The sequence below is a fragment of the Pedobacter aquatilis genome (genome assembly GCF_030409415.1).
GTDB lineage: Bacteria > Bacteroidota > Bacteroidia > Sphingobacteriales > Sphingobacteriaceae > Pedobacter > Pedobacter aquatilis.
Window position 1 is genome coordinate 115,344 of the sequence record NZ_JAUFPW010000013.1, and the last position, 115,343, is coordinate 230,686.

Here is a 115,343-nt window from a genome sequence, read left to right on the forward strand (position 1 = left end):
CGGATGAAGGTTATTCATCGAGTTGCTGATTAAAACCCAGTTTTTTTCTTTATCAGAATTTACTGTTTTTATAACATCATTGCTCCAACTTGTAAAGTTTTGGGAAATATTTGTTTGCTGAACTAACCAAAGTGCCGGATGTGTTGAAGGCGCATAAATTACCGAACCAAAATTTGAGAGTTCTTTCACAGCTAACTGGGCTGCCAAATAACCGCTTGATGTGACTAATGCAGCTTCTGCGTTACATCTTTTGGCGGCTTCATTTTCTGCTTCATTATAAATTCCGAGTTGAATATTGTTACTCCGACTCGTACCGTTGTTTAATCCGAATTTCTTTATTCCATCTATATATAATTTAATAAAATCATCATTTTGAGGAATGCCTAAATAAGCCGTTCCTCCAAAATACAAATATTCTTTCCCAGAAAAATTTATTGTGCTGGCGAAGGGTTGATCAATCTCCTTGAAATCTAATTTCATTTATTAATAGCTTCTGCTTAAAGTGTCATTTGCTGCTTTTATAATAGATTTTGCGCCACTATCATCATGGTAAAACTCCCAAAACATTATTCCATTGGCAATATCTTTAGCAAGTTTAGCTTTTTTCTTGGTAGTTGTTACACCGTTGTAATAATATTTTGTGTTGCCAATAAGAGCAGAATCGATATTTACATTAGCGTTTGCCGCAACAATATCGCGATAAGCAAGTGCAGAATTTGCTGCATTTTTTCCATAAGCCGGGATACCCAAAATAGCTTTCTCCTTTGGCATTCCTCTGGTGGTTAACCAATAATTTAAACTTGCAACCGCCATGTTGTAAGAAGCATGTTGGTATGGTTCGGTTTTATCCCAACCGATTCCGTCGTAAACCATAATGTTAAAAAAATCAATCAGTGGAAAAACCTCAGTTTTCAAGCCATCTCTAATACTGCCCGCATAAACGCCAGGTGTAATAGCAGCGCTTAAAAATTTATTGTATTTGTGCAGCGAATCCGATAATTCCTTAATTAGTAAAACGAAATTATCTGCAGAGCCATCTGCTATACTAGGGTATTCCCAATCCATATCTACGCCATCCAAATTATTAGTTTTTGCAAAATTAGTTACGTTTTTTACAAATAAGCTTCGCGATGCTTGTGTAGAAGCCATCGTTACAAAAATACTTCTGGTACCAGAAACGGAAATCCCAAATTTTAATCCATTTGATTTTGCTCTTTGCATAACCGAATTAAAACGTGAGGGTTGTTCCAAAGTAGCTAAAGAACCATCAGGGTTAGGGTTTAGAAAAGCATAAAATAAATGTGTAATCATTTTATATTTCGATGCATTAATTGTTTCCGGGTCGCGGTAGCTTGGAAAATAGGAAACAATTTTAAAAGAATTATCGGGCGTGTAAGATACAGGCTGTAAGGTCGGATCTGGTGGAACCGATTCTCCTTTTTTGCAGGCACTAATTCCGAGTATCAAAATCAGCACATGCCACAGTAATATTTTTTTCATAGGTTCGGTTTTTAGGTTTCCGTTACATACGCAATGCGATTAAATCATTAGTAATTGGTTAAAAATTTTCGTGGATATAAGTTATAATTCTTACCATTTCAGTCCTAACCTCAGCCGTAGGCTTAATGAAATTATTGTTCATGAAAGAATAAATGTATGTTTTACCTTTTTTGGTAATCACGTATCCACTTTGGTTATGAACTCCCCCTAAAGAGCCGGTTTTACCGAAAACGAAAGGTTTATCAGTTTTTGGATAGGCATTTTTTAGCGTTCCGCTTTTTCCGCCGGCAGGCATCATATCAAATAGCTTTTCAGGATTATTAACCAAATGATAAATGGAATCCAATAAATAAACATTATCTCTTGGTGTAAACAAATTCTGTCGAGATAATCCCGAACCATCAATCCATTTTACCTTATCGGGCAAGAAAGACAAATGATTTTTGGTTACATGTTGAATTGCCTTTACAGTACTTAATGTATCTCCAATTTGATTAGAAATAACCAATAACAAATGCTCTGCAATAAAGTTATCGCTTGGTAACATCATGTGTTTTAAAACTGAATCTCGTTTAGCACCTGCTAGAGTTTTTGCATCAGCCGGCATTTTCATCTTAATTAAGCCAATAGTTTTATGTAGGGTATCTGATAAAACTTCAACCGTTGTTTGCGGACTTGTTTTGTAGGGATTTTGCTGATTATAATTCGGCCTAACCGCAACCGCTGGATAATGGAAATTGTTAGTAAGAAAATCTCTTGTGACTTGAAAATTCCCTGTTGTTTTAGTTGAATCGACTGTAAAACAGTGTGTAAAAACCTTCGGTACAATATTTATTTTGTTAGCATTAACATAGCTGGAAGTTACCATATTATCCATAATTGGTAATTCCGTAATTTCTGGCTGATAATAAAAATCGTAATCATCCCATGCCCAACCATCGCCAAAAAAAGTACCTGAATATCTGCCTGGGGCAAAAAATAATTTTTTAGTTGATGCTTGCAAAAAATTGTAAGCCGATTTATCTTTAACATTGAACTGCAAAAACGAAGGGTCTCCTGTACCCCAAAAAATTAATGAATCATTTTTTTCGATGTATCGTAAGGCAGGCATCACCTCTGGAAGCATTTTTAAACTTGCAAAAAAAGTATAGAGTTTTGTGTTAGAAGCGGGTGTAAAATACTTGTCGGCATCTTTTTCGAAAATCATCCTTTTCTCACCCAAATTATAAAGCGCAAAGCCAACCTGATACTGCTGAATTACATCATTGTTTTTAAATTCTTTGGAAACCTTGCGGGCTATCGTTTTATCGGTAGAACAGCCAAATAATAAGCTTGTTAACAGTATTGAAAGGCATAAAATAATATTCAATAATTTGGTGGAAATCATATTTAAAGTTATTATAAATTATACAAACTTATTCGTTAAATTTAATATAATGTTAACCAAATGTAAATCAGCTTTAATTTTAAGGTTCTGCGCCTTAGTTATTTGTATGCTTTTTTTGCTACCTACAAACAAAAGCCATGCACAGGATTTTCATTTTATGGATAAACAGAAAAAACTGTCATTCTCTTTTAAACTTATTAAAAATCTTATTGTAATTCCGGTTTATGTAAACGGCAAAGGACCTTATGATTTTGTGTTGGATACAGGCGTTGGTCCCATGATAATTACAGATCCTTCGATTATCGATTCGTTAGATTTTGCCCTGATGAGAAAAATTAAGGTTTCTGGTTTGGGGCTTGAAACCGTAGAGGCTTTTGTATCACAAAATGTTAGCGCTAGAATTAGCAGGGCAAAGATGGATCATATTCCAACGGCTATCTTGAGAGAAGACTTATTTAATCTTTCTGGCCATTTAGGAACTAAAATTTATGGCCTGATTGGTTATAGCTTTTTTAACAGTTTTGTGGTCGATATCAGGTACACCAATAATAGAATTTTCATCAGCAATCCCGATGCTAAAATAAAATATAAAGGCAGCAAAATTCCAATTTCTATCGAGAACATGAAAGCTTACGTATATGCTGAGGTAGAAGTTCCGGATAGTGGCATTGTGCAAGCCAAATTTTTGATTGATACAGGCGCAAGTCATGCTTTATCTATGGAAATGCTTAACGGCAATATGTTTCCTCAGCCCTTTGTAAAAATTAAAGCTAATTTAGGCATGAGTTTAAGTGGCCAAATTAGAGGTTATTTGGGTCGAATAAAACAATTCTCGATAGGCAATTATGATTTTAAAGATGTGATATCAGGTTTCCCGGATTATCAAGTAATTTCTGAGAAAATTGATTTGAAAAGCCGAAACGGAAACCTTGGTGCAGAACTTTTAAGGAAATTTAACATCCAACTAAACTATCGTGATGGTTTTATGTACGTAAAACCAAATAGCTTTTATAATACCCCATTTGAACATGATATGGTTGGAATGGTTGTTTATCTTGATCAAAAAAATTATACTAGGTATATTATTGGCGAGGTAGATGAAAATTCTCCGGCCGAGAAATCAGGCATATGCCCGAACGATGAAATTATTGGGGTAAATTTTAGAACAATGGATACCTATACCTTAAACGACCTAGCCAATCTTTTTAAATCTGGATCAAATAGAAGTGTGATCCTTGAAATTTATCGCGATGAAAAAGTAATTTTTAAAGTGATCCATCTAGAGCGTCGTATTTGATTGGTAATTTTCAGGTTACAACCCAAAAGCTAATTTTATTGCCTTTAAATTAGCTGCTCAGATTTTCTCCAATGTTTAAAAAGTTAACTTCGCTAATTTTACTTTGTGCATCCGGCTTGCTTGTTAATGCTCAAAATACCGATTCGCTAACTATTGTTAAAACAAAGTGGCAAAAAACGAGGTTGACAAAACAGGTAAAGCTATTTACGCACCATTTTAATACTGGTAATTTATTTTCTGCAAATCAAAACATCTCTTTTGTTGAGGTAAAAAATAGTGGCAAAAAAACTGTATTTGCTATTGGCGCAGAAGCAAAAACACTTATAAATACAAGTGATTTTGCTTTAAGAGATACTGCAATTGCTGCCATCAATGGAAATTTCTTCGATGTAAAAAATGGTGGCTCGGTAGATTTTGTTAAGCTTAATGGAAAAACAATTAACACAAACAGATTAGAAAAGGATAACGCAAGAGCCAGACACCAACAAGCAGCTGTTGTAATAAATAATGGCAAAATCTCAATTAATAAATGGGATGGAACAACAGACTGGGAAACCAAATTGACAGAAAACAATGTTATGCTGAATGGACCGCTGTTAACTTTTGATGGAATAGATGAATTACTTGATTCTGCCGCTTTTAACCGTTTGCGTCATCCAAGAACTTGCATTGGTATAAAGCCAAATGGTAAAATAATTTTATTAACTGTTGATGGAAGGCATGAAAACGCTGCCGGACTAAGCCTCTTTGAACTTACAAAGGTTATGAAATGGTTAGGTTGTAAAACGGCAATAAATTTTGATGGGGGTGGTTCAACTACCTTATGGACCCAGAAAAATGGCGTAATTAATTATCCGAGTGATAACAAAAAATGGGATCATGATGGCCAGAGGAAAGTTGCCAACGTAATTCTTGTTAAGAAAAAATAAATTATTTTGGCCCAAAAATCAGCTTCATACGTTATAATAAATATGATAAAATACTTTTGGCTAGTTATACTTTCATCAACTCTGTTTTTAGCATGCCAATCGGGCAATAAAAGAACCAATCCTAAGCTTAGAGATTTTACTTTCGAGCCTGTGAAAGGTATTAGATATGTTGAAACGAAAAGACGCTTTAGCAACGGTTTATCTTTTAATGAGCAAGGTTTTATGCAAAAACCATCATGGATTATTGAGGTTGCTGCAGAAGATACCATGATGGCTTGGAGCCCGCAAAAGCAAATTATGCAAAAGTTTTACCTACAATATGATCACGGTAACTTATATAATTTTGCCGAAGAATGGTTTAAGGTAAAAGCAATTACTAAAGATAGTTTGGTTTTTCAGCGTGTTCAGGTAAATAATAAAATTGTTGCTAACGATTTTCGTTCGGATGTAAACATGACTTTTTATGCACAAGATTACATCGCTAAAAAGTTAAAAAAACCAGTTGAAGAATTGCAGAAAACAACCAAAGCTGATACGGCATTTATCAAGAAATTATCTGCTAAAACTAACCTAAACAGCGATAGTGCTTTTGCGGCCACAGCTCCCGTTCAGTTTATACCAAAAAGTAAAATAGTAAAAGCTAGCCAAACAGAAGAAGGTGCAGATAAATTAAGCGGCAGAACAGCTTCATATAATTACATGTTCCCGAAATACCGGATTGAAATAGATAGGGCTTACAGAGATTTTACCTACCAATTTAGTGCAATTGTAGATGCAAATGGAGGCATTCACGTAAAAACCGTTCATGGAATTTTAGAAGGGCAAGAAGAACAAAAAAAAGAAGTCGTTCAAGGCATTGCCGATATCTATATTCGCAATCTTTTTTATGTAGTTCCGGGTAGCACATTAGGCATCTCTCATAACAGCGAAATTACAATCGGCATAATAGGCAAGGCAATTAAAAAGCCTTAATAATCATTCGGTTACAAATTTTTAACGTTAAAAAAATGTTAAAAAAATATTTTGATTTTAAAAATTAAAACCTACCTTGCGTTCTTAATTTTAATATTTAATACAATGCAAGAAGGCACAGTAAAATTCTTCAATGTAACTAAAGGCTTTGGCTTTATCGTACCTGCAAACGGCGATAGCGAAATCTTTGTTCATTCAACAGGTCTTATCGACGAAATCCGTGAAAACGACAAAGTTCAATACGAAGTTGCAAACGGTAAAAAGGGCTTAAACGCCGTTAATGTGAAAGTAATTTAATTAACTATCATATTTACAAAAAAAGCCCCGATAAAAATCGGGGCTTTTTCATTTCTAGCTTTTTGATACCATCATACTTTTTGAACAAGTTTTTTTCGTAAAAAGTAATCTACAAATATTAACGCCAGTATTAAATCTATGCCGATAAAAACATATAAGGCGGTTGGTGTTATATAATTTTCTATGCTAAAATTTAACGAAAGGTTTAAGTTAAAATTCGGCATTGTAAAGTTGGTAGTAGAAATTACATAACCAAAAATTCCTAATATAGACATCAAAAAAAACATTGCAATACCGAAAATAATTCGGGTATCTACCTTAGTTTTTAGCACAACGGGAGCTGGTTCAAGTGCTACGTTTTCCATAACGTTTCGGGTAAACGACATTGACGGCGCATCAATTTCAATACCGCTCAAAGTTTCGTTAACAAGCAATAATTCTTCATACTGCTGCTTAATTTCAACATCGGTTGCCAATAAATGCTCAATTTCATTTCTTTCGGCATCGTTGAGGTTGCCATCAATATAATCCCAAAGTTGTTGTTCCATCAAGTTCATAATAACTCCTTTACTTCATCTTTTAACAAAAATTGTAATTTTTCTTTAAGCCTTTGTCTTGCCCGGTGCAATTTTACTTTAATCGTATTCGCTTCCATGTTTAATACTTCAGCAATTTCTTCCAAACTTTGTTCGCCTTTGTAAAACATGGTAATTATTGCAGCGTCATCGGGCAACAAAAGTTTAATCGCATCATTTAAAAAATTATGACTGTTTTGCCTTTCATAAACATTTGCATTTAAACCCGAAGTATGATTTTCAAGCTGCAAAAATGTTTCCTCATCATTTATCGATGATGTATCCAACCGTTTTTTTCGCAAAAAAGTCATGGCTGTTGTATAAGTTATGGTGTACAGCCAGGTACTAAATTTAGCCGTCTGCTTAAAACTTCCCAATGCTTTATAGGCTTTAACAAAGCAATCTTGTGCAATTTCTTCAGCATCTTCGCGGTTTTTTGCAAAGCGCAAAGCAAGCGTAAATACAAACCGTTGATGACGTTTAACCAACAAGGCATATTGCCCGGTATTTCCAGTCAAAACGTCGTTTATCAACTCTAAATCTGTAAGCTCTTGCTTCATGCTTTTGGTAAGACTACAATACCAAGATAGAGGTTACAGATAATTTCGAGTTTGTTAATTTTTCGCAGAAACTTCCAAGTTAATATTTTAGAAACGAATGTTTATACGTTATGGCAGCCTCAATCCCGCTTTGCGGCTAAAGCAGTCTGCAATGAATGGCTTGTTCATTAAAGCCAATGTATTGTGGAACTTTGCCTATGATCATTGCCGTTGGTTTCAACCAACGGATATTAAAGCATTAAAAAATTTTGAATAAAAGCTTAGAAGGATTCCTTGTATACACCATGCAACCTCAAAAATGAAAGATTGTTTTTGCCATTTAGCCCCTTTTGAAACGATACCCTGCAGCGAGGAAGTATGACGAGCGAAGCGTAAAGTGTAAAACGGGAAGACAGAAAAATAGTAGCTCTTGAACTTGCGCTTCAAGAAGAAATAAATTTTAATGCGTTGCAAAAAACTTTAAGCCTGCAATAGAGCCTATTAAGGTACAGATAAAAAATATGCGCCAAAATGTTGCCGCTTCGTTGAAATAAATAATCCCGATAATTACCGTACCAACAGCGCCAATACCTGTCCAAACGGCGTAAGCTGTACCCATTGGTAAGGTTTGCGACGCTTTATTTAAAAGTAAAAAGCTGAGTGCAATGCAGATAAAAAACCCTATGCTCCATTTTACGTTGCTAAAGTTGTTCGATAATTTTAGGCAAGTGGTAAATCCAACTTCAAAAAGTCCAGCAATAATTAATATAATCCAATTCATAACAATGTGTTTCGGCAAAGTTAAGGCACATTTTTGGGCTTAAATTTTACAAATGTTAAAAAAAGGATTTATTTTATGGAAGCCCTTATTCGGCTGAGTGTAACTTGCGTTACGCCTAAAAATGAGGCAATATGCTTTAGGGCTACTCGCTTTATAAGTTCGGGCGATTGATTTATAAAATCTTGGTAACGTTCGGCCGCTCCTTTAAATGCTCTGTCGATTAGCCTTCTTTCGGTAGCAATTAATTCTTGTTCAACAATTTTTCGTCCCCAGTTTGCAATTTCCAAATCGTTATTATAAAGCCCAAACAAATCGTTTATATTAATTTTCAGTAAAATGGAATCTTCCAGAAGCTCTATGTTTTCGTAACCGGGTTTATTGTTTATGTAGCTATTAAACGAGAAAAGAATGCTTCCGCTTTCTCCAAACCAAAACGTAATTTGCTGATTTTCGCCGTTGGAATAAGCCCGGGCAATGCCTTGCTCCAAGATATAGAAGTAAGGTTCAATTTTATCGGCATGAATTAAAAGCGTTCCCTTTGGATAAGCAACAGCAGAAGCATGGGCAGAAATTTTTGCCAAAGCTTGTTTACTTAGCAAGCTAAAAACGGCTAGTTTCTCTAATTGATTAATCAATTTTAATAATTTTTTATAAAGCTATAATTTTTTTGCCGCCTTGCTGTAACCTGATTTAAAAGTGTGTTGTCATAATACACAGAACACGGTTCAAAATAATTAAAGAAATATTTACACTAAAAAATTATAATCATGGAAGGCGGAATATTAGTACCCATCTCAATTTTCTTAGGCACCTTTGCAATGGTGTTTGGAATTCGTTATTTATCTAACAAAGAAAAAATGGCAATGATCGAACGCGGTATCAATCCAGGTATCGGCAAATCGGCGCCACGACCATATTTAAGCCTAAAATTTGGCTTACTACTGGTAGGTTTAGGCATAGGTTTATTGGTTGCCCTATTTACGGTTCGTAGCGTTTTCGGACCAGACATGACACACCAGGAAGAAGGCCAATCGGTTGCCATTTACTTTGGATGCTTAGGCGTTTTCGGTGGATTAGGCTTAATTACATCATTCCTTATCGAGAAAAAAGCAATTGATAAGTAAGCTACGTTATAAACACCCTTAACGTTTACCTCATGTATCGGGTATATTTTCTTATACTATTGCTAATGTCTTCGACATTGGCAATAGTTGCGCAGGAATCAAATTTCAAAATTAGAAATATCAAGTTTAAAAGTGAAGGCGTTTCATTAGCAGGCACAATTTTTACCCCAAAAAAACCTTATGCAGCAGTAATCATTGTTCATGGTTCCGGTCAGGAAAAAAGGTTAATTGAATTTGCTACAAAATTAGCAAGCAAAGGAATTATAGCTTTTACTTATGATAAACGTGGTGTTGGTGAATCTGGCGGGGTTTACGCTGGGCCAGAAGTTGGAACTAATAACATTGATTCTGCTAATCTGAATCTATTAGCAGTTGATGCCAGTTCCGCTACAGAAACTTTATTAGCAAATTTGCCCACCAAACATTTACCAATCGGGCTGATCGGATTTAGTCAGGCTGGTTGGGTAATTCCGCTTGCAGCTGAAAAAAATCATCAGATAAATTTTATGGTATTGTTTAGTGGGCCGGTTGTTACTGCCCGAGAACAACTTAGGTTTCAATTTTTTACACAAGGAAACACAAATTTTTGGGAAACACATAGTGAAAGCGAAATACGCAGTTATATATTGAATGCCCCAGATAGATACCAATTTATAGATACTGATCCTCGTATCGCACTATCAAAGCTTTCAATTCAAGGATTATGGATTTTTGGCGGAAAAGATATTCAGATTCCAACGCAATTATCAATTGAAAACATCGAGCACCTCAAAGATGAAGGTAAAGCTTATGAATATCATTTGTTTAATGATTTGGGCCACAACACAGCACCAGCAGGACATTCAAAACCTTTTGAAATGGTAATTAACTGGATAAAAACTAAGGTGGCTAAAAAATAAATATAATGATATAATAGACAACCATCTTTTTTAAAGATTGGCCTTTATTGGGGCTTATTAATCACCGCAACGGTTAGCCGACTTATACAATTCATTTTGCCTCGTTCATCGTAAATTTTTATATCCCAAATGTGGGTTTTTGCACCGCGATGAATAACAGTACAAATTCCTTTAACTAAACCACTTTTAACCGGACGTAAATGGTTTGCATTTATCTCTAACCCTACAGCTACGTATTTATCAGGATCGATACACATGTAAGATGCAATGCTACCAAGTGTTTCGGCTAAAACTACAGAAGCACCTCCATGTAATATACCCGCTGGTTGATGCGTGCGCTCATCTACAGGCATTGTTCCAACAATAAAATCTGCACCTATTTCTGTAAATTTGATATCCAATAACCCACCAATGTGGTTTTTTGGTCGCCCGTTTAAATCTTCGACAGTAAAATTTTTAAACCACATGATAACGTTCTTTTAAAATACTTACATGATGATTTATATGGCCAGCAACTATAAACAGAATAGATTTTACATTTATTTCTCTTGAAGATGCAACGCCAACACGAATTAATTCTTCATCATTTAAACTGCGAAAAAGGTAAAGATTTGCTTTTCGAAGTGCTGCAAATTCCTCAATCATATCTTCATAATTACGTTCGTTAAAACGGGCATTTAAAACATAATCATCTTCTTCAAAGCCCGGCAAATGCTGTTTTTCATTTCTTGCGAAACAGGTAATTCTATAAGTTAATATGCGTTCAGTATCGATTATATGACCAAGCATTTCTTTTAAAGTCCATTTTCCTTCGGCATAAGCGAAGTTTTCCTTTTCCTTATTGGATTGGAATAAGACAGGAATGCTAAAAATCTGTTCTTCGAGTGTTTCGAAAATATCCTTATCAACCTTACTGATATAAGTTTCGCCCCAAGCTGGGTATTCATTAGGCTGTGGTCGGTTCATATCTTAAACTGCTTTTTAATATAATTCTGAATGTTGTTCCTTTACCAAGCTCTGAATCTTTTACAAAAATTTCTCCGCTATGGTAATTCTCCACAATACGTTTTGTTAAAGATAAACCCAAACCCCAGCCTCTTTTTCTGGTGGTATAACCTGGCTGAAAAACTGCATCAAATTTAGAGCGGGGAATTCCTTTACCAGAATCGGTTACATCAATAAAAACTTGTTCCTTCGCTAAATTTTCGATAATGTTAACTGAAATAGATCCTTCATTTTCTATTGCATTTGCCGCATTTTTCAAGAGATTTTCAATCACCCAGTCGAATAAAGGGATATTTAACATTGCTCTTACCTGTTCATCTCCGGTTATGGTAAATTTAACCTTATCTGAAGTTCTCACCTTAAAATAATCAATAAAATTATTGATGACAACATACACAACATGATCTTCAAGTATTGGCTTCGAGCCTATTTTAGAAAACCGATCGGTAATAATTTCCAAACGCTTGATGTCGTTCTCCATTTCAGCAATTAATGGATCGTCTTCTGCATCGAATTTCGATTTCATAAGCTCTACCCAGGCCATTAATGATGATATCGGTGTGCCGAGTTGGTGCGCAGTTTCTTTTGCCAAACCTACCCAAACATGATCTTGTTCATCTCTCCTTGCCGAGCTAAAGGCAGCATAAGCGGTTAAAAGGAAGAGAAAAATTACCGCCATTTGTATGTAAGGGAAATAGCGAAGTTGGGTTAAAACAAAAGAATCTTTATAGTAGGCCTTATATTCAAGACCAAAAACATTCATTGTTGCAGGCTTGTGCTGCATTTTCATCTTAGTAAGCTGGTTAACAAAATACAAACTATCGTAAATAAGTTTTCCATTATCAGGCCAGATGGATTTAGTACTATCTAAGCCAGATGTTGAAATAATTAATCCCTCATTATTTGTTAATATTACCGGAGTTTTAGTGTTTTGCCTAATGGTTTCAACCATTCCAACTAGTAAATCATTATCCATTAAAAGCATTGAGCGCTCTTGTACCTTAACCCATAATTGAAATTGGTTTGCTTCTTCACGTTCCATTTTTTTAACGAAAGAATCGGTGTAAAACACTGAGGCAATGCCGATTAAAATAGCAAATATGAGAAGGAAAAATTTCCAGCGGCGTTTCTTTTCGTATGGATTCATGCTTTGGGTAGGCAAATTACAATAACAAAACGAAAAAAACACAAAACCATTATGCTTTTTCTAAAACCATCAGGCATTAATAAACAAAGCAAAATAGCGTTATCACATATAAAACCAATGAAAAACCTATCTTTGTGCCAAGCAGAGTGCTTAAAGCTTAGCGCATGGATTTGCCTCCTATCGTTTGCTATAAACACCCTGCTATTTGCTTAATCATGGAAAAAAAAGTTAGAGTAAGATTTGCACCAAGCCCAACCGGAGGCTTGCATTTAGGTGGCGTTCGTACGGCCCTGTTTAATTATTTATTTGCCAAAAAACACAATGGAACTTTTGTTTTACGTGTAGAAGATACCGACCAAACCCGTTTTGTTGAAGGTGCAGAAGAATATATTGCAAACTGTTTAGATTGGTGTGGCATTACGCCGGATGAAAGCCCAAGTAAACCCGGCAATTACGGCCCCTACCGCCAAAGCGAACGCAAACCTAGTTACCGCAAATTTGCAGAGCAATTAATTAGCGATGGTTACGCTTATTATGCATTTGATACTCCAGAAGATTTGGATGCAAAACGTAAGGAAATAGCTAATTTTCAGTACGGGCAGGCTACAAGAATGCAGATGCGTAATTCCTTGACACTTACAATAAGCGAAGTTGAAGAATTATTGGCTGCAAAGACACCTCATGTCATCCGTATTAAAGTTCCTGAAAATGAAAACGTTCATTTTCAGGATTTAATTCGTGGCGATGTAAGTTTTGACACATCAATTGTTGATGATAAGGTTTTGCTTAAAGCCGATGGAATGCCAACTTATCATTTAGCTGTTGTGGTTGATGATAAAGCTATGGAAATCAGTCACGCTTTTCGTGGAGAAGAATGGTTGCCTTCTGCACCAGTTCATATCTTGCTTTGGAAATATTTAGGATGGGAAAATGATATGCCACAATGGGCACATTTACCGCTAATTTTAAAACCAGATGGACACGGAAAATTAAGTAAACGCGATGGAGACAGACTTGGTTTCCCGGTTTATGCAATGAACTGGACAGATCCAAAAACTGGTGATATTACTAAAGGTTTTAAAGAACTTGGTTTTTTACCAGAAGCTTTCGTAAACATGCTTGCACTTTTAGGCTGGAATGATGGTACAGATCAAGAACTTTTCTCTCTTGCAGAACTTGAGCAAAAATTTGATGTAGAAAGAATAAGTAAAGCTGGCGCAAAATTCGATTTTGAAAAGGCAAAATGGTACAATCACGAATGGATTAAGCAGTTACCGGTAGATAGCTTACTGCTGCCTGTAAAAACAGAATTACAAAAAGCAGGCATTGATGTTAAAGATGATGCCTTTTTGAGTACTGTAATAGATTTAATAAAAGATAGGTGCACGTTGTTACCTGATTTTGTTACTCAAAGTCGCTACTTTTTTGCAAGCCCTGCAGAATATGATGTTGCATCTGTTAAACCAAAATGGACACCAGAAAAGGCTGCTTTTTTCAATAGTTTTGCCGAAAGTTTAAAACTAAATGATGCAGTTTCAGCAGAAGCTGATTTTAAATCTTTAGCGGAAGAAAAAGGATTTAAACCAGGCGAATTAATGTTGCCATTCAGAATTATGCTGGTTGGCGGTAAATTTGGCCCGGGTGTTTTTGATATTGCAATATTACTTGGAGTTGAAGAAACCAAAGCTAGAATTTCAAAAGCCATTAATGAGTTTAATAACTAATAAAATTAGAAATATTTGAAAGCCCAGAAATAAAAAATCTGGGCTTTTTATTTTTAAGATTCCCGAAAGGAATAATTCAATACAAAATATCTACTTTAGTATTCGTTTTAAAATTAAGTTTAATCATAAAATATATAACACATGCAGTGGTTTGGTAAAGGAAGTAATAACGTTGAAGACGGCAGAGGCGGAGGTGGCGGCAGAACGGTTTTAGGAGGTGGTGTTGGTATCATCATCGTAGTTTTAGGTTTAATATTCGGTAAAGATTTAACCGGTTTAGTTGGCCAGTTGCCACAAACTGAAAATACTCAAGCGAAACAGGGTGTTCCTGCAAATGATGCGCAAGCTCAGTTTATATCAGGTGTTTTAGAATCAACTGAACAGGTTTGGGATAAGGAATTTCAAAACATGGGTAAAACCTACGAAAAGCCAAAGTTGATGTTATTTGAAGGGCAAGTTCAAACTGCCTGTGGTGGCGCAAGCTCTGCAGTCGGTCCATTTTACTGTCCTGGAGATCATAAAGTTTACATCGATTTATCATTTTATGATGAGCTGAAAAACCGTTTTGGTGCAGCTGGCGATTTTGCTCAGGCTTATGTTATCGCACACGAAGTTGGGCATCATGTTCAAAACATCCTGGGTATATCGGATAGATTACAACAGGCTCGCGGACGATTAAGTGATACCGAATACAATAAGCTATCGGTTAAGTTAGAATTACAAGCAGATTTTTTTGCGGGACTGTGGGCGCATCAGGCGCAAAACCTTAAAGATTTTAGGTTGGATCCTGGTGATATTGAAGAAGCCTTAACCGCAGCTAATGCAATCGGCGATGATAAACTTCAAAAACAAGCCACTGGCGAGGTTACTCCAGATTCATTTACCCACGGAACTTCGCAACAGCGTATGTTTTGGTTTAAAAAAGGTTTTGAAACCGGAGATATAAGTCAAGGAGATACCTTTAACAGCCGAGAATTATAAGCTGCCTCAATCATCCCTAAACATCCTCAAATAAAAATTATTTTAAAACTTTTTATCAGTAGGATTGTTTGTTTACAGTTAAAGCAATATCATGCACAAACCAAACAAATTACTCAGGCTTGCTTAAAGAATTTTTAAAAGATGATCCTTATTGTTGATGACAGGCCTGAAAACCTCATTTCGTTACAAAAAGTGCTTCAAGCTCACAATTTCGAGGTTGAAACGGCATCTTCGGGAGAAGAAGCACTAAAAAAAGTTTTAAAGAATAATTATGTTTTGATTATTCTTGATGTTCAAATGCCTGATATGGATGGCTTTGAAGTTGCTGAAGCCATTTCGGGCTTTAGTAAAGCAAAAGATACCGCAATTATCTTTCTTTCTGCTGTTAATACCGAACTTAAATTTATTACTAAAGGCTACTTAAGTGGCGGCTTAGATTACATAACCAAACCGGTTGATATTAATGTTCTACTCCTTAAAATAAAAACCTTTTACCGCATTTACGAACAGAACAGAAAGCTTTCTGAAATTCAGGAAAAATTACTTGAAGAAATTGAATTTCGTAAGCAGGCAGAACATAAAAAAGATGAATTTATCAGCATTGCGAGCCACGAGTTAAAAACACCATTAACAAGCGTTAAAGGCTATATTCAACTACTTCAGCGAAGCTTAAATCGTGATGATAAAACAATGGCTCAAAACCATTTGGAAAAGGCAAGCATCCAACTGGAAAAACTTAATGAATTGATTGTTGATTTGCTGGATATCTCAAAGATAGAAAGTGGTAAGTTAAAGTTTAACATGCAGTCGTTTTGCGCTGATAATATGTTAAATAATGCAATTGAGATGTTGCAGCAATCTAACCCTGATTTTAAAATACACAAGATTGGGCAAACGCAGGAAATGGTTTTTGCCGATGAAATGAGGATTGAACAAGTTGTTATAAACTTCATAACAAATGCAATTAAATATTCTCCAGGAACCAACCAAATTAATGTAAGCATAAATATTCTTGATGAAAAGCTTTATCTGGCGGTTAAAGATTTTGGCATCGGAATTCCGAAAGAACAACAAAGCAAAATCTTCGATAAATTTTATCGAGTAGAGGAAAATAGTAACCGTTTTAATGGTTTAGGTATTGGTCTTTACATTTGTTCAGAAATAATTAAACGCCATGGCGGTAGTATTGGCGTAAAAAGCGCCAAAGATGAAGGCTCGGAGTTTTACTTTATCATCCCAATTAACCAGCCTGATAACACAACAGATAATCCCGAATAATATTAAATGAAAACAACTCTTAAAAATAATTTACGTTTAGGTCTTGGACTTTCGTTAATTATTCTTTTCATAAGTTCTCTTGCTTCTTATCTTAGTATTAGCAACCTTATTAAAAGCACCGAACTTGTTAAGCACAGCGATGAAGTAATTCTCGATGCAGAAAGAATTATTTCTTCTCTTAAAGATGCCGAAACCGGGCAAAGAGGGTTTTTATTAACAGGAAACAAAGTATTCTTACAGCCTTACTATGGCGCAAGTGATACCGCAGCATTAATTTTAAGCCGCATTGAAGCCGCAACTAAGGATAATGCTACACAGCAAAAAAATGTTGCCGAACTCCGGGAAATTCTACGTAAGCGCATGGGCATTATTAAGTCTACAGTAGAAATTAAAACTGTTGGTGGGGCCATTGATCCAACGGTTTTGTTTCAGGGTAAGGTTTACATGGACAGTGCCCGAGCCACTGTTTCAAAAATGGTTAAAGAAGAAAAACGTCTGCTTGATTTTAGAACAGCAGAACTAAATAAACTCACATCTTACACGCCTATTCTCATAATTATTGCCGCATTACTTGCTATTTTAATTACCCTATTTTTCTACAGAAAAGTTTCTGTTGATTTTGATGAACGTGTTAAACTTCAGCAAGAAATAGAAAGCAAGAAATATGAAATGGAAAAGCGCATTGTTGCCATTAAAGAAATTGCGCACCAAATTTCGGATGGTAACTATGGCGTTAAAATGGAAGGGCAGACTAAAGACGATATTGGTGAGCTGGCAGAATCGCTAAATACAATGTCTTTCTCTTTGAAGAAATCTTTCGATACACTTGCCGAAAACGAATGGTTACAAACAGGTGTAGCTAACCTAAATGTAAAAATGGTTGGCGAAAAAGATATTTTCAATTTAGCTGATGATATTATAGAGTTTTTGGCCGTTTACACAAATAGCCAAATTGGTGCAATTTATTTATTTAAGGATGATGGTTATCTTCACTTAAAAGGTCAGTATGCTTTAAGGAAGGACCAGTTGCCAGCAACGCTTGAGGTTGGACAAGGCCTTGTTGGACAAGCTGTAAAATCGGGCAAACCAATTGTATTAAACGAGATTCCGGATAATGAATTAACTATCATTTTCTCATCAGGGAAAATTACACCGGCTCAGTTATTAATATTACCAATAATAAGAAATGGAATTACAATTGGTGGTTTAGAATTAGGTTCTATTTCTGCAATTGGCGAAATACAAAGACACTTCCTAAATTTAGTATTATCTGATGTTGGCTCAGCATTACTTGCAGCTCAAAACCGGATGAAATTACAGCAGCTTTTAGAAGAAACGCAGACACAATCTGAAGAATTGCAAGTTCAACACGAAGAGCTTGAAGGAATGAATGCCGAATTGGAAGCGCAAGCCCAAAAACTTCAGGCATCAGAAGAAGAATTGCGTGTTCAACAAGAAGAATTACTGCAGAGCAACCAGGAACTGGAAGAAAGAAGCAGCTTGCTTGAAGAGAAAAATGAGCTCATTGAAGAGCGAAATGTAGAAATTCAACAAAAGGCAGAAGCATTGGAGTTAAGTACGAGATATAAATCTGAGTTTCTTGCAAACATGTCGCATGAGCTGCGTACTCCATTAAACTCAATCTTATTACTATCCCGATTAATGGCTGAAAATGAGGCTATGGATAAAGAACATCAGGAATATGCTGAGGTTATCCAAAGCTCTGGACAAGGTTTATTAAGCCTGATTGATGAGATTCTCGATTTATCGAAAATTGAAGCTGGTAAAATGGAGCTTGATAGAAGCAATGTTAGCATAGATAGCATAATTAAAAACCTAACATCTCTTTTCAATCCATTAGCTAAAGAAAAAAGCCTAACACTTATTATCGATAAAACAGATACTGTACCCGAATTTTTCCATACTGATAAAATGAGGTTGGAACAAATTTTGAAGAATTTACTATCAAATGCAATAAAATTTACGGCGCAAGGTTCGGTTAGGTTAAACATTAGCAAAAATGAAAAATTGAATGCCTTAGCATTCAAAGTTACAGATACAGGTGTAGGCATTTCGCTAGATAAGCAAGCAATTGTATTTGAAGCTTTTCAGCAAGCTGACGGCTCTACCAGACGTAAATTTGGCGGAACGGGTTTAGGTTTATCAATTAGTAGAGAACTGGCTAAGTTACTTGGCGGACACATTGAATTAAAAAGCGCCGAAGGCGAAGGAAGTATATTTACCCTAACTTTGCCAATCGACAAAAACAAAGGCTTGGAAATTGAGGAAAAAGTGACAGTAAAACCCATAATTATCAACCCAGAAGTTCAAACTCCCAAGATTAAAAATCTTACGGTTTCGAACATTCCGCAAGAGGTAGATGATGATAGGCATAACATCCAACCAGATGATAAAATAATTTTAATTATTGAGGATGATACACCGTTCGCCAAAACGTTATTAGATTTCACCAGAAAAAGAAATTATAAAGGTTTAGTTGCGGTACGCGGAGATGTTGGTATTGAAATGGCTAAAGCCTTTAAACCTATTGCAATTTTATTAGATATTCAGCTGCCGATAAAAGATGGGTGGCAGGTTATGGAAGAACTTAAATCAGACCCTGAAACGCGTCCGATTCCGGTTCACATTATGTCTTCGCTTCAGGTTAAAAAAGAAAGTTTACTTAAAGGTGCCGTCGATTTTATAAACAAGCCTTTTGCATTTGAACACATGCAAGAGATATTCCAAAAACTGGAACATGCTTTAAGTCGCCACCCTAAAAAGGTTTTAATTGTAGAAGAAAATGAGCAGCATGCAAAAGCTTTGAGCTATTTCTTAAGTAATTTTAACATCCAAACGGAAATCGTAAATCAGGTTAGCGAAGGGGTTTCTGCATTACATAAGCCTGATGTTAACTGCGTAATACTTGATATGGGCATTCCCGATAAAAATGCTTACGAAACTTTAGAGCTCGTTAAAAAAACACCTGGATTAGAAAACTTACCAATTATTATTTTCACAGGTAAAAATTTATCTAAAGGAGAAGAAAACAGAATTAAGCAATATGCAGATTCAATTGTTGTAAAAACGGCTCATTCATATCAGCGAATATTAGATGAAGCTGGTTTATTTTTGCACTTGGTTGAAGAAAAAAGCAAAGACAAAGTTAAAAAACCAGGCAGATTTACAGAATTGCAAGATGTTTTAAAAGGTAAAACGGTTTTAGTGGCTGATGATGATGTTCGAAATATTTTTTCGTTAACGAAAATGTTAGAGCAACACAATATGCACGTAATTGCTGCAACAGATGGAAAAGAAGCACTCAAATTGCTGGATGAAAACCCAACTGTTGATGTTGTTTTAATGGATATGATGATGCCGCAATTGGATGGATACGAAACCACTACAGCAATAAGGCAAAATCATAAATATCATAATTTACCTATCTTAGCCGTTACAGCAAAAGCAATGATGGGCGATAGAGAAAAATGCATTGCTGCAGGCGCATCAGATTATATCAGTAAACCAGTCGATATGGATCAGCTGGTAAGCTTGTTGCGAGTTTGGTTATACGAAAATCATCATAAATCTTAATACTATTTACCTTATGCCTCAAAAATTAATACTTATAATTGATGATGATAATCGAAACATTTTTGCATTAAAAGCTGTTCTAAAATCAAAGGGTTTTGGCTGTTTATCTGCTCCGAGTGCACAAGAAGGCTTTTCAATTATAGAGAATAGTGGGAAAGTTTCTGTTGTACTAATGGATATGATGATGCCCGACATGGACGGATATCAGGCAATGGCAGCAATGAAAAAATCAGAGAAAATGCGAAACATTCCGGTTTTGGCTGTTACTGCGCAAGCAATGGTTGGCGATAAAGAACGCTGCCTTAGCGCCGGTGCATCTGGTTATGTTTCTAAACCTATTGATATTGATGAGTTAATGTTGCAAATAGAAGAGGTTACAAATAAGTGATTGGTGATACAATAGATAACGAACAAGTAGAATTGTTACTAAATGATGTGCTGGAAGTTTATGGTTACGACTTTCTTGAGTATTCGCATGCATCAATAAAAAGGAGAATTTCCAGACTTTACGGTTTAGATAATTTTGTAAGCTTTGCCGAGTTTAGGTACACAGTTAAAACTGATAAAAAATATTTTAAACGTTTTTTAGAAGAAATTACGGTTAACGTTACAGAAATGTTTCGCGATCCTTCGTTTTACAAGGCACTTAGAAATGATGTTTTACCTGCATTAGGCACTTATCCATTTATACGAATTTGGGTAGCTGGTTGCTCTACAGGAGAGGAAGCTTATTCTTTAGCAATTTTGCTTCAAGAGTTAAACCTGCTAAATAAAAGCTTAATCTATGCCACTGATATTAATCCATCAGTTTTAGAAAAAGCAAAAAAAGGGATGTTTCCTATCAATTACCTAAAAGCCTATTCTGAAAACTACCTTCAATCTGGCGGAGCTAAAGATTTTTCATCATATTATACTGCTAATTATTCGCTAGCAAAATTTGATGAAACCTTAAGCTCGAAAATGATTTTTTCTACACATAATCTTGTTTCCGATCGTTCTTTCAACGAATTTCAGTTAATATTATGCCGCAATGTTCTAATCTATTTTGATAAGGATTTACAACATAAAGTTTTTCAGCTATTTGATAGTAGTTTGGAAAACTTGGGTTATCTGGCGCTTGGAAGTAAGGAAAGTTTAGATTTTTGGCCAAAAGCAAAAGGTTATAAAAGAATCAGAACAGAGAAAATATGGCGCAAACTGTAAATCAAAATACGTATAGTGCCTTAGTTATTGGTGGTTCTGCCGGTAGTTTGGATGTTTTACTTGAGATTTTTCCTCTGTTGGATGGCAATCTCAGCCTTCCAATTATTTTGGTTACACACAGAAAATCTGGCAGTGATTCTTTGTTAAGCGATTTACTACAAAGCAGAACAATTTTAAAAGTTCATGAAATTGAGGAAAAGCAGGAAATTTTACCTGGCCACGTTTACATTGCCCCAGCCGACTATCATCTGTTAATTGAACAAAATCATACTTTTTCTTTAGATTATTCTGAAAAAATAAACTATTCCCGCCCATCCATCGATGTTACCTTTCAATCTGCTGCCGAGGTATTTAAACAAAAATTAGTTTGTATTTTACTTTCCGGTTCAAATGCAGATGGTGTTAATGGCCTAAAAATTGTAAACAATTTCGGCGGTTTGGTGGTTATACAAAATCCTAAAACAGCAATTATGCCATATATGCCTCAACAGGCATTAAACGATGTTAAACCATCTACAGTTTTGCACAGTTATGAAATGGCAGATTTTATAAATTCATTAAATAATAAAAAGGATTAAATCCGATTATTCAAGAAAGATTATGGCCGATATTAAAAAAGTATTTGTGTTTGATGACAACAGAGATATTCTTGATTTATGTACATTCATACTGGAAGATGCCGGATATGAAATTAAAACATCTGAAAGTGCCGATGAAATTGAGCGTCAGGTTTCTGAATATATGCCCGATATAATTTTTATGGATAACTGGCTACCAGAATTGGGTGGAGTTGAAGCAACCAAGGCAATTAAAAGTCACCCTGAACTAAAGCACATTCCTGTTATATATTTTTCCGCAAACAACGATATATCTTCGCTCGCAAAGCAAGCCGGTGCTGATAGTTATTTATCTAAGCCTTTTGATATCGCTTCGTTAGAGGCAATTGTAAAGAAACATTTAAGCTAATTTAGCTTTTACCCCAAATTCTCGTATTCAGATCGAGTTCTTGCACAATTTCGTACATAAATTTAATTGCAGCAATATCCTGATTAAGCATTTCGGGCTTGAGCAAACTTTTAAATACTGGCGCCTCGAAATAATTTCTATCCAAAGGAAAAGCAATATTCATTCTATTATTAATAAACGATAAGGAGATTGTATTCTTCGAATTGCTATTCAATTTTAAAATCCTTTCCATCATAGCTGGCGTTAGAATATAGCGGGCTTCAACCTGATCAGTACTATTTGTGGTAAATGCCTCATTAAAGGCGCTGTTTTCAAGTTCTACTAAAGTATTACCTCCAAAAGAAAAAACATTTTTTGAAAACCAAGCACCCATTCTACCAAATAAATCTTTTGGTCTCACTACCGTAACAGCCTTAAAGTTTTTATTAAAATCTGCAACGAAAATTATGCCCTTAAAAATGTCGTGCCATTCTGTTCGGGTACCATTTTTTGTTTGTACCTGCGTTTTGTACTCGGCGTGCACTTCTGCAAAGTAAAAACTTGTTCTATCAGCTTTGCCACTAATTAAATCTTCACTTTGGTAACGATCTGGTTCTTGCGTAAAAAGCTGGGTAATTTCAAATTCGTTAGATGGAATACCCAAACCAGGCTGAATGGTTAAACTTTCGTTTATATTTTTAAGTGCACCACCAATAACCTCAATTTTAAAAGCCTGCTTGTAGGCTACTAGTTCGTCGGAAATTCTGTAAAGTAATACACCACCGTAAATCGCCGGCACCAAACCGATTAAAAGCGCAAAGCCGCCTAAGCCAAAATAGAAGCTGGCAATAGTTAAGATAACTGCAATTACTATAAAAACATAACCCTTTTTTTGGGTTGATGCGATTTTCTCGCGGTTTACCTCTAAAGCTGCTAATACATTTTGCAAGGTTGCATTATTTGCAATCTTTACCATTAATTATTAAAAAGTTCTTTGGCACTGATATTTTTGCGTTCCTCTTCTGCCGTGGCTAGTACAGGCGTTGGGTGGAAATTTAACATGCCCGCAAACATATTTCCAGGAAACATCATAATTGCATTATTGTAATCGGTTACAGCAGAATTATACGTTCTTCTGGCCGCAGCGATTTGCTCCTCACTCTCCGTCCAGGTGGTTTGTAAATTAATAAAGTTTTGGTTGGCTTTTAAATCCGGGTAGTTTTCTACATTTACCATTAAACCCTTTACGCTTGAACTTAACTGAGCATCTATTTGTACTTTTTCAGCATTGCTAACAGATGGTGCTGTAGCTTTTGCACGTAACTCTACAATTTTTGTTAAAGTAGATTGTTCGTAATTGGTATATTGTTTAACCGTTTCTACAAGGTTCGGAATTAAATCAAAGCGTTTTTTTAACATCACATCAATAGCAGAAAATGCATTGATAACTTGATTTTTTTTACCGATTAAAGAGTTATAAAAGAATATTCCGAACAAGAAAATTACAGCAATAATAATGAGGGCAATAATCATAGGTTTTTAGTTTTACGTTTGTGATATAAATATATGAAAAGGATTTATTTATTACCCAACCTTTTAAGTTGCATTTCCCTTTGTTTGCGGCGATCTAATCTCTTTTTCTTGCGTAAATCATGGCTTGCTTTCATAGCTTTAAAATTATCAATGTGCGCCTTCATTTCCTTCTGCTTTTCCTCGGTTAAGCCAACGCTATGTTTTATACCTAAAAAAAGGCTTTTCCAAATCATGCTGAAGAAGGAGGTATTTTGCGGCCGCTGATAATCTACCGTTGCTGTAATAAACTTTCCATCAGGACCAGGATTTTCTGCATTAATAATTAAAGCGTTCGCTAAAATGGATAATAAACCTCTAGTAACCAGGTGGTCTTTTTCCGGATCATTTTTCATCAAAGCAACTGATAAATCAAAATATGAGAAATCAACCTTTCCTTTCGAGCCAAAATCATCAGCCTTGAAATTGAATTGAAGGCGGTTAACATTTCCTCTATTAATCCTAACCAAACCCAAAGGCTTCGTAATTTGATTTAAAACCCTTGCATTAAAATTTTGCAAAATACCATTGTAAGAAAAATTGCCTATCCTTGAAGCCAAATCAAATTTAAAATCCAAATCCAATTTACCCTGACCAAGCAAATAGGTACTTAAGTTTGCCTGCATAATTGGCTTTTTGGCTTTTACATTAGCGATATTGGTTACGTTGCTAATTACCCCTGATGTATGTTCAAACGAAATTCGCCCTCTTTGCTGGCTTTCTTCATTATAAACAGCGTAACTTATATCAATGTCTTTAAGCTTAATTTTATCTATTAATATGGGAGCTGGAATGTTCTGCAAAAGCTGATGTGGGTACTTGCCTATCCTACTTTCTTTTTCTTGTTTGGGCAAGCTATTATCATTAAAAACTGTGATGTAGCCATTTGCTATAGCCATTTCCTTTGCTCTTAACTCCTGCTTGCTGATATAAAGTGGCAGATTTATTCCATTTAATGCAATATTATTCATTGAAATATTAAATCTATCCTTTGAATAACCTGCAACCTTCCCAAACTTCATTTCATCGTACTTTGGTTCGAGCGCAAATTTATTTACGCTTAATCTTCCTGTCGAAGCCCTGAAATCGAGCTGGTTCAGCTTAATGTTATACATACTATCCGGTGTTGCATAACTATAATTTTTGAGATTTAGCAACACGTCTTTAAGCAAATAAAATCTTGTAGAATCTTCGAAAGAAGTAGAATCAACCAATAAATCAACTAGAGTGATGTTAAAATCGTCAATAGAGAAAATATCAAATTTGTTTACATTTTTGTTAACATAGTTAAATGTTGCATCTCTAAAAAGGATTTTTTTTATACTGAATTCTTTTAAACTTTTAGAAATAAACGCATATGGCGACTTGATGGGTTTTGCCGCTCTATTTTCATTAAAATCCAGCTGTCTGTTCACCATATAAACTTCCGGATTATCAAATAAAATTTCATCAATCTGAAGCTTTTTTTGTCTGTAAAGAACAAGCGGATGAAAGTGTTTAACCGCAAGTTTTTTTAAAGAAACCGTATAAAGATTATTTGGCGCACGCTTTAAAGCAACCAATTGATTATAGCGATTGGTATCAGCAGAGATTTTTACATCTTGTAAAGTTGCGCTTCCCGTAAAAATGTTTGTGCTTACTTTACTAAATGTTATTGTATAAAGGCTATCGGTAGAATTGTATAGTAAAGTTTTTATTTGTTGCGTAAGCAGCGGGCGAGATTTAACATTTAGATACCAAGCTATGCTTGCAAGTACAGAAAAAAGAACAAGTAAACTTACTCCAACCCATTTAAAAATTGTAAAACGTCGTTTTCTTGTTGCAGGCATCAAAAATTACTGGGATTGTGTGTTTGTCATAGCAATATACATTTAAAACATATTGCTTAAAAGTATCATCCTAATTTTTTTTTTTTTTCGCTTTACGAGCTTCCCGTCGATCTACTCTTTTCTGCTCTCTTATCTTTTTGGCGGTTACTTTTTGTTGCTTTACTGGATCTTTTTCTGGCACAATACCTACACCAACAATATCCTTAATGCCAACAAAAACGGTTTTCCACATGAGGTTAAAAAACGAAGCAGAATTTATTCTTGTATTGGTCATTGTTGCCGTTCTTGGTGCTTCGCCTTTCTTGGGGTTTTCGTCTTTAACTAAAATTGTATTCGCTAAAAATGATAACAAACCTTTTTCCTTGGTACCTTTACCATCAATATTATCAGATAATAATTTAACCTTCAAATTGTTATAAAGCATACTCATTGAGCCAGATGCTGAACGTAAATTCCCATTAGCTTTAAAACTAACTTTTTGAACATTTCCACTTTCAATTTCGATTAAGCCAAGGTTTTTTGATAGAGAATTAAGTTTTCTTAAATCGAATTTTGCCAAGCTTCCACTGTAACTGAAGGCTCCATTTTTATCTGTAAGGTTGAAATCTATTCTAACATTTAATTTCCCGCTACCCATTAAAAGCGAGTTAAAATCTGCCATAGCGTGGTTGTTTTTTGCAAGTCTCAAGCTATCATTAGTTACATTTAAAATGTTACCGCTAAGCGATTTAAACTCAACTGCTCCTGTTTTTTTGCTTGCAGGATTATATTCTGAATATTTTAAATTAACATTCTTTAAACTAACTGTATCGATGATTGTTGGCACGTTTAACCTTTTTAAAGCCATGTGCGGAAAATTTCTGCCCTTGTCAAATCCAGGTGGCGGTGGCGATTCTCTGCTCATAAAAACCTCAACATTTCCAGGCCCTATTTTTAACGATTTTGCCTGAAGTTTTTGGTCGGTATTTAGGCCAATAAAATCAACACCATTGAATTCAATCTTCTCGAAAGATAAATCATATCTGTCTTTTTGAACTTTGTATTTTCTGGCAAAAGTTAACTCAGGATAGAGTGGCGTAAGTTTAAACCCTTTTACGGTAAGCTGTTTTGAAGCTGTAGAACCTAAAATTGTATCCACTTTTATCGAATACATTTTATCTTTTGTTATCGATTTATAACCGGCTAACTTAAATGAAATATCCTTTGTGTAATAAAACCTTGAAGTATCATTTCCAGACAGTGAATCTAAAAGAAAATCCTTCACATTTATATCCAAATGCTTAATGGAGTTTTTGGTTTTCTTTGCGCCGCTTTTATTAATGTAGTCAAAATTTGCATCTACAATTTTTACCGAATGAACCCGAATAGATTTTAGTGACTTGGAGATTTGCTCATAAAGTGTTTTTTCAACCTTTGCTGTATCAGGTTTCTTAGGCACTTTATTAAAAATCATATTTATGGATGGTTTATCGAGCAAAATTTCATTTACATCAACACGTTTTTTAAAGTAAGCAGTTAACAAACTTACCCTCGTAACTTGGAGTTTTTTTAATTTTAGTTCGAAGGTATGTGCAGGCGCAAGTTTTAAGGTTTTTAAACTATCAAAAACTAATGTATCGGGCGTTAGGGTTACATCGCGAAGCGCCAAACTACCGGTAATTACATTTAAATTAATGCTTTTAAAATCAATTTTATATAGATGATTGGAGCCTTTGTAAACGCCATCCTTGATTTTTTCTGTTAAAATCGGTTTCCAGCGGGCGCTGATAAACATTGCGGCGAAAGCTAAAATCAAAATTAAGCCCGCCAAAATACTGGCAATCCAAATTCCGATTCTATTTTTATTTCGAGCTGTCATTGAAAATGGTGTATCGCTATCTAACAGATTAAGTTAAAAAAGGTTTTTGCTTTAACATTGGTTAAAAATTTCTATTTGCAGATAATCGTCGTTCCCTTGAAAAAAAGGAATCTTAAAGTAATGGAAAAGTACGCCCAACTAATGCAGTAAGATGCCCAGTCAAGGTGAGCATGACGATAGTACAGCAAACAAAAAAGCCCTTGAAAATTAATCCAAGGGCTTTCCTTTATTGTTATTTATTTTATTTTACACGTTCAACGTATTCGCCTGTACGCGTATCAACTTTGATTTTATCACCTTGGTTAACAAACATTGGCACTTTAACCTCAACCCCATTCTCTAAAGTTGCTGCTTTTAAAGCGTTTGTAGATGTATCGCCTTTTACAGCTGGTTCTGAATATGTAATTTCAAATTCTGCAAAGTTTGGTAACTGACCCATAATGGCCTCATCGCTTTCCATAGAAACGATAACGCTCATGCCTTCTTTTAAAAATTTAATAGCCGAACCGAATAATGATTTTTCTACATTATATTGCTCGTAACTATTGTTATCCATTACCACTAAATAATCACCGTCTTCATATAGGTACTGATAATCGTTCGTTTCAACACGGCAAATTTCAACAGCCTCGTCAGTATTCATACGAGCTTCTACAATTCTGCCTGTTTTAATGTTACGAAATTTACCGGTGTAAAAAGCTCCGCCTTTACCTGGTGTACGGTGATTCCACTCATCAACAGTAACTAATTCGTTGTTTACACGAAGAATGTTACCTGTTTTAATTTCTGATGCTTTTGCCATGTTATGTTTTATCCAGTGAGGATTTTATTTTTAAATTTTGCGTTGCCAAAGGTAAAATTATTTTAGCAAAAACCTATAAAGGTTTAATTGATAAGCTTTAGTGATAAAACTCATTTTACCCGCTCCATGTAATCGCCAGTTCTTGTATCAACCTTAACTTTATCGCCCTGGTTAATAAATAGTGGCACTCTAATTTCGGCTCCTGTTTCTACAGTAGCGTATTTTTGAGCACTTGTTGAGGTATCGCCTTTCACAGCCGGCTCTGTGTAAGTAATTTCAAGCTCTACACTATTTGGTAATTGTGCTACTATCGGTTCTTCGCTTTCAAAAGCAATAGTAACATTCATACCTTCTTTTAAAAATTTAATGGTGTTACCTAAAAGCAATTTGGGAATGTTGTATTGTTCAAACGTATTGTTATCCATTACAACCAAATAATCACCATCTTCATACAAATACTGATAATCATTCGTTTCTACACGGCAAATGGTTACTTCTTCATCTGTACGGAAACGGTATTCTAGAATTTTGCCGGTTTTTACGTTACGCATACGAGCCTGATAAAAAGCCCTTAAATTGCCCGGTGTACGATGAATATATTCTTCTACGCTTACCAACTCTCCATTAAAGCGTAATACATTGCCGCTTTTTACTTCTGATGCTTTTGCCATTGCTAAATAAATCTGTTTTATTAATCGAACATCAAAGTTAAAAAAAGGATTTCTGATTTGAAATTGGAACTTCCATTCCTTTCCAAATAATTAAATAGCGAAATTTTATACTTGTATAAATGATTATAGTTTTTGCCTATATCGCCATCAATAAATACAATGAATAATTAGTAAATCTGGGTTGATTGAGAAGCGATTTCACCGTACCTTTGTGGCACAAAATTAAAGACAAAAAATTATGGCAATAGTAGGTAAAAAATTCCCGAGTGTTAGTATTGATGCAATGTCAGACATGGGTGATGACTTAAAAATCAACGTATTTGAAGAAGCTGTTAGTAAAAACAAAAAAGTTATTTTATTCTGGTATCCAAAAGATTTTACTTTCGTTTGCCCTACAGAATTACATGCTTTCCAAGCTGCTTTACCTGAGTTTGAGCAAAGAAATACAATTGTAATTGGTGCATCTTGCGATACAAACGAAGTTCACTTCGCTTGGTTAAATACGCCAAAAGATAATGGTGGTATAGAGGGTGTTACTTATCCAATTTTAGCAGATACGCACAGACAATTATCTGGTATTTTAGGTATTTTAGATCAGGAAGTTAGTTACGATGAAGAAGGAAATGAATCTTTCTCTGGTTCAAATGTGACTTTCAGAGCTACCTATTTAATCGACGAAACTGGAAAGGTTTTCCACGAAAGTGTAAACGATATGCCGGTTGGTAGAAACGTTAAAGAATATTTACGTTTAATTGATGCTTACGCTCACGTTCAAAAACATGGCGAAGTTTGTCCTGCAAACTGGGAAGAAGGAAAAGAAGCAATGAATGCAAACAGAACTGGCGTTGCTGAATATTTAGCTGCTAACTAATTAAACACAACGTTATGTTTTTAGAATTAACAGAAGATAATCTTCAACAGTATTTAGCCGATAACTCTAAAGTTATGGTTCAGTATGCTGCATCTTGGTGTGGCAACTGCAGAATCATGAAACCAAAGTTCAAAAAACTGGCTGCTGAAAATGAAGATGTAGCTTTCTTAATTGTTGATGCCGAGAAACTTCCAAACTCACGCAAATTTGCAAACGTTGATAATTTACCAACTTTTGCAGCTTTTGAAGGCGGTAGCTTGGTAGATCAGGTGCAAACCAACAAAGCAGAAGGTTTAATAGAATTATTTAATAAAATAAAATAATGAAGATTCCGGTTATTAGACAATTATTTCAAAATACCACTCCTGCTCAATTAGAAACTACCTTAGAAGTTTTAGAAGCTTTCTGCGAGTTTAGAGGGGTTAGCGAACACGAAGTTGATGTTGCTGGCGAAATGATTACCAATATTTGCGGTGCGCTTGAAGTACACCAAATGGTAAGCGAAGGTGCTGCTGAAAAAGATGCCCTTAATGCTTTCGGCCAAAAAGTAATGGGTTCGATTGATAGATAATTTTCTGTAATCAGACTCTTTATAGAAAAACCTTTGCAGATTGCAAAGGTTTTTTTTGTTTTTGAGTATAATGTGTTGGCAACGGAAATAATCATCACGTTATTAAGACAATGAAAAAATTCAGGGTTAAGTGGTTAATTAAGCCAAATTTCTACCTGCGTTCACAATTCCAAAAACCGTTCTAACTGCTAGTTTTTCTAGTGCCGTTTGGTCTTTTTCATTTTGGTCATGCTGCAGTTTTTCTAAAGCGAAATGCTGAATCAAAACCAAAGGCAAAATAATTTTCTCACGCGTTGCGATTGATTTTTTATCTACAGGATAGTTCGCCATTAAAACCTCTTGTCCTGATAATTTTAAAAGCATTGCTTTGGTTAATTCGAATTCATTGTGTAATTGCGTCCAGAAAGCACCAAAATCCTTATCATTAGCCAAATGGGCCGTAATTACAAAGTCTGATTTGCTCATGCTCATCATACAATTATCTACAATGGTTTTCAAATAATCCGAATCTTCGTATGCTTTAACAACCTTATCCCAGTTTCCGGCTTTCTCTTGATTTTTCATTGCGGTACCCATTCCATAAAAACCTGGTACGTTTTGTTTTAGCATACTCCAGGCAGTTACAAAACTAATGGCTCGTAAATCCTCCAGTTTCATTTCGCCACCACCATTTCTTTTAACCGGGCGGCTACTGATATTTGCCTGAGATAGTAATTTCAGTGGAGAAAGTTTCTCTAAATAACTTACAAACAATGGATGTTCGCGTAAATCAACAAAAGCTTTATAACCGTCTTCTGCCATTTCATCAAGCAAGGCTTTATTTTCAGGGTCTAACAACACATTGTGTTTCTCTTTTAAACCAGATGAAATGCCTGCATTAATCAATTGTTCGATGTTAAATTCAGCACTTTCTACCGAGCCATATTGAGAACTTATTGTTTGACCTTGAACGGTTAACTGAATGTTTTTATTCGCAATTTCTTTACCCATTGATGCATAAAAACGATGCGTTTTGCCACCGCCACGAGCAGGCGGCCCACCACGACCATCAAAAAATGCAAGCTGAATGTTGTGTTTTTTAGAAATTTCTGAAAGTGATGTTTTTCCGTTAAAGATAGACCAGTTTGCCATTAAATAACCACCATCCTTGGTACTATCAGAATAACCAAGCATAATATCCTGTTTGTTACCACGGGTAGCTAAATGCGCTTTGTAAAATGGATTGCTATAAAGCGTATCCATTATTTTTCCGGCTCCTTTTAAATCGTTTACCGTTTCAAAAAGCGGAACGAAATCGATTGTCAAAGAATCCTTGCTCCAACCATTCCAAAGAAAAAGTTCGATTAATTGTAAAATATCACTCGCTTGCTGGCAATTGCTGATAATGAATCGGTGGCAAGCTTTTTCTCCATTACGATTTTGGATGCCTTTAATTTCCTTAATGGTTTGGATGGTATCATCAATCAAAGCATCAGCTTCACTAACGTAAACAGGTGTTGCTTCTTTAAAAGAAATCAATTTTAATTTTTCAGCCTCTGAAAGTTTATCATAATCTGCCGGATATAAAGATGAAATTGGTTTGTTTTGGCGGCAATAAGCATGTACACTTCGCAACACTCGGCTATCTTGACGAATATCTAGCGAAGCGAAATAATTACCATATAAATCGATTTTTCGAATCAAATCATTTACCAAATCAACGAATAAACCATCGTGTTCCTTTAGCAAGGTTTCCTTAATCTGATTGAGGTTTCCCTTTATTTCATTAGAAATATCGTGAGGTTCACAAGTTTGATCAAAGGCATTTGTGTAAAGTACATCGTGAAGTTTAGCGATGTTTTCTTCTACACCTCTAAAAGTAATGCGGCGTTTAATTACCCTAAAATCACGGTAGTAACAACGGAAAAGAATTTGGCGCAACATTTTAGAAACTTCTAAAGTTGTGTCAGCGTGGATGTTCGGATTTCCATCTCTATCGCCACCAGGCCAAAATCCTAACTCTAAAATCTTTTTAGTTTCTAAATTATATTCATCCAGGTTTTGGTCTATTTCTTCTTGAATATTTGCCGCAGCGAAGTAAAAAGTATTTTCTAAAAACCAGGCAAGGTTTAAAGCTTCATCAACCGGAGTTGGTGATTTTTTATTAAAAAAAGGTGTTTTACCCAATTGTTGCAATAGGGAATTCATCGCGATGATGTCGTTATCTCTAATTGCCTTAGTTAAATCGGTAATGATTGCCAAAACACTGCCCGGATAAAACTGAGTTGGATGTGCCGTTAAAACCAATCTCAGCGAAAGTTCATCAATCAACTTTTCAATTTTTGCCAACATTGGTTTGTTATCGGCGTTTTTCTTTAAGATAAAAGCTAAGGTACTTTGTTCATCAGTGGTGTTTAATTTTGTAAATGATGCATCTTCAACGGCATCAAAAAGCACAACCTGACGTTCTATGTATTGGATAAAACGAAAGAGTAAATCTACGATGTCTTTACGCTCTGTGTAGCTGGTAAACTTGGCGAAAAATTCTTCAATAATTTGAGCCGGTTTTTGTCCGTTAGCAATACCATCTTCGCAACTTTTAAAAAATAAAGGCAACAAAGTACCTGTATCTTTAATTTTGTAAAATGGAAGGGTTAAAAACAGACTGTTGTAGAGTTCAAATTTTGAGATTACCTCGTTATTGAAAATGGATTCGCGTTGTGTTGTTAAACGGAGTTTAGGCATAACTTAAGCAATAGTTTTGTATATGGTAATACTACAAAAAATGCGTAAGGTATTAAAATTCTAAGGCTTACAATTTGGAAAATTGTAGAATAAATTTTAATTTTAAAATCTTATTTGGCTACTTGGTAGCTACATAAGAACATTTGCAATGTTTAAGGGCATTGCATTGATTGTTAATTTTTTGGGTTAAAACAGCCGATGTAATAAAATACACCGGCTGTTTTTATTTGTTGGCATTATCTACACCTTTTTCTTGCCAATTTTAATGGGCATCGGTAACAATGTTGGCGTTTTTCTTAAACTTTTGAAGATATAATAAAGGTATTGAAAATAACATAATCAATCCGGCAACCCAATATGCATCGTTATAAGTAAGCAACATGGTTTGTTTAATTACGGTTCCTTCAATAGCTTTCATGGCCATTAGTTTTGCATCAATAAATGATGAGCCTTTAGCCATAAAAGCATTAACCAATCCGTTTAATTTTTGCGTAAACGCAGGATTATATTCATTTACGTTGGTTAACAAATTACTTCTATGAAAACCAGCACGAACGTGAATTAATGTTGTTAAAGCCGCAATACCAAAAGAACCGCCTAATTGCCTGCTCATATTGTTCAATCCTGAACCTTGTCCAATCTCTGGTCCGGTTAAATCTTGCATGGCAAGCGTTGTTAAGGGAACAAACAGCAAGGCCATTCCAAAACCTCTAATTACCAAAGGCCAAAAGAAATCTCCGGTTCCCGATGCCAGAGTAGATTTACTCAACATCCAACAGAACACGAAGAATAAGAACATCCCTCCTGTTGCCATAAACTGAGCAGGAACACCCTTTTTAAGCATAATACCAATAAAAGGCATCATTGCGATGGTACAAATACCACCGGCAATAAACAGTTTACCTGTTTGTAATGGCGTAAAACCCAATAAATTCTGTGCAAAAACGGGGAACACAAATACTGAACCATATAATCCGAAACCTAAAATGAAAGACGTAAACATCCCGATAGAGAAACTTCTCTTTTTCATGATTTTGAGGTTTACAATTGGATGGTCTGTTGAGGTTTCTCGCCAGATAAACAATAGTAATCCAAAAACAGATAGTACGGCTAATGCGACGATATACGGTGTCGAAAACCAGTCTTCACTTTCTCCCTTTTCTAGTAATGTCTGCAAACTTCCAACCGCTATGGCCAATAATCCAATTCCCCACCAATCAACAGGTTTTCCTTTTCCATCCTTTGGTGTCTCTCGAATAAAGGTTATGGTACAATAAGCCGCCAGAATCCCGACGGGAATATTTACATAAAAAATCCAAGGCCAATCTGCTATTTCTAAAATATAACCGCCAATTGTTGGGCCTACTGTTGGTCCAACAACGGCACCTAAACCGAATAACGCAGTTGCTATACCAACATCTTCACGTGGCCAGGTTTCAATTAAAATTGCTTGTGCTGTTGAAATTAAACCACCACCGGCAACGCCTTGCAAAATCCTGAACAAAATCAGCTCATTTAAGGAGGTTGCGTTACCACATAAAAAGGAAACAACGGTAAAAACGATAATGGAGGTTAAGAAATAATTTTTCCTCCCGAAACGGCTACCTAACCAACCCGACATAGGAAGGATGATAACATTCGCAACGGCGTATCCAGTAGATAACCAGGCGATATCCTCAAGAGTGGCGCCCAGGTTTCCCTGTATTTGAGGAATTGCTACGTTTACGATAGTTGTATCAATCAGCTCCAATAATGAAGCCGTGATTACCGTAAATGTAATAATCCACTTTTTTAAACCTACTTCGGCCATTATAATATTATTTAGTAGAAACTGATGCTTTTACGCTCATTCCCGGACGCAACTTAGCTAACAATTCCTTTGATGGATGAATTTTGATTTTTACGGGAATACGCTGAACAACTTTTACGAAGTTGCCTGTAGCATTATCTGGTGGCAACAATGAGCCTTTTGCCCCTGTAATTGGCGAAAAGTTATAAACCTCTCCTTCAATTTTTTCTTCAGGATAAGCATCAACCTCGATTTCTACTTTCGAACCTTCTTTAATTTTCTCTAGTTGAGTTTCTTTAAAGTTTGCCGTAACATAAATGCTTCCATCATTAACCACCGAAAACAAAGATTGCCCAGCTTGCACTAGCTGACCTTTTTGAACATTCTTTTTAGAAACGATACCAGTTGCCGGTGCTTTGATATTTGTATATGATAATTGAAGTTGAGCAAAATCGATATCACTTTGGCGTTGACTAATCACATTGCTACTAACTGCCAATTGCGATTGGGTTGTACCAACTTGTTTAACTGCAGCGTTGTATTGGTCTTGCGCCGCATGGTAAGCTGCAACAGCCGATTGTTTTGCTGCCTCTGCAGATTCTTTATTGGCTTTTGCCTGGTCGAAAGCTTGTTGAGTTATCGAACCATCCTTTACCAGATTTTCGTAACGGTTATAATCTTTCTGTGCCAAATTTACTTTAACATTTGCCGCTTCAACATTTGATTTTGCAGCCTCTACATTTGCTTTAGCCGTGCTTGTATTGGCTTGCGTAGCTATAATTTGCGAGTTTGCAACACCAACTCCTGCATTTGCACCTTTCTGACCAGATTGCGCTTGTTCTAATTTTACTTTATAATCTGCATCGTCAAGTTTAACTAAAACCTGACCTTCAGTTACACGTGTATTTTCTTCAAAATTAATATCCTTTACATAACCACCAACACGAGCAACAACCGGACTAATATCGCCATCAATCTGTGCATCATCCGTATCTACGCGTTTGCTATAATAATTCCACTCTACGATACCAAAAACGATACCTATTACCAGTAAAACACCTAGAATGATAGGTACTACTTTACTTTTCTTTTTATTTTCAGTTGTCATTGTTGTATTTATTGCGTTATTTTTCCTGTTGATTTTAGTAATGTATAGTAAGCTAAGCCTGCATCAGCTTTAGCGATTTCTAAATTTATTTTTGCTTGATATAATAAAGTTTCCGCATCAATTCTATCCGTAACCGATGCTACATTGTTTTTATATTTCGAGGCTAATAATTTATCGTTTTCAGTTGCCTGCGCAATCGAGGTTTCTAAAACCTGGATTTTGTTTACCGCAACTTGATAATTTTGGAAGTTTTTATTGATATCCGTTTTTACATTATCAGATAAAATATCTTTTTGAATGGTGATTTCGCTTTGCTGAATTTTCGCCTCGCTAACTTTATTATGGTTAGACCATAGGCTTGCGATGTTCCAAGAAACGGTTGCGCCCAAAGTAACCGGCATTAAATATTGGTTTGTTGGCGGTAAAAAATTACCACTTGGGTTAATGTAATATAAGTTTGCGCCAACACCAACCGTAGGTAAAGTATTCGCTCTAATACTTTTGATATTGAAACCCGCAACTTTATTTTGGACTTCAAGTTGCTTTAACTCCTGACGATTTGCCATTGCCAAACTAATATATTCGTTTAACGAACTGGCTGATTTTAAGCCTGCATTCGGGTCAGTAATTTTTACTTCAGTATCTTCTGGCAAACCTAAAAGGATATCTAGGTTGTAGTTAATCACTTTGCGGTTGCTTTCTATATCTAGCTGAGTAAGCGTAACATTTGCTTGTTGAAGTTGGAAACGCAACACATCATTTTTAGTTACAATGCCTTGCTCAAAAAAACGCTGTGCTTGTTTAATTTGTGCAGCGATTGATTCTAAATTTTGGTCAACTACTTTTTTACTTTGCGCAACTTTGTATAAAGCGTAATAAGTATTAATTACTGCATAAGTAACTTCCTCTTTGCTTTTATCTGCATCTAAACGAGCAACATCAGCCAATAATTTGGTAGATTCTTTTGCGTATTTTAATTTTCCTCCGCCATAAACTAATTCTTGTACAGCCGCCGTTCCTACAAATGCATCAGCTCTTTTGGGTAATTGTAAAGATGAGCCTCCGCCAGGTAAAGTAAATGTACTGGTTGGAATTTCTGCATGATTATACATAAAACTTGCATTCGCTGTTGGCAATACATTGTCCTTTACAATCTCAAGCTGCGCCACTGCCTGGTCTATTTTATTTTGAGATAATTTTAAGTTTTTACTGTTGGCTATGCCAAGTTCTATTGCTTGATTGATATTTAGTTCTTTTGAGCTTTGTGCAAATAAAGCCGCCGGAACTAATGATGCCACAAGCATTAATCTAATTGATTTGGGTATCATTTTTTTGTTGTTAAATAAACTGTTACAAGATTTTGTAAATAGGCGATGGCTCGCTCCTTAATAAGTTTGTTATCCTTAGGGTTGCTTAAATCGATAACCTCGCCCTGAGAGATTTTATGAGGCGCAATCACAACATTGGTTAACGTACCCATAATCGTCGAAATCATCATCCTTACATCAACATTGTTAAAGCTACCATCTTCAATCCCATCTATGATAATTCTATCCAAAATCAACATATTATGGCTCATGGCATTTTTAATTTTATCATACATTTCGGGTCTTTGCGTAAGCGAAAGCTCTCTATGCATCATTTTATGGAAGGCAATGTTTGAGAATATTCTATTGGCATAACCTTCTATCACTTTGTGTAATTTTTGCAGTGATGAAATTTTGTCTTCGTTAATAATTCTTAATTGAGATGCAAAACCTGCAATTCTATTATTCATTATCTCTACAAAAACCCCTTCTTTAGAACCGAAGTAATAATTAATCATCGCCATATTGGCACCAGATTCTTTCGAAATTTGCCTGGTAGAAGTTCCCTCGTAGCCAGTTTCGCAAAACAACTTTTCAGCTGCTTCTAAAATGGCTTGCCTCTTGTCTACTTTTTCTGTTTTCATTTCTTTATTAGATGGCACAAAATTAATCAAACGATTGATTAATATCCAAATGTTTACATACATCTTTTACATTATCTTGATAAAAGCTTAATTTTAAACGAACTAAATTTTACAAAATGAAAAAACGCTTATTGTTTTGCGTTGCGATTGTTTCCTTATTTGCTTATTTATTATCATTTCAAAGCCCAATTAAAATAGAACAGCAAAGCTGGATTAGAATAAATTTATTAGGTTATTCCCCTTCTGGGATAAAAGTTGCGATTTGGGCAAGCAAGGAAAATACTACTCCTAAATCATTTGAGATTTTAGAAAAAGCATCTGGAAAAGTGGTTTACACCTCAAAACTGATTAAAAATTTTGGCACTTATGGGCCATTTAATCAAACCGCTAGATTACATTTTTCAGATTTTAAACTTAAAGGTGTTTTTCTAATTCGGGTAAATAACATTGTATCTCCAGATGTTATTATACATGAGGAAGTGTATAAAGGTGCTGCAGATTTTTGCCTTCGTTACATGCGGCAACAAAGAAGTGGCTTTAACCCGTACTTAAAAGACAGTTGCCATACACATGATGGATTTTCTTTATACGGCTCAAAAGCCGGAATTAAAGACAGTACACACTTTGATGCATCTGGTGGTTGGCATGATGCGAGCGATTATTTGCAATACTCAACTACCTCAGCAAATGCAACTTATCATCTGTTAATGGCTTATCGAGATTTTCCTCAGGTTTTTACTGATGAAAAACAAGCAAATGGGTTGGATGGAAAAAATAACATTGCTGATGTTTTAGATGAAGCCAAGTGGGGATTGGATTGGTTGCTCAAAATGCATCCAAAAAAGAATATTATGTTTAACCAACTTGCCGATGACCGCGATCATATTACCATGCGCATCCCTAAGGAAGATAATCAGTATGGTAAAGGTTTTGAAAGACCATTATATTTTATATCGGGAGAACCTCAGCAACGCGGCAAATTTTTAAATAATACGACTGGAACAAGTTCTACTGCTGCAAAATTTAGTACTGCGTTCAATCTTGGCGCCCATTTATTCAATAAAATTGATGTCAACTATTCGAAATTACTAAAAGGCAAGGCTGGTACAGCAATGCAATTTGCGCTAAAAAAACCAGGAGTTACGCAAACAGCATCGGTAAAGTCTCCTTATATCTATGCAGAAGATAACTGGGTTGATGATATGGAACTTGCCGCAGTAGCCTTAAACTTTAACAAAGTAAAGCCTGATAAAAATAACTTGACAGCGGCAATAAATTTTGCAGAAAAGGAGAAAATAACACCTTGGATGAAGAAGGATACCGCAGCACATTATCAATATTATCCATTTATCAATATTGGTCATTATGAACTTGCGAAACAATTGAATGGCGACGATAAACTTAAGATTACAGACTATTACAAAACAGGAATAAATGAGGTTTGGAACAGGGCAAAACAAAATGCCTTTTATCGCGGTGTGCCATTTATTTGGTGTAGTAATAATTTAACTGTATCCTTTGCCATTCAGTGTTCCTGGTATGCAGATTTAACTGGCGATGATACTTTTGAAGAGCTGGAACAAGCCAACTTCGATTGGCTTTTTGGCTGTAACCCGTGGGGAACAAGTATGGTTTATGGGTTGCCGAATTGGGGCGATACCCCAACCGACCCACATTCGGCTTTTACACATTTGAAGCATTACCCGATTGATGGCGGTTTAGTTGATGGTCCGGTTTACACTAACATATACAAAGGCTTAATAGGAATTAAACTTGCTGATGAAGATGAATACGCACAATTTCAAAGTAATTTGGCTGTTTATCATGATGATTATGGCGATTATAGTACTAACGAGCCAACAATGGACGGAACTGCGTCATTAATTTATTTGCTGGCAGCAAAGGAGGCTACCTTAAAGCCAAAAAAGTAGAAGCCTCTAATTTTGGAGGCGAAACCGAATATTTAGGTGCTATTGTTCGTGGAGATTCAACAAAGAAAAAAATTGCTTTGGTTTTTACTGGAGATGAATTTGCAGATGGCGGATCATCAATACAAAGAACGTTAAAAGAGAAAAATGTTAAAGCTTCATTTTTTCTAACAGGAAACTTTTATCGCAATAAATCTTTTTACAACATTATTAATGAATTAAAAGCCGATGGACATTATCTCGGAGCACATTCAAATAAACATTTGCTGTATTGCGATTGGCAAAAAAGAGACAGTATACTTGTAACGGAAAGAGAATTTAGAAGCGATTTATTAGCCAACTACAAAGAAATGGAACGTTTTGGCGTTTTTAAAAAGGACGCCGAATACTTCTTACCTCCTTATGAATGGTATAATCAGCAAATTTCAGACTGGACAAAAGTTCAAAAACTTCAACTTATTAATTTTAGCCCTGGTACACGTTCTAACGCAGATTATACTTATCCAGAATTAGGAAAGGCTTATCGAAGTAGTGATGAGATTTTAAAGTCTATCAAAAGATATAATGAAACCAATTCTAAAGGTTTAAATGGATTTATATTGTTGCTTCACATTGGTACAGACCCAAGAAGAACCGACAAATTTTATAATCACTTAGGTGAATTAATAACCTATTTACAACAAAATGGTTATTATTTAACTAGAATTGACGATTTATTAAATCATTAAGTTACTAACGCAAAGTAAAATTTAAAATAAATATTAACTTTGCCTCAAATATTAAAAAAATGAGTGTACAAGAAAACAGCAACAATAATTTCAACTGGCTTTATTACGCATTAGGTTTATTCTTCGGTATTTTAACAGGAGCTATAATTACTCAAAGTTATATTTTTGCACTTTTAGGTGGTGTACTTGGATTATTAAGCGCTGGCTTATTTCTAAATGCTATTGTTAAAGGCAGAAAATATTAAATCGAATTTTTCGGTTTTACCTTCTGTTTATCTTTAAATTTCTAAAACACAGCAAATGAGGAATATTTTCATTGTTGCTTTTGCTTTATTATGTTTTACAGCGAAAGCTCAAGATTCATCGAATATTGATGTTAAATTTCCGGTTGCAGATCCAAGTCCTGCAGATATTGTTTATTATCCAATAAATGCGGCTAAAGTAAAGGCAGATGATGCAACCAAACCTATTGTAAAAGTAATATATTCTCGTCCGCAAAAAAAAGGACGCGATATTTTTGGTGTTTTAGAGCAGTACGGAAAAATTTGGCGTTTTGGCGCTAATGAAAGTACGGAAATTCACTTCTTTAAAAAGGTATCCATCGGGGAAAAGAAAATTAAAGCCGGAACTTATAGTTTATTTGCCATCCCAAATAAGAATGCATGGACTATTATTGTTAACAAACAAACGGATAAATGGGGCGCTTTTAGCTATGATGAAACAAAAGATGTTGTACGTATAAATGTACCCGTTAAAAATCTCAATAAGCCAATTGAATACTTCTCAATAACTTTTACGTCCAAAACAGATGGAGTAAATTTAATTGCGGGTTGGGATAAAACTCAAATAGAGCTGCCCATAAATTTTTAGAAAAACAAAAAATTATATCTAAGCCTTGAAAAATTTCAAGGCTTTTTTATTTGCCTGTAATGCAGAATTTATTTTCTTACCAATTGCTCTAAAAAATAAAAAGCAAACTCCAATCCTGGAAGCTTGCTTTTTTCTATCATTATTAACCTATCAGGTAAAACTTCTACAAAGTCTAACTTGAAAGTGTCTGTAAAAATAGTGTTCAGTACATATAAAAAATATGTAAAAATCACTTTTTTGTATTTTAATTTAGTCTACTTTTCTTGTATTTTGAGGGCGTAATTTTAAAGTTATTTTTAAATAATCTGATAAATGAGCTTGGGCATTCGAACCCTACCATATTTACAATTTCATTTAAAGAATAGTTAGAATATTGTAATAGATCCTTTGCTCTTTTTAACCTAATTTGAACTAAATATTGATATGGAGTAACATCGTACGCTTCTTTAAATGTTTTTAGGAAGTGGTTTACTGATAAACAACAATGCTCAGCAACACCTTCAAGCGTAATATTCTTATTAAAATTACTGCTCATATATTCCTTTGCAATAGTTAATCGCTTTAAAACATCTTGCTTCGTTTTTACACGCACAAAACTTAATTTATTAATACGCTGATTAAATTCTTCATCATAAATTTTATAATAATTCAAGAGTGTATCGTGCATGTACTCGTTAATTAATATTTCATCATTTAGCCCTTTATCAAGATAGTTTTTAAGTAGATTAACATTTTGTTTTATATCATCAGAAAAAGGATAAACAGATTCGCTAAACGTTTTTGAATCAAATTTTATTCCTGTGTAATGTTTATTATCTTTTCTAAGGGATTTGTGAAATTCGTTTATAAAAGTTTCGGTGAATGATATAGAAAACGTTCTTACCGGAGTTATAGATTCTATTTTGCTGATAAACTGAGTACCTGCATTTAGCACAGCAAAACTATCAGGGTATATATTAAAGTTTCTATTTTGTATGCCATAATTTTCACTCCCACCAAAAACAAATTTTATAGTATAGTTTGTGTTTTTATGTTGAGAAGAAGCATCACAAGAAGTTTCACTAACAATCGTATTTCCGTTAGCTAATACTTTGGAGTATTTCATCAGTTTGGAAAGTAATTAGTTGTGCAACAATTGATTTTATTAAATTGAAACCCATGCACATTAAATACGGCTTCCAAAGAGCACATCAAAAAATGATTAGAAAGCAGATTTAAGTGGTTCACAAGTTTAATTTAGGGTTAGTAAAATTAAACGCTAAATTAAAATGAAGCACCACCCAAAAAGGGGGATATTTTAGAAGAGATTGTGAATCAGATAAATCGCTTTTCTTTGGCTGCCTTTATCGCTTCTGATTTGGAGTTTACATCGAGTTTAATGTAAATGTTTTTAACATGGCTTCTAACCGTTTCCTGGTCGATGAACAATTCTTTTGCAATTTGAGGTTTTGTTTGTCCATTCGCAATGCGATCTAAAATCTCCGTTTCCCTTTTAGTTAATGGTGAGTTTAGGTTTTTTTGAAAGGAATGCATCACTATTCTCGCTACGTTAGTGCTCATGGCGCCTCCACCAGTACTTACTTCTCTAATTGCATCAATAATTTTTGATGAGCTTGAATTCTTGGTTAGATATCCTCCCGCACCTAAAGTTAATGCTTCGAAGACTTGCTCAGGGGAATCAAATACTGTTAAAATTATAATATTACACTTTGGCAGCAATTTTTTAATTGATGGAAGCGCCACCATACCGCTGGTACCTGGGATTTGCAAATCCAGTAGAATTACTTCCGGATTATCATCTAAAATTTGTTTTTTGGCTAAATCGTATGATGAATAAGTATTTACAACTTCAAAATCTGGCACATCATTCAGAATAGATTCATAGCCCATCCTAAGAATATCATCATCTTCTATTAAAATAATTCTTAGTTTTTTGCTCATTTCTGTTTTTTAAATCTATTTGACGCTAATTTCAGAAATTTGTAACAGTAATATCCGTAGAAATTAAAATATTTGTACCCTGCCCAGGTTCCGAGGTAATTTTAAATGTAGAATTTATTCTATTAGCTCTTGTAATTATGTTGTTCAATCCTCTACCATCTTTAACTTGTTGTAAATTAAATCCTATTCCATCGTCTGTTGTTAAAATTTCGATGTTGTTTTGATTATTTGTAATAACTAATACAACAACGTTTTGTGCCTTCGCGTGCTTCAGAATATTGTTTAGCATCTCCTTAAAAATAAGCGTTACGTTTCTATTAAACTCCATCGACAGACCAATATTCTCGTATTCTAGCACTATTCCTTCCATCATAAAAGTTATCCCGGTGTTTTGAAACAAATCAACACCAAAATTCTTAATGTGTATTAAAATTGAATGTAAATTATCGCTTTTTGGATCTAATGCCCACAGAATATCTTTTGTGCCTGTGTACAATTGACCTGTATTTTCTCTTATCAATCGAATTAGCTCCTTTTGATCAGTCTGTTTGTCATCAACCTTTTTATCCAATATTTCTGATAATACGTTAATTCTGGTGAGTTTATTCCCAATATCATCGTGAAAATCTTCGGCGGTTTGCCTTCTTATTTTTTCATGTTCCTCAATTTTTATCCTTTCTAATTGTAATTTCTTTCGCTCTTTAGCCTTAAAAATCAAGAAAAATATAAACCATATTAAAAGAATTAAAGCAATAAATGCAAAGATTTTAAATAAAATCGTATCATAAATTGGAGGAACTATTGTAAAGCTAAATCGCTCGATATTAGAAGGTTTACCACCGGCAATTGCGTAAACTTCAAACGTATAATTACCTGGTTTTATAGAAGAATATTCTATTTCATTGCTGCTTATCGGAGAACTATAATCTGCATCAACTCCGATCATTTTGTAGCTATACAATACATTATCCGGATTGGATAAATATATGGCTTTAAAGCTAATGGATAGGTGGTTTTGGTTGTAAGTTAGTGTTTGTGGGTTTCCCTTAATTATTTCTGGCGTGATATAAATGTCTTTCTTTTTATCATTCTTATGAAAAACTTTTATAAAATCTACAAAGATATGCGGACCAATTTTTGTCGTTGAATTGGTATTTGTTTGGCAGCGAATGAGACCGTTAACGGTACCAATAACCATGCTGCTTTTATAATTGATAATTGCGCCTTGATTACATTCAATAACCAATGGACTATTTACTAAAACCTCGTACTTATCTGTTTTTTTATTAAAAAATAGTTTATTTATTCCTCTACCCGTTCCAATCCATAAAAAGTTATTACTATCGGGCGCCATACTGTACACGTCATTGGAATTTAAACCGCTACCAACTGTGTATTTTTCTACTGCTTTAGTTTTAGGATTCCACGATACAATCCCATCTCCCAGTGTTGCAAATAAAATTTTATTGTTTTGTTTGGTGATGTTTAAAACATAAACACCATCAAGCTCTTTAATTTTGAAATGCTTATCTACCTTTTTATTTTTAAGTAAAAAGACACCCGTAGAAGTTCCGAGAAAAACACTATCGCCATCTAAAGCATATATGCAAGAGTTGTAACCACTAAATCCCTCTATCAACTCTGTTTTACCATCCTTTATATACAAGGTTTGCATAGAATTATTAATCCAATAAGCACCATTATTATCCTGCAGCATAGAATGAAAATCGGATGTTCCAGGTTTTAGCTCTTGAGAAAATTTTGAACCATCATACTTCCACAAGCCTTTATCTTGGGCAGAAATCCAAATATTTTTGCTTCTATCGGTATAAGTAAAAAGGATGTTTCTATTTCTAAGTTCTGGATTAGAAACGGGCTCTATTTTAGTTCCATCGTACATTAAAAGTCCTTTTGTAATACTACCCATCCAAAGATTATCTTTTTTATCAGCAGCCAAACTGCTTATCGGGAAATTTAAATTTTGCCCCTTAAATGTAACGTATCTTATAAATGCATCACCTTCATATTTGTAAAGTCCATCGCTAAAGCACGAAATCCACATATTATTTTCTTCATCCTTAAAAACATCATGGACTCTATTATCGCTTAAACCATTGGTATCATTAAAATAAATAGTGGTTTTATTTTTATTCAGTAAATACACACCCCTATCTGTTCCTACCCACAAGCCGCCTTTACCATCTTGTGCAATTGTATAATAGTTGGATGAATTATTATGTATAAATATTCGATTTAATTGCTTTTTTGTTAACGAATAAACACCAAGCTTGCTCGATAACACATAAATTTTATTTGGGTCGCTTTCATCGAAAATAATTTTAGAAACAAATGTAGAAGCAATATCGGCCGGAAATTTCTGAAATAATTTCCACCCTGTACTTTCACGTTTATAAATACCTTTTTCCCAAACAAAGGCAAATAAATCGCCTTTTTTATCTACAGCTAAGCAAGTTAGATGAGCATTTTTTAAATCAGAAAAAATAGGTTTACCTTTAACAATTTGAAATAGTTTTCTGTTGCTTAAACCCCAAACAATTCCATTTTTATCTTTTTTTAGTTGAGATATATAGCTGTTTGATAATATGGTTTTGATTTTTCCGTCGGATAAAACATTGAGTCCGAATTCCGTTCCGATATAAATCTGCCCTCCAACAGCCTCAACAATACTGGTTATCGAGTTGGAGATTAATCCATCGGCTTTGCTGTAAGAAGTAAATGTTTTGCCATCGAAATTGCTAACACCGCCAAAAGTGCCTAACCAAAGTGTTCTGTTTTTAGCCTGATAAATTACGCTTACTTGCGATTGAGGCAAACCCTCTTTTAGACCGTATCTCGTAAAATTATAACTCTGGGCATAAATCTGATTGCTACAAAACAAAAAGAAAATTATGATTTTGATTATAAGGCCTTTACTTCGCATCGGGATGCAAAATAAGCATAATTTATTTCATTAAATAAGTTCGATTGATGGTGGTTTTTATGTACCACCCATGAAAGGATCGGTTTGAGTTACCATTCCGGTTTCTATTTTTCCAGAATAACGATGCTTGAAAATGCTGTTACCTGTTTGAATAACACTGAAATCGTACCAATTTGCATTTTTAGATAAATTTAAAATTACACTTGTAACAGACTTTGGTTTTACCGTAACAGTTTTTGTTTGACCTTTGTATTTATTGTCAATAATTTGAATATTGATTTGCATTGAACCCTTATTTTCAAGCGATAAAATCAAATTTCCGCTTATTTTTTTTGCTAGAAGGCCTGTAATTTCTGGCTTAGCAACAATAGTTAAATCAGCATTTTTATGATTCCCTTTAAAGCTTCTGTAAAAGCCATTTGGACCGTAAATTGCAAAATTATAAATTCCATTGTCAAAATCATCAACGCTGATTTCATCGGTTAAAACATCGCCACTCTTCACTGCGTAAGCCCAATTTTTACCGATTACACCTTTATAACTAGCAATTGTATTCATGTTAAATGGTGCGCCAACTGTTTCCATTTCGCTACCAAAAAGTGTTTTAGCTGCTTCAAATTTTATTTCAACGTTATTGTTTTTTATTATAGCATCAACCGTTAGTTGATAAGGCAATACGCATGCAGGCTTTGTTCCAATTTCTTGTTTAGGGGCATATTTAGATGTTTCGGAATCAAAATTCTCATATCGGTTTATTTTAGCAACCTCAACTTTATTTAATGCAGTTGGACCAAGTTGAGCAGGTTTATTTTTAGCATTTACAATATTTGTAACTACAGTTTCTCGCTTTAGTGGTTCTGGTGATTTAATTTCTCCTCCATTATACGGCCTAAAAACGGAAGTTAAGTCGCCACAGAAATTCCGTCGCCAATCGCTAATGTTATTGCTTTTAATCGTTTTTCCAGTTTTTTTAGAAAGCCATTTCTCCATAAACATTAGCGAAGAAGTATGATCAAAAACCTGAGAATTTACAAAGCCACCCTTGCTCCAAGGAGAGGCAACAACCATTGGCACTCTGTATCCTAAGCCTATCGGACTACCCTTTCTGTTTTCATAATCAGGGGCAAAATTTATTCCTTCGGATACTTTGCCGGTCGAAGGATCTACGGGATTTGGAACCACAAATGGTGGTTGGTGATCGAAATAACCATCGTTTTCATCGTAAGTGAGCACAAAAATTGTTTTCTTCCAAACTTCAGGGTTTTTGGTTAAAATATCGAGTGCTTCGCTAACATACCAAGTTCCGTATAGCGGCGAACTTGTATGATCAGAAAAGCGTTGTGGTGCTACCAACCACGAAACTGTTGGTAATTTTCCATTATCTACATCTTTTCTAAATTGATGAAAAATATCCCCCTTGGGGATATTGATTGTCTCTTTGTTTCCTTTATCATTAGTAAAGGTAAAAGGCTCAACCTCGATATAATCTTTTTGAGAAATATTGGTTGTAAAAGCTTTGTCTATTAAATTTTTTTCTCTCTGGGATAGCTTATCATACTTAGCCTGAACTTCTGCAGGTGTTAATGCTGGTTTTACGGTATTATCTCCATTTTTTCTAAAATAAGCCGATAACTTCACATTATGACGGCTTACATATTCAACAGGATTATCCCCATAGTTTCCACACCAGTCATCAATTTCTCCTTCGGGTAGTTTAGAAGTCCACAATTCGTTTTGGTAAATGCGCCAATCAATCCCGTTATCTTCCAGTTTTTCTTGAAAAGTGGGCCAATCTACAAAAACGTTGTTTTGAGATTCTGCCTGATCGTTATTTACTACCGCAACTCTATTTTGATTTTTTTCTCCGCGAACTGTTCCGGTAAAAAAGAAAAGCCTGTTTGGCGTAGTTCCAGTTAACGAGGAACAGAAGTGTTGATCGCAAACAGTAAAAGCATCAGCTAATGCATAGTAAAATGGAACATCATTTCTATCATAATAAGATAATGTCATCGCCGTTTTTACAGGAAACCACTTATCATATCTTCCGCCATTCCTGGCTGCGACCTGATCGTTCCATGAGTGAGGCAAACCACCTTGCCAGGTTATTTTGGTTTTATTAATATCTACATGAAATGGTGCGTAGGTGTATCCCTGACCATCCTTTTGCAGCCAAACCTTATTTCCATCTGGCTGGATGTGTGGATGTGGATCATTAAAGCCGCGAACGCCTTTCAATTTGCCGAACATATGGTCAAAAGATCGGTTTTCCTGCATTAAAAAAACAATATGCTCAGCATCATAAAAGGTACTTCCTGGCTCGGCATTTATTGCCATTGCCTTAAGTACTGAAGTATTTGCAAGCCCGGTTGTACCGGCTAATAATGCTGCCTTTTTTAAAAACGCTCTACGAGAATCCATTGGTTTAAAATATTAAAAATGGAGGATAAATTAGTGCCATTATCCCAGTTCCATCATCCATTTTACATTTTCACTTACTTTTGATAAACCCTTACGTAATCAACTTTCATTGTGGCAGGGAAAATAGTATCATCAATGCCCTTACTTCCGCCCCAATTACCGCCAACAGCTAAATTTAAAATTAAGTGAAAGTCTTGGTCAAATGGCCAGTCGCCAGCGCCTTTACCAGTATTTTTGAATGTTAAATATTTTTGGTCGTCGATGTAGAAATCAATTCTATCTTCAAACCATTCTACAGCATAAACATGATATTCGGTGTATGGATTTTGTACCTTTAAAGCCTTGCCAACCTGGGTTTTAATGATGTGGTTAAATTTTTCAGTATGCACCGTTCCATGTACGTTATCCGGATCGTAACCTACATGCTCCATAATATCTATTTCGCCACTTTTTGGCCAACCACCATATTTTGCATTACTTGGTAAACCCCAAAATGCAGGCCATAAACCCCTGCCTTTTGGCAAAATCATCCGGGCCTCTACCCTGCCATATTTAAAGTCAAATTTGCCTTTTGTAACTAAACGAGCTGAAGTGTAGTGGTTTTTATCATTCTCTTCCTTTAATGCAATAATGTTTAAATTACCTTTTTTAACAATTGCATTTGCACTATCAGATTTAGTATAATATTGTAATTCGTTATTTCCGTAACCATCTCCTCCAACATCGTAACTCCAATTTTTTGCCAATGGAAGTCCGGCATCGTTAAACTCGTCACTCCATTTTAACTTCCAGCCTTTTGCTACCGGCGTATTCTTTATTTCTTCGAAAAGTAATTCTGGTTCGTTTGTGGTGATAAGCTCTACATTATGAGCCAATAACCATTGCATTTCTGGTACGGTGTTTACGGTCCATGCATTTATAGTTAAACCTAGTTTTTGTGCATTTTCTATCCAATTATCTTTTTGGTAAACGCTGTAATGATAATCTGCACCAGTGAACTTATCCGTTTTCAATTGCTCTGCACTTATTTCTCCTCTTAAATACGCAACCTTCGCATTTGGAAGTAATTGCAGCACACGTTTACAATAATCGTAATCGAAACTGATGTATTCTGTCCAGTCTATAACCTTTAGTTTTTTAACCATTTCAACGCATTTATTGGTTACCTCAATACCGCGTTCTTTACTAATTAGCGATGGTTTTATTTCTAAAATCAGCTTAGTGGTTTTTTGTTTTTTTCCGGCTTGCAGATAACTTTCTAGAGTTGGAATTTTTTCGCCATTGCTCATGGTTTTGGTTAGTAATTCCTCGTATTTTACGGTTTCTATTTTTAATCCTTGAAATTCAGGATCGTGATTTACAACTAACACGCCGTCGGCAGTCATCCAAACATCGAATTCAGAACCATAACAGCCTAAACGAACGGCCTCATTTAATGCTGCAATAGAGTTTTCTGGCAATTTGTTCTTTTTCCAGGCGCCACGATGAGCAATAACCTGATTTTTGTTCCAGTTAAATTTTTGAGCAAAAGAAGCTGTAAAGATGAATACCATAAAGGCTGAAATAAATATTCGTTTCATATCTGGTTTTGACGATTTTTTTGACCCAAAAGTATGGGTTTGCAGTTAAAGTTACTTAAGTTTTGTGTAACCATAGTATTAAGGAATAATTTTTTGACGACAACGCTATTGCGAAAAACCGTTGTTAAATAAACCAGATGGTAGCAAGCACGGAGTGTAACGGAGTAAAGCGGGACTAAAGATGCCATGAAGTAAGAAACCGTCGTTTTCAAATAAAAATAGAACAACAGATAAACAATTTATATTATTCGCGTTACCATATTGTTGGCTAAGTGCAATTGATTGGATTTATTTTTACATTTACGTTGATATGGTGAGCAATAACTATAATGAGCTAATCAGAAAAATAGACGAATTTATCCGTAAGTTTTATTTGAATAAAATTTTACGGGGAAGCATTTACAGTGCCGCTATTTTGCTTGCTCTATATGTGCTCATTTTTATAAGCCTTTATTATTTGAACCCTGGCGCAGGATTTAAAACTTTTGTTTTCTTCTCGTTTTTGATGGTTGCTATTGTTATAATTGGCTTGCTGATTATTAAACCATTGCTTGCTATGCTAAAACTTGGCAAGCATTTGTCTTTCGATGAAGCTTCTGTTATTATTGGCAACCATTTTAGCGATATTAAAGATAAACTTCTCAATACGCTTCATCTGCAACGATTAGCTGAAAATTTACCCGAAAACCAACTTATTCTGGCAAGTATAGACCAGAAAATTTTTGATTTAAAACCAGTTCCCTTTAGCACGGCTGTGCGAATTAACGATAATAGGAAATACCTCAAATATTTATTTGTTCCGCTATCTATTATTTTATTGATAGCTTTTTTGGCGCCTACAATTTTAAAGGAAGGCACCAACAGCTTTTTTAAATATGATGAATATATTGCGCCAAAGGCCCCATTTAATTTTACCCTTTTAAATAAAAATTTAACGGTTACGCAGGGTGATGATTTTACCATTAATTTGAAACTGGAGGGCGATGAGTTCCCCGCAGAAGTTTATGTAGAAGATGGAAAAAATACTTATAAGCTAACAAAAGAGAATATTAGCCGATTTAATTATACGGTTAAAAATATACAAGGCGATAAAAAGCTTGTTTTTAAAGGCGGTGGTTTTAGTTCGGCAGAATTTGCTGTTCGTGTTAAACCACGCCCGGAATTATTAAATGCTACAGCTACTTTAAATTTTCCCGCCTATCTTGGTAAAAAATCTGAAATCGTTAATAATGTTGGCGATATTCTTTTACCTGAAGGAACAAAAATAACGTGGAACTTTAAAACTGAACAAAGTAACTCAATTCTTTTTACGTTGAACGATAAAAAGCAGACTATTAATGTTTCTGAAAACACCGCTTCATTTGCTGCTATAATTAAGAATAACGCTAAATATAGCATTACGCCACAGAATGATTTTGTAACACTTAAAGACTCTCTAGCTCATCAAATTACGGTAGTTAAAGATCAAGCTCCCGGTATTACAGTTGAAGAGAAAAAGGATTCGATAAGTGATAAAGCCTTGTATTTCAGTGGGCAAATATCTGATGACTATGGCTTTAGCAGGTTGAGTTTTAAATATAACATCAAAGAGGGCAATAAAATTATCAGTACAGTTTCTAAAAATATTTCGGTAAAAAATAATGTTACCGAAAATAGCTTTTTCTATATCTGGGATTTAAAAAACATAACGGCTAAGCCCGGGCAAGAAATAGAATATTATTTTGAAGTAGCTGATAATGATGGTGTTAATGGGGCAAAAATTACACGTTCGGAGACAAAATTATTTAAGCAACCCACAAAAAGCGAAACTGCAGAGCAAGTAAATGCTAACAATAAAGCACTTAAGCAAAAAATGCAATCGGCTATTAGGTTAGCCGGAACAATTGAAAAAGAAAGTAAAAAAGTTGCACAGAGTTTAATAGATAAAAAACAGATATCTTTTGAAGATAAAAAGCAGATTGAGCAGCTATTAGACAAACAAAAACAACTTGAAGAAGCGGTTAAGGAAATTAAAGATTTAAATCAAAAAAACGCACAGCAACAACAGGAAAACCAGGCAGATAACCAGGATTTACAAGAGAAACAAAAACAAATTAAGGATTTGTTTGATAATGTTTTGGATGAAAAAACTAAAGAATTGCTACAAAAGCTCCAAAACTTAATGAATGAGCGGAATAAAGACCAAACGCAAAACGAATTATCGAAAATGCAGCTTGATAATAAAACCCTTAAGAACGAGCTTGACAGAATTTTAGAACTTTACAAACAACTCGAGTTTGAGCAGAATTTGCAAAACGATATTGATAGATTAAGTGATTTGGCGAAGCAACAAAAAGAGCTTGCGGCACAAACGGCTGATAAAAAGCAGGATAATGAATCTCTAAAACAAAAGCAAGATGCTTTGAATAAAGAGATGAAAGATATTAAAGATGATTTAAAAAAGCTGGAGGAAAAAAATCAATCGCTGGAACGACCAAACCCATTCGAAAACCCAGAAAAAGATATTCAAGATATTCAAAAACAGCAGCAAGACGGTAAAGAAGCGTTGGATAAAAAGGATAGTAAATCTGCCAGTCAGAAACAGCAAAAAGCCTCGGAGCAAATGGAAAAGCTTGCTCAAAAAATGAGCGAAATGCAACAGCAAGGTGAGGAAATGGAGAACAACCTGAATGCTAAAGAATTGCGCAGATTATTAGAAAACTTACTGAATACTTCTTTTGATCAGGAAAAGGTAATGCTTGCCTTAAAGCGTATGAATGCTTCAGATCCATCTTATACGAGCAATGTTCAGAAGCAGCGCAACATTAAAGATAACCTTAAAACCATTGCAGATAGCTTGTACAGCTTAAGTAAGAGGGTTCCGCAAATAGAATCTACCGTAAATGAGGAAATGAATAAGATTAATTTCAACCTTGATAAAAGTTTGGATAATCTGGGAGAACGGAGAACACCTGAAGCGAATAGATACCAGCAATTCACCATGACATCGATAAATAATCTGTCTTTGATGTTAAGTGAAGCTTTGAATCAGCTACAAAACATGCAGAAAAACTCTAAAGGTGGAAAAGGGAAACAAAAGCAGGGTATGAAGCAATTATCGCAAATGCAAGATCAGTTGAATAAGAGCATGCAAAAAGCGAGAGAGCAAATGCAAAAATCTGGCGGAAACCAAGGTACTGTGGGTAAAGGAGAAATGAGTCAGGAGTTTGGGAAAATGGCGCAGCAACAACAAATGATTAGGCAAGCTTTGGAAAAAATTAATCGTGAAGAGAATAAAGATGGCAAAGGTAAACTCGGCAATTTAAATGAGGCGATTAAAGAAATGAAGGAAACTGAAAGTGATTTGGTTAACAAAAAGCTTCAGCAAGAAACCATGAACAGGCAAAAAGAACTTTTGGTTAAGTTACTCGATGCCGAAAAAGCAGAGAAGGAGCAGGAAGAGGATGACAAGCGTGAGAGTAAAGCTGCAAAAGAATTTCCTGCATCTTATAAAAAGATGGTTGATGATTATAAAAAACAGCAGCAAAATGGTAACGATGTTTTGCAAAAAATACCGCCAACGTTAAATTATTATTATAAAAACAAAATTGCCGAATATTTAAAATCATTAAATATGGTGAAGTAGGTTTTTGTTATAGATTATAATCCAGCTCGTCATGCTGAATTTATTTCAGCATCTACTGTGTATAAGACCCCTGAAATGAATTTACTTCGTAGCTTTCCGCTGCGCTACAGGTCAGGGTGACGACTGCTCATTCTAAACGGCTATTTGTGGGTAACTATTATTTCTTAAATTTGCTGCATTAAACATATCAAAGAATGCCTGCAATTTCATTTTTTACTGAATCGGTTACTTACAATCTTCCTCAAAAACTGAAGGTTAAAAAATGGATTAAAGCTACTATTGAAAAAGAAGGATTTAAGCTTCAGGAACTTAACTTTATTTTTTGTAGTGATGAATATTTGCTTGGCATCAATCAGCAGTATTTAAATCATGATACCTATACTGATATAATTACATTCGATAATTCAGAAGAAGAAAAAAAAATTGTTAGTGATATCTTTATTAGTATTCAACGTGTTAAAGAAAATGCAAAAACGTTTAAAACTAATGATTTTGATGAGGTTTGCCGCATTATGATACACGGAACGCTTCATTTGCTTGGTTACAAAGATAAAGGCAAGGTTGCTAAAGCCCTTATGACGCAAAAGGAAGATGAATATCTATCTTATAGAGCTGAGGCTGGCTTAAATGCATAAAAAACCACTAACCTGATTTGGATTAATTGCTTCGATTTCAGATTCCCATGTTTCTTGCAATGACTTCATGTATCGGCAAAGCTATCTTAAATATAAATTACTGTACCAGAGTTATTTAAACCCGATTGTAGCGAAAACAAAAAGCTTTTTCAGCTTTGTTGTAGCAAAAAGCGGGACCAAACACACCTATCATAACAGGAATTTGCTTTCCAAAAATATTTTTTATTTCCTTTTCGTCTAATATTATTGGGCGTTCGTCTATAATATCTCCAAACTGGTATAATACAATGATTTACCGTGCAACGTTTTTGCGCTATTGCAGTCTTATATTCAAAACAACAACAAAAGGATTTAAGAAATTTATAATATAAAAATCATGAAAAACTCTATTAAAAATTTATTCACAGCAGCTTTAACAACAATTATTTTAGGCGCAACAGCCGTAACAGCTAACGCAGCTGATAAAAGTAACAATTACACAAATTTGACATCGGTAAAAAACATCAGCAAAATTAAAATCAGTGGAAATGTAAAATTGATTCTGATTCAAGATGCCAAAGAAAGTGTTGAGGTTTTCGATAACTATTATACCAAAAACGCACTTGTTCAACAGCAAAATGGTGAGTTAAGGGTTAGCTCTTTCAATGCTGAAGCATTAACGGTTATTGCACATGTAAATAACATTACAAATATTGAAGCATCCAACAATTCTTCAGTTAAAACTGCCGGAAATTTTAATTTATTAAACCTTAGTGTGGTATTAAATGATAAAGCAACCGCAGATATTACTGCAAATACGTTAAGCTTAACCACTAACATTAATGGTGCAAGTGCACTTAACTTAAAAGGAAGTACAGAAAACTATAATGCGGTTTTAAGCTCATCGGCAAAAGTTGGTATGAACGATTTTACTGCAACTGATAGTAATGTAAGTGCAGCGCCAATTGTGGTTTATAGCGCCAATCGTTTTGAAGATTTAAAATTAGAATTATTGGAAACGATAATCTAAATCAAAGATAAAGTTTAGTTTTAGTTAATGATAGAAGCAGCGGCGGAGCGATTCCTCCGCTGTTTTGTTTTTTATATAGGTTTAGATAATCAATATTCTGCCATATTTAGGGCTTAAGCTACGCTTTAGAAATACGATCCATTCTCTCAAATATTTTATCCGTACTTTTGTAGCAATTTTCCTTTATAAATTCGAAACACAAAGAAATTGAGCACACTAATTGCGGCAGAAGGCTTAGGTCATGGTTATCATGATGAATGGCTATTTAAAAATTTAACTTTAGGCATTAACTCTGGTCAGCGTGTAGCGTTGGTTGGAATTAATGGCGCTGGTAAGAGTACCCTTTTAAAATTATTAGCAGAAAGATTCCCTCCGCTTGAAGGTAAAATTGTAAAAAATAAAGCTGTTAAAATTGGTTTCTTAGATCAGGAACCTCAATTTACTGAAGGTTTTTCTATTAGCGATCATATTTTTTCTTTAGAGAATAAACAACAGCAATTAATCAAGGAGTATGAAGAACTAATTGAAAATCCGAATCCTGACGAGAAAACACTTAATCGTTTATACGAAGAACTAAGTGAACATAATGCTTGGGAATATGAGCATGAGATTAAAACCATTTTAAATAGAATGGGCATTACTCACTTGCAACAAAAAATATCTACCCTTTCTGGTGGACAAAAGAAACGTTTGGCGTTGGCTAAGTTGTTAATTGAAGATCCCGAGATTTTGGTATTGGATGAACCAACCAACCATTTAGATATTGATACTATTGAATGGTTGGAAAAACTCTTAACTACTGGACAAAAAACAATTCTTCTTGTTACCCACGATAGATATTTTTTAGATAATGTGTGTAATACAATTGTGGAATTAGATAAGGGCAAGATTTTTAATTACAATGGAAATTATGCTTACTTTTTAGAAAAGAAAAGTGAAAGGGAGGCTTTAGATGCAACTGTTTTACATAAGAACCAACAGCTATTAAAGAAAGAATTAGAGTGGATGAGGCGCATGCCACAGGCTCGTGCTACAAAATCTCAAGCTAGGATTGACGCCTTTTACGATTTAGAAGAAAAAACTAAGAAAAAGTCTGATAACCAAAGTGTTACCCTTAAAATGAAGATGTCTCGCCAAGGCGGTAAGATAATTGAGTTAGAGCATATCGAAAAGGCTTTTGATGGTCGGCCGATTATAAATGATTTCAGCTATACTTTTAAAAAAGGCGATAGAATTGGTTTGGCAGGAAAAAATGGGACTGGTAAATCGACACTTCTAAATATTATTACCAGTCAATTAACGCCAGATGCGGGTAAGGTAGACACTGGAGAAACTACAGTTTTTGGCTACTATAAGCAAGGTGGTTTAACCTTCGATCCAAAGGAGCGTGTAATTGATATTGTAAAATCAGATGCAGAATATATCAAGATGGCAGACGGTTCTGTTATTACAGCTTCTGCCCTATTAACGCTTTTTCTTTTCCCTCCGAAAAAACAGCACGGTATGGTAGAAAAATTAAGTGGTGGAGAAAAGAAGCGTTTAAACTTGATGAAGGTTTTAATGCAAAATCCAAACTTCTTAATTTTAGATGAGCCAACTAACGACCTAGATATTGATACCTTAAATGTTTTAGAAGAGTTTTTAGAGAATTTCCCTGGTATATTAATGTTGGTTTCTCACGATAGATATCTGTTAGATAAGATGAGTGACCAGTTATTTATCATGGAAGGCGAAGGTGTAGTTAAGATTTACAACGGAAACTATTCTGAATATAGATTGAGTTTAGAATTGCCGAAAAAGGTTGAGTCAAAGAAAGCACCTGCTCCTACTGTAGAAAATATTCAAGCCAAAGCAACTAAAAAATTAACTTACAAAGAGCAAAAAGAACTAGAAGAAAGCGAAAAGGGTATTGAGAATACAGAGCTTGAGATTACAAAACTGACCACTACTTTACTATCTATAGATGCTTCGGATTATATTAAAATTCAGGAAGTATCAAAGGAAATAGAAGCGTTAAAAAAACGTTTAGATGAATACACGTTTAGGTGGTTGGAGCTTTCGGATAACTAATAACTTCTAATAATTGTTCACGTTGTTTCACGTGGAACATTATAAATATTACATAAAATAAAGTTTACGTTCCACGTGGAACATTAATAATAGATTGAAATGTTTTCTAAATATGATTTGATTGTGGTTGGTGCTGGACATGCAGGGTGCGAAGCCGCTGCTGCTGCAGCTAACTTAGGATCGAAAGTTTTGTTGATAACCATGAACATGGGGACTATTGCTCAAATGAGTTGTAACCCGGCAATGGGAGGCGTAGCAAAAGGCCAAATAGTACGTGAGGTTGATGCAATGGGAGGCTATTCTGGAATTATATCAGATAAATCAACCATACAATTTAGAATGCTCAATAAATCTAAAGGCCCTGCAATGTGGAGCCCTAGAGCACAAATAGACAGGATGAAGTTTGCCGAAGAATGGAGATTAGCTTTAGAGCGTACTCAAAATCTTGATATGTGGCAAGACAGTGTTGTGGGTTTATTGGTTAAAGATAATACAGTTTACGGAGTTAAAACATCACTTGGCATCGAGATAGAAAGTAAGGCAGTTGTACTTACTAATGGTACGTTTCTAAATGGAATTATCCATATTGGTGAGAAGAAATTTGGAGGTGGTCGCACAGCAGAAAAATCTTCAACTGGTATTACTGAACAATTAGTAGAATTGGGTATGGAAGCCGGGAGAATGAAAACCGGTACCCCACCCCGAGTTGATGGAAGAAGTTTAGATTATTCTATGATGGAAGAGCAATGGGGTGACAATGATAAAAGCAAATTCTCTTTTACAGACACTGAAGTTTCAACTGACCAACGTTGCTGCTGGATAACTTATACAAATAGCGAAGTGCATGAAACCTTAAAAGAAGGTTTTGAAAAATCGCCAATGTTTACTGGCAGAATCAAAGGCCTAGGTCCAAGGTATTGTCCATCTATTGAAGATAAAATCAATCGCTTTGCAGAGCGAGACAGACACCAAATATTTGTTGAACCTGAAGGATGGAATACCTGCGAAATTTATGTAAATGGCTTTTCAACTTCACTTCCAGAAGATGTACAGTTTAAAGCTTTGAGATTAATTCCAGGATTTGAACAAGCCAAAATGTTTAGACCAGGTTATGCTATTGAATATGATTTCTTTCCACCAACTCAATTATCTTTAACACTTGAGACAAAATTAATAAGTAATCTATTTTTAGCTGGACAGATAAACGGAACAACTGGATACGAAGAAGCGGCTTGCCAAGGTTTTATGGCTGGTATAAATGCACATCAAAAAATTAATGATAATCATGAACTGATCATGAAAAGATCAGAAAGTTATATAGGTGTTTTAATTGATGATTTAGTTACCAAAGGTACGGAAGAGCCTTACAGAATGTTTACATCAAGAGCTGAACATCGGTTATTATTAAGACAAGATAATGCAGATATCCGTCTCTCTCCTATCGGACACGAATTGGGTTTGATATCTGATGAACGTTTAGAAAAAGTTAAACAAAAAGTTGCCGCTGCAGATGCGTTAGTAAAATTTACAAAAAGCCAGGGTATTGAGATGGCTGATGCAAATCCAATGCTCGAAAGTTTAGGGTCAAGTGCGTTAAATCAAAATGTAAAAATACATAGTTTAGTTGGTAGACCACATGTTGGTTTACAAGATATTATTAAAGTGAGTAAGCCATTGGCAGAAGCAACTAAAGAACTAGACGAAGAAACAATTGAGCAAGCTGAAATAAAAATTAAGTACGAAAGCTATTTCGAAAAGGAAAATGAAATTGTAGCTAAAATGCTTAAGATGGAGGACAAGGAAATTCGTCCAGACTTTGATTACAATAAAATTGTTTCCATCTCAAAAGAAGCTCGCGAAAAATTATTTAAAATAAAACCTCGAACTTTAGGTCAGGCATCAAGAATTTCGGGTGTTTCGCCATCAGATATTTCAGTTTTAATGGTTTACATAAATAAGTAATTGATAATCAGTAATTTATAAAAAATATATTGAATTAAAAAATAATTTCACAGAATCGAATAAAAATAATTTTTAACCTTACAGTTCCAGAAACAATTAAAACGTCTTAGAACGCTTAAAAAATGCCAAATTTAAAACAACAGTATTTTAATCTAATAAATTTAATTGCCTTAGCAATTATTGCAGGTTTTTTTGGCTGTGCGTCCCCCCAACCCATTACTGGTGGTCCGCAAGATAAAACGCCACCGAAGGTTTTAAGCATAACGCCAAAAAATTTAACAAGGAATTTTAATGCTAAAAAAATTGTAATAAATTTTGATGAGTATTTTAAAATCGTAGATGAAACCAAAGAATTTTCAATTTCACCAGAATTAGAAAAAGCACCTATTTTAAAAATTAAGAAAAAATCTCTAGAGATTTCCATTGCCGATACGCTTGAAAAAAATACAACTTACACTTTAAATTTTGGTAAGTCTATTGCCGACATAAATGAAAGTAATGTTTTAAAAAATTTCTCTTATGTTTTTTCAACTGGGCCGGAGATAGATTCTTTATCTTTAAGTGGAAAAGTTACGAACGGTTTTACTGGTGAAGATGAAATGGATGTAACAGTTTTTATATTACCTGTTGAAAGAGATACGCTGTTTGGAAAAAGACGTCCATCAATTTATACCTTAACCGATAGCTCAGGAAATTACAAACTCAACAACTTAAGAAAGGGAAAATACAAAGTTTATGCTTTAAAAGAAATTAAAGGTGGTGGAGATAAAATATATCAGCAGATAACAGATGAAGTAGGTTTTATAAAAGAGCCTATAGAAATCGATAAAAACGTTGAGAATGTTAATCTTAACGTTTTCAAGGAATTAGCCCCAGAATTTCGAGTTACTGAAAGCAAAATAAATACAGACGGTAGCATTAGTTTAAGCTTTACTCAGCAACTTAAAAAACCTGAAATAACGGTTGTTGAACCAGCTGCAATTGACGTTGGCAAACGAGTTGTATTTAGCAAAAACAACGATACAGCAAAGGTTTGGTTAAATGATTTAAGCTTTGATTCTGTAAAAGTTGCTATAAAGGATGGTGGGAAAGTATTACAAAATGTTAATTTAAGTCGATCCAAAAGAGATACTTACACACGTGATTTAACGCCTACAGATAATGCAGGAGCCGGAAAACTTAATCCGTTTCAGCGTTATACGCTCAATTTTCCTATTCCTATTACAGGCGCAGATGCATCAAAGATTACTTTATTAGATGATTCGATAAAAAGAACTACATTTCAATTATTAAAAGACAGTACGGATTTTCTTAAATACTATGTTATCTTCCCTTGGAGAGCAAAGAGAAATTATGATTTAAAATTTGCAGCAGGTGCATTTACCGGAATCTTTAATGCTAAAAACAAAGAATTTGTAAAAAAATTCACACTAGATGCTACTGATAATTACGGTAATTTAGCCTTGAATATTTCGGTTCCGGATACTGCAAAAAGTTATTTGGTTGAAATTCTGAATGAGAAAAAAGTATTGATAAAATCTTACAACATCAGATCAAACATTAAACTTAACTTTAATAATTATCCGGCTGCTAAGTATTTAATCAGAGTAGTTTACGATGAAAATAAAAATGGAATTTGGGATACCGGAAATGTAAAATCTGGTATTCAACCAGAAAAAATCTGGTATTCAAAAGATGAAATTTCTTTAAGACCAAACTGGGATATTGAAAATAATCTAACTATCCCTCCTCCGCCAAAACAATAATTATGGCTTTGTAAACCACTCAGAATACATAATATAATTATCAGGTAACTTATTTAGTAAAGCCCTTTGCTCATCAGTAATAGGCTTTATTTTTTTTGCAGGTGTTCCGGCATAAAGAAAACCTGTTTCACAAATTGTATTTTCCAAAACAACAGAACCAGCTGCTATAATACAATATTCTTCAATAACTGCATTATCCATCACAATAGCCCCCATTCCAATCAATACATTATCCTGAACTGTACAGCCATGTACAATAGCATTATGTCCAACAGAAACTCGATTTCCAATATGTGTTGATGCTTTTAAATACGTAGCATGAATTACAGCACCATCCTGTATATTAGAATCATTTCCTATCGTAATCGCATTCACATCACCTCTAATTACCGCATTAAACCAAACCGAACAATTATTACCTAAGATAACATCGCCAACTATAGTAGCGTTTTCCGCAATGAAATTATCTTTTCCTATTTCTGGATATTTATTTTTTACTGGAAGTATTAAAGGCATAATTAAAATGTTAGATGTCTGATGTAAAATTGAATGTACTCAGCTATCGAAGACCATGAATAAATTAAAATACAGTATCAATTAGTTTTTCAGCGTGATTAGGATAGTCAGTAGTAAAATGCAATCCCCTACTCTCTTTACGTTGCATGGCAGACTTGATAACCAAATAAGCAGTTTGAATAACGTTTCTCAACTCGCAAAGTTTAACTGAAACTTTATTCATTTTATAAAATTCTTCCGTTTCCTGATAAATTAAAAATAGTCTACGATGCGCTCTTTCTAAACGGAAATCAGAACGAACAATACCAACATAATCGCCCATAATTTTTTGTAACTCACGAAGATTATGCGTGACTAATACATCCTCATTACTTTGCGTTACACCTTTAGAATCCCACTCCGGGATATTATCAGGTATAATATTGTTTTTAAAATGCTCAATTGCATCTTGATAAATACGATGTGCAAAAACGGTAGCTTCTAGCAATGAATTGGAAGCCAATCGGTTAGCACCATGTAAGCCAGTAGATGAACATTCGCCACAAGCGTATAAATTTTTAATAGAAGACCGACCATATTCATCAACCAAAATACCACCACACATGTAATGTGAGGCAGGTGTAACCGGAATATAATCCTTGGTCATATCAATACCAATAGATAGACATTTGGCGTATATATTAGGAAAATGTTTAAGAATATCTGCTTTCTTTCTCATCGTAATATCCAAATACACAAAATCATCACCCGATTTTTTCATTTCATTATCAACTGCCCTGGCCACAACATCACGTGGCGCTAAAGATTTACGCTCATCATATTCTTGCATAAACTCCTCCCCATTTTTACGACGAAGTACACCACCGAAACCACGAACAGCTTCAGAAATTAAGAAAGATGGATACTCTCCAGGGTGATACAAAGCCGTTGGATGGAACTGAATAAACTCCATATTCCTAACTTTTCCTTTAGCACGGTAAACCATCGCCATACCATCGCCTGTTGCAATTACCGGATTTGTAGTGGCAGAATAAACGTGTCCGGCACCACCCGAAGCCATCACTGTAACGTTTGCCACAATCTTTTCCACATCGTTAAGCTCTGTGTTAAAGGCATATATACCATAACAGTTAATATCTTCGGTACGTTTATCAACAAACTCACCAAGGTGATGCTGGGTAATTAACTCCAGGGCAAAGTAATGTGTTAATATCTCTATGTTCGGATTCTCATGAATTTCTTTTAACAAAACCCTTTCAATTTCATATCCGGTGATGTCTTTGTAGTGCAAAACACGATGTTCAGAATGACCACCCTCTTTAGCTAAATCGTAAAAACCTGCATTATCTTTATCGAAGTTTATGCCATAATCTATGATCTCCTGAATGCGCTGAGGTCCCTCTTTTACAACGATTTCCACAATTTTTTTATCACACAAACCATCGCCCGCTATCAAGGTATCGTCTATATGTTTTTCAAATGAGTCATCCTTATCCACAACAACTGCAACACCGCCTTGTGCATATTTTGTATTTGATTCATCTTCGTTAGATTTTGTAACGATTAAAACCTTACCATACTTAGCCGCTTTAAGCGCAAAACTCAAACCCGCTATACCTGAACCAATTACCAGAAAATCTACTTTTCTCATCTAAAAAACATTTACTTTATCAACGCTGTTGATAACTATAGAACAACTGTTAGCTTTATGTAGAAATAAGACTAACAAATAAATTTGAATGTTTAAAGCTACTCTAAAAAGACAATTTGCCACAATCTTTTACCCAATTTTTAAGCACATTTGTACAAGTAATTAACTTTTCACACATTTTAAACAATTAACATTCCAGTATTGATAAATTTTGAGACATTTTTCGATAGTGCTGAAAATCAATCTTATCATATTACAAAAATGTAATCTAAATGTTAGTAAACGATTAACAACTTACATAAACGAACTTATTTTCGAAACTTGCCAACAATACTAACACACTAATAAACAAACAAGATTTATTTATTTAAAATAACTTATTAATTATTGAGACGTGGAAAGCTTTATCTTTGACCAACGTCAAAATTCAAAAAAGGAAAATTTAAAAATGAACATAGATGTCTTAGAAGAAATTAACAAAAAAGGATTTGTAGAGGAAGATATTGACCCGACACTAGACTTGTTTGTTGAAATCGAGAAATTAAAGAAAGAAAAGAATGCGATTATTTTGGCGCATTATTATCAAGAACCTGATATTCAAGATATTGCTGACTATATTGGAGATAGTTTAGGCTTATCTCAAGAAGCTGCAAAAACTGATGCTGAGGTAATTGTATTTGCCGGAGTGCATTTTATGGCAGAAACGGCAAAGATATTATCGCCTACAAAAAAGGTTTTATTGCCAGATGTTAAAGCTGGTTGTTCTTTGGCAGATAGTTGTCCACCGCACTTGTTTAAAAAATTTAAGGAGAAATATCCCGACCATTTGGTGATTACATACGTAAACTGCACAGCTGAATTAAAAGCTTTAAGTGACATTGTTTGTACATCTACAAATGCGGTTCAGATTGTAGAAAGCTTACCTAAAGACCAAAAAATTATTTTCGGACCGGATAGAAATTTAGGAGCCTGGGTTGCTAAAAAAACAGGTAGGGATTTAGTATTGTGGAATGGTGCTTGTATGGTTCATGAAATTTTTTCTCAGGAGAAAATTACAAAGCTTAAAGAACGCCATCCGAATGCAAAATTTATTGCCCACCCGGAATGTGAGGAACCAGTTTTACGAATGGCTGATTACATCGGTTCTACTACAGGCTTGTTAAAATATGCCATTTCCAATCCAGCAACTGAATTTATTGTCGCTACAGAAAGTGGTATTATCCACCAAATGGAGAAAGCTTGCCCGGATAAAACTTTTATTCCTGCGCCACCAAATAATAGTTGTGCTTGTAACGATTGCCCATACATGAAGCGAAATACTTTAGAAAAACTATATTTATGTTTAAAAAATAGTTCACCGGAAGTAACTGTTCCAGAACATATTATAGAACAAGCTCGCAAACCAATTCAAAGAATGTTAGATATTTCTGCAGAATTAGGGTTGTAAAAAATTGCCACACTGAGCTTGTCGAAGTGCATTAGTCTTCGATAAACTCAGACGGACTTTTGGATAAATAATAAAAATGAAAATAACAGATATCCTTAAAAATTATTCAGGCTTGCTCTGGTTGCTCCTCGGAATAACCGTTGGTAGCATTGTGGGTTTAATTTTTGGGAAAAGCGTTGAAAGTATAAAACCACTAGGAGATATATTTCTAAACCTGTTGTTTACAGCCGTAATTCCACTGGTATTTTTTGCAGTTTCTTCGGCAATAGCGAATATCGACAGGTCAAAAAAGTTAGGAAAACTGCTTACCATAATGGTGCTTGTTTTCTTATCAACGATATTAATTTCAGCTATGCTGACTTTGGTTGCAACATGGATTTTTCCAATTCATCAGGAACTTGGTCATAATGTTTTGCCATTAGAGAATGAGAAAATTCAATCTTTTGGTGAACAAATGACTCAACTTTTAACTGTTGGAGAATTTTTTGAGATTGGCAGCCGTAAAAATATGCTAGCCTTAATCATTTTCTCAGTTTTGGTAGGGTTTTCAACATTATATTCGGGTAAAGATGGTGAAGGTTTCAAAAATTTTCTGGTTTCAGGAAATGAAGTAATGAAAAAGCTTATCATCCTGATAATGAAGCTTGGACCAATTGGTTTAGGGGCATATTTTGCTTATCAGGTTGGTGTTTTCGGTCCACAACTATTTGGAACTTATGCTAAAGCTTTGGGTTTGTATTACGGAGTTGGTGCATTTTATTTCATCGTATTTTTTACGCTCTATGCCTTCATTGCTGGAGGTTTTAAGGCAATAAAAATCTTTTGGAAAAACAATATTGTACCATCATTAACTTCGGTAGGAACCTGTAGTAGCATTGCAACTATTCCTGCAAATTTGGAAGGAAGTTCGAAAATGGGTGTTCCTGCTTACATCACAAATGTGACCATTCCGTTAGGTTCAACTCTACATAAAGATGGTTCGAGTATTAGCTCTATCGTTAAAATTGCGGTTGTTTTTGCAATTTTCGGTAAAGATTTAACCAGTGTAGATACCATACTTTTAGCTTTGGGCATTACCGTATTAGTGAGTATCGTTGAAGGTGGAATACCAAACGGTGGTTACATTGGAGAATTATTAATGATTTCTGCTTATCAATTACCACCTGAAGCACTTCCACCAGCAATGATAATTGGAACTTTAGTTGATCCTATGGCTACCTTATTAAATGCTACCGGAGATAATGTTGCAGCGATGTTAATCGCCAGATTTACTGAAGGAAAAAACTGGATGGAGAGTAAATTAAACTGATGTCGTCACGTTGAATTTATTTCAGCGTCTACTTTAAAAGATGCTGAAATAAATTCAGCATGACGAATATTTATAAAAATAAATTCGGGGGCTTCGCCCCATTATTGCAAAAAAAAGTAAAAATATGTTTGAAAACAAAGAACGTACAGATATAAATGAATTAGGTGAATTTGGCTTGATTAAGCATTTAACCACCAATTTTAAAATTAAGAATGATTACTCGGTAAAAGGTATTGGTGATGACGCTGCCGTTTTAGATGCAAAAGGACAACAAACGCTTATATCAACAGATTTGCTCTTAGAAGGAATTCATTTCGATTTATCTTATGTACCACTTATGCACTTAGGTTATAAAGCCGTTCAAGTTAATTTGAGTGATATATATGCAATGAATGGCAAGGCAAGCCAAATAACAGTTTCCATAGGGTTATCTAGTAAGTTTCCGCTAGAGGCTGTAGAGGAAATTTACAAAGGAATTGAATTGGCTTGTAATAAGTTTAACATCGATTTAATTGGTGGAGATACCTCATCAAGCAAACAAGGATTGGTTATCAGCGTGACCAGTATTGGTTATGCCGATGCTGATAAAGTTACCTATAGAAATGGTGCGCAAGAACACGATTTACTTTGTGTTTCGGGCGATTTAGGTGGTGCTTATGTTGGGCTTCAAATTTTGGAAAGAGAGAAATTAATTTATCTGGAAAATCCTCAAATTCAGCCAGATTTAGAGGGAAAAGATTATATCATAGAGCGCCAATTAAAACCAGAAGCCAGAATGGATATTGTTGCTTTATTGGAAGATATGAACATCAAACCCACTTCAATGATTGATATTTCTGATGGTTTGGCTTCTGAAATTTTACACCTGGCAACGCAAAGCGATAAAGGTATAACCATTTACGAAGAAAAAATTCCCATCGACCCAATGACTTATGAAACGGCCCGTGAATTGGGAATTGACCCTACAGTTTGTGCTTTGAGTGGTGGTGAAGATTATGAATTGCTGTTTACCATTTCTCAGGAAGATTATAAAAAATTAAAGCACGATGTAGACATTACCGTGATTGGTCATGTTACCGATAAAAATTCAGGCTGCAAAATGGTTTCAAAATCAGATAATGTACATGAGCTGAAAGCACAAGGTTGGAATGCTTTTAATAAATAATTGAGGTATTTCTAGCACCCTCGTCATTGCGAGGTACGAAGCAATCTCTACTATTAGATTGCTTCGTGCCTCGCAATGACGACTTTTTATATTACTCCTCTTCCAAATACTTCATATCAATTTGCTTCGTCGCTTTTGCCCCCAATTTTTTAATCTTTTCTGAAGTATTAACCAGATTTCCAGAACCATCAGATAATTTATTTAAGGCTTTATCGTAAGCATCCTGACCATTTTTGATGTGTTTGCCGATAGTTTCCATATCCGAAATAAAACCTACAAATTTATCGTACATACTTCCGCTTAAACGAGCAATTTCCATTACATTTCTATTTTGTCTTTCCTGTTTCCACATGCTTGCAATGGTGCGTAAGGTTGCCAACAAAGTAGACGGACTTACGATAACCACCTTTCTATCCCAGGCAAAATTGAAAAGCTCTGCATCTTTTTGTACGGCAATACTAAAAGAGGATTCAATCGGTACAAAAAGTAAAACAAAATCGGGAGAATTAATTTTGTACAAATCCTGATAATTTTTAGATGAAAGTTCTTGTATGTGATTCTTAATAGAAGTTAAATGCTGTTTTACATAGCCCTCACGCTCTTCATCCGTTTCGGCTGACACAGAACGCTCGTATGCAACCAAACTCACCTTAGCATCAACAACAAGATGTTTACCGTCTGGTAAGTCAATAACAACATCTGGTTGGTAGCGACCGCCTTCGGCGGATATCAGCGAGGCTTGAATGCGATACTCCTGATCCCGAACCAAACCCGAACGTTCTAAAACTTTTTCTAGGATAACCTCGCCCCAATTACCTTGCTTTTTACTGTCGCCCTTTAAAGCTTTGGTTAAATTATTGGCGTCTTCCTGAATAAGTTTACTTTGTATCTGAAGCTCAGAAATTACGCCTTTCAAAATATTTCGCTCATCTGATTCGGCTTTGTAAACTTTTTCGACCTTTTCTTCAAATGCCTTTATATTTTCTTTCAGCGGATTTAAAATCAAATCTAAATTTGTTCTATTCTGTTCAACAAAACGGATGGATTTCTCTTCTAAAATTTTATTGGCTATCAATTCAAAATCTTTATTAAACTTCTCTTGATTTTGCTCTAAACTTGCTTTTTGGGCTGCCAATTTTTCTTTTTCTGCTTGATAAAATGACTTTGTTCCTTCTAATTCTCGATTGGCATCGGCTAATCTATCGCGTTCGGTTTGCAATTCGTTGATTAAGCGTTGTTGTTCTTGCTTAAGTAGTAAGGTAATATGTTCTTTCTCGGCAGATAAGTTTGAAGTCCGCTCATCAGCCTTTGCCAATGAGATTTTTAAAGCATCATTTTCAGTCTTTAATTTTTCGAAATCTTCAACAGAAATTACTGACAATCCATTTTGTGGCTTTTTTAGAAATAACAGCACTAAAACAATTAAGATAACGACTAATAAAACGATTGGTGCAAACTCCATATTGATAATATTTTTAGTAAAAATCAATATTTAAAATAGAATTACCAAAATAATTTGCCAAACACTTTACTCAAGGAGTTAACAAATATTTTAAGGTAAAAGATGCACTTTCTTCGGACCTCCTTCGAGACTTCTTCGAAGAATAGGTACTTTTTTCGAAGAAGTCTCGAACAAGTACCATACAAGGTGCAATAAAAGCTATTGCGAATGAACGGGAAACTTAACTAAAAAATTTACGATTTAGAAGAAATCTCTCAAAACCAATTCAGCAACATCAGCTCCGGTTTGGCTACCCATTGCAACGCCCATACCATTACACCTAACCGCACAAAAAACATTTGGTTTTGCTTCTGTTATTATTGGTGATAGCGTTTTGCCAAAGGCCATAATTCCGCTCCATTTATAATCAATTTCAAAATCAGTACCTGGTAAAATAACTTCATTTAAAAGATTGTACAAAGCATCCTGAATTTTTGTTGTTAATCCCAATTCAGTTGTTTCCTCAGTTCTAAAATCTAAATTTCTACCACCGCCGAGCAAAATTCTATCATTAATATTTCTAAAATAGTAATAGCCTTTATCGTAATGGAATGTGCCTGCAACTTTTAATTTTTTAATTGGTTTTGTTACCAAAACTTGTCCTCTTCCGGGTTTTACATCTAATCCCGGAATTAGTTTATTAACAAAAGCATTTATAGTTACAATTACTTTTTTTCCTTTAAAATTGCCTTGCCTGGTTTTTACAATTGGCTTGTTTTCATCTGTCGAAATTTCTTCTACCTCACAGCTATTAAAAATAGAAACACCTAATTGTTGTGCAAGTTGTATTAAGGCAAACATCATTTTACCTGTATCTATTTGTGCTTCGTATCGGTTTTCGATAATGCTTTCTATTCCTTCAAAACCAAAAATTTTTAACTTGCTGTTATTAACTTTAAAAGCATCAGGACCAATAATAGAATGTATTAATTTATTATAATGTTCAATTTTAACTACACAATCAGTAGACAAAATTTTATCATCAGGCTTAAACAATTCATATCCGCCTAATTGCTTGTAATCGATTTTGTCATCGCCTAAAATTTTTCGTAGTTTTAGCATGCCTTTCCATCGTTTTTCGATTAAGTCGGCAAGCGCATTAATTCCACAAATTTTTTCTTGTTCCATCAGTTCAGAAATGCTTCCAAAGCAAGCAAAACCTGCATTTTTCGTGCTCGCACCCGATGGCAAAAAACCACTTTCCAATATGGCTATTTTTAATTTCGGTATCGTTGTTATAAGATGAATAGCCGCATTCAAACCTACAATTCCGCTTCCAACTATAATTATATCGAAATCAAAAAAGGCAGTTTTTTCCCAGTAAGATAATTGGTTATTCATATTTAAAATTAAAACAAAATGTTGGTTTTTAATATAGGATCGCTTTTTGATATATCCGTAAATGAAAAACATACACAAAAGAAAATGGGAATTTATTTAATTATAATCGTCCCGGTATTATTACTTAGCATGTTTGTACAATGGCGTTTTAGGCATAAATTTTCTAAATACGCTGAAATGCAACTAAGCTCAGGTTTATCGGGAAAAGAAGTGGCAGAAAGGATGTTGCATGATAATGGAATATTCGATGTGAAGGTGATGAGTACCGAAGGACAGCTAACAGATCATTACAATCCAACAGATAGAACAGTAAACTTAAGTACAGATGTTTATTACAGCCGAAGTGTTGCAGCAGCAGCAGTAGCCGCACACGAATGCGGTCACGCGGTACAGCATGCAAGATCTTACTCTTGGCTAAATTTACGCAGTACGATGGTTCCTGTAGTAAGTATTTCATCAAACCTATTGCAATGGGTATTGCTAATTGGTGTAATGCTCTTGGTTTTTGCTGTGACACCAATTGTATTAGCTATCGGCGTGGTTGGTTTAGCTTTGGTTACCATATTTAGTATCGTAACCTTGCCAGTAGAATTTGATGCGAGCAATCGTGCGCTTGCCTGGTTAAAAAACAATCAAGGTGTAATGCAAACACAAGAAGAAAACACACAAGCAAAGGATGCATTATGGTGGGCAGCAATGACTTACGTAGTTGCAGCCATTGGCGCACTTGCTAACTTACTTTATTACGCATCTATGCTTTTTGGAAGAAGCAGAGATTAGAATATTTTCATTTACCTATGAAAATTGAAAAGCGGTTTGAAATTAATTTTTCGACCGCTTTCGCATTTAGGAAGATTACTATCCTTAATTCTTATAAATAGTAATTGTTTGTGGATTTGAAGCGCAAAGCCTGCAGTTGTTCTTCGGTTATACAGTCCCGCCAATACTACAATCTTTTGGTTATTGTAAGTGGTAAACTAAAACTTATGTAACCAAAAGTATTTCCGTTTATGTCGGGGCTATTTAGCAAAAGATGTAATTCTTCGGATTTCAAGCAACCAAATTTACTACACCTCGTCATTTCGACCTTGTGCAGAAATCTTTTAAAGTGCATTTTAAACTTCTAGAAAAGAGGGGTTTCTATATCCAAAGATTTCTCGGCTCCGCTCGAAATGACGGTTGATGAAAGTTTTGGAATTGGGTGGTCATTTTGACCTTATGGAGATTTTTTAAATTTGCTTAAAACTAAAATGATGGTTTGTAAAATTAAAATCCAAACCATTCACTTAAAATAGAATTTAAGCTTTAAAACTTTGAGGGGAACTCCCCTCCTTTTTTCAAGGAGGGGTTAGGGCAATGTCATTAACTTAATAAGTTCAGTTGTCAGTCTGAGCTTGTTGAAGACCTTGCTTGAAGTCGAAAAACAAAAAACATCTGTTCTTCGACAAGCTCAGGATGACAAGGTTTTTTTGTTTTCTCCTTAAGTTAATGACATTAGGGGTTAGGGGTGGTTTTTTCTTTATAGCAAATCCGTTTGTGCCTAAACCAGATAGAGCTAAATAGCCCGGAGCGAGGTACGAAGCGAGGACTATAAGCGATAGCGGGACTTTCGGCCGCCAATGCCACAGAACTTTGTTTTACAAAAAATTAATTTAGCCTATATGGAGCAATCAATTGAAACTCCGGAATTTCTACTTCGAATTCGGCATCATCAACCAATCTATTCATTAAATATGTGCCTTGCATGCTGCCCATGTCGGTTTTTAAATTACAGCCCGAAACATAAACATGGCTTTCGCCTGGTTGAATAATTGGTTGTAAACCTACAACGCCTTCGCCTTCTACTTCGCGGCGGCTACTATTCGAATCGAAAATAAACCATTGGCGGCGCATTAGCTGAACAGGATAATCAGAAAGATTTGAGATTTCTATGCGGTAAGCGAACATAAAATGTTCATTCGCCGGATTGGAATATTCCGGTTGATAAATAGTTTCTACTGAAACCTGAACGCCATCTGTAATTGCTGTAACCATGATGATAGTAACGAATTTAAGAAAAACCTTTCAAAAATCAAGCCATTACGCTTGCGCTATTGTAGTCGGCAAATTTTTCTGCCACTTCGTCTAAAATGCTGTGAATGTTTGCAATATCTGGTTCAGAAACCAATCGCATTCTATATGGTTTAAAATCTGGTAAACCTTTAAAATAATTTGAATAATGACGACGCATTTCAAAAATTCCGGTTTTTGGACCTTTCCATTCGATAGATTTATCCAAATGGGTACGGCAAACATTAATTCTTTCCTCAATGGTTGGACCAGCCAAATGCTCGCCAGTCTTGAAGAAATGTTTCACTTCTCGAAAAATCCATGGATAACCAATAGCCGCCCGGCCAATCATAATGCCATCTACTTCATATTCCATGCGCCAATTTGCTGCTTTTTCTGGGCTATCAACATCGCCATTACCAAAAATTGGAATTTTAATGCGTGGATTACGCTTAATTTCTCTGATTAACGACCAATCGGCCTGGCCCTTGTAAAGCTGTGCCCTGGTTCTACCATGAATGGTTAGAGCTTGTATTCCTACATCCTGAAGTCGCTCGGCAACTTCGTAAACATTTTTAGTGTCATCATCCCAACCCAAACGGGTTTTTACAGTTACGGGCAAATGCGAAGCTTTTACAACTGCTTCCGTCATTTTAACCATTTTATCAATATCGCGAAGCAAGCTAGAGCCAGCGCCCTTGCAAACCACATTTTTTACCGGACAGCCGTAATTAATATCTACCAAATCCGGATTTGCAGCCGATGCAATTTCTGAAGCTTCACGCATGTGTTCGATATCGCCACCAAAAATTTGGATGCCAATTGGGCGTTCATACTCGAAAATATCAAGTTTTTGAATGCTCTTTGCGGCATCTCTAATTAATCCTTCAGAAGAAATAAACTCGGTATACATCAAATCTGCACCATTCTGTTTGCAAACAAAACGAAACGGTGGATCGCTAACATCCTCCATTGGCGCAAGCAATAACGGGAATTCACCTAAATCTATATTTCCTATCTTAACAGACATTTTCTATCTTCAACGATTAAATAAAACATACAAAGGTACAAATAATGAATGTTGTAACACCTAACAAGGAAGAAATCAACCCTTTCCTGCAATTACTTTTACTTTTATTTTACGCAATAATTGGAGCCGTTGCTTTCACGCTGATATCTTTTGTTATCCTTTTAATGATATATGGAACTGGCCTGATTAGAGATTTTGCGCTAATTACATCTGGCGACCCGAAATATATTGATGCATTAAAAATACTTCAAATTGCCACTTCAATAGGCATGTTTATTTTGCCGCCAATTGCACTGGCCTTAACCAATGGCATAAAAACATCCGTCTTCTATGGTTTTAGAAAACCGAAGGTTGTACTGCTTTCTCTGGTTCTGGTAATTATGATTTTCTCCATGCCTTTAATGGAGTGGACTGCAATCTGGAACCAAAAAATGGCTTTACCGCAAAGTTTAAAATGGTTGGAAGATTGGATGAAAGAAAGTGAAGCTGTTGCAATGAAAATGACCATTCAATTATTAACAGTTAGAAACAATTGGGATTTTATTGTAAACCTAGTAATGATAGCTGTATTGCCCGCAATTGGCGAAGAATTAATGTTTCGTGGTGGTGTACAACGTTCAATTGATAAAATGTTTGGCAATCACCATGCAGCAATTTGGATTTCGGCCATTATTTTCAGCGCCATACACGTGCAATTTTATGGCTTCGTGCCAAGAATGCTTTTGGGCGCTGGCTTTGGTTATTTATATTATTACAGTGGAAGCCTTTGGTATGCAATGTTGGCACATTTTTTAAATAATGCCTATGCGGTTTGCGTCTCTCTATATCTGCAAAAAAACAATATTCCATTAAATAAAGCCGATGAACCTATGGGTTTTCCGTGGTACGGCTATTTAATTAGTGCAATAATTACCATAGCTTTGTTTAAATTTTTTAAAGATACAGCACAACGTGAGCGAAAACTGGGTTAAAGTATATACAACTGGCGATGCATTTGCAGCCGAAGTATTAAAACAAGGATTAATTGAAGAAGATATTCCTGCCGTTATAATTAACAAACAACTATCGGCTTACAATATCGGTGAAATTAATGTTTTGGTAAGCAAGGCAGATTTTGATAAAGCCATTGAATACATCGTTAAAAACGAAATTGAATAAGGTTTGCAAATTATTCATTATCCATCTACCATTTCCATCTTCCATTATGAAAACAAGAGCAATAACAGCCTTTTTCTTTACAATTGTAATGCTTGGCTCCGTGTTTTTAGATTCGTATGTTTTTACAATTTTCTACCTCATTTTAAGCGTACTTTCTTTGTTTGAGTTTTACAAACTCATCAAAAATTCAGGCATTCGCCCCCATAGAAATATTGGCTTGATGGCAAGTTCCTTAATATTTTTAATGGCTGCAGGTTTGCACTACTTAAATTACGATGTTAAATACCTTTTACTTTGCATTCCGCTAATATTTTCGGTTTTTATAACAGAACTTTATAAAAAAAGCAAAATTCCGTTTGCAAACATTTCTTACACTTTTGTTGGCTTTGTATACGTAACGATTCCGTTCTGTTTTTTCCACGCTTTGGGTTTTCTACGCGAATGGAATACATTTGATTATCATCTTCCCCTTGCCTTTCTTTTAATGCTTTGGGCAAACGATACGGGTGCATATATGTTCGGGGTTAAGTACGGAAAACGAAAATTATTCGAACGCCACTCGCCTAAAAAAAGTTGGGAAGGTTTTTTCGGCGGCATGTTTACCAGCGCATTAGTTGCTTATGGTTTATCGTTTCTATTTAAAGAGAATACACCGATTGTTTGGGTTGGAATGGCAATTCTAATCGCCAGTTTTGGTACATTGGGCGATTTAGTAGAATCTATGCTAAAACGCAGTCTGGATACAAAAGATAGCGGCGGTTTATTACCTGGTCATGGTGGGTTACTCGACAGGTTTGACGGCTTACTGCTTGCCGCTCCGGTTGTTTACGCGTACTTGTATTTGATTTTGTATTAATATTCGAAAATCATCTTCAGTAATTAATCTTTACGTTGGTCCGGCTTTTTGCTGCAATCTTTTTTGTGACACGGCTTTGCTTGATTAAAGCCAGAAAAAACAAAAAAGGATTTCCGCTACAATCCGGTTTATTTAAGTTTTGCCTATGCTACTATTTAAGTGCAAACTGCCGAAATAACGTAATAATCCCGACTCACCATAAAGCCTGCATTACTGTTAATTTCTTCGTTATTTTTAGTTGATTTTAAAACTTTAAAACCCGAAGTTTCTAAAACAGTCAGTACTCTTTGTTCATCGTATAAATTAAAACCAAATTTTGTAAAGGGCAGCGTTTCCATAAAGGTTTTATCAGCGAAAGCGATAGTTAATGAGCCTGTAGGCTTTAAGACTCGTTTAATCTCCTTTAAATACTCAGTTGGGTTTTGCCAAAAGTATATGGTATTAACGGTAAATATTTTGTCGAAAATTTTATCCTCAAATGGCAAAGTTTCTCCGTTTGTTAAAAAGAACGAGGCTTTATATTCTGCAATAAATTTTGCATTTATGCGCTCTGCTTCGGTAATAATTGTTTTCGAAATATCAGCACCGAAATAAGTTACATTTTCAGCTTTATTTAAAACATTAGCAACATGTGCAGCATTCCCATGTCCAAGCTCCAAAACAACGTTGTTTGCTTTTAAATTTAAGGCTTCAATAGCGCTTGTGGTCATGCCAATATTGCTAACATTCATCATCTCACCAGTTTTTATACCATGCGCTCCATCCGGGCAACTTAACTGGCGGGCAATTTCCTTTAAATGTTCTTCAGGTATTTGATTTTCCATATTGCAATTTACTCAGTTAAAAGCGGCAAACCTTATATCGTTATCAAAAAATCTTGTAAAATATTCGGCTACTTAATTACCTGAACTGGTTTTTTATTTTCATCTATTGCCACGAATGTAAAATCGCCGTGTACGGCTAACTCTCGTCCTTCGGCATACATTTGCTCAATATAAATTTCTACATTAACCTTTAAGCTGGTGTTGCCAACTTTAGTAACCTGGCCAATTAATTCGATAATTGTTCCGGCAGGGATAGATTTCTTAAAGTCGATTCTATCACTACTAACGGTTACCATAATTTGCCTGCTAAAACGAGTGGCTGTGATGAAGGCAACTTCATCCATAAGGTGCATTGCTGTGCCACCGAATAAGGTGTCATAATGATTTGTTGTATTTGGAAAAACGGCTTTGAATATACTAGTTTTCGATGCTTGTATTCTTTCTTCTAGGGTCATGTTGATTTATGTTAAATGCCACGAAAACATAGATTTACACGGAACTAATTTTAGTAAAATATTCTCTATTTTTAATTTCTTCCGTGTTTTCTGTGATTCCGTGGCAAAAGTATTAATTAATCAAATGTTCTGCGGCTAAAACATGCTCCGTTTTACGCATTTCTTTTGCGGCTTCTACCATTTCTATTAATGCTTTTTTAGTTTCATCCCAACCACGGGTTTTCAAACCACAATCTGGGTTTACCCAAATTTGCTCAGCAGGAATTACCGCTTTCGCTTTTTTTAGCAGGGTTATCATTTCTTCCCGGTTTGGCACTCTTGGCGAGTGTATGTCGTAAACGCCCGGTCCAATTTCGTTTGGATATTTAAAATCTGCAAAAGCATCCAACAGCTCCATTTGCGAACGAGAGGTTTCTATCGTTATCACATCGGCATCCATATCTGCAATATTCTGGATGATATCATTAAATTCAGAATAGCACATATGTGTATGAATTTGCGTTTCGTCCTGCACCCCACTTGCTGAAATTTTAAAAGCATCCACTGCCCAATTCAGGTATTCTTGCCAATCCGCTTTGCGTAATGGCAAACCCTCTCTAATGGCGGGTTCATCAATTTGTATAATTTTAATACCGGCTTTTTCCAAATCGCAAACTTCATCTCTAATGGCTAAAGCAATTTGTTTACAGGTAACCGAACGGGGCTGATCGTTACGAACAAAAGACCATTGCAGAATGGTAACTGGGCCTGTTAACATGCCTTTCATGTGCTTCTCTGTAAGCGATTGTGCGTAGGAAGTCCACTTTACGGTCATTGGTTTCGGCCTGGAAATATCACCATAAATAATTGGTGGTTTTACACAGCGGGAGCCATAACTTTGCACCCAGCCATTTTTGGAAAACGCAAAACCATCGAGTTGCTCTCCAAAATATTCAACCATATCATTACGTTCAAATTCTCCATGAACTAAAACATCTAAATCAATATCCTCTTGCCATTTTACCGCTTTTGCCGTTTCTTCGGCAATAAGTGTATTGTATTCTTCTTCGGTAAAAGTTCCATTTTTAAACTTTGCCCGCCAGCTTCTCACTTCCGTTGTTTGTGGAAATGAACCAATGGTGGTGGTTGCAAACTGTGGTAGATTAAGTTCGCTTTGTTTAATTTTCCGTTCAGCAAATTTATTTAAACGTTCAGAATCTACTTTCTTTAAATCTGCAACCCTTTGCTTAACGCTGGGATTGTGTATTAACAAGGAACTTTTTCTATCGGCAATTGCAGTTTTATTGGCTTCAAATTTTTGCAAGGTAGATGCAGGGTTTTCATTTGTAGCGAGTTTTTTAATGGTAACTATTTCATCAACTTTCTGCCTGGCAAAAGCAAGCCATTGCTTAATTTCTGCCGATAAATTTTGTTCGTTGGTTTCATGATCTAAATCAACCGGACTATGAATTAAAGAGCAAGATGGCGCAATCCAAACCCTGTCTTTTCCAAGTTTTCCAACCGCTTTATTAATAGTTTCTAAAGAGTTTTCAAAGTCATTTTTCCAAATATTCCGACCGTCAATCAATCCAAGTGAAAGAATCGTTTTCTCGTTTAATGATGATATAACGTCATCCAATTGCTGTGGCGCTCTTACCAAATCAATATGTAAAACATCAATAGGAAGAGATGTAGTTAGGGCTAAATTATTACCCAAACCTTCAAAATAAGTTGCAAGAATAATTTTTAATTGTGGAAAAGCTTTTTTAATCTCCTTGTAAACATAAGCGAAAGCTTGCTGTTCCTTTTCTGATAAATCGAGCGTTAAAAAAGGCTCATCAAATTGGATATATTCCACATCTAAAGCACTTAAACGTGTTAAAATATCCAAATAAACTGGAAGCAGATTTTTGATTAAATCGATTTTATCGAAACCTTTCGATTTTTCTTTACCCATCAATAAATAAGAAACCGGGCCAATTAGAACAGGTTTTGTTGTAATGCCTAATTGTTTAGCTTCATAAAACTCATCAATAATTTTTGTTGAAAAAAGCTTAAATGGCTGGTCTTTATAAAATTCAGGAACGATGTAATGGTAGTTTGTATCAAACCATTTTGTCATTTCCATCGCTACAACATCAAGGCCATCTTTCTGGTAACCACGAGCCATTGCGAAGTATAAATCTAATTCGGAATTTCCTTTTTTAAGGATAACCTCATTATAGCGTTTAGGAATGGCGCCAAACATTAAGGAATGGTCGAGTACGTGATCGTAAAATGAAAAATCGTTGGATGGAATTAAGTCTATTCCAGCCTTTTTTTGAAGCTGCCAATTTTCATGGCGAATGTTTTTTCCAACCTGCAACACATTTTTGTAGCCGGTTTTTTCTGCCCAATAATTTTCGCAGATTTTTTTTAATTCTCGTTGGCTACCAATTCGCGGATAGCCCAGATTTTGCGTTAGCATTTCTTTTAAAGATTAAGTGAATAAATCGTTTAAAAGCTCTTAAGGCAATATTTGCAATGCGTAAATAAAAAAATTATAGAAAGATGCGGACACAACAAAATCGCTTCGCAGCCACTTTGGCCTAAAGAAAAATCAAATAAAAATTAATTTATCGTTGTAAATCGAACCTGACTAAAAGCTTTATAACGCGAAAGCATCGTCAATTCGATATGGGCAGGTCTCCTGACTTATTCCCGGTTTTATCGCCTTCCCATACTTTTGTACAGTGGCATATTTGATAAAACTGTTGTCTTTTTAATCGAAGACAGAATTTACAGTTGCGCGACAGCTCGTGATTTGCACACGATTCCCTATTAACTCCAGCATTACCCGGAGACCAACATCGGTTGATGAAAAAATAAAGTTAAGAACTTACATCAACAGCAAATGTATGCAATAAGCACGAGGAAAGGAAGCCGTAAATTAAGTAACAAATTTACAGCAGAGAATTTAAAGCGGCTTTTCTGATTATATTTGATTCCAACCAACCAAACTTTCTTAAATTATGATTAAAAACTACTTTAAAAAGCTGTGCTTTGCTTTTTTAATATCGGGTAGCAGTTTCGCTGTTGCTCAAGAAGTACCAAGCCCCAAAAGCCATTTTGGTTTTGATATTGGCGATGATTATCAGCTTGCCAATTACACACAAACAGAAGCTTATTTTAAAAAACTTGCTGAAACTTCTAAACGAGTTAAGCTAGTAGATATCGGTAAAACCGAAGAGGGCAGAAGTCAGTATATGCTTGTTGTAAGTTCTCCGGAAAATATCAAGAAACTAGACAGATATAAGGAGATTTCGCAGCAATTGGCACATGCAGAACTTACAAAAGAACAAGCCAAAGCACTTGCCCAAGAAGGTAAAGCTGTGGTTTGGATAGATGGAGGTTTACATGCAACAGAAGTTGTTGGAGCACATCAGCTTATTCAAACGGCTTATGAATTTGCTTCGAAAACAGATGCCGAAACCAAGAGAATTTTGGATGACGTCATTATTCTTTTCACCCATGCAAATCCTGACGGACAGGAATTGGTGAGTGATTGGTATATGAAAGAGAAAGACCCCAAAAAAAGAACAACTTCGGGGCTGCCAAGATTGTATGAAAAATATGCCGGACATGACAATAACCGCGATTTTTTTATGCTAAACTTAAAGGAAACGCAAAATATGGGCCGTCAGCTTTTTGTAGAGTGGATTCCTCAAATTATGTATAATCACCACCAGGCTGGTCCTGCTGGTACTGTAGTTGCCGGGCCGCCTTACCGCGATCCGTTTAATTATGTTTTCGATGCAACGATATTAACAAGCTTAGACGCGGTTGGTGCAGCAATGCATAATCGAATGAATGTTGAAGGAAAACCTGGCTATACGCAAAGAGGTGGTTCTGTTTTTTCGACCTGGTATAATGGCGGTTTGCGTACTACAACTTATTTTCACAATATGATTGGTTTACTGACAGAAATTGTGGGTAGTCCAACACCTTCTGAAATTCCTTTGGTTCCTTCGAGATTATTACCTAACGGCGATTCACCAAATCCAATTACGCCAAGAAAATGGTACTTCAAAAACGCTATAGATTATTCGGTCTCGTTAAATTATGCGGTTTTGGGTTATGCACAACGTTACCACGATGAATTGCTGTTTAATATTTACCAAATGGGTAGAAACTCTATTGAAAGAGGAAACAAGGACAATTGGTCTTTCTCACCAAAAAAAATTGGTGCAATAAATGCTGCGGCAAAAGCACAAACAGCTGTTGTAGGCGAATTTGGAAGAAGAACGATAAGCACTAAAGCTTTTGACACCGTAATGACGGCTCCGGCGAATCGCGACCCAAGGGGATATATTTTATCAGCTGATCAACCTGATTTTAACTCTGCTATTAAGTTCTTAAATGCCTTGATTAGAACCGGAATTTTAGTGCAGAAAGCGACAGCTCCATTTACTGTAGCTGGCAAAAAATATCCGGCCGGAAGTTATGTTGTTAAAACAGATCAGGCTTTCCGTCCGCATGTTTTAGATATGTTTGAGCCACAAGACCACCCTAATGATTTTAAATACGAGGGTAGCGCACCAACAGCACCATACGATGCAGCGGGATGGACATTGGCTTACATGATGGATGTTAAATTCGATAGGTTTCAGGAAGATTTTAATGGTCCTTTCGAAAGAATACCATTCGGACAACTATTAAAACCAGAAAACAAAATTCCTTCTGGTTCCAACTATGTTTTAAGTGCCGCTCAAAACGATTCTTACGTTGCGGTAAACGACCTTTTAAAAGCAAAGGCTGATGTTTATCGTTCTCCGGAAAATGGCGATTTCTATGTATCCGCTTCTGGAAATGCAAAAAGCATTTTGGAAAAAGCTAATGTAAAAATTAAATCGGCCGCTGCACCAAGTAATAAGTTAAAGGTTAATGCCGGAAGAATTGCAATTTGGGATACTTATGGTGGTTCGATGGCTTCGGGTTGGGTACGCTGGATGATGGAGCAATACCATTACAACGCAACAATTATTTATCCTCAAGACATTGATGCCGGGAATTTAAAATCAAAGTATGATGTAATTTTATTTGTAGGCGGCGCAATTCCTGCCCTGCCATCGGCAGGTGCTACAGGTCGTGGTGGAGGAGGTTTTGCTGCGCAAACGGCTCAAAACGTTCCGGAAGAATATAAAAAGCAAACCGGCAGAATCACCCCCGATAAATCAATTCCTCAAATTAAAAAATTTATTGAAGATGGCGGAAGTGTGGTAGCGATTGGTTCGAGCACAAACCTTGCTTATCATTTAGGTTTACCAGTCCGCAATGCGATGATGGAAATTGTTAACGGAGTAGAAAAAAGATTGCCAGACGAAAAATATTATGTACCGGGAAGTGTACTTAATGTTGAAGTTGATACGACACAACCTGCAAACTGGGGCATGGAGAAAGAAGCAGATGTTTATTTCGACAATAGTCCGGTTTTTAAATTAACCGGAGATGCCATTGCGAACGGAAAAATTAAACCTTTAATGTGGTTCAACTCTGCTACGCCATTACGTAGTGGTTGGGCATGGGGACAAGCGTATTTACAAGACGGTGTAACTGCTTTTGAAGCTAAAATCGGCAAAGGAAAACTGCTGGCATTTGGTCCGGAGGTTGCGTTTAGAGCACAAACCCATGGTACATTTAAGTTGATATTTAATCAGCTTTATAAATAACAAACTATTTGTTAAGGCCGTTAACCATTTGGTTAGCGGCTTTTTACTTTTAGCTTACTTAGCTTAAAATGCAATCGACTAATTTTACAATATGAAAGTAGAAATCTGGTCGGATGTAATGTGTCCGTTTTGCTATATCGGGAAACGTCATTTTGAAAAGGCGATTGATAAATTACCCTTCAAAAATGAGATAGAAGTTGAATGGAAAAGCTACCAGCTCAATCCCGAGTATCAAAATACAAATAATGAAACGATTTACGATTATTTATCAAGAAGTAAAGGAATGCCGATTGAGCAGGCCAAGCAAATGACTAAACAGGTTGTTGATATGGCTGCGAATGCTGGGTTAAATATTGATTTTGACAAAAATATTCCAGCAAATTCATTTGATGCGCATCGTATAATCCATTTGGCGGCAAAGCATGGTTTGCAAGATTTAGCCGAGGAAAAAATTTTTGAAGCTCATTTTGTAAAAGGATTAAATGTTGCCGAAAATTCAATTTTGCTTCAGCTTGCTCAAAAAATTGGTTTGGATAAATCAGAAACTGAAAAGGTTTTAAAGGGCGATGAATTTGCAGAAGCTGTTCGTTACGATGTTTATGAAAGTCAAAATTTAGGCATTCGTGGTGTTCCATATTTTGTAATGGATAGAAAATACGGCGTTTCCGGAGCGCAGCCCGTACAAGCCTTTACCGATGCTTTAACACAAAGTTTTAAGGAGTGGAAAGAAACTCAACCTAAATCACAACTCACCTCATTAAATAAAAATGATGATGCAGTTTGTGATGAAAATGGTTGTGCGATTTAGATGGTTTAAATATTTAGTTCCGTCATTGCGAGGCACGAAGCAATCTTAAAGCATTTTATGTTTTAACAATTGTTGTAGGATTGCTTCGTGCCTCGCAATGACGATTTTATGAAAGTATCTGCTTACCTTCTCGGCCTGTGTCCACACACCGAAAATTTATACTTTAGTCTTCCCTTTCAACGGTGTTAATAAATACTCCAATCCATTAACCCGAATTTCAAACATTGTTGCCATTAAATCTCCAAGTTTTCCCTTTGGAAAGCCTTTATCTTTATACCAAAGCAAATAACTTTCAGGGATATTGCAAATTAAATAGCCTTTATACTTACCATAAGGCATTTGCATTTTAACTAAATCGAGGAGTAGCGTTGGTTCCATTTTAGTCAATCAATTCTAAAACCTGTATTGCTTCTTCAACATTTGAAATATTATCAAATGCAATACGCAAAGTGTTTTTTACCTCTTTTAAATTACACATTCGTGGATGATTTTGAGCAAAGCTTAAAATTTTGGTAAAGGTATCCGTATCAAAATATTTCGATTGTTTATCGCTTAAAAAATAACCACGCAAACTGTTTTTCTTAAAACTGATTTTTTCAAAGCCTAACTTTTTACCCAACCACTGTAACCTAACCACGCTTAACATGGTTTTTACTTGTGTAGGTACCGGACCAAATCTATCAGCCAAATGCTTTTCGAATACGGCTAAATCTGTTTCGTTTTCTAATTTCGATAATTCGGTGTAGAGATTATATCGCTCTGTAATATTGGTTATGTAAGCATCCGGAATGTAAAGCTCTAAATCGGTATCAACTTGAGTAAAGCCAACAAACGGACGAGCAGGCTCATTTTCAAATAATCCTTTAAACTCTGCTTCTTTTAGCTCTTGAATAGCTTCGTCTAAAATTTTATGGTACATTTCAAAGCCAATTTCAGCAATGAAACCACTCTGTTCTGCCCCTAATAAATTTCCGCTACCGCGGATATCCAAATCTCGCATGGCAACATTGAAACCACTGCCTAAATCAGAAAACTCTTCAATTGCACTTAATCGCTTTCTAGCTTCAGAAGTTAAGGTAGACAATGGCGGAGATAAAAGGTAACAAAAAGCTTTTTTATTGCTTCTTCCTACTCGTCCACGCATTTGGTGTAAATCACTTAAACCAAACATGTGGGCATGGTTTATAATGATTGTATTGGCATTCGGAATATCCAAACCAGCTTCGATAATTGTTGTAGCAACCAAAACATCTTTTTCGCCATTTATAAAATCGAGCATCACATCTTCAAGCGCATCACCATCTAACTGCCCATGAGCAATACCAATTCGAGCTTTCGGAACAAGTTTTTTAATCAATCCGCCAAGTTGCGGCAAATCATTTACCCGGTTATGGATAAAGAAAACCTGGCCACCTCTGTCCAACTCAAATTGTACAGCTTCCTGAATTAATTTATCGTTAAAAACATGTAATTCTGTACTTACAGGCTGCCTGTTTGGTGGTGGAGTGCTAATAATAGACAAATCTCTTGCACCCATCAACGAAAAGTGCAGCGTTCTTGGAATCGGCGTTGCGGTTAAGGTAAGTGTATCCACATTTACCCTTAAAGCTTTTAGCTTTTCTTTTGCGGTTACACCAAATTTTTGCTCCTCGTCAATAATCATAATGCCGAGGTCTTTAAACTTTACATCTTTACTTAGTAAACGATGCGTACCGATTAAAATATCAACCTTGCCACCGGCAGCTTCGGCCAATGTATCTTTAATTTGTTTTGATGTTTTAAAGCGATTTATATAATCTACCGTAACTGGAAAATCTTTTAAACGCGAAGAAAAAGTTTTAAAATGCTGTAAAGCTAAAATAGTTGTGGGAACTAGAATTGCCGCTTGTTTACCTTCTGCAACGGCCTTGAAAGCAGCACGAACCGCAATTTCTGTTTTCCCAAAACCAACATCGCCACAAACTAACCTATCCATTGGGTGCGGCGATTCCATATCTTTCTTTACATCCTGAGTCGCTTTTAACTGGTCGGGTGTATCCTCATAAATAAATGAAGCCTCTAATTCTGTTTGTAAATATCCGTCAGGAGAAAAAGCAGTACCTGCCTGTGTTTTTCGAATGGCATAAAGCTTAATCAAATCCCGGGCAATATCTTTAACTTTTTTTTTAGTAGTTTTTTTTAGCTTATCCCAGGCATCGGTTCCAAGCTTATTCATTTTTGGAACACCACTTTCTTTACCGCTATATTTCGCAATGCGATTTAAAGAGTTAATGTTTACGTAGAGTAAATCATTGTCTGCATAAATCAAACGAATCATTTCCTGTACTTTACCATTAACCTCAACTTTTTCTAAACCCGCGTACTTGCCAATTCCATGGTCAATATGCGTAACATAATCCCCAGATTTTAATTCCCTTAAATCTTTTAAAGTTATCGCCTGGCTTTTCTGGTAACCTTTTTTAAGCTTGTATTTATAGTAACGATCAAAAATTTGATGGTCGGTGTAAAATGCAGTTTGAATTTGTGCATCTACAAAACCTTCACGCAACATGCTATTTATTGGGGTAAACTTTGCGCTTTTATCAATATCATCTAAAATGGCGTATAAACGCTCAATTTGCTTAGGCGAATCGGTAAAGATGAAGTTTACAATCCCAGCTTTTTCATTTTCCTTTAAATTATGAATTAACAGGTTAAAATCTTTATTAAACGAAGGCTGCGGACGAGTTTCAAACTCAAAACGATTATCTGTTTGATAAAAAAATTGCTTCCCAAATTCTATTATCGGGAAATCCTGAAGATGATCACCAAGTAATTTTTCGTCCGTAAAGGCAAATTTCGGGTCAATCCATTCAGGGTTTTTCGCTTTATCCTCTGCAGATAATGCTTTCCAAAGTTCAACGGCTTTTTTGAAGCCTGCTTTTACAATATCAAGCGTAAATTCTATATCCTTAAACCAAAGTTGCGTATCGGCATCAATGTAATCTAAAATGCTAATATTGCTTTCCGTTAGAAACTTGGCTTGTACATTTGGTACAATGGTAAGCGATTTTGTGTCTGCAACCGAAAGCTGACTTTCGATATCAAAACTGCGGATGCTTTCCACTTCATCGCCAAAAAATTCGATACGGAAAGGTAAATCAGAAGAAAAAGAGAAAATATCTACAATTCCACCACGGATTGAAAACTGCCCGGGTTCATAAACAAAATCACGGCGGTCGAAATCATAATCAATTAAAAACTCATTAATGAAATCGATGCCAAGTTTGGCGCCAACCGCAATTTCTAATGTGTTTTTTTCTAAAGCAGAACGGTCTATAACTTTTTCAGCAATAGCTTCTGGATAGGAAACAACAATCTTTCCATATTCCGAATCGTGGTTTAATTCGTTTAAAACCTCAGCTCTGGCCAAAACATTTGCGGTATCTACCTGTGTAAAATCAAAAGATTTACGGTAGGAAGAAGGAAACAATAAAACTTGCTTATCCAGCACGCTTTCTAAATCAGACTGAAAGTAGGCGGCTTCTTCCCTATCTGGGAATATAAACAATAATGGTTTATGAAGCAGAAAGTATGAAGAAAGTGCAACTACAGCATCGGCAGAGCCGACTAATCCTTTTAACTGAATTTTTGGATTTTTTGCTGAATTTAAAGCTTTTGTAAAAGCAGTTACCCTATCGTCGGTTTTGTATCGGTTTATTAAATCGCGGATATTCACTAATACAAATTTAAGGTTTATTTCTTAATTGATGTTTTTATAATATAATTAACCACCAAACTACCCGAAGGTTTTTAATTAGAATAATGTTTTAGGCGCAATAGAATAATTAGTCTTCTTATCTTAGACATCGAAGGTATTCGATTTACCACCCAAAACAACTATACAACTCAAGAAGAAATTAACCATAAAAGCTGAAGGCCTGGGTTCAAATAAATACTTAAAAATTGTTAAATTGCCATTACCTAAATCAAACCAGTTATGAAATATATTTTCCCATCGTTGATTTTGCTAAGTGCAATCTCGGCTTGTAACACCCCAGAGAAAGAAAAAATGGAACCCATAAAATGGCCCGATGCGAAAGCGCCGATAGCAGAAATTAAGCCGCATAAAAGAATCATCCATGGCGATACGGTTGTAGATAATTATTACTGGATGATTGATTATTTTAAGAAAGGGCCGGATAGTACAAAAGTTGTTGATTATTTAAAGGCCGAAAATAATTACTTAGACACAATGATGAAAGGGACGGAAAAGTTTCAGTCGGAATTGTTTAAGGAAATGAAAGGCAGAATTAAAGAGAAAGATGAATCGGTGCCTGTTTTCAGAAATGGTTATTTTTATTATACCCGCACAGAAGATGGCAAACAATACTATAAATATTGCCGTAAGAAAGGCAGTTTAACAGCCAAAGAAGAAGTGTTACTCGACGTTGATGATTTAGCCAAAGGGCACTCTTACTACAGCGCAACAGGCTTTAGTGTTAGTCCGGATAATAAATTATTGGCTTACGGCGTAGATATGGTTTCTCGCAGACAATACACCATCAATATTAAAAATTTAGAAACCGGAGAGATTTTAAAAGATGCAATTACCAATACTCAAGGCGCAGTTGCTTGGGCAAATGATAACAAAACATTCTTTTATACTTCAAAAAACCCGGTTACTTTATTAAGCGAAAAGATTAAAAAGCACACACTTGGTGCTGATGCAAAAACGGATGCTGTGGTTTACGATGAGAAAGATAACACCAATTATATTGGCGTTGGTAAATCTAAAAATGGCAAATATATTTTTATCTCTTCTGCCGGAACATTAACCAACGAAATGAGGATGATTGATGCAGACAAACCAGAATCGGCGTTTAAAGTTTTTTCAGCTCGTTCGAAAGATGTTCTGTACGATGTACTTCCTGTAGATAATAAATTCTACATCGTAACAAATTGGGATGCTAAAAACTTCAGGTTAATGGAATGCCCATTGGATAAAACTGAAAAGGCGAATTGGAAAGAAGTAATTGCAAATCGTAAAGATGTTTTACTTGAATATGGGGAAGAATTTAAGGATTATTTGGTGCTATCTGAACGTAAAAACGGTTTAACTGAACTGCATGTTTTGAAAAACGATGGAAGCGATTATTACATTAAATTTGATGAACCTGTTTATTCTGCCGGAGCTGGTGCAAACCCAGAATATAATACAAAAACACTTCGCTATTCTTACACATCACTAACTACGCCTAGCTCTACTTATGATTATGATTTAGAGAAAAAGGATAAAAAATTAATGAAGCAACAAGAAGTTATTGGTGGCTACAAAGCCGATGATTACGTAACTGAACGTGTTTTTGCAACCGCAAAAGATGGAACTAAAATTCCAATTGCCTTGGTTTACAAAAAAGGTTTTGAGAAAAACGGTAATTCGCCACTCTTGCTTTATGCATACGGTTCTTACGGATCAAGCACCGATGCAACATTTTCTTCTCCAAGATTAAGTCTGTTAAATCGGGGATTTGTTTTTGCAATAGCAAATATTCGTGGCGGACAAGAAATGGGTCGTCAATGGTATGAAGATGGTAAATTAATGAAAAAGAAAAACACCTTTACCGATTTTATAGCTGCCGGCGAATACTTGGTTGACCAAAAATATACTTCAAAAGGGCATTTATATGCGCAAGGCGGAAGTGCTGGTGGTTTATTAATGGGTGCGGTTGTAAATTTGGCACCAGATTTATGGAATGGTGTTATAGCAGATGTTCCTTTTGTTGATGTAATTAACACAATGCTTGATGAAAGCATTCCTTTAACGACTAATGAATTCGACGAGTGGGGAAATCCGAAGAAAAAAGAAGCATACGATTATATGAAAAGCTACTCTCCTTATGAAAATGTAGAGAAAAAAGCTTACCCTAATATGCTTGTAACTACCGGCTTACACGATAGTCAGGTTCAATATTTCGAGCCTGCAAAATGGGTTGCAAAATTGCGAGCAACAAAAACTGATAAGAATGTACTGTTGCTAAAAACCAACATGGAATTTGGACATGGTGGCGCATCTGGTCGTTTCGATTATTTAAAAGATGTATCACTTAGATGGGCATTTTTATTTGCTTTGGAAGGTATAAATAAGTAATCATCATATAAATTTTACAGCCGTTTAGAAATTTCTAAACGGCTTTTTTGCATAAATTGAAACTGCTTTTACAATTGCAATAAAATAACAAAGCCTCCTTATTATCAATTAGCCGTATCTTTGCCAACCAATGGAATACAATGTTCATACCTTACCGAACGGCATTCGCATAATGCATGTACCTTCGGCTTCTACTATATCACATGCTTGCATTATCATAAATACTGGTTCGAGAGATGAACCTAAAGGTAAAGCTGGTTTGGCACATTTTATCGAGCACTTAATTTTTAAACGAACTGAAAAGCGAAGCACCAACCAAATTTTAAATCGTCTGGAAAGTGTTGGTGCAGATTTGAATGCTTATACAACTAAAGAATACACCTGCGTTCATGCTTCGTTTTTAAACCCTTATTTGGATAGAACTTTAGAGCTTTTTAACGATATCATTTTTCACTCTACTTTCCCAGAAGAAGAAATGGATAAGGAAAAAAGCGTTATTCTCGATGAAATTGCGTCTTATTTAGACCAACCCGAAGAAGCCATTACAGATGATTTTGAAGACATGCTTTTTGCTGGCAATGCCTTAGGCAATAATATTTTAGGTACAACAGATTCTGTAAATAACTTTACCCGTGAAGATGTTTTAGATTTTCGCAAAACAAACTATAGAACAAATGAAATTGTAATTGCCGTTTTAGGTGATTATAGTTTAAAAAGTGTTGTTGCTAAAGGCACAAAACATTTCGCCGATGTGGAAGAGAACACACCAGCAAGAAAAAGAATAAAACCTGAAGTTTTAAATGTTAAAACTACCAATATTTACAAGCCTATTATGCAATCGCATTGTATACTTGGGGCACAAGCTTATTCTACTCACCACAAAAATAAAGCAGGTTTAATGTTGTTAAATAATTATTTTGGCGGCAATGGAATGAGTTCTGTTTTAAATTTGCAGATAAGAGAAAAGTATGGAATTGCTTATACAATCGAATCGAATTTTTCGCCATTAAGTGATACCGGAATCTTTTCAATTTATTTTGGAACTGATAAAGAAAAACATCAAAAAGCATTGTCTTTAATTTTCAAAGAAATGAAGAAGCTTAAAGATAATCCATTGAATGAATTACAATTACAGAAAGCAAAAAACAAATTTATTGGACAAATTGCTTTAGGCGAAGAAAACAGAATTGGTTTAATTATTTCGATGGCAAAAAGTTTAATCGATCATAATAAAATCGATTCTTTAGAACAGGTTTTTGAAAAAATTAACAAAGTTAGTGCTAACGAAATTGCGCAAATTGTAGATGAAGTTTTCGCTCCAGAACAATTGAATATTTTTACTTTCAGCCCAATACTGGAATAATTGTTATTTTTGTAAAATCACAATGCATCGCCGTGTCATCCTGAGCTTGACGAAGGAAGGGGACTACAAAAGTCTTCGACAGGCTCAGAGACTGACAAAACGTTAAAAAAATACTCAGATTAAACCCTGATTAATATAATACACAATGAAACTACCAATAGTAGCCTACGGAGATCCTGTTTTGAAAAGAGTAGGTGCCGATATAGAAGAAAATTATCCGGAATTAAAGCAGCTGATTAGCGATATGTTTGATACCATGTATTATGCAAATGGTGTTGGTCTTGCTGCACCACAAATCGGTTTACCAATTCGATTATTTATAGTTGATACTGGCGAAGATGAGGATGGTTCTGCAGGTTACAAAAAGGTTTTCATCAACGCTCAAATTATTGAAGAAACAGGCGAACCTTGGGTTTTTAACGAAGGTTGTTTGAGCATTCCTGATATCCGTGAAAATATATCACGTAAGCCAAACATTAAAATCAATTACTTTGATGAAAACTTCGTAGAGCATACGGATGATGTGGACGGTTTAGCAGCTAGGGTTATTCAGCATGAGTATGACCATATAGAAGGCAAACTTTTTACAGATAAGGTCAGCGTTTTGCGTAAAACCATGTTGAAAAGTAAGTTAGACGCTATCTCTAAAGGAAATATAAAAACGGATTACAAAATGAAGTTTCCGAATAAGAGTAAAAGAAGATAATATTTGATGGAAGATGTTAAAGGGAAAATGGAAACGTTTTCCCTTTTTTTATTAAATGGATTCGTCATTGCGAGGTACGAAGCAATCTTTAAGTGCTGGATGTCATGACGTTTATAGTAAGATTGCTTCGTACCTCGCAATGACGCTGCGCCTGATAATCGCCAAAAAGCTCAACAATTTCGGCTTGCACTTTCACATAGGGTGTGGGTTTTGCGTTAGGGATTGGAAGGGTTTAGTGCCGATTTTTTATCGGTACCGTAGCGCAGCGAAGCCCTGAAAAGCCCGACCCTTGCGTAGCTTGGGTAACGCCCAAAGTATAATATGCGCTATTACTAAATTTATAGAAATATTTAAGAAGAAATGAAGACGTTTTTTTCGCTGAAGATTGCTTTCCAGAAGGGCCGGGATGAACTGTGCCAAGCAATGACAGATTTCATATCTAATTCTCGCTTCGGCTTCTATCGCCATCAAAGATGGATTGCATTAATTTACCCCATGCAAAAGGATTTAACAATGGGTTGGTTTGCACCATATTTTTGTTAATCATCCTATCGAAATTATATCGATAATTCTGACTTCCAATTTCTTGTGCATCACGCGGTAAAGCTTGAATCATGCCATTTATGGATGAGCGAGAAAGGTTTCTTTTTGCAATCGCCATATCATCATCAGCGATTTTCATTGACAAAAAATCTTTGGTAAATTCTTCGGTTGTGGCCCAAGGAAAAACCCTAACTGTTGGTAAATTAATAACCTCTGCCTTTAACTTTACCATAATGGTGTACTTGCTATCGGGTGTACTTTGAGGAATTACGGTCGAGAATTTTTTATAACCTATTGCGGTGAATAAAATCGTATCTCCAGGATTTACAATGAAAGAGAAATAACCCCGATAATCTGCTGCAACTCGTTTGCTGTTTGCAGAAAGATTAGTCATGGTTACATATGGGATAACATTTGTACTATCAATATCTGTAATTATTCCCGAAAATTGAATCAGTTTATCCTGTGCCGGCTTTTGTTGTGCAAAAGCGGTTAGGGAAAAAAGAAGACAAATTAGGGCAACACAATATCTCATTAAGACAAATGTAATTTTAAAAAATAAATGTGATTGTTAAATATTGTTAATCTTGTTCGGCCATATTTACCGCAACAACTGAAGTAATTTGCGGAACGGCTTTCATAATCGCCTGTTCAATGCCCGATTTCATGGTCATAAAACTCATCGGGCACGAGCCACAATTACCTAAAAGTTTAAGTTTTACTGTTCCTTCGGATGTAATTTCTTCAACAGAAACATCACCCCCATCGGCCTTTAAATATGGCCTGATAGTTTCCAATGCCTGTTCTACTTGCTCTGTTAAATTCATTATTTGTTTTTTAAGGTATAAAAATAGTAATTTTTTAGCAATTCGCCATTTGCGCATTGTTGATGGATATTTGCTGTGCAATCTTGCTGGCAATATCTCCAAAAATTTCTTCAATCAAAGGATTTTGGTTTAAAGCAACTGGTTTGCCGTTATCGCCTGCTTCTGCTATACTTTGTACAATTGGTATCTCACCCAAAAATGGAACATCAAAACGTTCGGCTAGAATTGTGCCGCCACCTTTACCAAAAATGTAATATTTATTATCTGGTAGTTCTGCGGGCGTAAAATACGACATGTTTTCAACAACACCCAAAATCGGGATATTTATGCCTGGCATCCTGAACATTGCCAAACCTTTATGTGTATCGGCAAGTGCAACTTGTTGTGGTGTAGTTACCACAACCGCCCCCGATATTGGGAAACTCTGTGTAATGGTGATGTGAATATCGCCAGTGCCCGGAGGTAAATCAACAATTAAGTAATCTAATTCGCCCCAGTTTGTATCGTTAAACAGTTGCTTTACCGCGTTCGATGCCATTGGTCCACGCCAAGGCACGGGTTGTCCAGGGTCTGCAAAAAAACCTAGCGACAATAATTTGATTCCGTATTTTTCAATAGGAATAATTTTAGTTTTACCATCTGCAGTTTCTTCAGCACCAGGTTTAGCATCAACCAAATCGAACATTGTAGGTACCGATGGTCCGTAAATATCGGCATCGATTAAACCAACTTTTGCTCCATCTTTAGCCAGCGTAACCGCCAGATTACTAGATACAGTAGATTTACCAACTCCGCCTTTTCCAGATGAAACCAAAATGATGTTTTTGATGTTATCTAACGATGATGAATTAACGGGTTGCGTAACCCTCGAAGTTATATTTATAGAAATTTCTGCGTTAGCATCTACAAAATGTTTAATAGCGTTTATGCAGGCGTTTTTTAGCATATCCTTCATCGGGCATGCTGGTGTGGTAAGTTCGAGCGTAAAATTGATATTTTTATCAACGATGTTTAAATCCTTAATCATGTTTAAGGTTACCAAATCCTTTTTAAGGTCTGGATCTTCAACATTTTTAAGCGCATCTAATACTTGTTGTGGGCTAATTTGCATCTGATTAATTTAAATTCAAAATTAACAAAACATCGCCATAAATACTTTTATTTAGGGTTTTTAACTGTAATTTTAACACGAAATAAACATTTAATTGTTACGTTTAAGCAATTAACCATTTTTAGCACTGTATGCAGATACCGAAAATTAACATTCCAAAAAAATATTTAAAAATTGGCGCCTGGGTTTTGGGTGTATTTTTCATTGTTTGTATTGCATTAGGTGCGGTTGCTTATAGCAAAAGAGAGGCTTTACTGAAAAAAATGGTGGCTAAAGCCATAGCAAAAGCCGACAAAGATTATGGTTTGGATGTTAAGATTGGAACATCGGGTTTTACGGGTTTAAGTACCGTAAAAATGACCTCAATCTCTGTAGTACCTAAAGACCGTGATACCTTAACAAACATTAACGAATTAAGTATTGGTGTGAAGTTATTTCCGTTAATCTTTGGAAATGTAAAGTTATCAGAAATTAAATTGAATGATGGTTTTGTAAGTGTTGTACTCAAAGATTCGACAACAAATATCGATTTTATCTTAAAAAGAAAAAAGAAAGATAGCACCGAAACTAAGGGTAAAGTAAATTTAGCTGATATTGCCAACAACGTTTTAAACGAAGTTCTATATAAAATTCCGGATGACATGGACGTTAAAAATATGGTTTTTAAGTTCAACGATCATGATACCGCAAAGCTTAGTTTTGCCACTGAGGCAAAAATTGATGGCGGAGATTTAAAATCGACCATTAATGTAAATGCCGGAGAATCTACCTGGCATATTGATGGTTACGTAAACCCCGGAAGTAAAGAATTAAGTTTTACGGCTTACGCTGATGGCAAAAAGCTCGAACTACCCTACTTAAATAATAAATTACATGCAAAGCTGAGTTTTGATACTTTGCAAACCGAACTTAAGAACGCCAAATACAGTGGCGATGATTACAAAATTTCTGGTTCGTGGTCAGTTAAAAATATGTTGATAAATCAGCCTAGAATTGCATCAAATGACATTATAGTACAAAGTGCTAAATTAGATGCCGATGTTTTGGTCGGGCCAAATTACATCGCATTAGACAGTACATCAACCGCATATTTGAAAAATGCATCTATCCATCCTTTTGTAAAATATACTTTAGGGAAAGATAAAATTTACGAGCTTAAACTTAATGCTGAAGAGCAAGATGCGCAAGCAATTTTCGAAGCTTTTCCGCAAGGCTTATTCGAATCTTTAGATGGTTTAAAAGTGCAGGGAAAAGTGAAATATAATTTAAACTTTTATTTGGACACAAAAATACCAGATAGCGTTCGTTTCAGCTCTACTTTAACGCCAATTGGTTTCAAAATTTTGCAATGGGGAAAAACTAATCTTCAAAAAATTAATAGCCCGTTTATTTATACGCCATACGAATATGGGAAACCAATGCGAGATATAACAATTGGTCCGTCTAATCCTAATTTTACGCCTTTAAATTCAATTTCAAGAAACTTTATCAATGCAGTATTAACGGCAGAAGATCCATCGTTTTACACACACAATGGTTTTGTTGAAGAATCTATCAGAAAATCAATTGCTGTTAACTATAAGGAGAAAAAGTTTAAGCGTGGTGGAAGTACAATCAGCATGCAATTGGTTAAAAATGTGTATTTAAGTCGACAGAAAACATTAGCCCGCAAAGCTGAAGAAATTTTAATTGTTTGGCTTATTGAGCATAATCATCTGGTAAGTAAACAACGGATGTTAGAGGTTTATTTTAACATTATGGAACTTGGGCAAAACATTTATGGTATTGGAGAAGCTTCGCGATATTATTTTGGCAAGCAACCAGCCGATTTAACTATTGGTGATGGCTTATTTTTAGCAAGCATTGTACCAAAACCAAAAGCCTCTATGTACAAATTTATGGCCGACGGAAGTCTGAAACCTTATATGTATAATTATTTCAGGTTTATGGGGAATATTATGGCAAGGCGTGGTTTAACGCCTTCTGATACTTCAGGCTATGGATTTTACAATGTTCGCCTGCGTGAAGGTTTAAGGCAATATTTAGCACCTGATACTGCTTTGGTTGATACAACTGCATTTGATGACGATGACAGCGAAATGCCACCTATTGTGATGCAGGATAAGAATAAAAATCTTTTCGATCGAATTTTTGGTGGCGCAAACAAAGACACCGCAACCGCTAAACCTGCTGATACATCTAAAACAAAAAAACAATTAAGGCAAGAACGAAGGGAACAGCGAAGGAAAGAAAGAGCGCTTGAAAACGGGCAATAGTCAGTTAAACCTCCGCAATTTTCAAGATTTAACGTTCCAACATTAAATATTACAAAAACAAATGCATAAAATAAAAGTAGAAGATAAGGAGTTTGAGATTTTTTTAGAAAACGATACACTAAACAAGCGCATTAGACTTTTGGGCATTCAAATGAATGTAGATTATGAAGGAAAATGTCCTTTATTTATTGGCGTATTAAACGGAAGTTTTCTTTTTATGGCCGATTTAATAAAGGAAATTGATGTGCCTTGTGAAGTTGCTTTTATGCGTGTGGCCTCTTATCAAGGCACAGAAAGTTCAGGAAATGTTAAAGAATTGATTGGCTTGCCTGATAATTTAGATGGAAGAGATATTGTTATTGTTGAAGATATTGTGGATACAGGATTAACACTGACACACATCTTGAAAACTATTAAGGAAAAAAATCCGGCATCTGTTAAAGTTGCCTCCTTATTGCTTAAGCCCGCAGCACTTAAACATCAAATTGATGAATTGGATTATATTGGTTTTGAAATCCCCAACGAATTTGTGGTAGGTTATGGCTTAGATTATAACGGACTTGGCAGAAACCTAACGGATATTTACAGGGCAACTGGCGAATAATTTCTAATTACATTAATTTATTTTTCGCACCTTTGCGCAATAATTTTTAGTAAAATGACCATACACAAAGAAGGCTATACCTCAATTGCATTAACGGTATTATTTGTTTTTATCCTCAACGCATTTGTAGATTATAAATATTACGATGTAACTTGGTTACGCTGGTTTATATATATACTTTCGGCGGTTTTATTCTTAACTGTATTGCAGTTTTTCCGTAACCCTAGCCGTACTTTTTCATCGGGAGATAACTTAGTTATTTGCCCTGCAGATGGAAAAGTTGTGGTAATTGAAGAAACGGAAGAAGGCGAATATTTTAAAGATAAACGGTTACAAGTTTCCATTTTTATGTCGCCGGTTAACGTTCATATTAACCGCAATCCAATATCAGGTGTTGTAAAGTTTTTTAAATACCATCCTGGTAAGTATTTAGCTGCCTGGAATCCTAAATCATCAACAGAAAATGAAAGAACTACGACTGTGGTGGAGCATACAAATGGGACATCAATTTTATTCCGTCAAATTGCAGGTGCTTTAGCTCGCAGAATTGTATGGTACATAAAAGAAGGCGATAATGTTAAACAAGCTGAACAGTTTGGCTTTATCAAATTTGGTTCTCGTGTAGATATTTTTCTTCCGATTGGAACAAAAGTTAATGTAGAACTTAATCAGGTTGTAAAAGGTGGAATAACCACTTTAGCTACATTAAGCTAAGTAATTTATAAGTTATTAAAAAGAGCGATTTGGATTATCAAATCGCTTTTTTTTAGCGCTGCTAGTTTTGTAAATCTGATTTAAAGTTTAGTGAAGCTCTTTATTATTTTGGCTTTAAATGATATTTTATAGCGCAATAATTGGAGTTCTTTGGTTATGTCAGTCCCGCCAATGCTACAATCTTTTGGGTATTGTTGCCGCTCAATTAAGGTTTTTACGCCCAAAAGGATTTTCGCTATGTCGGGGCTATTTAATTTTGAGCGGTAGCCGTTTTGAGGGGCTTTCTTGTACAAGCCACTGTATCTAAACCCGATTGGATGGATGCCGATTTTTCATCGGCAGGAAGTAAAGCGGGACTACAGTAAGCCATGAAATGATGAACTTTCATTTCAAAAAAATATTGGTTACCTGTTTATATTAATTCATGCAAATTATTTGCATAAATGTGCAATTCCCTAATCTATTGCATCATTGCCCACTTCTTTATCGTGGCTTGTTAAAGGTATATCACCGATTAATCTTTGGGTTGGATAAGCAAAATCAGATTTGTTACGCATCACGATATCCATAATCTGCAAGTTAATTTCCTGTCTTATTTGTACGAATTTTGAGTTATCCAAAATTGTAAAAAAGTAAGAAACTTCGATATTCAAGCCCGATTCTCCGAAGCTTTTGAAAGATGCACTCACATCAGCCGTGCCTTCTATACTTGTTATATAATCTTCAATTTCTGATACAATTTTTTTAACAGAACCAGCATTAGTTTCATAGGTTAAACCAATTATAAAGGCAACCTTGCGGGAATTTCTAAGTGAAAGATTTTCTAAAACGCCATCAATCATTCCTCTGTTTGGGATGGTTGCCATCGTTTTTTCTGATGTACGGATTCGGGTGCTTCTAAAGCCAACTTTTTCGACAGTTCCTTCAACACCATCAACCTTTACCAAATCGCCAACCACAAAAGGCTTATCTAAAAATATGGTGAAAGAACCTATCAGATTTTCTAAACTCTCTTTAGCTGCCAACGCGATTGCAATACCGCCAATGCCAAGTCCGGTAATCAATGTTAGTACATTAACTTCAAATACAAAGCCTAAAAGCGTAAAAAAGCCAATAAATATCACGAGTGTTTTAAATAGCTCCTTAAGAAAAGGCACTAATTGGTCGTCGGATTTATTATCTGTTAACGATGCTCTGAATAATAAAACGTGACTGATAAAATCGATAATCCTCAGAATAATCCAAAATACCGAAACGATTATCATGAATAGAAAAATTCTATCAATACAATCGCCAATGCTCACCGGAATTGACTCTTTTACCTTTCCCACTAATTTGCTGTAATGAAAAAGCGCAACTTCTAAGGGATGTTTAAGCTGATTAATGGACAGGTATAAAGTAGCCAGCAGAATGAATGTTTCTATTGGTTTTACCAATAAGGCAACAAAAGCCTCATCATGCGATTGCTGAGAGAATTTTTTGAAAAGCTTAAATAACAGCTTGCTTAAAAGTTTCGAAACAATACGTTTAAATATCAATCCGAACAAAAGAATACCACCGAATAGACAATAAGCCTTTACTGTATTACCCCAAAAAACTTGTTCAAAAAATGCGGAATCTAACATAGAAACAAATGTATAAACAAAAAAACCTCCACGAAATTAATCGTGAAGGCTATATCTTATAATAAAGAATATTATTTTCTTAAAGATTTGATACGAGCAGCTTTACCAGTTAAAGCACGTAAGTAGAATAATTTCGCTCTACGAACTTTACCATAGCTATTCACCTCTACCTTCTCGATGTTTGGAGAATTGATAGGGAAAATACGCTCAACACCAACACTGTTACTAATCTTACGAACTGTGAAAGTTTCGTTAGCACCAGCACTGTTGCGTTGAATAACAACACCTTGGTAAATCTGAATACGTTCTTTATTACCTTCGCGAATTTTATAGTGTACGCTCACTGTATCGCCAGACTTGAACGCAGGAAAATCTTTTTTCGCGATGGCCTGCTCTTCAACAAATTTTACTAAATCCATGATTTTAAGCTATTAAATCGATATTTCAACCCGTGAAAATCGGATTGCAATATTAGGGAATTTTTTTTATAAAAAAAAGTAATTTTTATTTTTTCCACAATCTTTATGAAATCCACAATCTAAAGGGTTAAATGCTTCTATTCCAAAAGGTCAGGACGGCGTTGTTTGGTGCGTTCCAAAGCCTGTTCGTGCCTCCATTCGTTAACTTTAGCTTCATGTCCGCTTAACAAAACATCGGGTACTTTATGCCCACGCCAATCTGCCGGGCGTGTGTAAACCGGGGCATCTAAAAGCTCACCTTGAAAGCTGTCAGATAAAGCCGAGGTTTCATCATTTAATACACCAGGAATTAATCTAACAACAGCATCTACAACTATTGCTGCAGGTAATTCTCCGCCACTTAAAACATAATCTCCTACAGAAATTTCGCGGGTCACATAAATATCTCGAATGCGCTGATCTATACCTTTATAATGGCCGCATAAAATGATGATATTTTTCTTGATAGAAAGTTCGTTAGCGGTGCTTTGGTTAAGCGTAACACCATCCGGACTCATAAAGATAATTTCGTCATAAGTTCTTTCTGCCTGAAGCTTTTCTATACATGCCGCAAATGGCTCAATACTCATTACCATTCCACTTCCGCCGCCATACTGGTAATCATCTACACTTTTTTGCTTGTTCGTAGCGTAATCACGAAGGTTATGTACCACAATTTCTGCGATACCTTTTTTTTGCGCTCTTTGCAAAATTGAATGGGCAAAAGGGCTTTCTAATAATGCCGGAAGAACAGTTATAATATCAAAACGCATAATGCAAAGATATGGAAAATGAAAGTTGTAAAATGGAAATGTGTTAAGGCACTAACTGCATTAATAATTTAATGCATAAAATATTTTTAATTTATTTCTCCAGATAAACGTCCAATAATCCCTCAGGTAAATCGAGCGTTAAAACTTTCTCTTCATCATCAATTTCAACAATAAAATCTTCATTTAGCGGAAAAAGAATTTCAGTTTCCTTATACAGAACTGTTGCCACAAATTGTTGAGGATATTCATTAACCTCCATGATCTCGCCTAATTCACCTAATGTTTCGTCAACAGCCAAAAATCCTTTTAAATCAGTATAGAAAAACTCATCGCCATCGCTTTCCGGCATTTTTTCAATAGGTAGATAAAGCTTCTTTTTTAATAGTGGCTGCGCTTTGTCAATATGGTCAACATCATCAAAATTAAAATAACCGGTTTTATTTGCTTGCAATTTTGCTGATGCTACAAAATAGGGTACAAGTTTACCATTCATATCAGCAAAAACGATGTCAAAATCGAGTTGTTCATATTCATCAAATTCAAAAAATATCTGAACCTCACCTTTTAAACCCCTGGTTTTGGTAACGTAACCTATGTAAAATGCTTCTTCGTGTTTCATACAGCTTATTTTTATTCTTTATTGCAAAGCTGATTTTTTCGTCAGCTGAGGCAATCTCACTTAAATTATTATCTACAATACATAGAGATTGCTTCGTGCCTCGCAATGACGGGCACTATTTGGGTTTCTTTTTAAATAAAAATAGCGCTTCGAATAATCGAAACGCTATTTTTTGCATCAAAATAATTTAAATTATTCTGCGCCTTCTTCTTTAGTTGCTTCTGCTGCAGGAGCCTCTTCAGTTGCTTCAGCTTCAACAGCTGGAGCTTCTTCCTCAACAACTTCTTCTGCAACTGGTGCGTTTTTAGCTGCAATTGCTGCTGCTCTATCTTCTTTTTTCTTAGCTTCTGCTACTAAAGCTGCTTTACGAGCATCTGCTTTAGAAGTTGCTAAACCTTCTGTTTTACCAGAAATTTTACCAGCTTTTGCATCTAACCATTCAGCAAATTTAGCATCTGCTTGTTCTTGAGTTAAAGCGCCTTTTTTAACACCACCTTCTAAGTGTTTTTTGTATAAAACACCTTTGTAAGAAAGGATAGCACGAGCGGTATCAGTTGGTTGTGCACCACTGTTAACCCAAGCTAAAGTTTTTTCGAAATTAATTTCGATGGTTGCAGGATTGGTATTTGGGTTGTAAGAACCTAAACGCTCAATAAATTTACCATCACGTGGAGAGCGAGAATCTGCTACCACTACGTGGAAAAAAGGTTTCCCTTTTTTACCGAATCTTTGCAATCTGATTTTAGTTGCCATTTTTCAATTTTATTTATGTATTCAACATAGTTCCCGGAGCTTCGTGCTGCGGGGTTGCAAAGATAAGTAATGTATTGATACTTTGCAAATTGAAAAAAGGATTAAAGAACAAAGAGTAAAGGCATTTAAAATATGACAGCTTCAATATAGGATTTGATTTTTTTATCCTTGTTGTTTCATCCCTGTTCATTTATCTTTACAGCATGGATAGAATTGCCATTGATATGGATGAGGTTATTGCCGATGTCATCCCTAAATTTATACAACTTTACAACCGTGATTTTGGAGTACCACTTGATTTAGAAATTGAACCCGGCAACGAAGTGTTTATGCAAATTCCTCAAGATGTTAATCAAAAGTGGTTTGAATACATTAATGAACCCGGTTTTTTTCGCGATTTAGCTGTTATTCCGGATAGTCAGGAAGTGATTAGAGCGTTGCAAGAAAAGTATGATGTTTACATTGTTTCGGCTGCGATGGAGTTTAGAAATTCATTGGTAGATAAATACGATTGGCTTGCTGAACATTTTCCCTTTATGGATTGGCAACACATTATGTTTTGCGGAAATAAAATTGTTGAGGTTGATGTCTTGATTGATGACCGAATTAAAAATTTTGTGAATTTTAAAGGAAGACCCTTGTTATACACTTCGCCTCATAATTTATTAATCACCGAATATGAAAGGGTTAATAATTGGCAAGATGTTGCTAAGCTATTACTTTAATATGCCATCATTTCGACTGTAGTGAGGAAATCTTCCAATTGGTAAAAAGGATTTCTTCCCTTCGTTACCCTCCAGTCGAAATGACGACAAAGGCCTAATTAAAAATTAAATTCGCCAACTAAATTTCCATTTCTGTTATCAGCAGCCATTGGCAATACAATTACCCTTCGTTGTTGTTTATCTGATGCATAATGTGTATAAATTTCGGCTGTTACTGTTGTCGGTCCGCTGATATTAATTTGCCTGTCGCCATAATAATTAACTTCAATTTTATATTTTCCTTTTACGGCTTTCTTAATCATAAATTGTTCGGGGCCGTAACCATCGGTAAAATCATTACTAATTCTTCCGCCAATTTTTGTTCGGTTATTTCCATAATAACCCTTTTCGCCTGTTGGGTCAGTTAACCATAAATCAATATCGGTATCGTTTTTATTCCAGTTTAATACCACTCGAACATCAACAGGTAAAGGTTGAATTAATCTTTTATCAATCCCTCTTAAATTCAATTTGTTTCCGTGTTTGGTTATCATATTATTAATTTCAGCAATTACAATTTCTTCAATTCCCTGGTCTCTATTGGCAATTTGAGTGTTGTAACTCTGCGTTAATACTTTGTATAAATTATCCAAAGCCTTTTGATAAAAACCAGCATCGGCTAATGCTAGAGCATAATCACGGTAACTTTGCGCATCCATTTGCCGCCATTGCAAAACTTTTTCAGTTATAAAAATTTCGCTGTTATAGTTACCAATTTGCTTCAGTTTGTATGCAAGTGTTTTATACAAATCAGCATTTTCTAAATCTAAATCAGCTATGCTACTTAGAATTGTTAAAGCCCTAACGCTATCTTTTTGTTGATAAAACCAATTGGCAACATCGAAATAAAACATGGGTGTAGTAATGTAATCTGGTCGCATTTTTAAATAGGCTTGATAGGCGCTATCTGGTCTCCCAACTAATTTTTTCATGTAATCTTTATCGCTCTTAAATTCAGGGATGGTTATTGCTGGTTGCGGTTCTGTAACAGTTTTCCTTTTATCCTGAATCATTAGGCCAGCAACTTTTCCGGTTAGTGCGGAATTACCATTTATAGCTTGAGAACGAACAATTGTGGTGGCACTGGCAGTTTCCATTCTTTTGGCTTGAGCCGCATAGCCAACAACAGTAACTTCATTTAATGAATTTTTAGCTTCTGCATTGCTAAGTCTATCTATGGTTGGTGGAGATGGTGGTATACTGACCGAACGCGGAGCTGGTGCTGCGACTACAGAATTTCGCACAACTGAAGGAGCTGCATCCTCTATAATTCTTATTGGTGTAGGATAGTCATTTTTGGTTTTTACAGGTTCTTTATAATCAAAACTTGTGTTCCACCATGTTTTTAAATCCTTTGTCATGGCAACCGCAGCATTTAATAAATCTGTTTTACGCTCTTGAATATCGGCTCTGCGTTGTTTTAAAACCACATCATATTGCGCTCTTAATTCTGTTGGAGGAATAATATCGTAGCGCAGGTAATCATCCAAATTTTCCAAAACAATTAAGCTGGTATTCCTGGTTACAATTCCAAATTGTTTACTTAAAATGCTAATATCATCTTTATTCGCTTCATATTGAATATCCATTTCGGCAATTTTCTTTTGTGCCCAAACCCTACTTACATCAATGCTATTTAAAGCGTGTTCCGTCCCGTTTAACCTCACCGTTTGCTCTGCAGTAACTGTACTTCCGTAACCAAATTGAAGCGTAATTTCGGTGTTTAAGCCATTTAAAATTCCCGCTAAAGATAAATGTCCGCTTAGATTTGTATGCATAGATGGATAAGTCTGACGAACATCTGCTCCATTTTTTATACCCAAAAACTGTAAATTTTCCTGGCTTAATTGTGCAAATGCCTCTTGCGTAGAATTGGAATTTAGATTAATAAATTGTCCTCCGGTTTTTAGGCTGATGTATTTTAAAGTGCTAAAATCTGCTTTCGGTGCTGTATTTATGGTGTGAATTGGTTTATTTAATGCGATTGCATTTTTACCAAATGTAGAAAGCCCATCGCTAAACAAAAAGTATTCATCTGCCTGGAAAGATTGGTGATTTACTGTACTAAAATTGGTTCCACCGTCATAAATAATTTTCTCCAATGCATCTTTTAGCTTAGTCCAGTTTCCATTAGATACAATAAATGTACCTGCGTTTTTAAATTGATTGTTAAGTGTAGCCAGATTTATTGTTAAGTTTTGTTTTTGTGCAATTATTAAACCCAATAATGCAATTTCCTTTTTGGTATCGCGTTGTAAACCGCTTAGAGAATTATCCCATATTAAGCCGATATGATTTGCCCATTGCCTTGGTTTGCTTTGGGTTTTAGGAAAAACATTAACCAAAAAATAATAACCATTAGAAGCCTTTTGCATTTGTACTTCGGGTAAATCATTGCGTTTTGGTAGGCTTATGATTAAGCCATTTTTTGGTTGATAATTGATTTTGTTGATTTCGCCAACATAGGTATTTCCGTTAGCCTTTAAGCCAAAACTACCATCGGGTTGTTCGCTCAACTCTGGCTTCAAGATACTTTCAAAAACAGTGGTTTTTAAAGCAAAATTTTCAATTGCCTGATTATAATTTAATGGCAAATGATATTTTAAGGCTTGATTTTTACTAAACCTAAGTTCTTCTTCATAGCCTACAATTATAGTTCTAATGCCATTTGCTGGTAAAGGATAAATCCTTGTCCTGAAATTATTTCCTTCTACTTTTTCCAGTAAACCCGGGTCAACGCGACGACGTTCTATGCTTTCGAAAACCTCTGTAGCTTTTGCTTTTTCAACTGGAACAGCTTCACGCATTTTACCATTAATATCTAGTGCGTATCGGCTTACAGTAACACCTTCGGGCATCGGGAATGTAAGTTCACCCTCTAAAATTCTATTGGTATTGTTATGGAAAGTCATTGTCATTACTGTTGTTGCAATGTTTCCAGTGATTTGAACATCAATACTTAGCTTTTTTAGGTTAACAGCTTCTTTCTGCTCGTTATTACCTTGAACTTTTAGTACAGGCATTTGTGCGATTGAAAAGAAAGGGATGGATAACGACGTGAGGATGAGTAGGATTTTAGATGCTTTCATAACATTAGATTTTACATATTGATGCAGAACCTTGAAAGATTGCATAAATTTATTTTAAGGAATTTTATGTGTGCCGGATAATACTCCGCAATATCTGAGATTATATTGTCCTGGCCGGACGGGCTTTTTTCTTTTGACAACAAAAGAAACAAAATTGCCGGCTGAAAATTTTTGTATTGAAGTCTGTAGGTCGGCTTGGATACTGCATCCCAAAAAATTTGTTAGGCCGGGTTAAAGCGGAACGGAGATTTTGTGGTAAGGCTTTGTAGGGCTGTAACAACAAGCGGAATTTGATTGTGCAAAAGATTAAAATATTTTTGTTCAATTGATTGCATAAATTTATTTTAAGGAATTGGATATAAACCTAAAATAGATGTAGAAACCTGTGTAAAGTAAACCCGATTGACGTGGAAATACTTTTGGCGCATATTTATGACAAGTTCAAACTGACATTGACAAAAGATTAAAACAAAAAGCGGGACGAAACTAAGCGATTAACGAACAACTTTGATTTTCAAAAAAAATGTAACATTTTAAAAAGTATGTGCTCTAATATTAAAAACAGAAACTATGTTAGTAACCACAACGCCTTCTGTTGAGGGCAAAAGAATAGTAAAATATATTGGTTTGGTGACGGGAGAAACCATTATTGGCGCCAACATTTTTAAGGATATGTTTGCAGGAATTAGAGATATTGTTGGTGGTCGTTCTGGTTCTTACGAGCGTGTTTTACGTGAAGGAAAGGATATTGCGGTTAACGAGATGCAACAATATGCGGCTGCAATGGGCGCAAATGCAATTGTTGGTGTAGATTTAGATTACGAAACCGTAGGAACAGGCGGCAGTATGCTTATGGTTACAGCAAGCGGAACTGCGGTAATTTTAGAAGATTAAAATATTGTTTTGGCGCAAGCCAAACATAAATGAGAAAGTCCTTCCGGTGCGGGAAGGACTTTTCTTTTTTATAATAATTTTTGGTTTTTAGAAGGATAAAATATCTATCAACTTTAACCATTTTGAACTTACTTTTTCTGCATCAATGTGTTTAATTGCATGGTCAAAAGGCGTGAAAACAATTTCCCGGTTCATTTGTCCTGCCATTACACTTCTTTCGCCATTTATTAGGCCTTCTACCGCGGCAACACCTAATTGACTTGCTAAAACCCTATCCATGCAACTTGGCTTTCCGCCACGCTGAATATGCCCCAAAACCGAAACTTTGGTGTCATAATGTGGATATTTTTCTTGTAAAATTTCTCCAACTTTGAAAGCACCTCCATTATCATCGCCTTCGGCAACAATAATAATTTTCGAGGCTTTATCTTTACGACTGTGCTCTAGTTTATGTAAAATATCATCGGCATTCATGTTTGCTTCAGGAATCATTATCGCTTCTGCGCCAACGCCTATGCCACTACGTAAAGCGATTAAGCCAGAATCGCGGCCCATAACTTCAACAATAAAAAGTCTGTCGTGAGATTCGGCTGTGTCTCTAATTCTATCTACAGCATCAATAACTGTATTAATTGCAGAATCGTAACCAATTGTAAGATCGGTTCCGGCTAAATCGTTATCAATTGTACCTGGTAAACCTATTATTGGAAAGTCAAATTCTTGTGCAAAAACATTTGCACCTGTAAATGTACCATCACCGCCGATTACTACTAAGGCATCAATGCCTCTGTTTTTTAAATTATTGTAAGCGGTTTGTCTGCCATCTGCGGTTCTAAAAGCTTCGCTACGGGCCGTTTTTAAGATAGTACCACCCCTTTGAATGATGTTTGCAACAGATTTACGATCCATTGGTTGTGCATCGTCATTTATTAATCCTTCGTATCCGCGAAGAAAACCCGTTACTTCAATGTCGTAATAAATTGAGGCCCTAACTACAGCTCTAATTGCGGCATTCATGCCCGGAGAATCGCCTCCGGAGGTTAAAACACCAATGTTTTTTATCTTATTCATTTGTTTGTTTCTTGGCAAATTCTGATAATCCCTTATCAAGATATTGCAAATATTTTTCTATGTCAAATTCTACTCCAATTGGCGGAGACACTAATTCTTTTTCATCGGTACCCAAAAGTACATAATATGGTTGCGAAATTGTATTAAATCTTTCTGCTTGCAGATGTTTAAACTTTTTACCGACCGTATTTACTCTTGCAGGGCTATCTTTTGAACCTAAAATTACCGAATCAAATTGCTCATTTTCGGGCAAGTCGGTTTTATCGTCGGTATATAATGATACTACGATGTAATCTTCCTTTAATTTTTTCAAAACACGTGGGTCAGACCATACTCTTGCTTCCATTTCACGGCAGTTAACACAACCGTGGCCTGTAAAATCTAAAAACAGTGGTTTTTTTTCCTCTTTTGCATAAGCTAAGGCCTCTTCATAATCGAAGAAACCATCTATTTTATGAGGGATGTGAAGAAAATCTGAATATTTCCTTTTTGCATGCTGAACAGCCGGAGCAGCAGATGCACCTTCCTGACCTATTACAAAATCTTGTGTTGATAATGGTGGAACTAAAGCACTAACAGCTTTTAAAGGTGCACCAAATAAACCTGGAATTAAATAAAATGCAAACGCAAAAGCTGCACCACCTAAAAATAATCTTGGTATAGAAACGTAAGGAACATCACTATCATGAGAAAATTTGATTTTCCCTAACAGATAAAAGCCGAGGATAAACGCAATTACAATCCAGATTGAGATGAATACTTCGCGATCTAAAATTCCCCAGTGATAAGCTAAATCTGCAGTTGATAAGAACTTTAATGCTAATGCTATTTCTAAAAAGCCGAGTACAACTTTTACCGAGTTTAGCCATCCGCCAGATTTTGGTAAAGAAGTTAACCAGCTTGGAAATATGGCAAAAACTGTAAATATTAAGGCTAATGATAAAGAAAAGCCAAACATTGCCACAACCGGGGCAAGATAATCTCCGGTGCTGCTCACCGCAACTAAAACAGAGCCAATAACCGGGCCCGTACAAGAAAATGAAACAACCGCTAAAGTTGCGGCCATGAAAAAGATGCCGCCTAAGCCTCTAGAATCTGATTTTGAATCAATTTTATTTACAAAAGAACTCGGTAATGTAATTTCAAATGCACCTAAAAATGATATACCAAATATAAGTAATACTGCAAAAATGAATATGTTGAATATGCCATCAGTTGCCAGCTCATTTAAAGCTCCTGCTCCAAATATTAAGGTTATTATAAAGCCTAAAGCCACATATATTACGATAATGGATAAGCCGTATATAATTGCACCTCGTATTCCTTTGCCTTTAGTTTCGGCTCTTTTAGTAAAAAAACTTATGGTTAAAGGCACCATTGGGTAAATGCATGGCAAGAAAAAAGCAATAAAACCACCGATTAACCCGGCAATAAAAATAGTCCAAAGAGAATCTTTAGCGGTTTCAACTGTTTTTGCTGCATCAACTGTTTTGGCAGTAACAGTGTCTTTTGAAACAGAATCTTTGATTTCACTATTTGCAGCTTTATCTTCTGCTGAGCCAACTTCAGTAAACTGAATATCATCAGGTACAATGGCGCTAACCGTGTCTTGCTGATTTTGTGCGCTACTTTTTGAAATTGGCAACGCAGTCAGCATTGCAAAAAACATAAGTAACAATATTACCTTTTTCATTTTGTGTGTTTTTGAAATGGCGAAATTACAGAAAACGATTAATCTATAAGAACTGACAACGTAGATTTTACTTTAAACAGAAAGAGTTCCAAAATTTCGGAACTCTTTCTGTTTGTTTCTATTACCTATTTTACAGGAATACTAAATTCAACTTCTTCCGGAGGGAGACATTCTCTGTCGTTACATGTCATAAACTCTACTTTACCTTTCACTGCGGTAGTGCTTTTGTTTAGTTTAATTTTCTGCTGAAAAATAACCTGATCCTCAAAATAACTTACGTTCATTTTAAAGGTGTTTTCGTATTTAGTTATGGCTTTAGGTTCTGCAGTTTTACCAATAAGTGCATAATCTTTAGATGGGGTAAATGCGAAAGTGGTTTTTACGGGGCCGCCACTTTTTACATTTTGAGAATAAATGTGCCATTTATCATCAATTGAAGCTTTGATGTATAAAATAGCTTCAGTTTTACTTACCTTTTTTGCAACATATGACCATGTTACGGGTCTTTCTATCTGAGCGAATGCGCCCATAATCGTAAATAGTACTAAAGAAAGTACCAAGGTGATCTTTTTCATTGTGTGTTTATTTTGTGTGTATGTATTCTATTTCTTTAAAATTGAAATCATGTATTTCGCCATTAATCTCCATCGCTAAAATACCGTTTTCTCTAACGCCTTTTATAATTCCTTCAAAAACCTGACCGTTTTGTTTGTATTTGGCAGCGGTGTTAAAATTCAAAAGCTGCGCTAAATACGTTTTTTGAAGAAAACTATACTTCTCTGATTTCAAATTTAGATAGTATTTCTCCATATAAACGAATATTTTTTCCATTACGAGCTGTAAATCAACATTCTTATGTAAAATTTGAAATACAGATGTTGCTTTTTGCTGAAGTTGGGGATGAAATTTTTCCTGATTGATGTTTAAACCAAAGCCAATTACCGATGATTTTATAACAGAGCCTGTCAGTGAATTTTCAATTAGCAAGCCTCCGAGTTTTTTACCTTCGTAGTAAATATCATTGGGCCATTTCACGTTTACTTTTTCTGGCAAAAAAAATGACAAAGCCTCACTTATGGCAACGCTAACAGCAATATTCAAATAAAATTGTTTAGAAATTGGAAGAAAAGCAGGCTTTAAAAGTATACTTGCACTGATGTTTTTTCCCGGCTCAGTTTGCCAAATTGTATCCTGTTGTCCTCTCCCGGCAAATTGATGGTCTGCCATAATTACAGTACCCTCTGTTAATGGCTCGGATTTTGAAGCCAAATTCTTTAAATAATTATTAGTAGAATCAACCTCTTTTAATTTGATGATATTTTGACCAACAAATAGTGTTGAAAAAGTGTTATTTTGCAAGTGTTGAATTTATAGTATTTTAATTCCAAAATTAAAGCATTTTAATGGTAAAAAAGAAAATTGTAAACCTTTCTACATACCTTTCTGAATTAGCTGTTCATGGCGTTCAAGAAAAAAAGGGGGAAGATATAGTGCGGTTAGACCTTCGAAATATCCACAGCTCTGTTGCCGATTTTTTTATTATTTGTAGTGCCAATTCTGGCACACAGGTTAAAGCTATTGCAGATAGTGTAGAAAAGGAAATATATAAAGCCACTCAGGCAGATCCAAGACATAAAGAAGGTTTTGAATCGGCAGATTGGATAATATTAGATTATTTTGATGTGGTTGTGCACATTTTTAAAACCGAAAAGCGCCACTTTTATGGCATTGAAGAATTATGGGGCGATGCTGAAAGCACAAATTACAAAAGCGCTTAACCATTCAAAATTTTGAAAAACAGAAATGAACGATAATCAAAATACAAACGAAAACAAACCGGGAAAGAAGTTACCAAATATTCCTAAGAAACCACAAAAAGGACCAAAATTTAATATTTTTTGGGTTTATGCCGCTATAATTATCGCAATTGTTGCCGCACAGTATTTTTTTACTGGCGATACCACGAAGAAAATTGATTATAACGATTTTGCATCGAAAATGCTTTTAAAGGGTGATGTTCAACGAATTGTAGCCTATAAATCAGAAGATTTAGTTAAAGTTGAAGTTTTTATCAAAAAGGATAGTTTAGAAAAAAAACCTCTTTATAAGGACTTTAGGGCAAAAAACTCATTTGGCTCCGCAACTGGACCAACTTTTTATTTTAATGAGGGCAGTTTCGATGCGTTAGATAAAAAACTGGCTGAAACGCAAAAAGAACTACCTGCAGACCAACAAATTCCGGCAGAAAAAGATACTCGTAGCAATCCACTCGCGAGTTGGTTCTTGAGCATCATTCTTCCAGTATTATTACTAATCGGTTTTTGGATATTTATGATGCGCAGAATGGGCGGTGGTGCAGGTGGTGGCGGTCAGATTTTCAGTATCGGAAAATCAAAAGCTACATTGTTTGATGAAAAGAATGACTTAAAGGTAACATTTAAAGATGTTGCCGGACTTGAAGGTGCAAAAGAAGAAATTCAAGAGATTGTAGAATTCTTAAAAAACCCTCAAAAATATACCGTTTTAGGAGGTAAAATTCCAAAGGGCGCCTTATTGGTTGGTTCGCCTGGTACTGGTAAAACATTACTTGCAAAAGCTGTTGCTGGTGAGGCACAGGTTCCATTCTTCTCTTTATCAGGTTCTGATTTTGTTGAAATGTTTGTTGGAGTTGGTGCTTCTCGAGTAAGAGATTTATTCAAGCAGGCTAAAGATAAATCGCCATGTATCATATTTATTGATGAGATTGATGCAATTGGTCGTGCTCGTGGTAAAAACGGTGTAATGGGTGGAAACGACGAACGTGAAAACACATTAAACCAACTTTTGGTAGAAATGGATGGCTTCGGAACAAACACTCACGTTATTATTTTAGCCGCAACAAACCGTGCTGATGTTTTGGATAAAGCTTTATTAAGAGCTGGTCGTTTTGACAGACAGATTTATGTTGATCTACCGGATGTTAGAGAGCGTAAAGAAATTTTCGAAGTTCACCTTAAGCCAATCAAAATGATGGAAGGCTTGGATACCGAATTTTTAGCAAAACAAACACCAGGCTTCTCTGGGGCGGATATTGCAAATGTTTGTAATGAAGCGGCTTTAATCGCAGCAAGAAAAAATAAATCTGCGGTAGATAAGCAAGATTTCTTAGATGCTGTTGACAGAATTGTTGGCGGTTTAGAAAAGAAAAACAAAATTGTAACACCATCAGAAAAAAGAGCAATTGCCATTCACGAAGCTGGCCATGCAACAGTAAGCTGGATGTTAGAACATGCTGCTCCACTTATCAAAGTTACAATCGTGCCTCGCGGACAGAGTTTAGGTGCGGCATGGTACTTACCAGAAGAACGTTTAATTGTTCGTCCACACCAAATGCTTGATGAGATGTGTGCTACAATGGGTGGTCGTGCGGCTGAGAAAGTAATTTTTGATACCATTTCAACTGGTGCTTTAAGCGATTTGGAAAAGGTAAACAAACAAGCCAGAGCGATGATTACCATTTATGGTTTAAATGATAAGTTAGGTAACATTACTTATTACGATTCTTCAGGTCAGAATGAATACAACTTTAACAAGCCATATTCAGAAGAAACTGCTTTACTTATTGATAAGGAAATTTCTGCACTAATTGAAGGTCAATACCAAAGAGCGATTAATTTATTGGAAGAGAATAAAGATAAGTTAATCCAGTTAGCAGATATCTTAATTGAAAAAGAGGTTCTGTTTAAAGATGATTTGGAAACTATTTTCGGAAAGCGTCTTTTTGTTTCTGAAAACGCTGTAGAAGCTCCTCATGGTTCCGGGACTAATAATATACCGCCAATTGAAGCTTAATGGATTAAAATCCTTTTAAAAAATAACATTTATGCATAAGTTTGAAACCTTGGATGTTCATATCCAAGGTTTTATTTTTTTAGTTTGATGAAAGACAATACCACGGCGAAGGAGCAAATGCTAAAAAAGATAAGAAAAGCGCTGTTAGAGAAGCGTGAAAACCCTTATCCAAATTTAGAAGAATCACCTCTGTATAAAAAAAATACTGATGAGTTAGAGGTTTTGTTTGCAGAACAGCTTAGTGCCGTAGCCGGAAATTTTATCTTTTGCGAAGATGGTATTGATTTTTTTGAAAATATGCTTCAACTAGCGGACCAATATAAATGGCGCAAAATTTATTGTTGGGAACCGGAGTTACAAGCTTTTCTTTCTAAGTATGAATTTCCTTTTTACCAAACTGATAAAGATTTTGACCAGGCAGAAGTTGGCATCACTTTGTGTGAATCATTAATTGCAAGAAATGGTAGCGTTATGGTAAGCAATCAAGGTGCTGCTGGAAGGAGACTGAGTATATTCCCTCATCATCATATTGTTATTGCTAAAACCACTCAACTTGTTTTAGATTTGAAAGATGCTTTTCAAATGCTTAAAAATAAGTATGGAAACCCAATTCCGTCAATGATTAGCAATATCACCGGTCCAAGCAGAACCGCCGATATTGAGAAAACATTGGTTCTCGGCGCGCATGGGCCAAAAGAGCTTTTCGTTTTTTTAATTGATGATTTTAGTTAAAAAATTTTCATTTATAATTTATTAACCATAGTTTTATACTACATACCGTTTTAGTATGCGGTATTATAATTATGAGCACAACAATAAATACGGTAATTACCGGAACCGGAAGTTATATTCCAGAAAATGTTATTTTAGGGAATGATTTTCTAAATTCTGTTTTTTTCGAAAACGGAAATCGAATAGAAAAAGAAAATGCAGAAATTATTCATAAATTTTCTGAAATAACAGAAATTGTCGAAAGACGTTATGCTTGCCCAGACCAATTGAGCAATCAAATCGGAGCAAAAGCAGCAGAGAAAGCAATTGACAATGCAGGCATTGATAAAGAAACTTTAGATTACATAATTTTTTGCCACAATTTTGGTGATATTCCATTAAACAGTAATAGAATTGATGTTTTACCTTCCTTAGCATCTAAAGTTAAACAACAGCTAGGAATCCAAAACCCTGATTGTGTAGCTTATGATATCATTTTTGGTTGCCCAGGTTGGGTTCAGGGTGCAATACAGGCAGATTATTATATTAAAAGCGGCGATGCTAAAAGAGTATTAGTTATAGGCGCAGAAACACTTTCTAGAATTATCGACCCGCATGACAGGGATAGTATGATATTTTCTGATGGTGCAGGTGCTGTGATATTCGAAGCTAAAACAGAAGAAAAACAAGGAATTCTAGCGCATAAAACTGAAACCCATGCTGTAAATCATGGCAATCTTTTAACAATGGGCAAAGGTTCTCACCCTGAGGAAACGAGTGGCAACTTCTACCTTAAAATGAATGGTCGCAAACTATATGAATTTGCTGTTGTTCAGGTTCCTCAGGTTATTAAAAAAGCTATTGATAAGGCTGGTTTAAGTGTTGAGGATGTTAATATTGTTTTTGTGCATCAAGCAAATGGCAAGATGGATACCGCAATTATGAAGCGTTTATTTAAGTTATATGGCTTAGATACAGTTCCAGAAAATTTAGTACCAATGACTATTTCCTGGTTAGGGAATAGTAGTGTTGCTACAGTGCCAACTTTGCTAGATTTAGTGCTAAAGGAGCAAGTTAAAGGTTATAAAGTAAAAAAAGGCGATGTAGCAGTGTTCGCTTCAGTTGGAGCAGGTATGCACATTAATGCTTTCGTTTATAGATTTTAATTAAGACGCTTAAGCCCAACTTTTGCCTGGCTTTCAATACTGTTTTCGTACTCGTGATTTTTCATGGCGATTGCCGTATTGAAAGCCTCTTTCGCCTTTATCTTATTTCCTTTCTTCTCATAAACCTTTCCCATTTGTAAAGCTGCATTAGCCGCAAAAAAGTACTTTAAATTTCTCCCTTGGTTTATTGTCAATTGATAATAATTAATCGCCACATCATCTTTACCCAAATCATCGTAAATGCGGCCCATTCGGTACGTAAATTCTGTTTTATCTTTGTCAGATGAATAGTTTCCAACCTCTTTATTATCAAGTTGCTGTAGTGCTTTGGTAAAATAACCACCATCAAAAAGTAATCTGGCTTTTAATAAATCAATGGGCGGAGCGGGAGCCGTAGCCTCACTTTGTGCCTGTTTATCCTTGTCATAATAA

100 protein-coding genes and 1 riboswitch (2 of these 101 cut by a window edge) are annotated in these 115,343 nt (G+C 35.4%); of the genes, 48 read left to right on the plus strand and 52 right to left on the minus strand.

What is annotated here, in order from left to right; all coding sequences use genetic code 11:
- The 3 genes in view from QWY86_RS07935 to QWY86_RS07945 are tightly spaced (at most 58 nt apart) and all read right to left on the minus strand, a layout consistent with a single transcriptional unit that may run on beyond the window.
- Positions 1-480: the start of an aminotransferase class I/II-fold pyridoxal phosphate-dependent enzyme gene (locus QWY86_RS07935; RefSeq protein WP_290240624.1), read on the minus strand. Its footprint begins 561 nt before the window's first position; the window shows 480 of its 1,041 coding nt (coding positions 1-480); its start codon is at positions 478-480; its stop codon lies off the left edge, out of view.
- Positions 481-483: 3 nt separating this feature from the next.
- Complete coding sequence (locus QWY86_RS07940) at positions 484-1,500, minus strand: glycosyl hydrolase family 18 protein (RefSeq protein ID WP_290240626.1); 1,017 nt, start codon at positions 1,498-1,500, stop codon at positions 484-486.
- A 58-nt stretch (positions 1,501-1,558) separates the two neighbouring features.
- On the minus strand, positions 1,559-2,887 hold the full coding sequence (locus QWY86_RS07945) for a D-alanyl-D-alanine carboxypeptidase (RefSeq protein ID WP_290240628.1): 1,329 nt from the start codon (positions 2,885-2,887) through the stop codon (positions 1,559-1,561).
- 157 nt (positions 2,888-3,044) lie between these two features.
- Here QWY86_RS07945 and QWY86_RS07950 point away from each other — a divergent pair, with 157 nt between their 5' ends.
- The 4 genes from QWY86_RS07950 to QWY86_RS07965 all read left to right on the plus strand — a co-directional run bounded on the left by QWY86_RS07950 (position 3,045) and on the right by QWY86_RS07965 (position 6,382).
- Positions 3,045-4,184 carry an aspartyl protease family protein gene (locus QWY86_RS07950; protein WP_290240629.1) on the plus strand — a complete coding sequence of 380 codons (1,140 nt, stop codon included), beginning with the start codon at positions 3,045-3,047 and terminating at the stop codon, positions 4,182-4,184.
- Between the two features lie 71 nt (positions 4,185-4,255).
- Positions 4,256-5,113, plus strand: coding sequence for a phosphodiester glycosidase family protein (locus QWY86_RS07955; RefSeq protein WP_290240632.1), 858 nt, complete (start codon positions 4,256-4,258; stop codon positions 5,111-5,113).
- A gap of 42 nt (positions 5,114-5,155) precedes the next feature.
- Positions 5,156-6,085, plus strand: coding sequence for a hypothetical protein (locus tag QWY86_RS07960; protein WP_290240635.1), 930 nt, complete (start codon positions 5,156-5,158; stop codon positions 6,083-6,085).
- 105 nt (positions 6,086-6,190) lie between these two features.
- On the plus strand, positions 6,191-6,382 hold the full coding sequence (locus tag QWY86_RS07965) for a cold-shock protein (RefSeq protein ID WP_025141747.1): 192 nt from the start codon (positions 6,191-6,193) through the stop codon (positions 6,380-6,382).
- 71 nt (positions 6,383-6,453) lie between these two features.
- Here the strand turns inward: QWY86_RS07965 and QWY86_RS07970 are convergent, their stop codons facing one another.
- The 4 genes from QWY86_RS07970 to QWY86_RS07985 all read right to left on the minus strand — a co-directional run bounded on the left by QWY86_RS07970 (position 6,454) and on the right by QWY86_RS07985 (position 8,912).
- Positions 6,454-6,930, minus strand: coding sequence for an anti-sigma factor family protein (locus tag QWY86_RS07970; protein ID WP_290240644.1), 477 nt, complete (start codon positions 6,928-6,930; stop codon positions 6,454-6,456).
- Between the two features lie 5 nt (positions 6,931-6,935).
- On the minus strand, positions 6,936-7,517 hold the full coding sequence (locus tag QWY86_RS07975) for an RNA polymerase sigma factor (RefSeq protein WP_290240646.1): 582 nt from the start codon (positions 7,515-7,517) through the stop codon (positions 6,936-6,938).
- Between the two features lie 439 nt (positions 7,518-7,956).
- Positions 7,957-8,277, minus strand: a complete 321-nt coding sequence (locus QWY86_RS07980) for a DMT family transporter (protein ID WP_290240647.1) — start codon at positions 8,275-8,277, stop codon at positions 7,957-7,959.
- Between the two features lie 68 nt (positions 8,278-8,345).
- Positions 8,346-8,912 carry a Crp/Fnr family transcriptional regulator gene (locus tag QWY86_RS07985; RefSeq protein WP_290240649.1) on the minus strand — a complete coding sequence of 189 codons (567 nt, stop codon included), beginning with the start codon at positions 8,910-8,912 and terminating at the stop codon, positions 8,346-8,348.
- A 132-nt stretch (positions 8,913-9,044) separates the two neighbouring features.
- Here QWY86_RS07985 and QWY86_RS07990 point away from each other — a divergent pair, with 132 nt between their 5' ends.
- Positions 9,045-9,401, plus strand: a complete 357-nt coding sequence (locus tag QWY86_RS07990) for a DUF6249 domain-containing protein (protein ID WP_290240651.1) — start codon at positions 9,045-9,047, stop codon at positions 9,399-9,401.
- A 65-nt stretch (positions 9,402-9,466) separates the two neighbouring features.
- Positions 9,467-10,300 carry an alpha/beta hydrolase family protein gene (locus QWY86_RS07995; RefSeq protein ID WP_290240653.1) on the plus strand — a complete coding sequence of 278 codons (834 nt, stop codon included), beginning with the start codon at positions 9,467-9,469 and terminating at the stop codon, positions 10,298-10,300.
- A gap of 44 nt (positions 10,301-10,344) precedes the next feature.
- Here the strand turns inward: QWY86_RS07995 and QWY86_RS08000 are convergent, their stop codons facing one another.
- Genes QWY86_RS08000 through QWY86_RS08010 form a run of 3 tightly spaced genes read right to left on the minus strand, consistent with a single transcriptional unit; the run spans position 10,345 to position 12,452 of the window.
- The gene (locus tag QWY86_RS08000) at positions 10,345-10,767 is read right to left on the minus strand and encodes a hotdog fold thioesterase (protein WP_290240656.1); all 423 of its coding nucleotides are present in this window, start codon (positions 10,765-10,767) and stop codon (positions 10,345-10,347) included.
- Positions 10,757-11,266 (minus strand): DinB family protein, encoded by a 510-nt coding sequence (locus tag QWY86_RS08005; RefSeq protein WP_290240658.1) that lies wholly within the window; start codon positions 11,264-11,266, stop codon positions 10,757-10,759. Before QWY86_RS08005 ends, QWY86_RS08000 begins: the two co-directional genes overlap by 11 nt.
- Positions 11,247-12,452, minus strand: a complete 1,206-nt coding sequence (locus QWY86_RS08010) for a sensor histidine kinase (protein ID WP_290240660.1) — start codon at positions 12,450-12,452, stop codon at positions 11,247-11,249. The genes QWY86_RS08005 and QWY86_RS08010 overlap by 20 nt, the downstream gene beginning before the upstream one ends.
- Before the next feature lie 215 nt (positions 12,453-12,667).
- On the opposite strand from QWY86_RS08010, the gene gltX reads away from it, so the two are divergent.
- From gltX to QWY86_RS08050, 8 genes are all read left to right on the plus strand, one after another.
- Positions 12,668-14,176 carry a glutamate--tRNA ligase gene (gene gltX, locus QWY86_RS08015; protein ID WP_290240663.1) on the plus strand — a complete coding sequence of 503 codons (1,509 nt, stop codon included), beginning with the start codon at positions 12,668-12,670 and terminating at the stop codon, positions 14,174-14,176.
- A gap of 141 nt (positions 14,177-14,317) precedes the next feature.
- A complete protein-coding gene (gene ypfJ, locus QWY86_RS08020) occupies positions 14,318-15,157 on the plus strand; it encodes a KPN_02809 family neutral zinc metallopeptidase (protein ID WP_290240665.1) in 840 nt (279 codons plus the stop codon).
- A gap of 141 nt (positions 15,158-15,298) precedes the next feature.
- The gene (locus QWY86_RS08025; protein WP_290240667.1) at positions 15,299-16,435 is read left to right on the plus strand and encodes a hybrid sensor histidine kinase/response regulator; all 1,137 of its coding nucleotides are present in this window, start codon (positions 15,299-15,301) and stop codon (positions 16,433-16,435) included.
- Between the two features lie 6 nt (positions 16,436-16,441).
- Positions 16,442-20,029: a response regulator gene (locus QWY86_RS08030; RefSeq protein WP_290240670.1), complete on the plus strand. Its 3,588-nt coding sequence runs from the start codon at positions 16,442-16,444 to the stop codon at positions 20,027-20,029.
- A 13-nt stretch (positions 20,030-20,042) separates the two neighbouring features.
- Positions 20,043-20,417, plus strand: coding sequence for a response regulator (locus QWY86_RS08035; RefSeq protein ID WP_290240673.1), 375 nt, complete (start codon positions 20,043-20,045; stop codon positions 20,415-20,417).
- Positions 20,414-21,232, plus strand: coding sequence for a CheR family methyltransferase (locus tag QWY86_RS08040; protein WP_290240676.1), 819 nt, complete (start codon positions 20,414-20,416; stop codon positions 21,230-21,232). Before QWY86_RS08035 ends, QWY86_RS08040 begins: the two co-directional genes overlap by 4 nt.
- Entirely contained in the window at positions 21,217-21,810 is a 594-nt protein-coding gene (locus QWY86_RS08045; protein ID WP_290240677.1) for a chemotaxis protein CheB, read from the plus strand. The genes QWY86_RS08040 and QWY86_RS08045 overlap by 16 nt, the downstream gene beginning before the upstream one ends.
- A gap of 22 nt (positions 21,811-21,832) precedes the next feature.
- Positions 21,833-22,198 carry a response regulator gene (locus tag QWY86_RS08050; RefSeq protein WP_290240680.1) on the plus strand — a complete coding sequence of 122 codons (366 nt, stop codon included), beginning with the start codon at positions 21,833-21,835 and terminating at the stop codon, positions 22,196-22,198.
- Position 22,199: 1 nt separating this feature from the next.
- Here QWY86_RS08050 and QWY86_RS08055 read toward each other — a convergent pair whose 3' ends face one another.
- From QWY86_RS08055 to efp (QWY86_RS08080), 6 genes are all read right to left on the minus strand, one after another.
- Positions 22,200-23,153, minus strand: a complete 954-nt coding sequence (locus QWY86_RS08055; RefSeq protein WP_290240681.1) for a DUF3137 domain-containing protein — start codon at positions 23,151-23,153, stop codon at positions 22,200-22,202.
- The gene (locus QWY86_RS08060) at positions 23,153-23,710 is read right to left on the minus strand and encodes a LemA family protein (RefSeq protein ID WP_290240683.1); all 558 of its coding nucleotides are present in this window, start codon (positions 23,708-23,710) and stop codon (positions 23,153-23,155) included. The genes QWY86_RS08055 and QWY86_RS08060 overlap by 1 nt, the downstream gene beginning before the upstream one ends.
- A gap of 44 nt (positions 23,711-23,754) precedes the next feature.
- Positions 23,755-25,575 carry a hypothetical protein gene (locus QWY86_RS08065; RefSeq protein WP_290240685.1) on the minus strand — a complete coding sequence of 607 codons (1,821 nt, stop codon included), beginning with the start codon at positions 25,573-25,575 and terminating at the stop codon, positions 23,755-23,757.
- 70 nt (positions 25,576-25,645) lie between these two features.
- Positions 25,646-27,433, minus strand: coding sequence for an AsmA family protein (locus tag QWY86_RS08070; protein WP_290240687.1), 1,788 nt, complete (start codon positions 27,431-27,433; stop codon positions 25,646-25,648).
- Positions 27,434-27,674: 241 nt separating this feature from the next.
- Positions 27,675-28,235, minus strand: coding sequence for an elongation factor P (gene efp, locus QWY86_RS08075; RefSeq protein ID WP_290240689.1), 561 nt, complete (start codon positions 28,233-28,235; stop codon positions 27,675-27,677).
- 110 nt (positions 28,236-28,345) lie between these two features.
- Positions 28,346-28,906, minus strand: a complete 561-nt coding sequence (gene efp, locus QWY86_RS08080) for an elongation factor P (RefSeq protein ID WP_290240691.1) — start codon at positions 28,904-28,906, stop codon at positions 28,346-28,348.
- 238 nt (positions 28,907-29,144) lie between these two features.
- Here efp (QWY86_RS08080) and QWY86_RS08085 point away from each other — a divergent pair, with 238 nt between their 5' ends.
- The 3 genes from QWY86_RS08085 to QWY86_RS08095 are packed head-to-tail and all read left to right on the plus strand — an operon-like array spanning position 29,145 to position 30,348.
- Positions 29,145-29,777, plus strand: coding sequence for a peroxiredoxin (locus QWY86_RS08085; protein WP_290240693.1), 633 nt, complete (start codon positions 29,145-29,147; stop codon positions 29,775-29,777).
- A 14-nt stretch (positions 29,778-29,791) separates the two neighbouring features.
- Positions 29,792-30,100: a thioredoxin family protein gene (locus QWY86_RS08090; protein ID WP_196097350.1), complete on the plus strand. Its 309-nt coding sequence runs from the start codon at positions 29,792-29,794 to the stop codon at positions 30,098-30,100.
- Positions 30,100-30,348 carry a DUF6952 family protein gene (locus QWY86_RS08095; protein WP_010599336.1) on the plus strand — a complete coding sequence of 83 codons (249 nt, stop codon included), beginning with the start codon at positions 30,100-30,102 and terminating at the stop codon, positions 30,346-30,348. The genes QWY86_RS08090 and QWY86_RS08095 overlap by 1 nt, the downstream gene beginning before the upstream one ends.
- A gap of 138 nt (positions 30,349-30,486) precedes the next feature.
- On the opposite strand, the gene QWY86_RS08100 is transcribed toward QWY86_RS08095, so the two are convergent.
- The 5 genes from QWY86_RS08100 to QWY86_RS08120 all read right to left on the minus strand — a co-directional run bounded on the left by QWY86_RS08100 (position 30,487) and on the right by QWY86_RS08120 (position 37,920).
- Complete coding sequence (locus QWY86_RS08100; protein WP_290240709.1) at positions 30,487-33,072, minus strand: phosphoenolpyruvate carboxylase; 2,586 nt, start codon at positions 33,070-33,072, stop codon at positions 30,487-30,489.
- Between the two features lie 262 nt (positions 33,073-33,334).
- Complete coding sequence (locus tag QWY86_RS08105; protein ID WP_290240711.1) at positions 33,335-34,882, minus strand: DHA2 family efflux MFS transporter permease subunit; 1,548 nt, start codon at positions 34,880-34,882, stop codon at positions 33,335-33,337.
- 7 nt (positions 34,883-34,889) lie between these two features.
- Positions 34,890-35,969 carry an HlyD family secretion protein gene (locus QWY86_RS08110; RefSeq protein WP_290240713.1) on the minus strand — a complete coding sequence of 360 codons (1,080 nt, stop codon included), beginning with the start codon at positions 35,967-35,969 and terminating at the stop codon, positions 34,890-34,892.
- A gap of 8 nt (positions 35,970-35,977) precedes the next feature.
- A complete protein-coding gene (locus QWY86_RS08115; protein ID WP_290240715.1) occupies positions 35,978-37,297 on the minus strand; it encodes a TolC family protein in 1,320 nt (439 codons plus the stop codon).
- Entirely contained in the window at positions 37,294-37,920 is a 627-nt protein-coding gene (locus QWY86_RS08120) for a TetR/AcrR family transcriptional regulator (protein WP_290240717.1), read from the minus strand. The genes QWY86_RS08115 and QWY86_RS08120 overlap by 4 nt, the downstream gene beginning before the upstream one ends.
- A 116-nt stretch (positions 37,921-38,036) precedes the next feature.
- On the opposite strand from QWY86_RS08120, the gene QWY86_RS08125 reads away from it, so the two are divergent.
- The 4 genes from QWY86_RS08125 (at position 38,037) to QWY86_RS08140 (ending at position 41,446) form a co-directional block, all read left to right on the plus strand.
- The gene (locus QWY86_RS08125; RefSeq protein WP_290240718.1) at positions 38,037-39,851 is read left to right on the plus strand and encodes a glycoside hydrolase family 9 protein; all 1,815 of its coding nucleotides are present in this window, start codon (positions 38,037-38,039) and stop codon (positions 39,849-39,851) included.
- Positions 39,852-39,928: 77 nt separating this feature from the next.
- On the plus strand, positions 39,929-40,576 hold the full coding sequence (locus QWY86_RS08130) for a polysaccharide deacetylase family protein (RefSeq protein WP_290240720.1): 648 nt from the start codon (positions 39,929-39,931) through the stop codon (positions 40,574-40,576).
- A gap of 59 nt (positions 40,577-40,635) precedes the next feature.
- Positions 40,636-40,821, plus strand: a complete 186-nt coding sequence (locus QWY86_RS08135) for a hypothetical protein (protein WP_290240722.1) — start codon at positions 40,636-40,638, stop codon at positions 40,819-40,821.
- A gap of 55 nt (positions 40,822-40,876) precedes the next feature.
- A complete protein-coding gene (locus QWY86_RS08140; RefSeq protein ID WP_290240724.1) occupies positions 40,877-41,446 on the plus strand; it encodes a DUF2911 domain-containing protein in 570 nt (189 codons plus the stop codon).
- Between the two features lie 244 nt (positions 41,447-41,690).
- Here QWY86_RS08140 and QWY86_RS08145 read toward each other — a convergent pair whose 3' ends face one another.
- The 5 genes from QWY86_RS08145 to QWY86_RS08165 all read right to left on the minus strand — a co-directional run bounded on the left by QWY86_RS08145 (position 41,691) and on the right by QWY86_RS08165 (position 50,326).
- Positions 41,691-42,551 (minus strand): helix-turn-helix transcriptional regulator, encoded by an 861-nt coding sequence (locus QWY86_RS08145; protein ID WP_290240725.1) that lies wholly within the window; start codon positions 42,549-42,551, stop codon positions 41,691-41,693.
- Positions 42,552-42,760: 209 nt separating this feature from the next.
- Positions 42,761-43,387, minus strand: a complete 627-nt coding sequence (locus QWY86_RS08150) for a response regulator transcription factor (RefSeq protein ID WP_290240727.1) — start codon at positions 43,385-43,387, stop codon at positions 42,761-42,763.
- Between the two features lie 31 nt (positions 43,388-43,418).
- The gene (locus QWY86_RS08155; RefSeq protein ID WP_290240728.1) at positions 43,419-46,220 is read right to left on the minus strand and encodes a ligand-binding sensor domain-containing protein; all 2,802 of its coding nucleotides are present in this window, start codon (positions 46,218-46,220) and stop codon (positions 43,419-43,421) included.
- A 165-nt stretch (positions 46,221-46,385) separates the two neighbouring features.
- On the minus strand, positions 46,386-48,746 hold the full coding sequence (locus tag QWY86_RS08160; protein WP_290240730.1) for a phosphocholine-specific phospholipase C: 2,361 nt from the start codon (positions 48,744-48,746) through the stop codon (positions 46,386-46,388).
- 74 nt (positions 48,747-48,820) lie between these two features.
- Entirely contained in the window at positions 48,821-50,326 is a 1,506-nt protein-coding gene (locus QWY86_RS08165) for a family 16 glycosylhydrolase (RefSeq protein WP_290240732.1), read from the minus strand.
- Between the two features lie 373 nt (positions 50,327-50,699).
- Here QWY86_RS08165 and QWY86_RS08170 point away from each other — a divergent pair, with 373 nt between their 5' ends.
- From QWY86_RS08170 to QWY86_RS08195, 6 genes are all read left to right on the plus strand, one after another.
- Positions 50,700-53,951 (plus strand): DUF4175 family protein, encoded by a 3,252-nt coding sequence (locus QWY86_RS08170; RefSeq protein ID WP_290240734.1) that lies wholly within the window; start codon positions 50,700-50,702, stop codon positions 53,949-53,951.
- 194 nt (positions 53,952-54,145) lie between these two features.
- The gene (gene ybeY, locus QWY86_RS08175) at positions 54,146-54,586 is read left to right on the plus strand and encodes an rRNA maturation RNase YbeY (protein WP_290240735.1); all 441 of its coding nucleotides are present in this window, start codon (positions 54,146-54,148) and stop codon (positions 54,584-54,586) included.
- Between the two features lie 376 nt (positions 54,587-54,962).
- Entirely contained in the window at positions 54,963-55,595 is a 633-nt protein-coding gene (locus tag QWY86_RS08180; RefSeq protein ID WP_290240737.1) for a GIN domain-containing protein, read from the plus strand.
- Positions 55,596-55,802: 207 nt separating this feature from the next.
- Positions 55,803-57,665, plus strand: coding sequence for an ABC-F family ATP-binding cassette domain-containing protein (locus tag QWY86_RS08185; protein ID WP_290240739.1), 1,863 nt, complete (start codon positions 55,803-55,805; stop codon positions 57,663-57,665).
- 99 nt (positions 57,666-57,764) lie between these two features.
- A complete protein-coding gene (gene mnmG, locus QWY86_RS08190) occupies positions 57,765-59,627 on the plus strand; it encodes a tRNA uridine-5-carboxymethylaminomethyl(34) synthesis enzyme MnmG (RefSeq protein ID WP_290240742.1) in 1,863 nt (620 codons plus the stop codon).
- Between the two features lie 122 nt (positions 59,628-59,749).
- Positions 59,750-61,393, plus strand: coding sequence for an Ig-like domain-containing protein (locus QWY86_RS08195; protein WP_290240744.1), 1,644 nt, complete (start codon positions 59,750-59,752; stop codon positions 61,391-61,393).
- Here QWY86_RS08195 and QWY86_RS08200 read toward each other — a convergent pair whose 3' ends face one another.
- Positions 61,394-61,909 (minus strand): gamma carbonic anhydrase family protein, encoded by a 516-nt coding sequence (locus tag QWY86_RS08200; RefSeq protein WP_290240746.1) that lies wholly within the window; start codon positions 61,907-61,909, stop codon positions 61,394-61,396.
- 64 nt (positions 61,910-61,973) lie between these two features.
- Positions 61,974-63,560, minus strand: a complete 1,587-nt coding sequence (gene nadB, locus QWY86_RS08205) for an L-aspartate oxidase (RefSeq protein ID WP_290240747.1) — start codon at positions 63,558-63,560, stop codon at positions 61,974-61,976.
- 448 nt (positions 63,561-64,008) lie between these two features.
- Between nadB and nadA the strand changes: the two genes are divergently transcribed.
- The 3 genes from nadA (at position 64,009) to thiL (ending at position 67,481) form a co-directional block, all read left to right on the plus strand.
- Positions 64,009-65,007 carry a quinolinate synthase NadA gene (gene nadA, locus QWY86_RS08210; protein ID WP_494338194.1) on the plus strand — a complete coding sequence of 333 codons (999 nt, stop codon included), beginning with the start codon at positions 64,009-64,011 and terminating at the stop codon, positions 65,005-65,007.
- A gap of 76 nt (positions 65,008-65,083) precedes the next feature.
- A complete protein-coding gene (locus QWY86_RS08215) occupies positions 65,084-66,316 on the plus strand; it encodes a dicarboxylate/amino acid:cation symporter (protein ID WP_290240752.1) in 1,233 nt (410 codons plus the stop codon).
- Positions 66,317-66,440: 124 nt separating this feature from the next.
- Complete coding sequence (gene thiL / locus QWY86_RS08220) at positions 66,441-67,481, plus strand: thiamine-phosphate kinase (RefSeq protein ID WP_290240754.1); 1,041 nt, start codon at positions 66,441-66,443, stop codon at positions 67,479-67,481.
- Between the two features lie 91 nt (positions 67,482-67,572).
- Here thiL and QWY86_RS08225 read toward each other — a convergent pair whose 3' ends face one another.
- Both QWY86_RS08225 and QWY86_RS08230 read right to left on the minus strand, forming a co-directional pair.
- Positions 67,573-68,943, minus strand: a complete 1,371-nt coding sequence (locus QWY86_RS08225) for a DNA recombination protein RmuC (RefSeq protein WP_290240756.1) — start codon at positions 68,941-68,943, stop codon at positions 67,573-67,575.
- A gap of 240 nt (positions 68,944-69,183) precedes the next feature.
- On the minus strand, positions 69,184-70,323 hold the full coding sequence (locus tag QWY86_RS08230; protein WP_290240757.1) for an NAD(P)/FAD-dependent oxidoreductase: 1,140 nt from the start codon (positions 70,321-70,323) through the stop codon (positions 69,184-69,186).
- Positions 70,324-70,407: 84 nt separating this feature from the next.
- On the opposite strand from QWY86_RS08230, the gene QWY86_RS08235 reads away from it, so the two are divergent.
- Positions 70,408-71,103 (plus strand): zinc metallopeptidase, encoded by a 696-nt coding sequence (locus QWY86_RS08235; RefSeq protein ID WP_290240759.1) that lies wholly within the window; start codon positions 70,408-70,410, stop codon positions 71,101-71,103.
- A gap of 867 nt (positions 71,104-71,970) precedes the next feature.
- On the opposite strand, the gene apaG is transcribed toward QWY86_RS08235, so the two are convergent.
- Positions 71,971-72,357, minus strand: coding sequence for a Co2+/Mg2+ efflux facilitator ApaG/CorD (apaG, locus tag QWY86_RS08240; protein WP_290240761.1), 387 nt, complete (start codon positions 72,355-72,357; stop codon positions 71,971-71,973).
- 37 nt (positions 72,358-72,394) lie between these two features.
- Complete coding sequence (gene dusB / locus QWY86_RS08245; RefSeq protein ID WP_290240763.1) at positions 72,395-73,402, minus strand: tRNA dihydrouridine synthase DusB; 1,008 nt, start codon at positions 73,400-73,402, stop codon at positions 72,395-72,397.
- A gap of 44 nt (positions 73,403-73,446) precedes the next feature.
- Here dusB and QWY86_RS08250 point away from each other — a divergent pair, with 44 nt between their 5' ends.
- From QWY86_RS08250 to QWY86_RS08260, 3 genes are read left to right on the plus strand one after another with little or no spacing between them, the layout of a single operon-like run.
- Positions 73,447-74,373, plus strand: a complete 927-nt coding sequence (locus tag QWY86_RS08250; protein ID WP_290240765.1) for a CPBP family intramembrane glutamic endopeptidase — start codon at positions 73,447-73,449, stop codon at positions 74,371-74,373.
- Positions 74,354-74,560, plus strand: a complete 207-nt coding sequence (locus QWY86_RS08255; protein WP_290240767.1) for a putative signal transducing protein — start codon at positions 74,354-74,356, stop codon at positions 74,558-74,560. The genes QWY86_RS08250 and QWY86_RS08255 overlap by 20 nt, the downstream gene beginning before the upstream one ends.
- Before the next feature lie 46 nt (positions 74,561-74,606).
- Complete coding sequence (locus QWY86_RS08260) at positions 74,607-75,416, plus strand: phosphatidate cytidylyltransferase (RefSeq protein ID WP_290240770.1); 810 nt, start codon at positions 74,607-74,609, stop codon at positions 75,414-75,416.
- Between the two features lie 155 nt (positions 75,417-75,571).
- Here the strand turns inward: QWY86_RS08260 and QWY86_RS08265 are convergent, their stop codons facing one another.
- The 3 genes from QWY86_RS08265 to metE all read right to left on the minus strand — a co-directional run bounded on the left by QWY86_RS08265 (position 75,572) and on the right by metE (position 79,141).
- Positions 75,572-76,240 (minus strand): class I SAM-dependent methyltransferase, encoded by a 669-nt coding sequence (locus tag QWY86_RS08265; RefSeq protein ID WP_290240771.1) that lies wholly within the window; start codon positions 76,238-76,240, stop codon positions 75,572-75,574.
- A gap of 68 nt (positions 76,241-76,308) precedes the next feature.
- Positions 76,309-76,695, minus strand: coding sequence for an acyl-CoA thioesterase (locus tag QWY86_RS08270; RefSeq protein ID WP_290240773.1), 387 nt, complete (start codon positions 76,693-76,695; stop codon positions 76,309-76,311).
- 112 nt (positions 76,696-76,807) lie between these two features.
- Complete coding sequence (gene metE / locus QWY86_RS08275) at positions 76,808-79,141, minus strand: 5-methyltetrahydropteroyltriglutamate--homocysteine S-methyltransferase (protein ID WP_290240776.1); 2,334 nt, start codon at positions 79,139-79,141, stop codon at positions 76,808-76,810.
- A 195-nt stretch (positions 79,142-79,336) separates the two neighbouring features.
- Positions 79,337-79,537, minus strand: a riboswitch (cobalamin riboswitch).
- Between the two features lie 148 nt (positions 79,538-79,685).
- Here metE and QWY86_RS08280 point away from each other — a divergent pair.
- Positions 79,686-82,382 carry a M14 family metallopeptidase gene (locus tag QWY86_RS08280; protein ID WP_290240778.1) on the plus strand — a complete coding sequence of 899 codons (2,697 nt, stop codon included), beginning with the start codon at positions 79,686-79,688 and terminating at the stop codon, positions 82,380-82,382.
- A gap of 91 nt (positions 82,383-82,473) precedes the next feature.
- Positions 82,474-83,190 (plus strand): DsbA family oxidoreductase, encoded by a 717-nt coding sequence (locus QWY86_RS08285; protein ID WP_290240779.1) that lies wholly within the window; start codon positions 82,474-82,476, stop codon positions 83,188-83,190.
- 156 nt (positions 83,191-83,346) lie between these two features.
- Here QWY86_RS08285 and QWY86_RS08290 read toward each other — a convergent pair whose 3' ends face one another.
- Positions 83,347-83,568, minus strand: a complete 222-nt coding sequence (locus QWY86_RS08290) for a DUF3820 family protein (protein WP_290240781.1) — start codon at positions 83,566-83,568, stop codon at positions 83,347-83,349.
- A gap of 1 nt (position 83,569) precedes the next feature.
- Positions 83,570-86,908, minus strand: coding sequence for a transcription-repair coupling factor (gene mfd / locus QWY86_RS08295; protein WP_290240783.1), 3,339 nt, complete (start codon positions 86,906-86,908; stop codon positions 83,570-83,572).
- Positions 86,909-87,169: 261 nt separating this feature from the next.
- Between mfd and QWY86_RS08300 the strand changes: the two genes are divergently transcribed.
- From QWY86_RS08300 to def, 3 genes are all read left to right on the plus strand, one after another.
- Complete coding sequence (locus QWY86_RS08300) at positions 87,170-89,320, plus strand: S9 family peptidase (RefSeq protein WP_290240785.1); 2,151 nt, start codon at positions 87,170-87,172, stop codon at positions 89,318-89,320.
- A gap of 130 nt (positions 89,321-89,450) precedes the next feature.
- Complete coding sequence (locus tag QWY86_RS08305; RefSeq protein WP_290240787.1) at positions 89,451-90,683, plus strand: M16 family metallopeptidase; 1,233 nt, start codon at positions 89,451-89,453, stop codon at positions 90,681-90,683.
- Between the two features lie 145 nt (positions 90,684-90,828).
- Positions 90,829-91,389 carry a peptide deformylase gene (gene def / locus QWY86_RS08310; RefSeq protein ID WP_290240789.1) on the plus strand — a complete coding sequence of 187 codons (561 nt, stop codon included), beginning with the start codon at positions 90,829-90,831 and terminating at the stop codon, positions 91,387-91,389.
- A 439-nt stretch (positions 91,390-91,828) separates the two neighbouring features.
- On the opposite strand, the gene QWY86_RS08315 is transcribed toward def, so the two are convergent.
- From QWY86_RS08315 to QWY86_RS08325, 3 genes are read right to left on the minus strand one after another with little or no spacing between them, the layout of a single operon-like run.
- Positions 91,829-92,467, minus strand: coding sequence for a hypothetical protein (locus QWY86_RS08315; RefSeq protein WP_290240791.1), 639 nt, complete (start codon positions 92,465-92,467; stop codon positions 91,829-91,831).
- A gap of 46 nt (positions 92,468-92,513) precedes the next feature.
- The gene (locus tag QWY86_RS08320) at positions 92,514-92,759 is read right to left on the minus strand and encodes a NifU family protein (RefSeq protein WP_029274884.1); all 246 of its coding nucleotides are present in this window, start codon (positions 92,757-92,759) and stop codon (positions 92,514-92,516) included.
- A gap of 34 nt (positions 92,760-92,793) precedes the next feature.
- Positions 92,794-93,870: an Mrp/NBP35 family ATP-binding protein gene (locus QWY86_RS08325; protein WP_290240798.1), complete on the minus strand. Its 1,077-nt coding sequence runs from the start codon at positions 93,868-93,870 to the stop codon at positions 92,794-92,796.
- A gap of 131 nt (positions 93,871-94,001) precedes the next feature.
- Here QWY86_RS08325 and QWY86_RS08330 point away from each other — a divergent pair, with 131 nt between their 5' ends.
- The 3 genes from QWY86_RS08330 to QWY86_RS08340 all read left to right on the plus strand — a co-directional run bounded on the left by QWY86_RS08330 (position 94,002) and on the right by QWY86_RS08340 (position 97,464).
- Positions 94,002-96,146: a transglycosylase domain-containing protein gene (locus QWY86_RS08330; protein ID WP_290240800.1), complete on the plus strand. Its 2,145-nt coding sequence runs from the start codon at positions 94,002-94,004 to the stop codon at positions 96,144-96,146.
- A 61-nt stretch (positions 96,147-96,207) separates the two neighbouring features.
- A complete protein-coding gene (gene hpt / locus QWY86_RS08335) occupies positions 96,208-96,750 on the plus strand; it encodes a hypoxanthine phosphoribosyltransferase (protein WP_290240802.1) in 543 nt (180 codons plus the stop codon).
- A gap of 54 nt (positions 96,751-96,804) precedes the next feature.
- A complete protein-coding gene (locus QWY86_RS08340; RefSeq protein WP_290240804.1) occupies positions 96,805-97,464 on the plus strand; it encodes a phosphatidylserine decarboxylase family protein in 660 nt (219 codons plus the stop codon).
- Positions 97,465-97,714: 250 nt separating this feature from the next.
- Here the strand turns inward: QWY86_RS08340 and QWY86_RS08345 are convergent, their stop codons facing one another.
- From QWY86_RS08345 to QWY86_RS08370, 6 genes are all read right to left on the minus strand, one after another.
- The gene (locus QWY86_RS08345) at positions 97,715-97,852 is read right to left on the minus strand and encodes a hypothetical protein (RefSeq protein WP_290240807.1); all 138 of its coding nucleotides are present in this window, start codon (positions 97,850-97,852) and stop codon (positions 97,715-97,717) included.
- Positions 97,853-97,919: 67 nt separating this feature from the next.
- Positions 97,920-99,089: a mechanosensitive ion channel family protein gene (locus QWY86_RS08350; protein ID WP_290240809.1), complete on the minus strand. Its 1,170-nt coding sequence runs from the start codon at positions 99,087-99,089 to the stop codon at positions 97,920-97,922.
- Positions 99,090-99,160: 71 nt separating this feature from the next.
- Complete coding sequence (gene rplS / locus QWY86_RS08355; RefSeq protein ID WP_353958908.1) at positions 99,161-99,508, minus strand: 50S ribosomal protein L19; 348 nt, start codon at positions 99,506-99,508, stop codon at positions 99,161-99,163.
- Positions 99,509-99,645: 137 nt separating this feature from the next.
- Positions 99,646-100,320 (minus strand): tRNA (guanosine(37)-N1)-methyltransferase TrmD, encoded by a 675-nt coding sequence (gene trmD / locus QWY86_RS08360; RefSeq protein ID WP_231458543.1) that lies wholly within the window; start codon positions 100,318-100,320, stop codon positions 99,646-99,648.
- Positions 100,321-100,411: 91 nt separating this feature from the next.
- Entirely contained in the window at positions 100,412-100,939 is a 528-nt protein-coding gene (rimM, locus tag QWY86_RS08365; RefSeq protein ID WP_290240814.1) for a ribosome maturation factor RimM, read from the minus strand.
- A gap of 192 nt (positions 100,940-101,131) precedes the next feature.
- Positions 101,132-101,692 carry a 30S ribosomal protein S16 gene (locus QWY86_RS08370; RefSeq protein WP_290240817.1) on the minus strand — a complete coding sequence of 187 codons (561 nt, stop codon included), beginning with the start codon at positions 101,690-101,692 and terminating at the stop codon, positions 101,132-101,134.
- Positions 101,693-101,895: 203 nt separating this feature from the next.
- Here QWY86_RS08370 and QWY86_RS08375 point away from each other — a divergent pair, with 203 nt between their 5' ends.
- Entirely contained in the window at positions 101,896-102,417 is a 522-nt protein-coding gene (locus tag QWY86_RS08375; protein ID WP_290240818.1) for a 5' nucleotidase, NT5C type, read from the plus strand.
- A 98-nt stretch (positions 102,418-102,515) separates the two neighbouring features.
- Here QWY86_RS08375 and QWY86_RS08380 read toward each other — a convergent pair whose 3' ends face one another.
- Positions 102,516-105,545, minus strand: a complete 3,030-nt coding sequence (locus QWY86_RS08380; RefSeq protein WP_290240820.1) for a DUF2135 domain-containing protein — start codon at positions 105,543-105,545, stop codon at positions 102,516-102,518.
- 570 nt (positions 105,546-106,115) lie between these two features.
- On the opposite strand from QWY86_RS08380, the gene QWY86_RS08385 reads away from it, so the two are divergent.
- Complete coding sequence (locus QWY86_RS08385; RefSeq protein WP_290240822.1) at positions 106,116-106,439, plus strand: heavy metal-binding domain-containing protein; 324 nt, start codon at positions 106,116-106,118, stop codon at positions 106,437-106,439.
- 87 nt (positions 106,440-106,526) lie between these two features.
- Here QWY86_RS08385 and pfkA read toward each other — a convergent pair whose 3' ends face one another.
- The 4 genes from pfkA to QWY86_RS08405 all read right to left on the minus strand — a co-directional run bounded on the left by pfkA (position 106,527) and on the right by QWY86_RS08405 (position 110,562).
- Positions 106,527-107,510, minus strand: coding sequence for a 6-phosphofructokinase (pfkA, locus tag QWY86_RS08390; protein ID WP_290240824.1), 984 nt, complete (start codon positions 107,508-107,510; stop codon positions 106,527-106,529).
- Positions 107,503-109,203 (minus strand): protein-disulfide reductase DsbD family protein, encoded by a 1,701-nt coding sequence (locus QWY86_RS08395; RefSeq protein ID WP_290240826.1) that lies wholly within the window; start codon positions 109,201-109,203, stop codon positions 107,503-107,505. The genes pfkA and QWY86_RS08395 overlap by 8 nt, the downstream gene beginning before the upstream one ends.
- A gap of 125 nt (positions 109,204-109,328) precedes the next feature.
- Positions 109,329-109,778, minus strand: a complete 450-nt coding sequence (locus QWY86_RS08400) for a protein-disulfide reductase DsbD domain-containing protein (protein WP_290240828.1) — start codon at positions 109,776-109,778, stop codon at positions 109,329-109,331.
- A gap of 7 nt (positions 109,779-109,785) precedes the next feature.
- Positions 109,786-110,562, minus strand: a complete 777-nt coding sequence (locus tag QWY86_RS08405) for a biotin--[acetyl-CoA-carboxylase] ligase (RefSeq protein WP_290240829.1) — start codon at positions 110,560-110,562, stop codon at positions 109,786-109,788.
- Positions 110,563-110,606: 44 nt separating this feature from the next.
- Here QWY86_RS08405 and rsfS point away from each other — a divergent pair, with 44 nt between their 5' ends.
- The 4 genes from rsfS (at position 110,607) to QWY86_RS08425 (ending at position 114,911) form a co-directional block, all read left to right on the plus strand.
- Complete coding sequence (rsfS, locus tag QWY86_RS08410) at positions 110,607-110,981, plus strand: ribosome silencing factor (RefSeq protein WP_290240831.1); 375 nt, start codon at positions 110,607-110,609, stop codon at positions 110,979-110,981.
- A gap of 25 nt (positions 110,982-111,006) precedes the next feature.
- Complete coding sequence (gene ftsH / locus QWY86_RS08415; RefSeq protein WP_290240833.1) at positions 111,007-113,034, plus strand: ATP-dependent zinc metalloprotease FtsH; 2,028 nt, start codon at positions 111,007-111,009, stop codon at positions 113,032-113,034.
- An 87-nt stretch (positions 113,035-113,121) separates the two neighbouring features.
- Positions 113,122-113,766, plus strand: a complete 645-nt coding sequence (locus tag QWY86_RS08420; RefSeq protein ID WP_290240836.1) for a LutC/YkgG family protein — start codon at positions 113,122-113,124, stop codon at positions 113,764-113,766.
- Between the two features lie 71 nt (positions 113,767-113,837).
- The gene (locus QWY86_RS08425) at positions 113,838-114,911 is read left to right on the plus strand and encodes a 3-oxoacyl-ACP synthase III family protein (RefSeq protein WP_290240838.1); all 1,074 of its coding nucleotides are present in this window, start codon (positions 113,838-113,840) and stop codon (positions 114,909-114,911) included.
- On the opposite strand, the gene QWY86_RS08430 is transcribed toward QWY86_RS08425, so the two are convergent.
- Positions 114,908-115,343, minus strand: the end of a protein-coding gene (locus tag QWY86_RS08430) for a YfgM family protein (RefSeq protein WP_290240840.1). It continues 1,046 nt past the right edge of the window; the window shows 436 of its 1,482 coding nt (coding positions 1,047-1,482); the start codon falls outside the window, past its right edge; it ends in the stop codon at positions 114,908-114,910. The genes QWY86_RS08425 and QWY86_RS08430 overlap by 4 nt on opposite strands.

Excerpts from the sequence above, each read along its gene's own strand:
- QWY86_RS07990 (WP_290240651.1), top strand. The coding sequence starts at position 9,045 with ATGGAAGGCGGAATATTAGTACCCATCTCAATTTTCTTAGGCACCTTT.
- QWY86_RS08280 (WP_290240778.1), top strand. The coding sequence starts at position 79,686 with ATGATTAAAAACTACTTTAAAAAGCTGTGCTTTGCTTTTTTAATATCG.
- QWY86_RS08105 (WP_290240711.1), bottom strand. The coding sequence starts at position 34,882 with ATGGCCGAAGTAGGTTTAAAAAAGTGGATTATTACATTTACGGTAATC.
- QWY86_RS08115 (WP_290240715.1), bottom strand. The coding sequence starts at position 37,297 with ATGATACCCAAATCAATTAGATTAATGCTTGTGGCATCATTAGTTCCG.
- QWY86_RS08225 (WP_290240756.1), bottom strand. The coding sequence starts at position 68,943 with ATGGAGTTTGCACCAATCGTTTTATTAGTCGTTATCTTAATTGTTTTA.
- QWY86_RS08250 (WP_290240765.1), top strand. The coding sequence starts at position 73,447 with ATGAATGTTGTAACACCTAACAAGGAAGAAATCAACCCTTTCCTGCAA.
- QWY86_RS08005 (WP_290240658.1), bottom strand. The coding sequence starts at position 11,266 with ATGAACCGACCACAGCCTAATGAATACCCAGCTTGGGGCGAAACTTAT.
- mnmG (WP_290240742.1), top strand. The coding sequence starts at position 57,765 with ATGTTTTCTAAATATGATTTGATTGTGGTTGGTGCTGGACATGCAGGG.
- QWY86_RS08270 (WP_290240773.1), bottom strand. The coding sequence starts at position 76,695 with ATGACCCTAGAAGAAAGAATACAAGCATCGAAAACTAGTATATTCAAA.
- QWY86_RS08165 (WP_290240732.1), bottom strand. The coding sequence starts at position 50,326 with ATGAAACGAATATTTATTTCAGCCTTTATGGTATTCATCTTTACAGCT.
- QWY86_RS07980 (WP_290240647.1), bottom strand. The coding sequence starts at position 8,277 with ATGAATTGGATTATATTAATTATTGCTGGACTTTTTGAAGTTGGATTT.
- QWY86_RS08375 (WP_290240818.1), top strand. The coding sequence starts at position 101,896 with ATGGATAGAATTGCCATTGATATGGATGAGGTTATTGCCGATGTCATC.
- QWY86_RS07940 (WP_290240626.1), bottom strand. The coding sequence starts at position 1,500 with ATGAAAAAAATATTACTGTGGCATGTGCTGATTTTGATACTCGGAATT.
- QWY86_RS08160 (WP_290240730.1), bottom strand. The coding sequence starts at position 48,746 with ATGGATTCTCGTAGAGCGTTTTTAAAAAAGGCAGCATTATTAGCCGGT.
- efp (WP_290240691.1), bottom strand. The coding sequence starts at position 28,906 with ATGGCAAAAGCATCAGAAGTAAAAAGCGGCAATGTATTACGCTTTAAT.
- hpt (WP_290240802.1), top strand. The coding sequence starts at position 96,208 with ATGCATAAAATAAAAGTAGAAGATAAGGAGTTTGAGATTTTTTTAGAA.
- rimM (WP_290240814.1), bottom strand. The coding sequence starts at position 100,939 with ATGAAACACGAAGAAGCATTTTACATAGGTTACGTTACCAAAACCAGG.
- apaG (WP_290240761.1), bottom strand. The coding sequence starts at position 72,357 with ATGGTTACAGCAATTACAGATGGCGTTCAGGTTTCAGTAGAAACTATT.
- QWY86_RS08060 (WP_290240683.1), bottom strand. The coding sequence starts at position 23,710 with ATGATTATTGCCCTCATTATTATTGCTGTAATTTTCTTGTTCGGAATA.
- QWY86_RS08385 (WP_290240822.1), top strand. The coding sequence starts at position 106,116 with ATGTTAGTAACCACAACGCCTTCTGTTGAGGGCAAAAGAATAGTAAAA.
- QWY86_RS08400 (WP_290240828.1), bottom strand. The coding sequence starts at position 109,778 with ATGAAAAAGATCACCTTGGTACTTTCTTTAGTACTATTTACGATTATG.
- QWY86_RS08265 (WP_290240771.1), bottom strand. The coding sequence starts at position 76,240 with ATGGAAAATCAAATACCTGAAGAACATTTAAAGGAAATTGCCCGCCAG.
- def (WP_290240789.1), top strand. The coding sequence starts at position 90,829 with ATGAAACTACCAATAGTAGCCTACGGAGATCCTGTTTTGAAAAGAGTA.
- QWY86_RS08260 (WP_290240770.1), top strand. The coding sequence starts at position 74,607 with ATGAAAACAAGAGCAATAACAGCCTTTTTCTTTACAATTGTAATGCTT.
- ypfJ (WP_290240665.1), top strand. The coding sequence starts at position 14,318 with ATGCAGTGGTTTGGTAAAGGAAGTAATAACGTTGAAGACGGCAGAGGC.
- QWY86_RS08085 (WP_290240693.1), top strand. The coding sequence starts at position 29,145 with ATGGCAATAGTAGGTAAAAAATTCCCGAGTGTTAGTATTGATGCAATG.
- QWY86_RS08045 (WP_290240677.1), top strand. The coding sequence starts at position 21,217 with ATGGCGCAAACTGTAAATCAAAATACGTATAGTGCCTTAGTTATTGGT.
- rplS (WP_353958908.1), bottom strand. The coding sequence starts at position 99,508 with ATGGATTTAGTAAAATTTGTTGAAGAGCAGGCCATCGCGAAAAAAGAT.
- QWY86_RS07975 (WP_290240646.1), bottom strand. The coding sequence starts at position 7,517 with ATGAAGCAAGAGCTTACAGATTTAGAGTTGATAAACGACGTTTTGACT.
- QWY86_RS07995 (WP_290240653.1), top strand. The coding sequence starts at position 9,467 with ATGTCTTCGACATTGGCAATAGTTGCGCAGGAATCAAATTTCAAAATT.
- QWY86_RS08395 (WP_290240826.1), bottom strand. The coding sequence starts at position 109,203 with ATGAAAAAGGTAATATTGTTACTTATGTTTTTTGCAATGCTGACTGCG.
- QWY86_RS08215 (WP_290240752.1), top strand. The coding sequence starts at position 65,084 with ATGAAAATAACAGATATCCTTAAAAATTATTCAGGCTTGCTCTGGTTG.
- QWY86_RS08025 (WP_290240667.1), top strand. The coding sequence starts at position 15,299 with ATGATCCTTATTGTTGATGACAGGCCTGAAAACCTCATTTCGTTACAA.
- QWY86_RS08100 (WP_290240709.1), bottom strand. The coding sequence starts at position 33,072 with ATGCCTAAACTCCGTTTAACAACACAACGCGAATCCATTTTCAATAAC.
- QWY86_RS08065 (WP_290240685.1), bottom strand. The coding sequence starts at position 25,575 with ATGCCTGCAACAAGAAAACGACGTTTTACAATTTTTAAATGGGTTGGA.
- QWY86_RS08300 (WP_290240785.1), top strand. The coding sequence starts at position 87,170 with ATGAAATATATTTTCCCATCGTTGATTTTGCTAAGTGCAATCTCGGCT.
- QWY86_RS08035 (WP_290240673.1), top strand. The coding sequence starts at position 20,043 with ATGCCTCAAAAATTAATACTTATAATTGATGATGATAATCGAAACATT.
- QWY86_RS08235 (WP_290240759.1), top strand. The coding sequence starts at position 70,408 with ATGGGAATTTATTTAATTATAATCGTCCCGGTATTATTACTTAGCATG.
- QWY86_RS08330 (WP_290240800.1), top strand. The coding sequence starts at position 94,002 with ATGCAGATACCGAAAATTAACATTCCAAAAAAATATTTAAAAATTGGC.
- QWY86_RS08370 (WP_290240817.1), bottom strand. The coding sequence starts at position 101,692 with ATGGCAACTAAAATCAGATTGCAAAGATTCGGTAAAAAAGGGAAACCT.
- QWY86_RS07970 (WP_290240644.1), bottom strand. The coding sequence starts at position 6,930 with ATGGAACAACAACTTTGGGATTATATTGATGGCAACCTCAACGATGCC.
- QWY86_RS08305 (WP_290240787.1), top strand. The coding sequence starts at position 89,451 with ATGGAATACAATGTTCATACCTTACCGAACGGCATTCGCATAATGCAT.
- ftsH (WP_290240833.1), top strand. The coding sequence starts at position 111,007 with ATGAACGATAATCAAAATACAAACGAAAACAAACCGGGAAAGAAGTTA.
- QWY86_RS08350 (WP_290240809.1), bottom strand. The coding sequence starts at position 99,089 with ATGTTAGATTCCGCATTTTTTGAACAAGTTTTTTGGGGTAATACAGTA.
- QWY86_RS08285 (WP_290240779.1), top strand. The coding sequence starts at position 82,474 with ATGAAAGTAGAAATCTGGTCGGATGTAATGTGTCCGTTTTGCTATATC.
- QWY86_RS08315 (WP_290240791.1), bottom strand. The coding sequence starts at position 92,467 with ATGAGATATTGTGTTGCCCTAATTTGTCTTCTTTTTTCCCTAACCGCT.
- QWY86_RS08050 (WP_290240680.1), top strand. The coding sequence starts at position 21,833 with ATGGCCGATATTAAAAAAGTATTTGTGTTTGATGACAACAGAGATATT.
- QWY86_RS08420 (WP_290240836.1), top strand. The coding sequence starts at position 113,122 with ATGAAAGACAATACCACGGCGAAGGAGCAAATGCTAAAAAAGATAAGA.
- gltX (WP_290240663.1), top strand. The coding sequence starts at position 12,668 with ATGGAAAAAAAAGTTAGAGTAAGATTTGCACCAAGCCCAACCGGAGGC.
- QWY86_RS08110 (WP_290240713.1), bottom strand. The coding sequence starts at position 35,969 with ATGACAACTGAAAATAAAAAGAAAAGTAAAGTAGTACCTATCATTCTA.
- QWY86_RS08090 (WP_196097350.1), top strand. The coding sequence starts at position 29,792 with ATGTTTTTAGAATTAACAGAAGATAATCTTCAACAGTATTTAGCCGAT.
- QWY86_RS08070 (WP_290240687.1), bottom strand. The coding sequence starts at position 27,433 with ATGACAGCTCGAAATAAAAATAGAATCGGAATTTGGATTGCCAGTATT.
- QWY86_RS08030 (WP_290240670.1), top strand. The coding sequence starts at position 16,442 with ATGAAAACAACTCTTAAAAATAATTTACGTTTAGGTCTTGGACTTTCG.
- QWY86_RS07955 (WP_290240632.1), top strand. The coding sequence starts at position 4,256 with ATGTTTAAAAAGTTAACTTCGCTAATTTTACTTTGTGCATCCGGCTTG.
- QWY86_RS08135 (WP_290240722.1), top strand. The coding sequence starts at position 40,636 with ATGAGTGTACAAGAAAACAGCAACAATAATTTCAACTGGCTTTATTAC.
- efp (WP_290240689.1), bottom strand. The coding sequence starts at position 28,235 with ATGGCAAAAGCATCAGAAATTAAAACAGGTAACATTCTTCGTGTAAAC.
- QWY86_RS08320 (WP_029274884.1), bottom strand. The coding sequence starts at position 92,759 with ATGAATTTAACAGAGCAAGTAGAACAGGCATTGGAAACTATCAGGCCA.
- QWY86_RS08380 (WP_290240820.1), bottom strand. The coding sequence starts at position 105,545 with ATGAAAGCATCTAAAATCCTACTCATCCTCACGTCGTTATCCATCCCT.
- QWY86_RS08230 (WP_290240757.1), bottom strand. The coding sequence starts at position 70,323 with ATGAATAACCAATTATCTTACTGGGAAAAAACTGCCTTTTTTGATTTC.
- QWY86_RS08290 (WP_290240781.1), bottom strand. The coding sequence starts at position 83,568 with ATGGAACCAACGCTACTCCTCGATTTAGTTAAAATGCAAATGCCTTAT.
- QWY86_RS08180 (WP_290240737.1), top strand. The coding sequence starts at position 54,963 with ATGAAAAACTCTATTAAAAATTTATTCACAGCAGCTTTAACAACAATT.
- QWY86_RS08200 (WP_290240746.1), bottom strand. The coding sequence starts at position 61,909 with ATGCCTTTAATACTTCCAGTAAAAAATAAATATCCAGAAATAGGAAAA.
- trmD (WP_231458543.1), bottom strand. The coding sequence starts at position 100,320 with ATGCGTTTTGATATTATAACTGTTCTTCCGGCATTATTAGAAAGCCCT.
- pfkA (WP_290240824.1), bottom strand. The coding sequence starts at position 107,510 with ATGAATAAGATAAAAAACATTGGTGTTTTAACCTCCGGAGGCGATTCT.
- QWY86_RS08325 (WP_290240798.1), bottom strand. The coding sequence starts at position 93,870 with ATGCAAATTAGCCCACAACAAGTATTAGATGCGCTTAAAAATGTTGAA.
- QWY86_RS07950 (WP_290240629.1), top strand. The coding sequence starts at position 3,045 with ATGGATAAACAGAAAAAACTGTCATTCTCTTTTAAACTTATTAAAAAT.
- ybeY (WP_290240735.1), top strand. The coding sequence starts at position 54,146 with ATGCCTGCAATTTCATTTTTTACTGAATCGGTTACTTACAATCTTCCT.
- QWY86_RS08425 (WP_290240838.1), top strand. The coding sequence starts at position 113,838 with ATGAGCACAACAATAAATACGGTAATTACCGGAACCGGAAGTTATATT.
- QWY86_RS08340 (WP_290240804.1), top strand. The coding sequence starts at position 96,805 with ATGACCATACACAAAGAAGGCTATACCTCAATTGCATTAACGGTATTA.
- nadB (WP_290240747.1), bottom strand. The coding sequence starts at position 63,560 with ATGAGAAAAGTAGATTTTCTGGTAATTGGTTCAGGTATAGCGGGTTTG.
- QWY86_RS08145 (WP_290240725.1), bottom strand. The coding sequence starts at position 42,551 with ATGAAATACTCCAAAGTATTAGCTAACGGAAATACGATTGTTAGTGAA.
- QWY86_RS08010 (WP_290240660.1), bottom strand. The coding sequence starts at position 12,452 with ATGAATCCATACGAAAAGAAACGCCGCTGGAAATTTTTCCTTCTCATA.
- QWY86_RS08120 (WP_290240717.1), bottom strand. The coding sequence starts at position 37,920 with ATGAAAACAGAAAAAGTAGACAAGAGGCAAGCCATTTTAGAAGCAGCT.
- nadA (WP_494338194.1), top strand. The coding sequence starts at position 64,009 with ATGAACATAGATGTCTTAGAAGAAATTAACAAAAAAGGATTTGTAGAG.
- metE (WP_290240776.1), bottom strand. The coding sequence starts at position 79,141 with ATGCTAACGCAAAATCTGGGCTATCCGCGAATTGGTAGCCAACGAGAA.
- thiL (WP_290240754.1), top strand. The coding sequence starts at position 66,441 with ATGTTTGAAAACAAAGAACGTACAGATATAAATGAATTAGGTGAATTT.
- QWY86_RS08000 (WP_290240656.1), bottom strand. The coding sequence starts at position 10,767 with ATGTGGTTTAAAAATTTTACTGTCGAAGATTTAAACGGGCGACCAAAA.
- QWY86_RS07965 (WP_025141747.1), top strand. The coding sequence starts at position 6,191 with ATGCAAGAAGGCACAGTAAAATTCTTCAATGTAACTAAAGGCTTTGGC.
- QWY86_RS07960 (WP_290240635.1), top strand. The coding sequence starts at position 5,156 with ATGATAAAATACTTTTGGCTAGTTATACTTTCATCAACTCTGTTTTTA.
- dusB (WP_290240763.1), bottom strand. The coding sequence starts at position 73,402 with ATGTCTGTTAAGATAGGAAATATAGATTTAGGTGAATTCCCGTTATTG.
- QWY86_RS07945 (WP_290240628.1), bottom strand. The coding sequence starts at position 2,887 with ATGATTTCCACCAAATTATTGAATATTATTTTATGCCTTTCAATACTG.
- QWY86_RS08125 (WP_290240718.1), top strand. The coding sequence starts at position 38,037 with ATGAAAAAACGCTTATTGTTTTGCGTTGCGATTGTTTCCTTATTTGCT.
- QWY86_RS08055 (WP_290240681.1), bottom strand. The coding sequence starts at position 23,153 with ATGGTAAAGATTGCAAATAATGCAACCTTGCAAAATGTATTAGCAGCT.
- QWY86_RS08140 (WP_290240724.1), top strand. The coding sequence starts at position 40,877 with ATGAGGAATATTTTCATTGTTGCTTTTGCTTTATTATGTTTTACAGCG.
- QWY86_RS08195 (WP_290240744.1), top strand. The coding sequence starts at position 59,750 with ATGCCAAATTTAAAACAACAGTATTTTAATCTAATAAATTTAATTGCC.
- QWY86_RS08095 (WP_010599336.1), top strand. The coding sequence starts at position 30,100 with ATGAAGATTCCGGTTATTAGACAATTATTTCAAAATACCACTCCTGCT.
- QWY86_RS08345 (WP_290240807.1), bottom strand. The coding sequence starts at position 97,852 with ATGAAAGTTCATCATTTCATGGCTTACTGTAGTCCCGCTTTACTTCCT.
- rsfS (WP_290240831.1), top strand. The coding sequence starts at position 110,607 with ATGGTAAAAAAGAAAATTGTAAACCTTTCTACATACCTTTCTGAATTA.
- QWY86_RS08150 (WP_290240727.1), bottom strand. The coding sequence starts at position 43,387 with ATGAGCAAAAAACTAAGAATTATTTTAATAGAAGATGATGATATTCTT.